General features: G+C 56.8%; 99 protein-coding genes, 1 tRNA gene and 2 pseudogenes (2 of these 102 cut by a window edge). 49 read left to right on the top strand and 53 right to left on the bottom strand.

The genetic code is table 11. The features are described 5' to 3' along the window. Positions 1 to 2082: the 3' portion of a DUF4238 domain-containing protein gene (locus ACP7A4_RS15075; RefSeq protein ID WP_426247663.1), read on the top strand. The gene continues 306 nt to the left of window position 1, outside the view; 2082 of the gene's 2388 nt are visible here — the last part of the coding sequence; its start codon lies beyond the left edge, outside the window; it ends in the stop codon at positions 2080 to 2082. Positions 2083 to 2486: 404 nt separating this feature from the next. On the opposite strand, the gene ACP7A4_RS15070 is transcribed toward ACP7A4_RS15075, so the two are convergent. The 5 genes from ACP7A4_RS15070 to ACP7A4_RS15050 all read right to left on the bottom strand — a co-directional run bounded on the left by ACP7A4_RS15070 (position 2487) and on the right by ACP7A4_RS15050 (position 6285). Continuing rightward, positions 2487 to 3368 (bottom strand): helix-turn-helix transcriptional regulator, encoded by an 882-nt coding sequence (locus ACP7A4_RS15070; RefSeq protein ID WP_426247661.1) that lies wholly within the window; start codon positions 3366 to 3368, stop codon positions 2487 to 2489. 260 nt (positions 3369 to 3628) lie between these two features. Next, a complete protein-coding gene (locus ACP7A4_RS15065; RefSeq protein WP_426247659.1) occupies positions 3629 to 3979 on the bottom strand; it encodes a hypothetical protein in 351 nt (116 codons plus the stop codon). 80 nt (positions 3980 to 4059) lie between these two features. Beyond that, positions 4060 to 5214: a tyrosine-type recombinase/integrase gene (locus tag ACP7A4_RS15060; protein ID WP_426247657.1), complete on the bottom strand. Its 1155-nt coding sequence runs from the start codon at positions 5212 to 5214 to the stop codon at positions 4060 to 4062. A 170-nt stretch (positions 5215 to 5384) separates the two neighbouring features. Further along, positions 5385 to 5753, bottom strand: coding sequence for a hypothetical protein (locus ACP7A4_RS15055; protein ID WP_426247655.1), 369 nt, complete (start codon positions 5751 to 5753; stop codon positions 5385 to 5387). Then, positions 5731 to 6285, bottom strand: coding sequence for a hypothetical protein (locus tag ACP7A4_RS15050; protein WP_426247653.1), 555 nt, complete (start codon positions 6283 to 6285; stop codon positions 5731 to 5733). Before ACP7A4_RS15050 ends, ACP7A4_RS15055 begins: the two co-directional genes overlap by 23 nt. Before the next feature lie 520 nt (positions 6286 to 6805). Here ACP7A4_RS15050 and ACP7A4_RS15045 point away from each other — a divergent pair. Further along, positions 6806 to 7168: a hypothetical protein gene (locus tag ACP7A4_RS15045; protein ID WP_426247651.1), complete on the top strand. Its 363-nt coding sequence runs from the start codon at positions 6806 to 6808 to the stop codon at positions 7166 to 7168. Between the two features lie 108 nt (positions 7169 to 7276). Here the strand turns inward: ACP7A4_RS15045 and ACP7A4_RS15040 are convergent, their stop codons facing one another. Further along, positions 7277 to 7678, bottom strand: a complete 402-nt coding sequence (locus ACP7A4_RS15040) for a hypothetical protein (RefSeq protein WP_426247649.1) — start codon at positions 7676 to 7678, stop codon at positions 7277 to 7279. 139 nt (positions 7679 to 7817) lie between these two features. Between ACP7A4_RS15040 and ACP7A4_RS15035 the strand changes: the two genes are divergently transcribed. Continuing rightward, positions 7818 to 8216, top strand: coding sequence for a hypothetical protein (locus ACP7A4_RS15035; RefSeq protein WP_426247647.1), 399 nt, complete (start codon positions 7818 to 7820; stop codon positions 8214 to 8216). A 254-nt stretch (positions 8217 to 8470) separates the two neighbouring features. Here the strand turns inward: ACP7A4_RS15035 and ACP7A4_RS15030 are convergent, their stop codons facing one another. The 6 genes from ACP7A4_RS15030 to ACP7A4_RS15005 all read right to left on the bottom strand — a co-directional run bounded on the left by ACP7A4_RS15030 (position 8471) and on the right by ACP7A4_RS15005 (position 15128). Next, entirely contained in the window at positions 8471 to 9304 is an 834-nt protein-coding gene (locus tag ACP7A4_RS15030) for a hypothetical protein (protein ID WP_426247645.1), read from the bottom strand. Between the two features lie 440 nt (positions 9305 to 9744). After that, positions 9745 to 10677 (bottom strand): hypothetical protein, encoded by a 933-nt coding sequence (locus ACP7A4_RS15025; RefSeq protein ID WP_426247643.1) that lies wholly within the window; start codon positions 10675 to 10677, stop codon positions 9745 to 9747. A gap of 718 nt (positions 10678 to 11395) precedes the next feature. Then, positions 11396 to 11471 (bottom strand) — tRNA-Phe (locus ACP7A4_RS15020). Between the two features lie 104 nt (positions 11472 to 11575). Beyond that, on the bottom strand, positions 11576 to 11848 hold the full coding sequence (locus ACP7A4_RS15015) for an oxidative damage protection protein (RefSeq protein ID WP_048364633.1): 273 nt from the start codon (positions 11846 to 11848) through the stop codon (positions 11576 to 11578). Next, entirely contained in the window at positions 11845 to 12912 is a 1068-nt protein-coding gene (gene mutY, locus ACP7A4_RS15010) for an A/G-specific adenine glycosylase (protein ID WP_203303143.1), read from the bottom strand. The genes ACP7A4_RS15015 and mutY overlap by 4 nt, the downstream gene beginning before the upstream one ends. Beyond that, the gene (locus ACP7A4_RS15005; RefSeq protein WP_426247640.1) at positions 12909 to 15128 is read right to left on the bottom strand and encodes an AsmA family protein; all 2220 of its coding nucleotides are present in this window, start codon (positions 15126 to 15128) and stop codon (positions 12909 to 12911) included. The genes mutY and ACP7A4_RS15005 overlap by 4 nt, the downstream gene beginning before the upstream one ends. A 367-nt stretch (positions 15129 to 15495) precedes the next feature. Here ACP7A4_RS15005 and ACP7A4_RS15000 point away from each other — a divergent pair, with 367 nt between their 5' ends. Beyond that, a complete protein-coding gene (locus tag ACP7A4_RS15000; RefSeq protein WP_426247638.1) occupies positions 15496 to 17157 on the top strand; it encodes an OFA family MFS transporter in 1662 nt (553 codons plus the stop codon). 455 nt (positions 17158 to 17612) lie between these two features. Here ACP7A4_RS15000 and ACP7A4_RS14995 read toward each other — a convergent pair whose 3' ends face one another. Beyond that, positions 17613 to 18251 carry a hypothetical protein gene (locus ACP7A4_RS14995; RefSeq protein WP_426247636.1) on the bottom strand — a complete coding sequence of 213 codons (639 nt, stop codon included), beginning with the start codon at positions 18249 to 18251 and terminating at the stop codon, positions 17613 to 17615. Positions 18252 to 18533: 282 nt separating this feature from the next. Here ACP7A4_RS14995 and hisB point away from each other — a divergent pair, with 282 nt between their 5' ends. The 5 genes from hisB to hisF are packed head-to-tail and all read left to right on the top strand — an operon-like array spanning position 18534 to position 21580. After that, a complete protein-coding gene (hisB, locus tag ACP7A4_RS14990) occupies positions 18534 to 19127 on the top strand; it encodes an imidazoleglycerol-phosphate dehydratase HisB (protein ID WP_019411757.1) in 594 nt (197 codons plus the stop codon). Further along, positions 19127 to 19765: an imidazole glycerol phosphate synthase subunit HisH gene (gene hisH / locus ACP7A4_RS14985; RefSeq protein ID WP_203303141.1), complete on the top strand. Its 639-nt coding sequence runs from the start codon at positions 19127 to 19129 to the stop codon at positions 19763 to 19765. Before hisB ends, hisH begins: the two co-directional genes overlap by 1 nt. Then, on the top strand, positions 19765 to 20022 hold the full coding sequence (locus ACP7A4_RS14980; RefSeq protein WP_048364627.1) for a DUF2164 domain-containing protein: 258 nt from the start codon (positions 19765 to 19767) through the stop codon (positions 20020 to 20022). The genes hisH and ACP7A4_RS14980 overlap by 1 nt, the downstream gene beginning before the upstream one ends. 39 nt (positions 20023 to 20061) lie before the next feature. Then, positions 20062 to 20799 (top strand): 1-(5-phosphoribosyl)-5-[(5-phosphoribosylamino)methylideneamino]imidazole-4-carboxamide isomerase, encoded by a 738-nt coding sequence (gene hisA / locus ACP7A4_RS14975; RefSeq protein ID WP_059761739.1) that lies wholly within the window; start codon positions 20062 to 20064, stop codon positions 20797 to 20799. Between the two features lie 10 nt (positions 20800 to 20809). Beyond that, positions 20810 to 21580 (top strand): imidazole glycerol phosphate synthase subunit HisF, encoded by a 771-nt coding sequence (gene hisF / locus ACP7A4_RS14970; RefSeq protein WP_048400703.1) that lies wholly within the window; start codon positions 20810 to 20812, stop codon positions 21578 to 21580. A gap of 143 nt (positions 21581 to 21723) precedes the next feature. On the opposite strand, the gene ACP7A4_RS14965 is transcribed toward hisF, so the two are convergent. After that, positions 21724 to 24957 carry a hypothetical protein gene (locus ACP7A4_RS14965; protein WP_426247632.1) on the bottom strand — a complete coding sequence of 1078 codons (3234 nt, stop codon included), beginning with the start codon at positions 24955 to 24957 and terminating at the stop codon, positions 21724 to 21726. 973 nt (positions 24958 to 25930) lie between these two features. On the opposite strand from ACP7A4_RS14965, the gene ACP7A4_RS14960 reads away from it, so the two are divergent. Further along, on the top strand, positions 25931 to 26686 hold the full coding sequence (locus ACP7A4_RS14960; protein ID WP_203303138.1) for a substrate-binding periplasmic protein: 756 nt from the start codon (positions 25931 to 25933) through the stop codon (positions 26684 to 26686). An 88-nt stretch (positions 26687 to 26774) separates the two neighbouring features. On the opposite strand, the gene ACP7A4_RS14955 is transcribed toward ACP7A4_RS14960, so the two are convergent. From ACP7A4_RS14955 to gpmI, 4 genes are all read right to left on the bottom strand, one after another. Then, positions 26775 to 27563, bottom strand: a complete 789-nt coding sequence (locus ACP7A4_RS14955; protein ID WP_426247630.1) for a divergent polysaccharide deacetylase family protein — start codon at positions 27561 to 27563, stop codon at positions 26775 to 26777. A gap of 1 nt (position 27564) precedes the next feature. Next, positions 27565 to 28878 carry a S41 family peptidase gene (locus tag ACP7A4_RS14950; RefSeq protein WP_059761735.1) on the bottom strand — a complete coding sequence of 438 codons (1314 nt, stop codon included), beginning with the start codon at positions 28876 to 28878 and terminating at the stop codon, positions 27565 to 27567. A gap of 35 nt (positions 28879 to 28913) precedes the next feature. Continuing rightward, positions 28914 to 30200 (bottom strand): murein hydrolase activator EnvC family protein, encoded by a 1287-nt coding sequence (locus tag ACP7A4_RS14945; RefSeq protein ID WP_059761734.1) that lies wholly within the window; start codon positions 30198 to 30200, stop codon positions 28914 to 28916. 195 nt (positions 30201 to 30395) lie between these two features. Further along, complete coding sequence (gene gpmI / locus ACP7A4_RS14940) at positions 30396 to 31928, bottom strand: 2,3-bisphosphoglycerate-independent phosphoglycerate mutase (protein WP_203303135.1); 1533 nt, start codon at positions 31926 to 31928, stop codon at positions 30396 to 30398. A 149-nt stretch (positions 31929 to 32077) separates the two neighbouring features. On the opposite strand from gpmI, the gene ACP7A4_RS14935 reads away from it, so the two are divergent. The 3 genes from ACP7A4_RS14935 to secB are packed head-to-tail and all read left to right on the top strand — an operon-like array spanning position 32078 to position 33272. Then, complete coding sequence (locus ACP7A4_RS14935) at positions 32078 to 32491, top strand: rhodanese-like domain-containing protein (protein ID WP_048364618.1); 414 nt, start codon at positions 32078 to 32080, stop codon at positions 32489 to 32491. A gap of 2 nt (positions 32492 to 32493) precedes the next feature. After that, positions 32494 to 32748: a glutaredoxin 3 gene (gene grxC, locus ACP7A4_RS14930; RefSeq protein WP_048364617.1), complete on the top strand. Its 255-nt coding sequence runs from the start codon at positions 32494 to 32496 to the stop codon at positions 32746 to 32748. A gap of 41 nt (positions 32749 to 32789) precedes the next feature. Further along, positions 32790 to 33272, top strand: a complete 483-nt coding sequence (gene secB, locus ACP7A4_RS14925; protein WP_048364616.1) for a protein-export chaperone SecB — start codon at positions 32790 to 32792, stop codon at positions 33270 to 33272. A gap of 65 nt (positions 33273 to 33337) precedes the next feature. On the opposite strand, the gene trmL is transcribed toward secB, so the two are convergent. Continuing rightward, positions 33338 to 33793 (bottom strand): tRNA (uridine(34)/cytosine(34)/5-carboxymethylaminomethyluridine(34)-2'-O)-methyltransferase TrmL, encoded by a 456-nt coding sequence (gene trmL / locus ACP7A4_RS14920; RefSeq protein ID WP_059761732.1) that lies wholly within the window; start codon positions 33791 to 33793, stop codon positions 33338 to 33340. Here trmL and ACP7A4_RS14915 point away from each other — a divergent pair. After that, positions 33792 to 34229: a hypothetical protein gene (locus ACP7A4_RS14915; RefSeq protein ID WP_203307399.1), complete on the top strand. Its 438-nt coding sequence runs from the start codon at positions 33792 to 33794 to the stop codon at positions 34227 to 34229. The two genes, trmL and ACP7A4_RS14915, sit on opposite strands and share 2 nt — an antisense overlap. Positions 34230 to 34586: 357 nt before the next feature. On the opposite strand, the gene ntrC is transcribed toward ACP7A4_RS14915, so the two are convergent. The 4 genes from ntrC to glnA all read right to left on the bottom strand — a co-directional run bounded on the left by ntrC (position 34587) and on the right by glnA (position 39515). Then, a complete protein-coding gene (gene ntrC, locus ACP7A4_RS14910) occupies positions 34587 to 36020 on the bottom strand; it encodes a nitrogen regulation protein NR(I) (RefSeq protein WP_059761730.1) in 1434 nt (477 codons plus the stop codon). After that, positions 36017 to 37102 carry a nitrogen regulation protein NR(II) gene (glnL, locus tag ACP7A4_RS14905; protein WP_059761729.1) on the bottom strand — a complete coding sequence of 362 codons (1086 nt, stop codon included), beginning with the start codon at positions 37100 to 37102 and terminating at the stop codon, positions 36017 to 36019. Before glnL ends, ntrC begins: the two co-directional genes overlap by 4 nt. Positions 37103 to 37499: 397 nt before the next feature. Next, positions 37500 to 37922, bottom strand: a complete 423-nt coding sequence (locus ACP7A4_RS14900; RefSeq protein ID WP_203303134.1) for a cupin domain-containing protein — start codon at positions 37920 to 37922, stop codon at positions 37500 to 37502. A gap of 186 nt (positions 37923 to 38108) precedes the next feature. Further along, a complete protein-coding gene (gene glnA / locus ACP7A4_RS14895; protein WP_048364610.1) occupies positions 38109 to 39515 on the bottom strand; it encodes a glutamate--ammonia ligase in 1407 nt (468 codons plus the stop codon). 335 nt (positions 39516 to 39850) lie between these two features. Here glnA and thiI point away from each other — a divergent pair, with 335 nt between their 5' ends. After that, complete coding sequence (gene thiI, locus ACP7A4_RS14890; RefSeq protein ID WP_426247624.1) at positions 39851 to 41305, top strand: tRNA uracil 4-sulfurtransferase ThiI; 1455 nt, start codon at positions 39851 to 39853, stop codon at positions 41303 to 41305. Between the two features lie 140 nt (positions 41306 to 41445). Next, complete coding sequence (typA, locus tag ACP7A4_RS14885) at positions 41446 to 43266, top strand: translational GTPase TypA (protein ID WP_048364608.1); 1821 nt, start codon at positions 41446 to 41448, stop codon at positions 43264 to 43266. 134 nt (positions 43267 to 43400) lie between these two features. Here typA and ACP7A4_RS14880 read toward each other — a convergent pair whose 3' ends face one another. Next, positions 43401 to 43838: a YkgJ family cysteine cluster protein gene (locus ACP7A4_RS14880; RefSeq protein WP_426247740.1), complete on the bottom strand. Its 438-nt coding sequence runs from the start codon at positions 43836 to 43838 to the stop codon at positions 43401 to 43403. A 240-nt stretch (positions 43839 to 44078) separates the two neighbouring features. Between ACP7A4_RS14880 and ACP7A4_RS14875 the strand changes: the two genes are divergently transcribed. The 4 genes from ACP7A4_RS14875 to ACP7A4_RS14860 all read left to right on the top strand — a co-directional run bounded on the left by ACP7A4_RS14875 (position 44079) and on the right by ACP7A4_RS14860 (position 48862). After that, positions 44079 to 46526: a glycogen/starch/alpha-glucan phosphorylase gene (locus tag ACP7A4_RS14875; protein WP_059761727.1), complete on the top strand. Its 2448-nt coding sequence runs from the start codon at positions 44079 to 44081 to the stop codon at positions 46524 to 46526. Between the two features lie 267 nt (positions 46527 to 46793). Next, a complete protein-coding gene (locus tag ACP7A4_RS14870; RefSeq protein ID WP_048400681.1) occupies positions 46794 to 47804 on the top strand; it encodes a class 1 fructose-bisphosphatase in 1011 nt (336 codons plus the stop codon). A gap of 236 nt (positions 47805 to 48040) precedes the next feature. Further along, the gene (locus ACP7A4_RS14865; RefSeq protein WP_047272919.1) at positions 48041 to 48295 is read left to right on the top strand and encodes a lipoprotein; all 255 of its coding nucleotides are present in this window, start codon (positions 48041 to 48043) and stop codon (positions 48293 to 48295) included. A 21-nt stretch (positions 48296 to 48316) separates the two neighbouring features. Further along, positions 48317 to 48862, top strand: coding sequence for a lipocalin family protein (locus ACP7A4_RS14860; protein WP_059761726.1), 546 nt, complete (start codon positions 48317 to 48319; stop codon positions 48860 to 48862). Between the two features lie 185 nt (positions 48863 to 49047). On the opposite strand, the gene ACP7A4_RS14855 is transcribed toward ACP7A4_RS14860, so the two are convergent. Beyond that, positions 49048 to 50436, bottom strand: a complete 1389-nt coding sequence (locus ACP7A4_RS14855; RefSeq protein ID WP_059761725.1) for an inorganic triphosphatase — start codon at positions 50434 to 50436, stop codon at positions 49048 to 49050. Positions 50437 to 50593: 157 nt separating this feature from the next. On the opposite strand from ACP7A4_RS14855, the gene argE reads away from it, so the two are divergent. From argE to ACP7A4_RS14840, 3 genes are all read left to right on the top strand, one after another. Beyond that, positions 50594 to 51745, top strand: a complete 1152-nt coding sequence (gene argE / locus ACP7A4_RS14850) for an acetylornithine deacetylase (protein ID WP_059761724.1) — start codon at positions 50594 to 50596, stop codon at positions 51743 to 51745. A 130-nt stretch (positions 51746 to 51875) separates the two neighbouring features. Beyond that, the gene (gene argA, locus ACP7A4_RS14845; RefSeq protein WP_048364602.1) at positions 51876 to 53174 is read left to right on the top strand and encodes an amino-acid N-acetyltransferase; all 1299 of its coding nucleotides are present in this window, start codon (positions 51876 to 51878) and stop codon (positions 53172 to 53174) included. An 819-nt stretch (positions 53175 to 53993) separates the two neighbouring features. After that, a complete protein-coding gene (locus tag ACP7A4_RS14840; RefSeq protein ID WP_426247619.1) occupies positions 53994 to 54950 on the top strand; it encodes a hypothetical protein in 957 nt (318 codons plus the stop codon). An 869-nt stretch (positions 54951 to 55819) separates the two neighbouring features. Here ACP7A4_RS14840 and gshA read toward each other — a convergent pair. From gshA to ACP7A4_RS14825, 3 genes are all read right to left on the bottom strand, one after another. Beyond that, complete coding sequence (gene gshA / locus ACP7A4_RS14835) at positions 55820 to 57403, bottom strand: glutamate--cysteine ligase (RefSeq protein WP_059761722.1); 1584 nt, start codon at positions 57401 to 57403, stop codon at positions 55820 to 55822. 198 nt (positions 57404 to 57601) lie between these two features. Continuing rightward, the gene (locus ACP7A4_RS14830; RefSeq protein WP_059761721.1) at positions 57602 to 57982 is read right to left on the bottom strand and encodes a PaaI family thioesterase; all 381 of its coding nucleotides are present in this window, start codon (positions 57980 to 57982) and stop codon (positions 57602 to 57604) included. Next, positions 57982 to 60303, bottom strand: a complete 2322-nt coding sequence (locus ACP7A4_RS14825) for a Tex family protein (protein WP_426247617.1) — start codon at positions 60301 to 60303, stop codon at positions 57982 to 57984. The genes ACP7A4_RS14830 and ACP7A4_RS14825 overlap by 1 nt, the downstream gene beginning before the upstream one ends. A 358-nt stretch (positions 60304 to 60661) precedes the next feature. Between ACP7A4_RS14825 and ompR the strand changes: the two genes are divergently transcribed. Both ompR and ACP7A4_RS14815 read left to right on the top strand, forming a co-directional pair. Then, positions 60662 to 61402, top strand: coding sequence for a two-component system response regulator OmpR (ompR, locus tag ACP7A4_RS14820; protein WP_048400671.1), 741 nt, complete (start codon positions 60662 to 60664; stop codon positions 61400 to 61402). A gap of 110 nt (positions 61403 to 61512) precedes the next feature. Then, positions 61513 to 62826, top strand: a complete 1314-nt coding sequence (locus tag ACP7A4_RS14815) for an ATP-binding protein (RefSeq protein WP_059761719.1) — start codon at positions 61513 to 61515, stop codon at positions 62824 to 62826. 165 nt (positions 62827 to 62991) lie between these two features. Here the strand turns inward: ACP7A4_RS14815 and rimK are convergent, their stop codons facing one another. Together rimK and ACP7A4_RS14805 are read right to left on the bottom strand one after the other, a co-directional pair. Further along, the gene (gene rimK / locus ACP7A4_RS14810) at positions 62992 to 63897 is read right to left on the bottom strand and encodes a 30S ribosomal protein S6--L-glutamate ligase (RefSeq protein ID WP_048364596.1); all 906 of its coding nucleotides are present in this window, start codon (positions 63895 to 63897) and stop codon (positions 62992 to 62994) included. Then, positions 63894 to 64358 (bottom strand): ATP-dependent zinc protease family protein, encoded by a 465-nt coding sequence (locus ACP7A4_RS14805; RefSeq protein WP_177332343.1) that lies wholly within the window; start codon positions 64356 to 64358, stop codon positions 63894 to 63896. The genes rimK and ACP7A4_RS14805 overlap by 4 nt, the downstream gene beginning before the upstream one ends. Before the next feature lie 413 nt (positions 64359 to 64771). Between ACP7A4_RS14805 and ACP7A4_RS14800 the strand changes: the two genes are divergently transcribed. After that, complete coding sequence (locus tag ACP7A4_RS14800) at positions 64772 to 65179, top strand: RNA-binding S4 domain-containing protein (RefSeq protein ID WP_059761717.1); 408 nt, start codon at positions 64772 to 64774, stop codon at positions 65177 to 65179. Between the two features lie 43 nt (positions 65180 to 65222). Here ACP7A4_RS14800 and ACP7A4_RS14795 read toward each other — a convergent pair whose 3' ends face one another. Continuing rightward, positions 65223 to 66020, bottom strand: a complete 798-nt coding sequence (locus tag ACP7A4_RS14795; RefSeq protein WP_059761716.1) for a phosphatase PAP2 family protein — start codon at positions 66018 to 66020, stop codon at positions 65223 to 65225. A gap of 100 nt (positions 66021 to 66120) precedes the next feature. On the opposite strand from ACP7A4_RS14795, the gene hslO reads away from it, so the two are divergent. Further along, a complete protein-coding gene (gene hslO, locus ACP7A4_RS14790) occupies positions 66121 to 67023 on the top strand; it encodes an Hsp33 family molecular chaperone HslO (RefSeq protein WP_203303131.1) in 903 nt (300 codons plus the stop codon). Positions 67024 to 67202: 179 nt separating this feature from the next. Continuing rightward, positions 67203 to 68744: a phosphoenolpyruvate carboxykinase gene (locus tag ACP7A4_RS14785; protein ID WP_426247612.1), complete on the top strand. Its 1542-nt coding sequence runs from the start codon at positions 67203 to 67205 to the stop codon at positions 68742 to 68744. A gap of 90 nt (positions 68745 to 68834) precedes the next feature. On the opposite strand, the gene ACP7A4_RS14780 is transcribed toward ACP7A4_RS14785, so the two are convergent. Then, positions 68835 to 69185, bottom strand: coding sequence for a DUF1493 family protein (locus ACP7A4_RS14780; RefSeq protein WP_426247610.1), 351 nt, complete (start codon positions 69183 to 69185; stop codon positions 68835 to 68837). Positions 69186 to 69443: 258 nt separating this feature from the next. Between ACP7A4_RS14780 and ACP7A4_RS14775 the strand changes: the two genes are divergently transcribed. After that, positions 69444 to 71381: a RecQ family ATP-dependent DNA helicase gene (locus ACP7A4_RS14775; protein WP_059761712.1), complete on the top strand. Its 1938-nt coding sequence runs from the start codon at positions 69444 to 69446 to the stop codon at positions 71379 to 71381. A gap of 62 nt (positions 71382 to 71443) precedes the next feature. Here ACP7A4_RS14775 and ACP7A4_RS14770 read toward each other — a convergent pair whose 3' ends face one another. Further along, on the bottom strand, positions 71444 to 72574 hold the full coding sequence (locus tag ACP7A4_RS14770) for a hypothetical protein (RefSeq protein ID WP_426247608.1): 1131 nt from the start codon (positions 72572 to 72574) through the stop codon (positions 71444 to 71446). 486 nt (positions 72575 to 73060) lie between these two features. Further along, positions 73061 to 74425, bottom strand: a complete 1365-nt coding sequence (locus tag ACP7A4_RS14765) for a formimidoylglutamate deiminase (RefSeq protein WP_059761524.1) — start codon at positions 74423 to 74425, stop codon at positions 73061 to 73063. A gap of 146 nt (positions 74426 to 74571) precedes the next feature. Between ACP7A4_RS14765 and hutC the strand changes: the two genes are divergently transcribed. The 14 genes from hutC to ACP7A4_RS14695 all read left to right on the top strand — a co-directional run bounded on the left by hutC (position 74572) and on the right by ACP7A4_RS14695 (position 91978). Beyond that, entirely contained in the window at positions 74572 to 75282 is a 711-nt protein-coding gene (gene hutC / locus ACP7A4_RS14760; RefSeq protein WP_177332337.1) for a histidine utilization repressor, read from the top strand. Further along, positions 75279 to 75857, top strand: a complete 579-nt coding sequence (locus tag ACP7A4_RS14755) for a HutD/Ves family protein (protein WP_426247606.1) — start codon at positions 75279 to 75281, stop codon at positions 75855 to 75857. The genes hutC and ACP7A4_RS14755 overlap by 4 nt, the downstream gene beginning before the upstream one ends. A gap of 253 nt (positions 75858 to 76110) precedes the next feature. Beyond that, positions 76111 to 77856, top strand: coding sequence for a urocanate hydratase (gene hutU, locus ACP7A4_RS14750; protein ID WP_426247604.1), 1746 nt, complete (start codon positions 76111 to 76113; stop codon positions 77854 to 77856). Positions 77857 to 77958: 102 nt separating this feature from the next. Further along, entirely contained in the window at positions 77959 to 79491 is a 1533-nt protein-coding gene (gene hutH, locus ACP7A4_RS14745; RefSeq protein ID WP_426247602.1) for a histidine ammonia-lyase, read from the top strand. Positions 79492 to 79564: 73 nt separating this feature from the next. Next, positions 79565 to 80968: an amino acid permease gene (locus ACP7A4_RS14740; RefSeq protein WP_426247600.1), complete on the top strand. Its 1404-nt coding sequence runs from the start codon at positions 79565 to 79567 to the stop codon at positions 80966 to 80968. 28 nt (positions 80969 to 80996) lie between these two features. Beyond that, on the top strand, positions 80997 to 82202 hold the full coding sequence (hutI, locus tag ACP7A4_RS14735) for an imidazolonepropionase (RefSeq protein ID WP_426247598.1): 1206 nt from the start codon (positions 80997 to 80999) through the stop codon (positions 82200 to 82202). A gap of 11 nt (positions 82203 to 82213) precedes the next feature. Continuing rightward, the gene (hutG, locus tag ACP7A4_RS14730) at positions 82214 to 83020 is read left to right on the top strand and encodes an N-formylglutamate deformylase (protein WP_203303128.1); all 807 of its coding nucleotides are present in this window, start codon (positions 82214 to 82216) and stop codon (positions 83018 to 83020) included. 134 nt (positions 83021 to 83154) lie between these two features. Beyond that, positions 83155 to 84126, top strand: coding sequence for a prolyl aminopeptidase (pip, locus tag ACP7A4_RS14725; protein WP_048364580.1), 972 nt, complete (start codon positions 83155 to 83157; stop codon positions 84124 to 84126). Then, positions 84123 to 84560: a D-aminoacyl-tRNA deacylase gene (gene dtd / locus ACP7A4_RS14720; RefSeq protein WP_426247595.1), complete on the top strand. Its 438-nt coding sequence runs from the start codon at positions 84123 to 84125 to the stop codon at positions 84558 to 84560. The genes pip and dtd overlap by 4 nt, the downstream gene beginning before the upstream one ends. A gap of 287 nt (positions 84561 to 84847) precedes the next feature. After that, entirely contained in the window at positions 84848 to 86515 is a 1668-nt protein-coding gene (locus ACP7A4_RS14715) for a glucan biosynthesis protein G (protein WP_426247739.1), read from the top strand. Next, complete coding sequence (gene mdoH, locus ACP7A4_RS14710; RefSeq protein WP_059761516.1) at positions 86508 to 89060, top strand: glucans biosynthesis glucosyltransferase MdoH; 2553 nt, start codon at positions 86508 to 86510, stop codon at positions 89058 to 89060. Before ACP7A4_RS14715 ends, mdoH begins: the two co-directional genes overlap by 8 nt. 256 nt (positions 89061 to 89316) lie before the next feature. Beyond that, positions 89317 to 90114, top strand: coding sequence for a transporter substrate-binding domain-containing protein (locus ACP7A4_RS14705; protein WP_426247593.1), 798 nt, complete (start codon positions 89317 to 89319; stop codon positions 90112 to 90114). Positions 90115 to 90288: 174 nt separating this feature from the next. Further along, the gene (locus ACP7A4_RS14700) at positions 90289 to 91251 is read left to right on the top strand and encodes an amino acid ABC transporter permease (protein WP_059761514.1); all 963 of its coding nucleotides are present in this window, start codon (positions 90289 to 90291) and stop codon (positions 91249 to 91251) included. After that, complete coding sequence (locus ACP7A4_RS14695) at positions 91244 to 91978, top strand: amino acid ABC transporter ATP-binding protein (protein ID WP_048364574.1); 735 nt, start codon at positions 91244 to 91246, stop codon at positions 91976 to 91978. The genes ACP7A4_RS14700 and ACP7A4_RS14695 overlap by 8 nt, the downstream gene beginning before the upstream one ends. Positions 91979 to 92155: 177 nt before the next feature. Here ACP7A4_RS14695 and ACP7A4_RS14690 read toward each other — a convergent pair whose 3' ends face one another. From ACP7A4_RS14690 to ubiE, 13 genes and pseudogenes are all read right to left on the bottom strand, one after another. Then, complete coding sequence (locus ACP7A4_RS14690) at positions 92156 to 92869, bottom strand: methyl-accepting chemotaxis protein (protein ID WP_371260586.1); 714 nt, start codon at positions 92867 to 92869, stop codon at positions 92156 to 92158. Between the two features lie 144 nt (positions 92870 to 93013). Beyond that, a pseudogene (locus ACP7A4_RS14685) lies at positions 93014 to 94072 on the bottom strand (methyl-accepting chemotaxis protein); the annotation flags it as partial. 217 nt (positions 94073 to 94289) lie between these two features. Next, entirely contained in the window at positions 94290 to 95153 is an 864-nt protein-coding gene (locus ACP7A4_RS14680) for a methyl-accepting chemotaxis protein (RefSeq protein ID WP_420850440.1), read from the bottom strand. After that, positions 95145 to 96125, bottom strand: a pseudogene (locus ACP7A4_RS14675) (methyl-accepting chemotaxis protein); the annotation flags it as partial. The pseudogene ACP7A4_RS14675 and the gene ACP7A4_RS14680, both read right to left, overlap by 9 nt. Before the next feature lie 279 nt (positions 96126 to 96404). Then, positions 96405 to 97115, bottom strand: coding sequence for a 16S rRNA (uracil(1498)-N(3))-methyltransferase (locus tag ACP7A4_RS14670; RefSeq protein WP_048364571.1), 711 nt, complete (start codon positions 97113 to 97115; stop codon positions 96405 to 96407). Then, positions 97112 to 97909: a twin-arginine translocase subunit TatC gene (gene tatC, locus ACP7A4_RS14665; RefSeq protein WP_048364570.1), complete on the bottom strand. Its 798-nt coding sequence runs from the start codon at positions 97907 to 97909 to the stop codon at positions 97112 to 97114. Before tatC ends, ACP7A4_RS14670 begins: the two co-directional genes overlap by 4 nt. A 4-nt stretch (positions 97910 to 97913) precedes the next feature. Further along, positions 97914 to 98330, bottom strand: coding sequence for a Sec-independent protein translocase protein TatB (tatB, locus tag ACP7A4_RS14660; RefSeq protein WP_059761511.1), 417 nt, complete (start codon positions 98328 to 98330; stop codon positions 97914 to 97916). Between the two features lie 10 nt (positions 98331 to 98340). Continuing rightward, positions 98341 to 98619, bottom strand: coding sequence for a twin-arginine translocase TatA/TatE family subunit (locus ACP7A4_RS14655; protein WP_019825245.1), 279 nt, complete (start codon positions 98617 to 98619; stop codon positions 98341 to 98343). 24 nt (positions 98620 to 98643) lie between these two features. Further along, the gene (locus ACP7A4_RS14650; RefSeq protein WP_048364568.1) at positions 98644 to 98976 is read right to left on the bottom strand and encodes a phosphoribosyl-ATP diphosphatase; all 333 of its coding nucleotides are present in this window, start codon (positions 98974 to 98976) and stop codon (positions 98644 to 98646) included. Beyond that, the gene (hisI, locus tag ACP7A4_RS14645) at positions 98969 to 99370 is read right to left on the bottom strand and encodes a phosphoribosyl-AMP cyclohydrolase (protein WP_059761510.1); all 402 of its coding nucleotides are present in this window, start codon (positions 99368 to 99370) and stop codon (positions 98969 to 98971) included. The genes ACP7A4_RS14650 and hisI overlap by 8 nt, the downstream gene beginning before the upstream one ends. A 78-nt stretch (positions 99371 to 99448) precedes the next feature. Continuing rightward, positions 99449 to 101053: a ubiquinone biosynthesis regulatory protein kinase UbiB gene (gene ubiB, locus ACP7A4_RS14640; protein WP_059761509.1), complete on the bottom strand. Its 1605-nt coding sequence runs from the start codon at positions 101051 to 101053 to the stop codon at positions 99449 to 99451. Beyond that, positions 101050 to 101673 (bottom strand): ubiquinone biosynthesis accessory factor UbiJ, encoded by a 624-nt coding sequence (locus tag ACP7A4_RS14635; RefSeq protein WP_203303125.1) that lies wholly within the window; start codon positions 101671 to 101673, stop codon positions 101050 to 101052. Before ACP7A4_RS14635 ends, ubiB begins: the two co-directional genes overlap by 4 nt. Next, complete coding sequence (gene ubiE, locus ACP7A4_RS14630; RefSeq protein WP_048364564.1) at positions 101673 to 102443, bottom strand: bifunctional demethylmenaquinone methyltransferase/2-methoxy-6-polyprenyl-1,4-benzoquinol methylase UbiE; 771 nt, start codon at positions 102441 to 102443, stop codon at positions 101673 to 101675. Before ubiE ends, ACP7A4_RS14635 begins: the two co-directional genes overlap by 1 nt. 110 nt (positions 102444 to 102553) lie before the next feature. On the opposite strand from ubiE, the gene ACP7A4_RS14625 reads away from it, so the two are divergent. From ACP7A4_RS14625 to ACP7A4_RS14615, 3 genes are all read left to right on the top strand, one after another. After that, positions 102554 to 102829: a polyhydroxyalkanoic acid system family protein gene (locus ACP7A4_RS14625; RefSeq protein ID WP_426247587.1), complete on the top strand. Its 276-nt coding sequence runs from the start codon at positions 102554 to 102556 to the stop codon at positions 102827 to 102829. Positions 102830 to 103073: 244 nt separating this feature from the next. Continuing rightward, positions 103074 to 103400 carry a hypothetical protein gene (locus ACP7A4_RS14620; protein WP_203303124.1) on the top strand — a complete coding sequence of 109 codons (327 nt, stop codon included), beginning with the start codon at positions 103074 to 103076 and terminating at the stop codon, positions 103398 to 103400. A gap of 204 nt (positions 103401 to 103604) precedes the next feature. After that, positions 103605 to 104279, top strand: coding sequence for a phasin family protein (locus ACP7A4_RS14615; RefSeq protein ID WP_426247584.1), 675 nt, complete (start codon positions 103605 to 103607; stop codon positions 104277 to 104279). A gap of 1483 nt (positions 104280 to 105762) precedes the next feature. Here ACP7A4_RS14615 and ACP7A4_RS14610 read toward each other — a convergent pair. The 6 genes from ACP7A4_RS14610 to ACP7A4_RS14585 all read right to left on the bottom strand — a co-directional run bounded on the left by ACP7A4_RS14610 (position 105763) and on the right by ACP7A4_RS14585 (position 113353). Then, entirely contained in the window at positions 105763 to 106134 is a 372-nt protein-coding gene (locus ACP7A4_RS14610; protein ID WP_426247582.1) for a gamma-butyrobetaine hydroxylase-like domain-containing protein, read from the bottom strand. Between the two features lie 146 nt (positions 106135 to 106280). Beyond that, positions 106281 to 107615, bottom strand: a complete 1335-nt coding sequence (gene hslU, locus ACP7A4_RS14605; protein WP_048364559.1) for an ATP-dependent protease ATPase subunit HslU — start codon at positions 107613 to 107615, stop codon at positions 106281 to 106283. A 68-nt stretch (positions 107616 to 107683) separates the two neighbouring features. Continuing rightward, positions 107684 to 108214, bottom strand: a complete 531-nt coding sequence (gene hslV, locus ACP7A4_RS14600) for an ATP-dependent protease subunit HslV (protein WP_048364558.1) — start codon at positions 108212 to 108214, stop codon at positions 107684 to 107686. Positions 108215 to 108493: 279 nt separating this feature from the next. Next, a complete protein-coding gene (locus ACP7A4_RS14595) occupies positions 108494 to 109186 on the bottom strand; it encodes an SPOR domain-containing protein (RefSeq protein WP_059761750.1) in 693 nt (230 codons plus the stop codon). A gap of 1 nt (position 109187) precedes the next feature. Continuing rightward, on the bottom strand, positions 109188 to 110924 hold the full coding sequence (argS, locus tag ACP7A4_RS14590) for an arginine--tRNA ligase (protein WP_048364556.1): 1737 nt from the start codon (positions 110922 to 110924) through the stop codon (positions 109188 to 109190). 209 nt (positions 110925 to 111133) lie between these two features. Continuing rightward, positions 111134 to 113353 carry a primosomal protein N' gene (locus ACP7A4_RS14585; protein WP_059761751.1) on the bottom strand — a complete coding sequence of 740 codons (2220 nt, stop codon included), beginning with the start codon at positions 113351 to 113353 and terminating at the stop codon, positions 111134 to 111136. 219 nt (positions 113354 to 113572) lie between these two features. Here ACP7A4_RS14585 and rpmE point away from each other — a divergent pair, with 219 nt between their 5' ends. The 3 genes from rpmE to ACP7A4_RS14570 form a co-directional block, all read left to right on the top strand. Continuing rightward, the gene (rpmE, locus tag ACP7A4_RS14580; RefSeq protein WP_019825265.1) at positions 113573 to 113824 is read left to right on the top strand and encodes a 50S ribosomal protein L31; all 252 of its coding nucleotides are present in this window, start codon (positions 113573 to 113575) and stop codon (positions 113822 to 113824) included. A 5-nt stretch (positions 113825 to 113829) separates the two neighbouring features. After that, a complete protein-coding gene (locus tag ACP7A4_RS14575; RefSeq protein WP_426247578.1) occupies positions 113830 to 114657 on the top strand; it encodes a thermonuclease family protein in 828 nt (275 codons plus the stop codon). Positions 114658 to 114838: 181 nt separating this feature from the next. Then, positions 114839 to 115343, top strand: the 5' end (the start) of a protein-coding gene (locus ACP7A4_RS14570; protein WP_048364553.1) for a malic enzyme-like NAD(P)-binding protein. Its footprint extends 764 nt past the window's final position; only the first 505 of its 1269 coding nucleotides appear in the window; it begins with the start codon at positions 114839 to 114841; its stop codon lies off the right edge, out of view.

The following is a 115343-nucleotide window of genomic DNA, read 5'->3' as shown; positions in this document are numbered from 1 at the left end:
AACAATTTTCAGGATTTTTTCATCTATCTTGATGCGCAAAAACTACGTACCCCGAAAGGTTTGGACTGGATCAAGAGCAAATATCCAGAACTGAGCCAGATGCAACTAATGATGGAGATGCAATCTTTACGTTCAATACATTGCACCTTGTGGGCTGAAGGCGTCCGAGAGCTAGTGTCTGCCGAAAATTCTGATGTTAAATTTATCGTTTCCGACCACCCCATCACCATTTATAACCATGCATGTCCTCCCACATCAGAATTGTGCAATTACCCCAATGATCCGGATGTTTCATTAAAGGGGTCACAGACAATATTTCCGCTAAACAAGAATCGCTGCTTGATTTTAACGAACCTTGAATATGCTCGAGACCCTGACAACGTTAATCCACTTGAGCAACGAACTAATGCCATCCGTGTTCGTCAAAGCATGGTCAATACGATTGAGTTTATTAACTCTCGCAAGCTGACGGCAGATGAGGTTAACCAAATTAACCACGTCATCAAGAGTAGAGCCCAATCATGTGTAGCTGCTGGTAAAGAGGAATGGCTTTACCCTGAAAACCGCGTGACTGGCAACTGGGCTGATATACAGAAAATTCTATTACCGCCAACGAATCAAATCCACAGATTTGGTGGTGAGATGTATGCCCAGTTTGAAAATGGCGCCTTTCACTATCAGGATGCGTTTGGTCGAACAGAACCACAAAGTGAATATCTAAATAAAAATATTGATGAGACTCAGGTTGGACGTAACGATCTTTGCGGTTGCGGCAGTGGAAGCAAATATAAGAATTGCTGTCGAAACATCCCTATTGATCTTCGAACCACTTGGGGCGTAGCAAGTATTCGAGAGCGAAATCTGGCATTTTGCAACTGTATTCGCAGCGTCCTTGGTCTCGACAGTGGTAAAATATGGTTGGACGTCAGACGTGAACTATCTGACAACCAAATATCAGAAATTTATGACTTTTATTCCATTTTATGGCCTCGTGATACTGATATTTACTCGTTACTACCTAAGTCAGATGGGGAATTTCGAGGGCTTTATACCGGACCATTAGATGTTCGAGTTATTAGCGCACATGCGGTGCCTATGGCATCTGTATTTGATGAGCTCTTGATAGAATCGCCTATAATAAATCCTAACAACCTCAAACCAGAGTTCAGTCCAGTTAAATCGCCAGAAAAATTCAAGTATCAGGCATTAAAGGATTTTCTGTTTATGCTTGAAATGGAACCATTTATCGGTCTCGGATTGGTAAATATTATTCCTAACCCCGTTGAATTTGACCTCGATCTGATGAGCGCCATGATGGAAATGGCTAGGACGCGATCTAGAACTCGCACAAGAGACATACCTTGCGAACAAGATCGTCTATTACACTATAGGTTGTTTATTGAGGACTTGTTAAATACAATGGCAATGATGCCTAAAAACGTAAAAGTGCGAACACTAGTTCAGCAATTTCGGCTGTCTGAAGAAGAGGCAGCAAAGGCTATTACCGAATTAGAAAACAATGCAGAGGCCTCGCCACTGATGATGTTGCAACAGATGAACGCTGGTAATGGCGGTCAGTTCATCCAGTCTAAAATGGGGCCGAACTATGAAATGGCACTGTTCATGGCACAAGTTACTGGCTCGGTGTTGGTCACAGATAGTGGGTCGAGATGGCACGAGTTAGTTACAGCACAGCATCGAAACCAAGGAATCATCAATTATCCATGGGGTGATGCCTTGGACCAACTACGTTTGATTCCTATTGACTACCAGTTCCTGGAAACACACCGTAAGTCTCAGCGTCAATTCGCTAGGGCCAGAAATCTTATAAAATCGGCAGACCGTTTGATATTAGACAATGACCGAAATCCTGCTAGGTTGACTTTACTTGCCGATCAATCTACAAATTTTATCGCTCAGATTGAACAGGCTGTAGAGCCACTAACGACTATTACGTTGAAAATATTAAGCCCTGATGGTGGGTTCTATGATGCCTATGTACAACGCTTATTGGCTCGGTCTAGCTGTCCAAAGTACGACCATCAGGTCAGATCGGTTTATGGCATTGCACTTACAAATTAATTTCCAGCTAGAAATAGCCTTGCTTTCTCAAATGAAATCAGTCCGAGCAAAGGCATAAGGCTTTGTAAAAATTTTTTGTTCGCCTCACGTGAGTCAGCGCTTCTGGCCATAAATAAACTGTTACAAGCGGCGGCTATTGGCCAAATTCTGTCGCCGCTGACCGGCAGCTGAGGGTCGTTCTCTGCCGGTCATGGTAACGAAGTGTGCTGATCAAATCCGATGCAATCGATAGTCAGATCGAATGCCAATGACTAGTCATGCCGAATGCAAACGGGTGGGCAAGTGAAGTGCAATGTCGTAGTCCATTCACTTTTTCGAGTTCGACGATAGTCAACTCGACGAACACTCTACCCTGAGGCGAAGTTCAAGCCGTCAGGGGTGATTGCTCCAATCTTTTTTCTGGCTCACAACTGGCTGAGCAGGGTTTTTACATCGCGTTTCAGTTGAGCTTGCAACGTGGCGGGGCTGATCACCAGCAAATGCGGCAGGTAGGCTTTTATTGTCGGGAGTAGTTGCATCACATCAATCACATGGCTTGAAAGCAGCAAGCTACCGTCATCGAGTTCCTTAAGCATGACCTGTTGGGGTAGAACGATGCGGTGCAGGAAATTGTGAGCGATGCATGCGGCAGCCTTGAGAATCACCTCGATCACCGGCATCGATTCGTCTGCCACCATGCGTTTTAGCTGAGCGATAACGCCGTTTTGCTGCGTGAACGTCTCAGCCAACTCTTCGACGTGAGTCATGTTGGCAACTGGCTCAATGATAAGGGCGTCATTGCTGATCCCGGCAAGTTGCCAGTGACCTTTGTGGTTGATGAGCAGGTAGGGCGCAATGACTACCGTGGCGAGCCCTCCCTGTCGTTGGATGGCGGTATGGCAACCGTTGGTGATCGCTTTGGCCAGTGGCTTTAAGTGGTGATAGTGCGCAGTCTCTTTGTCCTGGTTAAAACCAGACAGGAGGAACACTGGCAAGGCGGTCGGCGCCAACCATTGACTGAGTAGCGCAGGGTGATTGTCAGGGAACAACGCTGTGGCACCGACCTGCTCACACAGGCGAAATAATGCCGAGGTGTTCGAGCGACCCAAATAGGTCGGGTCCAGTGAGTAGTGTTGCCCTTCACGCTGCAACGGCAGATACGCCAACCGGACGTTTAAATCCCGTTGGATGGTGCGCTCGGAGACGTTGAACTCTTCCGCCAAACTGCTGATGGACAAGCGTTGTCCGCTATTGAGCTTGGTCAAGATAATGCCCAAGCGTTGGGCTAACGTGTCGTGCTCGGCCATTTCGGAAAGGATCTTGTCGTTGGAAAATCATTGTCCTGTCAGTGCTCGACAGGGCGTGTCGAGTCCGATTTTCACGACATCGCCCGTACGAGGTAAGCACTGTTGTGATTGCACCGGGTGGGCTGACATTGCGGCAAAAAAAAGCTTTCCACGGGCAGGCAATACCGCACGCACCGCGTGACGTTTGAATCAAAAATAAAAAAGCCCAGCAATTGCTGAGCCTTTTCAATCCCTGCTATGAGGTCATGTCCTTGGTGACTTCAACGCTGGCATCGCAAGGTGCCGATGCTTTCCATCTTGTTGGCTTCTGCTTGTTCGTTTTTCGCCAAGTATTTGTCCAGGTCCGCTTCTGTGGCGCGTTGCCCATTCATGCTCGCTTCCAGTAGGGCGGTGGTTTTTGAGTGTTTCAAGGTGGAGGCGATATCTCGGTAACTATAAGGTTGCATCGATCGGCCTTGGTCGTTGCTGACGTAGCTTGTACCGCCTTTCTTTTCGCAGTTTTTGGCGAAGTACTGCATGCCCGACAGTGACACCAGGCTACTGGCGTGGGACTGAACGCTAATTGACAGCAGCGAGGTGATGACGGCGGCAGCAAGAACGATTTTTCGCATGGTTAACTCCTGAAGAAAGGTTGATTGTCGCGGTGTTGAAAGCATGACGAGGTCGCCCGACAGGGGGTGTCGGGCATTGACTAGATGGTTGCTGTCACGAGGTCACTGACCCGATTGGATGCCACCCGCAGGTTCTCGGAAGCGAGGTGTGCATACCGCTGGGTGGTTTTGTTGCTGGCGTGTCCCAGCAGGTGCTGGACTTCATACAGGCTTGCCCCGTTGTTAATGGCCAACGAGGCGAAGGTGTGGCGCAGATCGTGAATGCGTAGGTGAACGAGTCCGGCGACTTTCAACGCTCGCTGAAAGCATTTACGGGCGTTGTTGAGTGGCTTGCCGGGTTTAGCACCGGGGAAGAGATAATGGCCGCAACTTCTTCCGGGCAATTCGTTGATGACGGCCAATGCCGGTTCGCTGAGCATCACAAAGCGTTGCCGCCCGCTCTTGGTGATGGGCAGGTTCCACAGCAGCCGCTCTTGATCAATATCCTCCCATCGCGCCTGTAAGGCTTCTTCGCGCCGTACACCAGTGAGCAGCATTAGCTTGATGGCTTTTGCCGCAATCTGGTTTTGCTCGGTGCTGAGGACCGCCCACAGCCGCTTGGCCTCATCGATGCTGAGAAAGCGCTGGGATTGGTTGTTCTCGGTGTGCATGCGAATACCCGTCGCCGGGTTGGTGTCGAGGTAGCCCCATAAGATGGCGAGGTTGAAACTCCGCTTCAAAAGGGCGAGGTGTCGGTTGGCGGTGGCCGGGGCTCTGCGGCTGATCAATTCGTCGTGGTAGCGTTGGATCTCCTGTCGGTTGATGGAGGCCAGTGGTCGAGCACCAAACATTTCAAAGAGGTGCGTTTTGAACTTCGAATCATCACTGTTTGCACTGCGTTTGCTGGCGTAGGCATGGGGCAGGTAGTGATCATCGATGAAGCGGCGAAAGGTCATTCCTGATTCGAGAATGGTTTCTTGTGGATCAATGCCGTTTGAAAGCTGCGCCCTGTGTTTGAGCGCGAGCAAGCGGGCATCGGCGACCTCCAGCTCTCCATAATTCCCCAGCTTCATGCTTCGCTGTCGCCCGGCATGTCGGTAGCGCAGATAGAAGAACTTGCGACCTTGTTTGTTGATCAGCAGTTTCAGGCCTGAAACCTCAGTGTCGGAATACTCGCTCTCCCTGGCTTTGGCGTCGGTGGGTTGTGGTGGCAGTGCATCAATCACACGCTTGGAAAGGCGGATGAGCTTGCTCATAGGGCACCTTTTTTGACACGCGTTTGGACTATCCCTGAGTCAGCTCAGAAAGCTGAGCCAGGGCAGTCATCAGTGGTCGGTAGGGTTGGGTTGATGAGTTGGTTAACGAGAGGTTGTTGATTGCGCCCGCCGCTCCGGTTCATTTCCGGTGCTTTCGGTGGTGCTGCCGGTCAATGCGAGCCCCATTGCGCGAGTCGCGTGCTCATCTCTGATTGAAGATTGAGTCCTTTCGGAATCAGTACCTCCACCGAGAGCAGGTCAGACAGGAGGATGACAGCGGTATAGAAGTGACCGTGGTCCTCGACAATTTCAAATGAGGCTACCGGATCATAGGGACTGTGCAGGAAGCTTCTAACGCCAAGGAATAGCCCTTTGTCGTAGGGATCATCGCCTTCGCCCCAGACGGCAAACCAGCCGAGTTCATCGGGTTGCCACTGCGTGCCGTAACCTTGTAGAACCCGGAACTGGTTCTCCACCCATTGGCGCATATCAATGTCGAGGATTTGGGCAGTAGCTTCACTCTGACGAATCAGCAGCATGCTCTGTCTCCTGGGTTTTCCCTTGCTCTGTGTTTGGCTCCGACGATGAGTTGCTTGCCTGCAATGTCGACGGGATCGGTTTACCATCGAGCCGAACCCGCATGGGCTTGCCTTTGAGTGCCAGCACAGCTTTTTTCCAGCTGCTAGCGTCGCCAATCACACGCAATTTGGATTCAAGCTTTCCATCTCTTCCCAGTAGCTTTTCAGCTAGCAGGGAGGCAGCAAGGAATGGAGCATTATTGCTGGAGCGTCCGACAAACACGGGGAGAAGTACTTTGCTGGGAAACGCCTCTGCCCGTTGACCTAGGCCTTCCAGTATTTCGAGGATGGCATCGGTGTTGATCCATTCGCGGCTGAAGTAGCCTTGACTGCCGCTGTCAACCAGCGCAATGAACACGTGTTTTCTGTCGGTTGAAAGGGCGAGTTGGTAGGTGATCTTTCCTTCGGCACCCGAGCTCAGTTTTGATGCTTGGGCTTCTTTTACCGCGATGAGATCCATGAAGCTGGGTTCGACGGCTTTGGTTCTGCTCATATTATTTCCGAAGTGTGTCGACATGACGGGCTAAGTGTCCGCTCAGGCAGGTTGTCGCCGTGGTCACGTTGATTAGTCTATTTTTAATACCCTCCAATCGTTTAGATAAGGGGGTGTTAACGACGCTAAGGCTATGAAGCCTGTGCAACGTGGGCTTTAGTATGAATGCGGTTTAAATGCCTACTTTTCGCGGCAAAACGTGCAGAGCAGATCGTAGATACTGATGGCGGTTTGAACGCGCAGGTCAGGGATGTTTCGGCCTGTATCAACGGCACTGGAAATCCAAGGGTTTTTGCATGCGCACATAGATATTTCCTTAATACTCACCCGACAGAGTGTAGGGATCATAGAAATATATCTGCGTGAGTTTTTCGTAAATACGGCGGTTTGCTCAGGACTTTCAAGGAGGAATAGTCGGAAGCAGTTTTGTCTTGAACTTCAGAGGCTTTTTATTTTTATTCATTTGTTGGATGATGTGATAGGAACATCTAAATGTTCCAGTGTGAATGAGGTGTCAAAAATGCAAAATTTAATGATTTATGAATTGGTTAATGCAGAGATGCGTGAAGCGATTGATTTGACTGTTAAGCGGGATGTTATTGCGGAGTCGATATTTCGAGTCTTTCCGGAAGCGTTTGGTGTAATGGTTTTCCATAGTTTTTATAGTTATAGGCTTCCATTTTTTGCAGTTAAAGAAAGACACGGACGGGTTAAGGTTCTGGGGCGCATATTGGCGAGGGCGACAGCGGTCGTTACACAGCCCGCGATGCGTAGCTATGAATCAAAAAATCACGCAAGAAGTAATCAATTGTTCAAGGCGGTGAAAGGAGTTAAACGTTTGGAATACTGCCTTGCAACGCTCAAGGGGGCAGGGTTGTATTAGAGTTTGTTAGTGATTTTTTAACGTGCTGTCTTGGTGCCAAGGCGAGCATTCCTGTCAGATGACTTGCATCCGGCAGGAGTGCATCGACGTTGATTTTTCCGTAATTATTCACCTTGCCTCGCTATTTTTAAGTTCCTCTTTTACCAGGGCGACAGCTTCGTTTTCGGGCACTCCTGACTTCATTAGCTCGATAATTTTTCTGAATGAAGGAGCCATTGTTTCTTCTTCTCTTTGGCCGGTTTGAGCAATCTGTCTTGTCAGGAGTTCAACTCGGAGTTCTAAGATAAATATCTTCTTGCCTCGATACTGTTTGTTAATTGCCTCGCCAATTTGATTGCTCATGGGTAAAGCTAAGTATTTCTCCACCCATCTTTGCTCAGAGTTTATCCTTGAGTTTATCGCGTCAACAGACATGCTCTTAGGGTCGGGATTTCCTTTGGCCTTTCCCAACATGACTAATCCAAAAAATATCGCTACTATCAGCAATCCAATCGCAGCTAGCTCACTCATAAATTTCTCAATTGAGTTACCCTTAAATTTCGATTTTATCCATAAAAGTTAGGGCGTGTAAAAGGATGTTAGCTGTGCAGATGAAAAAAACGCAGCAGCGTATCAATTATCCCTTTTTCGCTTATCAGGACACCAGTACATGACGCTATCTGGATTTTTTGAAAAGCTTGGCGCTTCTCTCAACAACCCGCGCTGGTCGTGGGGCAGCGTCAGAGATTCTGATGGTGTGATTTTTCTGCGTGTTTGGCAGGATGGCACCAAAAGAATCGGCAGCAAACGATACATCTGGATTTTTGACGAAAGCCTGCAATCGAGTAGTTTGGGAGCTGACGAGCGTCTGCGCCATGCGCGGCTGCTACAGGCGGGATGCCCATGTTATTTAGTCATGTGTGAAGCGGCAGACACCAGCGCAACCGTCCGAGCAGTTCGAGGTTTTAATAAAAATGAAGTGTTCGAGGCGGGAGAGGTATTGTTGTTTGAGGGAGCCCATTGGCTTGAGCTAAAAGGAAGGGTCAGCGCTACTGAGCTTTTCATTTGAGGTGGGGTGCCGTTCGATAGCTTTGTTTTTCGATACTGGAAGCACGCCGCAGCTCCTCCGTGCCGCGCATACCGCGTGACTTGGCAAGCGTCTGGGGGTGCCAAAGGCGGTAGAGAGTGCTCAGAGGTCCAGTGGCGTGCCAAGGGAGGCGAGAGGGTTGCGCGGGCTCAGTTTCGGTCAGCGGCAACAGGAGGATATCAGGTGATTGTTGAGATGATATTCAATGACGTATTTACACACACACACACATCGCCTCATTCTTCATCAAATGCCATTGTCCATCCGGCGACGTACAAGATATGAGACGGGTCGGTCTGATTGGAAGGGCTGGTGTGCGCATCTATTTTCACTTGATCGCGTCTAGTTTTGGGGGACGGGGGTAGGGAGCTTTGGATACCGAGACCAATTCGTGGTGATGCGTTCCAGTCCTCAATCGTTTTGCTCGATGATGGCTTCGCTTTACGCAACTCTTTTGCTAGGTGGCGTTCTGCTTTACTGGGGCCTTCCCGGCTCAAACGGCGTCGCTCTTTTTTTGCCAGTGCCTTGCTTGGATTTAGAGTGGTGTCTCCAGGTTTTGGCCTGCACCTCTCTATGAAGCCGATGAGTCGGGCGGCCAATATTTCGAACTCTTCCTGTCCTTGGAGGCCTAGCATAGCCTTGTAAAGCACGCAAAATTGCTGCCACTCACTGTAGTCGGAGAAATTTTGGCGATCCATACCGACGAGATAAATATAACCATAAAGGCTTCTGGGAAGCTTCATGGATTTGATCTCGCTGATCTGTCGAGTCAGGAATCTACTAGGCATTAGTTTTCGAACCCCCAAAAGCAAAAGCTTCATATTCGAGAGCCCAGCGATCGGCTGGGCTCTTAGTATGTTATCGTACCTTTCTACCTTTCTAGCTTTCAGCTTTCCGCCATAAAAGTCTTGATGTGCTGTTGATAGCTTCTCAAGAGTTGAACGTTGGTTCGCTTCAATTATTTTTCTAGTTTCGTCTGGGAGATCTTTGCCCTTGAGTTGGTCTTTCTGGAACTCAAGGTCTCGTTCAAGGTACGACACTGTTCTAATAAGTTCGGGGTCGATATTCATCTTATGGAATGCTCTCATAAGTAGAACAACGATGAACGGGCTAATGACCGCGATTAGTGCGGAAGCTGCTTGTCGCATATCTGAAGAGATACTTTCAGGTGCGCAGATTGTAAGTACGGATATGAGAGCGATACTAACGGTTGCGGTAAGCCCCGGTTGAGTTAGCCCAGAGTTGCTTTGCTCACTCATCCTTATGTGTCTCCGAATCTAAACTCAAAAGAGTTTTTACAATTCTACCATCAGAGTATTTGCTGATTTTTATTTTGTATGTTATTACTCCATTCTGGGCGTAGATCAAAATGACGTCTTCGTCAGATATGAAGCGATTGAATATATATCTAAAAAAAACGCGAGCGAATTTGTACGTGGCTGGTGCCAGTAATATTAGGCTCAGATATAAAGCCGCCCATGCGATGTCTTTTTCAGTCCACATATCAATGTCAAACCTGACGTCTGTCACCGCTTGCCCAGTGGCGTGTCACCTCAACAACTACACGATCAACTGTAGATCTCGTAGGCCTTGAAGTCGTTGTTACCTCTAGATCTATTTCGTATAAGTCATCTTTTTTGAACGCTTGCTGGTTTTGTCTGACTTTGTCCAGGAATGTTTTATCCTTCATCGTCACTGGATATTCTTCATGGTCTTTGTTTTTGATTCGCCATCCTTTGCTTGAGTCAAAATTTATCTGAGAAAAGCTAACGTTGATCTTTTCTCTATCTATCGAGATTTCTTCTAGTGTTCCAGCAGGTAAAGGTTTGTAGTCGTTAATTTCCTCCTCCTGTGCAGTCCAGACTGGTAGTTCATTTTTATCTAGAACTTTAAAAATTGCATTGGGTTTTCCGATGAGCGGCGCTTGAATAATTTTGTGCAAAGACTCTCGCGCCCGTTTGTTGGCTATTAATTTAGCCACGGTTTTGTCCATTACAAACGTACCGTCATCAGTTGTTACTTTGGCTTCCTCGCTATCGCCATCAATCGTTATGTTCGTGATTTTTTTGTTTCCGATTTTTTGCACCATTTCAACCAGTGCGGCTTTGGCAATTGCCGCTCCTTGCGCTGCAAATCCTAGTGTTGCTAAAACTTTTAAAGCTACGTCTGGGTCTGCCAGTAATGCGAAAACCACCTCGACAGAGCCTTTCTTGACAGGAGTAGTTACCTTTAGTTGGACATTTTCGGTACTTGAGCCAATTGCTTTGGCTGTTTCCTCAATCAAGTTATTCATACCAAGGATAGCTTCTCCCAACTCCTTAGCATTTATTTCGTGATGGGATAGTGATTTGTCTTTTGCGTCATAAGAAATGACAAACTTATACTCGGCAATTTTTTTGTCTTCATTTTTCTCGGTCAGAGTGCCATTTTGCTCGTTTGTCATTTCCGCTCCATTTTTAAACTAATATCTAATGTCCGTTTTCAGACTTAAATTTTTACGATATTTCCCCGTCGGCAAGAATGCTATCAAATCCTCTCCTTGACAATCCTGTGAGGGTCTATCACCGGCGAAAGCCGTTCCGCAGTTTTTTCTACGGCTTGGGTACGGGAAAAATTTGGCTTGCAGCGGTGTATCTGGAGCTAGGGGTTTGGATTTTTTCCGCCTGTTACTGGTTGCGTTTCCAGGCCGTCGTTTCATGTCACAACAAAGCTAATCATGCCTACTTCATCCTATGTATTTCCCCTGGATTAGGATAGGGGCCAGTTTTCTGTACATCTTGCGCATGGAGGGGGTTGCGATGGAGCGTTTTACCGATGGGCCGCAGCTTGACGGCGCGCGTACCGCGTGACTTTTGTTGGTGTCGAAACGAGCACTCTGGCGCAGGTGCTGAGAGCCCCTGTGGCGCGGTTTGGGAGACGGGAGGGTGCTGCTGGGGCGGACTGTGTTGCCACTCTCCCGAGCGAGCTTAGGCGGGCCCTCTGTTGTTTCTTCGAAACCGTCTTAAAGCATTTGCTTTCGGGGAGATGGCTTAGGAATTGGTTGGAGGGGTAGTCAAAGAAAGGTGCGAAGTGGCTTGGTCCAGAAATGGTCCAGAGCCCATTAAATCGTAGGCAATAAAAAACCCCAAGGACACATTGTTCCTTGGGGTTTCTCGGTATTTTGGTGCCCAGAGACGGAATCGAACCGCCGACACGGGGATTTTCAATCCCCTGCTCTACCGACTGAGCTATCTGGGCAACGGGGCGCATTAGAAGCTTTTTTCGATAAGTCGTCAAACACTTTTTTGAAAAATATTTAATTATTACCGTCGCTTACGGACCAAACCCTTTAAAACCGGGGTTTATTCGCTTGGCGGAACATAGCCTTCTGCCTGCGCGTATTCTTCACCACTGAAGAACTTGTCCATCTCGCCCTGCAAATATTTACGGTCTTGGGCGTTCATCATGTTCAAACGCTTTTCGTTGATCAGCAGGGTTTGGTGTTTTTGCCAGTCTGCCCAGGCTTTGGCCGAGACGTGATCGAAAATGTCCTGACCTTTGGCGCCCGGAAACGGAGGGCGTTCCAGCGCGGGCAGTTCTTCTTTGTACTTGCGGCACATGATGGTGCGGGTCATGACGACTCTCCTGCGTTCAATAGGTCGGCTGCGTGTTTGAGCAGTTTTTTGACCGGGGCCGCCAGGCCCAGGCGCGGCGGGGTGGCGAGGTTATACCAGAGCCAATCGGCCTCGGCCACGTGATGGCCAGCCTCCTTGACGTGGATCAGCCACGGCTCGATGGCCAGCTGGAAATGGCTGAAGGTGTGGGTCAGGCCGGGCATGGGGTGTTGCGTGCCCACCTTGAGTGAGTGTTGCAGCGCCAAATGCTCTACGTCGTTGAGGTCATCCAGCTCGGGCAGGCTCCACAAACCGCCCCACAGGCCGGTCGAGGGGCGACGGTAAAGCAGAATGGCGCCCTCGCCATTGGTCAGCATCGGCATCAACGTGCGCCTTTGCGGGATGGTTTTACGTGGTTTGGGGATCGGGTAGCGCGTCTCAAGGCCCAGTAAATGGGCTTCACAGCCGCTTTCAAGCGGGCAGAGCAAGCAGCTGGGTTTGCTGCGGGTGCACAGCGTTGCGCCCATGTCCATCATGGCCTGGGTGTAGGCATTGACGCGCTCGTGCGGGGTAAAGCGCTCGGCAGTGGCCCACAGCTGTTTGGCCACCTTGGGTTCGCCCGGATACCCCTCTTGCGCGGTGTAGCGTGCCAGCACGCGCTTGACGTTGCCGTCGAGGATCGGTGCGCGCAGGCCCATGCTGATACTGGCAATCGCGCCCGCAGTGGATAGCCCGATGCCGGGCAGCTCCACGAGTTTTTCGACATCGCGCGGGAATTCACCGGCGTAGTGCTCGACGATGATTTTCGCGGTTTTCTGCAAGTTGCGGGCGCGGGTGTAGTAACCCAGCCCGGTCCACAGGTGCAGGACTTCGTCTTCGGGGGCGGCGGCCAGTGCTTGGACCGTGGGCAATGACGCCATGAACCGGTCGAAGTAGTTCAGCACAGTGCTGACCTGGGTTTGCTGCAACATGATCTCCGAGACCCACACCCGGTAAGGGGTGATGCCCTGTTGCCAGGGCAGGTCATGGCGGCCGTGGCGATCGAACCAGTCGAGCACCACGCTTGCGAACTGCTCATCTCTCATCGCTTGAACAGCCCCTTGAGGGCGTCTTTGAGTTCAGGGCTGATCTTGTCGCCGAGTTTCTCTTCAAGTTTGTCGCTGATTTTGTTGCCGGCCACTTTGGCGGCGACTTTACCCAAGCCCTCTTTGTCGAGGCGGCAGGCTTTGGCACCCAGTTCTAACGGGCCGCGGCAGCGCAGAGGCAGTTCGACTCCGACAAAGTTTTTGCCGACCTGGCAGGCCGGGTCAGGCATGGCGCCTTTGTCGCCTTCGACGGTGATGCCGATGCGGTAGTCCATGCCCAGCACGCGCAGGTCGATGTCGCCATTGCCTTTGACGGTCATGCCGGGGATGCGCACGATCATGTCCGGGTTGCTGGCCACGCCGTTACGGAAAATCAGGCTGCCCTTGAGTTCCTTGAACGGTGTGTCTTTGCCCCGTGGCGCGCCGCTCAGGGTTTTGCGGTTGAGTGTGGCAATGCCCTGGCACAGTTGCTGTTCGAGGTTGGCGTTGAGCAACACGCCGTCGTTGAGCACGAAGTTGGCTGTGCCGTTGAGGCTTTCAATCAGCGCGTTCTGGCTGTTGCCGCTGCCTGTCACGTTGCTGTTGAGAGTCAACAAGCCGTTGATTGGAGGTTTTTGACCCTGGCTTTGCAGGATTTTTTCCACCGGTACGTTGTTGATGTGGGTTTGCAGGTTCACCAAGGGCAGCATCGGGCGCACATCGAGGCTGCCGTTGGCGGCGAAGTTGCCTTTGTACAAATCGCCGCGCAGGGTTTCGAGGGTCAGCAGGCCGTCTTTGCTGTTGGCCTTGAGCGCAGCGTTTTGAATCGGCAGTTGGCTCACGGTCAGTTGGCCAAAGCTGATGTCCGCCGTCAGGTCCAGTGCCTTGAGGCGCGTGACAGGAATCAGCTTGGCGGTGCTCCAGCCGCTTTTGGTCGGCGCAGCAGGCAGTGGCGTGTCGCCTGACGCGGCCAGGGCACCGGCTTCGCTCGTTTGCACTTGGGCCTGGCGTGCGGCGGTGGCGCTGGCGGCTTCTGCGGTTTTAGGCGGCAGGTAGCGATCTGCGTCGAACGTGTCACCTTTGAGCTGAATACGCAGGGCTTGTTTGGCGAAGTCTTCAACGGCCACGCGGCCGGTGAAGGTGCTGCCATCAAGTTTGAGGTTCAGTTCGTCGAAGGTCAGGCTCGAAGGTGTGCCTGACAGGCGACTGACCAGCTCAAACGTGCTCAGGCTGCCCGGTGCCATCGGCGGCAACGTGTGGCCGATGCTGTCGAGGAACTTGGCCAGATCAAGCTGGGCAATCGACAGGCCGCCACTGATTTGCGGGGTGGTATCCAGGCTGTGGGCCTTGAGTTCGCCCAGTGCTCGCAGTTGGTTGGCAGAGATCTTCAGGCTGCTCCATTCGGCGACGTTCGCTGCCAGATCAACCAGAAGTTGCCCTTGGGCTGCATAGGTGACGGTTTTGCCCTGTAACGGCTCGCCCGACGCTTCACCGGTGACTTTCATGTCTTCGAACTGGTAGCGCTTGAGCACGCGATCAAAGCGCAGTTTGCCGTCGACTTCGGTTTTGACCCGCATCACTGGCTTGTTGGTGCCCAGAAACGCAGTCAATTTGACCGGGGTGCTGGTGGCTTCGTGAATCGGGCCGGTGCTCAGTTGAATGCTTTCAGCGCTGAACTGCTGGCCGTTGCGCTCGTCGTTGTATTCCACCCGTGCGTTGTTCACGGTCAGGCTGTCGATATCGAGCTTGATCGGCTGGCTGGAGGTGTCGGGCTTGGCCTGCGGCGCTGGTTGCGTACTGGCTGGCGGTGTTTGAGCGCTGGCGCTCGCAGGTGCGGGCTGGCCGATGTCTTGCCAATTGCCGTGGCCGTCTTTGTCACGGGTTAAACGCAGGTTCAGGCCTTCAACGCGTACGTCGCTCATTTGCACTTCTTTGCGCAGCAGCGGCAGCACGCGCACAGACAAACCGAGCATTTGCAAGTCAGCGAACGGTTTGGTCGGCGCCGCGAGGGTCGCCACGCTGGCGTCGTGCAGTTCCAGGCCGAGCCAAGGGAAGAGGCTCCAGCCAATGTCGCCATTGAGAGTCAGCTCAATGTGGGCTTTGTCACGGGCTATCTGGCGGATCTCGTCTTTATAGTCGTTGGGATCAAACAGATGGCTCAGGGCAAAGCCCAAAGCCACGATGATCAGCAACAATCCGAGAAGCACCAGACCCAGGATTTTGCCGAACGCTTTCATGGGCGGGTCCTTGTAGGTCTGTGTGAAGGTAAGTTTTAAAGTTAGCCGCAGAGTATAGCGCCACGTGTCGGCCGACTGGAGTTGGATACGTGGTGTGTCCACGTTCGGTGCATCACCTCTGCGCTACGCGGTGTAGACACGTGAAAAGATTTGAGCGCGAAAAATAGGATCAATTTTGCCGAAAAAGACCGCATCAGTTTGATCTTTCTCCCGCGACCCAATGGTAATCTGCGCCTGTTTTTCGGGCCGTCTGCGGCGCATTGTCGCGCCTGGAACTCAAGCCAATAACAAGACTGCGCGCTGCATGGCGCCAAAGTCGGGGGTTGAGTGTGCCTGGAAAGCTTTTTTATTCATGGGGGATACACCAATGAGCACCAGCACCGCTGCGGGCAGCCTTGCCTCACAGCCGGCGTTCCTGTCCAAGGAGCGCATCATCGCAAAACCCGGTTTTAATCGTTGGCTGGTTCCGCCTGCCGCGTTGGCCATCCACTTGTGCATCGGCATGGCCTATGGCTTTTCGGTGTTTTGGTTGCCGCTGTCCAAAGCGCTGGGCGTGACCGCGCCGGTGGCGTGCGCGCCGGACATGAGCTTTATCGCGCAGGTATTTTCGTCGCAGTGCGACTGGCCGATTTCAATGCTCGGCTGGATTTACACCTTGTTCTTTATCTTCCTCGGCTGTTCGGCTGCCGTGTGGGGTGGCTGGCTTGAGCACGCCGGGCCGCGCAAGGCTGGCGTGGTGTCTGCGATGTGCTGGTGTGGCGGCTTGCTGATTTCAGCGTTAGGCATTTATACCCACCAGATCTGGCTGATGTGGTTGGGTTCCGGGGTGATTGGCGGCATCGGGCTGGGCCTGGGCTACATTTCGCCGGTGTCGACCTTGATCAAGTGGTTCCCGGACAAGCGCGGCATGGCCACCGGTATGGCGATCATGGGCTTTGGCGGCGGCGCGATGGTCGGTGCGCCATTGGCCGCGGCCTTGATGGGCCACTTCGCCGGGCCGGATAGCGTGGGCGTGTGGCAGAGCTTTTTGGTGATGGCGGCGATTTATTTCGTGTTCATGATCGGCGGCGCGTTGTCGTATCGCGTGCCCCCGACCGGCTGGAAGCCTGAGGGCTGGACCGCGCCTGCAAAAAAAGCTGCCAATGCGATGATCACCCAGCGTCACGTCCACGTCAGCGTGGCCTGGAAAACCCCGCAATTTGCGTTGGTGTGGCTGGTGCTGTGCCTGAACGTTTCGGCCGGGATCGGCATTTTGGGCATGGCCTCGCCGCTGTTGCAGGAAGTGTTTGCGGGCAAGCTGCTGGGCAATGACTTGACCTTCAGCCAACTGGACGCCGCGCAACTGGCACAAATCGCGGCCATTGCTGCCGGTTTCACCGGTCTGCTGAGCCTGTTCAATATTGGCGGGCGGTTTTTCTGGGCGTCGTTCTCGGACTACCTGGGGCGCAAAAACACCTACTTTGTGTTCTTTGCATTGGGTTTTGCGTTGTACGCGCTGGTGCCGAACTTGGGGCATTTGGGCAACGTGTCACTGTTTGTGGCAGCGTTCTGCATCATTTTGTCGATGTACGGCGGCGGCTTCGCCACCGTGCCGGCTTACCTGGCCGACCTGTTCGGCACCCAGATGGTCGGCGCAATCCACGGTCGCTTGTTGACGGCGTGGGCGGCGGCGGGAGTATTGGGGCCGGTATTGGTCAACTACCTGCGTGAGTACCAGTTGAGCATCGGCGTTGAGCGTGCGGCTGCCTATGACATCACGCTGTACATTCTGGCGGGGTTGTTGGTGTTGGGCTTTATCTGCAACTTGCTGGTGCGTCCGGTGGCTGACAAATACTTCATGACCGATGCGCAGTTAGCAGCCGAGCAGGCGCTGGGGCATGACAAAGGGGCGGATGCCAGCACCTCGCTGGAATGGAAAGCCGCACCGGGCAGCCTGCCATTGACGGTCGCCGCCTGGTTGGCTGTGGGTATTCCACTGCTGTGGGGCGTGTGGGTCACGGTGCAGAAAACAGCGGTGTTGTTTCACTAAGGCTCTCGCGCACCTGTAAGCAGTTGCCGGACGCGGTGTCCGATTGCGCAGCGATCGTAAAACCTGAGGGCGGCGAACAGAGCGCTCTGGTTTTACGACGGCTTCGCCGCCGGACGCCGCCTGCGGCAGCGGCTACGCGTCAGGGCAAGGTGTTGACGGCTCTCTGTAATGGCCACCTTATTAGTCCCGTGTTTCTGTGCAATGACGTGTTGAGTAGAGGGCGTGCATAGTTGTATTAAAGCGGGGCATGGGTATTAAAAGAGACGCTAAATGCCTAACGCCGATCAGCTAAGTTAAAACGCTCTCTTGTAGGCGCGCACGTGGTCGCAGATGTTTAACCCGAACGCGCCTATAGAACGTTTGACTGATCGGCTGACGTTAGGTTGGGCTTCTCCTGAACAAGGCAGCCGGTTGTTTGTTATTGACTGCCTGGGACGTGTTGGCTATACCAGTTTTTATAGACCTTGATCCTCCCACTTCCAGCTTTTTAACTTGTCAGCGACTGCTTGAGTGACGGCTTGGTCAATTGCGTTTTGCATGTTACTGGGGTTAGATACATAGTTATACCGATCAATGATAGCTTGATAAGGCTTTGCCTTGGCCTTAAGTGCATTTTCAGAAGCGCTAACGGCGCGTTGCAACGATGTATATTCCGGTTGAAACGGTAAGTCTCTAAGTGCTTCCTCATATTCAGGTGAAAATTCATCCGAAATTTCTTCTTTAAGCTTTTCAATTTCTGTTGTTCTAAACTTTTTAAATGCTGTATTTGCCTTGTTTACCGCACTTTCTTCAGCTGCAAAGTTATGCTTGATCGCGTCATACGCCTCTGTGGCGGAGCGAGTGATTTCCTTTTCTATCTCTATTAAAGCTTTGCTGGGCAGTATGGTGTCCGTGTCTTTAATTTCTTCACTGTCGAAGGTATCGGTTTTCAGATGGATTCTTCCTTCGTGAAACTTTTTCTCCATTTCAAAGTCGCTTTTGAAAATGCCAAATCGGACAAATTCCCCTTTTTTAAAAGTCTGGCCTCGGCGACACCATTCAAATGTTTCACCTTCGGTGAAAAGAATAAGACTATCAATTCTGTCAATGCTCATGTCACGTTCCTCCTTGGATAGAGGTTTTGAAATTATGCGCACTCATATCGCCTGGCAACTGTCATAAGTGACAGGGGCGGACATCAGCGGCCCGTTCTCAGTGAAGCCTGTTTTTTGCCTGCGGGCACGGTGAGTGGGTTTACGACGGCTTCGCCGCCGGACGCCGCCTGCAGCAGCTGCTAGGCGTCAGCGGGCGTTCCGTCAGTCATATCGTGTTTCTGTTTGTCAGACCCGTGCCTATAATGGCCACCTTTTTCGCCCAATGATTTTGCGGAGCTGGTGATGGCCGAACGTAAGGCGTCAGTCGAGCGCGATACTCTGGAAACCCAGATCAAAGCCTCGATCAACTTGGATGGTACCGGTAAGGCCCGATTCGATATCGGTGTGCCTTTTCTTGAGCATATGCTCGACCAGATCGCCCGGCATGGGCTGATCGACCTGGACATCGAGTGCAAAGGCGACCTGCATATCGACGATCACCATACCGTCGAGGATGTGGGTATTACCCTCGGTAAAGCCTTCAACCAGGCCGTTGGCGACAAAAAAGGCATGACCCGTTACGGGCACGCTTATGTGCCGCTGGATGAGGCGCTGTCGCGTGTGGTCATCGACTTTTCTGGCCGCCCTGGCCTGCAAATGCATATCCCTTATACCCGTGCCACCGTGGGCGGTTTCGACGTTGACCTGTTTCAGGAGTTCTTTCAGGGCTTCGTGAATCACGCCAACGTGACGCTGCACATCGATAACCTGCGCGGTACCAATACCCACCACCAGATCGAAACCGTGTTCAAGGCTTTCGGTCGTGCGCTGCGCATGGCGATCACGCTGGATGAGCGCATGGCCGGGCAAATGCCTTCCACTAAGGGCGTGCTCTGATGCAGACCGTGGCGGTAATCGATTACGGCATGGGCAACCTGCACTCGGTGGCCAAGGCGCTGGAGCACGTGGGCGCCGGTCGGGTGCTGATTACCAGCGATGCCAACGTTATCCGTGAAGCGGACCGCGTGGTGTTTCCCGGTGTGGGCGCAATTCGCGACTGCATGGCGGAGATCCGTCGTCTGGGCTTCGATTCGCTGGTGCGTGAAGTCAGTCAGGACCGCCCGTTTCTCGGCATCTGCGTGGGCATGCAAGCCTTGCTCGACAGCAGTGAAGAAAACGGCGGCGTGGACTGCATCGGTCTGTTCCCGGGGCAAGTGAAGTTCTTCGGCAAGGACCTGCACGAAGACGGCGAGCACCTCAAGGTGCCGCACATGGGCTGGAACCAAGTGCAACAGAAGGTCGATCACCCTCTGTGGCACAGCATCCCGGACTTGGCGCGTTTCTACTTTGTACACAGCTACTACATTGCGGCGGGCAATCCTCGCCAAGCGGTCGGTGGCGGGCATTACGGCGTCGACTTTGCGGCGGCGCTGGCCGAAGGTTCGCGCTTCGCGGTGCAATTCCACCCCGAAAAGAGCCATACCCACGGCTTGCAGTTGCTGGAAAACTTCGTGGCCTGGGACGGTCGCTGGTAATGGCGCCTCGCAAAAAGCCGCCGATTCTTACGCTCACCCCCGAGCAAGAGAACGAAGCCAACAGCAAGATCAAACGCTTTATGGAAGACCGTTTCGAACTGGACCTGGGTTCGTTCGAAGCGGCTGAAATCCTTGAGCTGTTCACGCGTGAAATCGCGCCGCATTACTACAATCGCGCGATTTTCGATGTGCAGGCGCACCTCAAAGAGAGGTTCGAGAGCATCGAAAGCGACGTGTGGGCGCTCGAAAAGAATTGATTTCCGAGTCACTGACTCCCGAATTTAAAGGTTTGCCAGATGCTGATTATCCCCGCTATCGATCTTAAAGACGGTGCCTGTGTACGTCTGCGCCAGGGCCGTATGGAAGATTCCACGGTGTTCTCCGATGACCCGGTGAGCATGGCCGCCAAATGGGTTGAAGGCGGTTGCCGCCGCTTGCACCTGGTCGACCTGAACGGTGCCTTTGAAGGCCAGCCGGTCAATGGCGAAGTGGTCACGGCGATTGCCAAGCTGTACCCGCATTTGCCGATCCAGATCGGCGGCGGGATTCGCTCGTTGGAAACCATCGAACACTACGTCAAAGCGGGCGTGAGCTACGTCATCCTGGGCACCCAAGCGGTGAAGAACCCTGAGTTCGTGGCACAGGCGTGCCGTGCCTTCCCCGGCAAAATCATCGTGGGTATGGATGCCAAAGACGGTTTCGTGGCCACCGATGGCTGGGCAGAAGTCAGCACCGTGCAAGTGATCGACTTGGCCAAGCGTTTTGAAGCGGACGGCGTGTCGGCCATCGTTTATACCGATATCGCCAAAGACGGCATGATGCAGGGTTGCAACGTGAGCTACACCGCAGCACTGGCTGCCGCGACCACCATCCCTGTGATCGCCTCGGGCGGCATTCATAACCTGGGCGATATCAAGGCCCTGATGGACGCCAAGGCACCCGGTATCGTCGGTGCCATCACCGGCCGTGCAATCTATGAAGGCACGCTGGATGTGGCCGAAGCGCAAGCCTTCTGCGACAGCTACAAGGCCTGAGGAGAACGTCATGGCGTTAGCCAAACGCATCATCCCTTGCCTGGACGTGGATAACGGCCGGGTGGTGAAGGGCGTCAAGTTCGAAAATATTCGCGATGCGGGCGACCCGGTCGAAATTGCCCGTCGCTACGACGAGCAAGGCGCTGACGAGATTACCTTTCTCGACATCACCGCCAGCGTCGATGGTCGTGACACCACGCTGCACACGGTGGAACGCATGGCCAGCCAGGTGTTTATCCCGCTGACTGTCGGCGGCGGCGTACGTTGTATTCAGGACATTCGCAACCTGCTCAATGCGGGCGCGGACAAAGTCTCGATCAATACCGCGGCGGTGTTTAACCCGGAATTCGTGGGCGAAGCGGCGCAGCATTTTGGTTCGCAGTGCATCGTGGTCGCCATTGATGCGAAAAAAGTTTCCCAGCCGGGCGAAACTCCGCGCTGGGAAATCTTCACCCACGGCGGGCGCAAGCCAACCGGCCTCGACGCGGTCGAGTGGGCGATGAAGATGGAAGGTTTGGGTGCCGGTGAGATCCTGCTGACCAGCATGGACCAGGACGGCATGAAGAACGGCTTCGACCTGGGCGTCACCCGTGCCATCAGCGATGCGCTGGGTATCCCGGTGATTGCTTCGGGCGGCGTCGGCAACTTGCAGCATTTGGCTGACGGCATCCTTGAAGGTCACGCCAGTGCAGTATTGGCGGCGAGTATTTTCCACTTTGGCGAATACACCGTGCCTGAGGCCAAAGCGTACATGGCTGAACGCGGGATCGTGGTGCGTTAGGCCGACGGTTGCAACTGTCAGCGTCCTTGGGTCAGGTGCTGACAGTGCTGCGCTGAGGGGGATAACAATCAGCGGTCGGCGATGTTGTGCCTCGTGGGTGCTCGACATCGCCTACAGAGAAATTCGTGCGTAGTTTGAGGGGCTTAGTCTATGAAGTCATACACAGGCTCGAGCATCTTCTTGGTAAATACCCCTTTACCCGTATCCTCTATCAGCTTGAATGTTCCATCGGGATAAACAGTCACGCCCAGTGAGCTGGCTACGGTGACGGAGACACCTTCTCGATCTTTTAACAAGCTCATCAGTGGCCGTTGGTTATTCGTCGTTTGCCCAATGATAATCCCCATTCCGACAGTGAAGTGGGAGTCTACGCCGGCCACCATAATGACTTTTCCTCCACGCTCCAAAGAGTCTTCTAATGTGCTCAGCAGTTTTGAGGCATCTTCACCTATTAATCCGTGCTCCACGTTGCTACCGCTCAAGTGCATCAGTGTGCGTGTGCGATAAACTTTGCCATCCCAGTCCGTCAGAACCGCGATGGCCGAGCAATCGGTCAGACTGCGAGTAGTCAGTATTGATTCGTTGCCCTGGTTAAGGGTCTGCGAGTTCCCCATGAAAATATCAATGGGCTGTGATGTTTGTGCCGGGAGGGCAGGCTTTACAGGTGGCGGCTCAGGCAGTTTTCGTGCGCTCGTTTGCAATAGGGTGGAAGTGTTGTTGGGCTGGAAGTTTTTCAGCGGTGGCCCAAAGAGCTTTTCGGTTTTTGGGTCGTAGGCATACAAGACGCCTGAGTCATCGCGCTTTGCGAGCACTTTTAAGGGGTCGGCATTGTTGGCAGTTTTAATGCTTCCCTGGATAACGTCGGGTCTTTTAATCGTCGAAAGAAGGTCCGCACTATTGGCTCCACGACGAAGGAATTGGAAACCTTGATTGGCCAGGGATACTCCCGTATTCAACAGTTTTACTGCGCCGGAAAATAGCGCTTTCCCGCCGGAAAATGGGTTGGCTCCACTGGCCACGGCCCGGCTCAGGATATTCGCCCCTTTTTTAAATTTGCTGGCCAAGCTGCCAGCGTGGCCTGCCACTTTGGCTATTCCGCCTGCGGCTTTGGCGCCCACGAATAAAAATCCAAAGATGTCTTGCACCAGATTCTCATACCCGTCCCGAGTATTACCTTTTGAAAAGTTGTGAATGGCCGATGCGAAGGGGACGAGGATGCGTGTGAAGTTCTGGATTTTTTCAAAGTCAGTAACTTCGGCGTCCAAGGTAGTGAGGCCTTGGGTTTGTTCGAATAAATTCTGGCTGTCATTCGGGAAGAACTTATTCGACATGAGCTGGGCAATGTATTGCGTTCGGCTGCTGTTGAACGACTGCAGGGGCGCGTCGGTTTTTGGGGTGGACTCACGCTGGCGGCGTTCTGCGTCGCTTTTGCCGTGAACTTCATTTATCACCTTATTTGAGTACGTCGTATAGTTTGAAAAGCGGTTGTTGTCCTTGGGCGGCAGTTTTGTCCACTCACCCTGAACCCCCGACTTAAAGTTTGTGATGGGGCGAATAAAACCTTGTGGGGGGTTGATTTCGTAGTGGTAGGTTTTGCCGTTGTACTGGGTTTCTATAATTAAGCCACGGTGATGTTCGTCTATGCTCCGTTGAACGCCATGTCGCCCAGGTGTTGTATCATCAAAACCGTTTAGCCTGAGGCCACTGATCGAACTGGTGGCATTGTGTTGTTCATAGACTTTAATGGCCCCAAACTCCAGGCGCTCACGATCTTTCAGAGGCAGTTGGGATATAAGGTGTCGAACGGAGATGGCGGTGGAATTTTTTTTGCCCTCATAATAATTTGAGAAGGATTGTTTGAAAGCCTCTTGAATATCGGGGATTTCATGGCGACGCAATGCAATCGTGTCGACAGGGATTGCGGGGTCGAATGATTGATAAATACCACGGGCAAGTTCACCTGAAATAACAAGATCAATGATCGAGTAAGGGCCTTTTAGGTGGTTCCACTGGTCAATGGGTGTGAGGCATTTTTTCTTGAAGTCAATACCGTCTCCAAACTTTTCTTTTAGTATCTTATCGGCCAGGTCTTCCCGTGTAAGCAACTCAGTGTCTTTAGCCGAAGACGCTTTTTCTAAGGCAATGAATCGCTCTTTGGCTTTTCCTCGTACGTGCTCAACTTGTGCATCGGTGTAGCGGTTGTTGTCGTTTTTCTTGAGGATGCCATCGTTGATTGCCCAATACATCATGGCCTGTAGAGAGGCCTGTTGTTCGACCTGTTTTTCGGCCGCTGTAATGGGCGAGATGCTGGCGTATTGCATGATTTTTTCGTAATTCATGCTCAACGCCTGGCCAGGCGCTTGCGCCTCTATTCGGGCAACGGCAGCCTTCAGGCTGATCCAGCTGGGTGAGCCGTAGGTCACGCTATCCGGGATCTCTTTTACCAGCAGTTCCGGCGCATGACGGGCTAATAACGCAAAGGCTCTGACAGGCGCAAAGTCAGCAGCGCGCTTTTCAGAATTCGCCAAGTGTTCAGTGAGTGCCTTGACCACCTCGCGCAGAGGTTTACCCCCGAGGTCGGGGCTTGAAAGATCAAAGCCTGCGACCTTGTTGGTGTTGTTGTCCGGGTCGAGGATGCTCTTTGCGTCGATACCTATGGCAATGGCGGTCATGGCCCAATCGTTAATGCTGGTCGCTGAGGGTGCGCCTTTGAATTGGGTTTGCAGGGCTTGACCCAATGCATAGGCTTCAGGCGTGTTGAGGAGGTTGGTAAGAAATGCACGTGGGTCGCGCAACTCTTCGGGCGACCATTGCCGTGACTGGGTCAGATAACCCAATGCATCTTTACTGCGGCGCAGATATTCAAACTCCTCGAGCTCTATGGCGTTGTTTCTCACCGAGGCCAGGATGTTTTTTTTCATCTCTTGGCTCAAAGGGGGCGCAGACCAGGACAGTCCCCCACCGAAGTTACCGTAGGGAGCAGATTGAAGCGGGGGGTGGGATAAGGCGTTTGCGAGGTTTTGAATATCAGCGACGTTTTGAGGCAGGATCCAGTCGTTGGCGAGAATACATTGCTCCAGGCTAATTTGCTTTCCAGCCATGGGCTCGCCATTGAGTTGCAGGGGAGAGTCGGCGGGCAGGGTAATGCGCGTATCTCGCAGGCTGTCGCTCGTTGAGGTGACTCTTTTCCAGTAAGCCGGGCTTTTAGAAAGTTCGGCAACGTTATTTGTTACTTTTGCTTGGGCATAGATATTTGTTTTTTCGATGATGTTTTGATGTGCCTGTACGAGTGCATTTTTAATGACGCTTTTAGTTATGTCCGCAGAGAAGTCATAGTCATCCGGGATGAGAGACATCCAATTGAAAATTTTTCTCACCTCAGAGGTGTTTCCATTCTGAGTCCGTTGCCCGGGGGAGGAGGGTGATGTAGAGGGTAATTCTCGATCTGTCTCAGGGTTCGGACTACGCCTGACTCGGGGCAAGGGTTCAGAGCCGAAAGGAGGTGCCTGGTGTGTTTCGTTGGACGGGGGCTCAGCGTGTGGATTATTTGCGGTGTTAAGTGCGGGACTCAGGGGCTTTTCGACTTTTTTTTCAGGCGATATTGTTGGGTAAGGATGATGGGAAGCAGGGGGTGTGAGTGACGTGATCATTGAGGAACTCCGGTCTCATATTTTTGTGAATTTCACAGTTGAGTGGCGAAGTTATTGGTGGTTGTTCCAGAGTAAGAATCCCTGTTCTATGTCCGTCTATGAGTTTACGAATTTTGGTGTGCCGCGCTGTCTTCAGTAGAGCTGCCCTTATTGCTATGGCTTTGACTGGCGGCGGCCTATAGCCCATCCAACGAGTTCTTAGGGAGTGGCCTATCACTTGAATGGTCTGAATTGCTCTGCGTTTTTTGATGCCCTCGCTGCCTGACGTTCGCTGCCTGACGTTCGCTACATCAAGTGGGGTCGAGTCATCACACTTTTTTGCGCTTAATTCATGATTGTTTTCATTCATCGCGCCTTTCCAGAATGTCGACGTGTGTGGAAAGTTGTACGGGGCCGTCTTCCGGTGTAAGGGGACTCAGAGGCATGGGCCGTGGTGTATGAATAGGGCGTACTTAACGTAATCAATAAAAAATGGTGGACGGTAATAAACATAAGGTTGACCTGCGAGTAAGTCGTTGTTTCTTTCCTTCAAAATCAGTCGCGGCATTAAATCAGGTCAATGCGACGCGTTGAGTTAGTTAAATAGGGTTAGCCACGGATGCACGCTGGCAGCACGTAGAACGGAGTCAGTCTAAAGGCGACTGGACAGCATGGCGTGCTCGCGGCACTCTTGGGCACGCCATGGATTTAGGTAGCTCGTATGTTCAAACGTCTTTTGCCAGTCTTCGCCGGCCTTTCACTGCTGTTGGCGAATGCGGCCTCAGCCGCCGAAAGCTCGGCTTATTCGATGGTCTTGCTGACAGAGAATTTTCCGCCCTACAACATGGCGAAAAATGGCAAAAACTTTGCGCAAGACGAAAACATCGAAGGCATCGCCGTCGATGTACTGCGCGAAACCTTCAAACGGGCCGGTATTTCCTACAGCATGACCTTGCGCTTTCCATGGGAGCGCATTTATCACCTCGCCCTTGAAAACCCCGGCTATGGGGTATTTGTAACGGCGCGCGTGCCAGAGCGCGAAGCCCTGTTCAAATGGGTCGGCCCCATTGGGCCAGATGACTGGGTGCTGCTGGCACGCGGTGACAGCCCGATCACTGTCACGTCTCTGGAGCAAGCCAGCCAATACCGCATCGGCGCCTACAAAGGCGATGTCATTGCATTGTCACTGGAGCAAAAAGGCCTGAGCCCGGTGATCGTGTTGCGCGATCAGGACAACGCGAAAAAACTGCAAGCCGGGCAGATTGACCTCTGGGCCACAGGCGATCCGGCGGGGCGTTTTTTAGCGCGTCAGGTCGGGATTTCAGGGTTCAAGACGGTGCTGCGTTTCAATCAGGCTGAGTTGTATCTGGCGTTGAATAAAGACGTGCCGGATGCGGTAGTGGCCAAGCTGCAAAAAGCGCTGAATGAGCTGCGCGCTGAAGGTGTGGTCGAAAAGATCGTTGCCCAGTACCTGTAACGCTCGAAAAAGCCGGTAGCGCAGCGATGGGTTTACGAGCGGTTGCAGCTTGCGTGCCTTGGCAACGCCTACAGGGTATGTGCGGTGCTTATGGCTGGCGATACACGCCATTTTCACCATGCCCGGCCATCGCTTTGTTGCTGCGCACGCCGATCATTTGCCGAATGTCGATCCAGTCAATGCCTTGGGCTTTGAGCTTGGGCAGTTCACGTTCCAGCACGGCCAGGGTTTGCGGGTAGGGGTGGCCAATCATGACCGCCGAGCCTTGTTTCCTGGCCAGTTTGATGGCGGTTTCAAGTTGTGTGGTGATGGCTTGCTCGGTGCGTACGTCGTCCAGAAACACATCCCGCGAGACGCTGGCCAAACCAATTTTTTGTGCCTGGGCCGCCGCCACCGTTTGTGCGCTGGTACGGCTGTCGACGAAGAATTTGTGACGGCGCTGCAAGTCGCCCATCAGCCAGGCCATCGCTTGCGGCTGGGAGGTCATGCGGCTGCCCATGTGGTTGTTGATGCCACTGGTATAAGGCACGGCCTTGAAGGCCGCATTGAGGCGCTTTTCGAGTTCATCGACGGGTAAGTCGGGGTGCCAGGCAAACGGCCCCGTCGCCGGGTCCATAGGCATGTGCAGGATTACGATTTTCCCGGCTTTGTACGCTTCACGGGCAAATTGGGCCGCGTGCGGGGTGTCGGGCATCACGGCCGCAGTGACCGGGCCGGGCAAGCCCAGCACACGGCGGTCGCGTGGCAGGTTTTGCCCCAGGTCATCAATGATCAGGCTCAAATAAGCCTTGTGCGGGGCGGCTGGAGGGCTGGCCGGCGCCGCGTGGGCGGCACCGGTCAGGCAGCAAAGCAGGCTGATGAACAGCGAAAAACGCATCTCAATTGCCGCGCGTAATGCTCAGGCCCTTGAGCAGGCTCAGGGCCTGGCTCAACTGGAAGTCGTCATCCTGTGGCATTGGCTTGGCTTTAGGGCTGGAACCCGTTGGCTTGTCGGCACCGCCATTGCCATTGCCCAAGTGACCTTGCAGGTCGGCCTCTTTGAAGTACTCGGTGTCTTGCTCGCGGGTGATTTTGGCGCGGCTGACTTCGATGTCCGGCACGATACCCTGCGCCTGAATCGAGCGCCCGTTGGGCGTGAAGTACAGCGCGGTGGTGATTTTCAGGGCGCGGTCATTGTTCAGTGGCAGTACGGTTTGTACCGAACCCTTACCGAAACTGGTGGTGCCCATCACCACGCCGCGTTTTTGGTCTTGCAAGGCACCGGCGACAATTTCTGAGGCCGAGGCGCTGCCACCGTTGATCAACACCACCAGCGGTACGTTCTCGCTAAGGTCTTTACCGGTGGCCGAGAAACGCAATTCGGAATTGGCGATCCGGCCTTTGGTGTAAACGATCAGCCCTTTGGTGATGAAGTGGTCGACCACTTCAACGGCCGATTGCAGCACGCCGCCGGGGTTGTTGCGCAGGTCGAGGATGATGCCCTTGAGCTTCTTGTTACCGTTTTCTCGGCGCAACTTGGACAGGGCTGAGGCGACTTCTTCGCCGGTCTTGACCTGGAACTGGGTGATGCGGATATAACCGTAGCCGTCTTCGAGCAGCTGAGACTTAACGCTTTTGACCTGAATATTGGCGCGGGTCAGGGTCACATCAAACGGTGTGCCGCCATTGCGCACCAACGTAAGCGTGATTTTTTGCCCGACTTTGCCACGCATTTTGTCCACGGCTTCGGTCATGGTCAGGCCGCGTGTGGGCTGGCCATTGATCTTGACGATAAAGTCGCCGGCCTGGATGCCGGCTTTGCTGGCAGGCGTGTCGTCGATCGGCGAGACAATCTTGATATTGCCGTCTTCGGTGCCGACTTCGATCCCCAGCCCGCCAAATTCGCCGCTGGTGCTTTCTTGCAGCTCGGCGAAGTCTTCAGGGCCCAGATACGCGGAGTGCGGGTCGAGGTTGCTGAGCATGCCTTTGATGGCGTTCTCCAGCAGGGTTTTGTCGTCGACCGGTTCAACATACGCCGCCTTGATTCGGTCCATGACCTCGGCGAAGGTGCGCAGCTCATCCAGTGGCAGCGGGGCCTTGGCGCTGGCTGCGGCGACTGGCTGGGCGGCTTGCCCGGCGGCCAGTGCCAAAGGCGCGGCAATCACCAGGGCGATCGTCAGGGCCAGCGAGTTGAGGCGGGACAAATGCGGCATGTTGAACGAACTCCTACGTATTAAAGGTGATGGGCTCATCCTTGAGCACGGCACCATTGTGCAGGGTCGCTGGGGCGGCCCTGCTGACGAATAGCAAAATACAGCGCCGCAGTGGCTTGGCCACCGCTGTTGCCCACGGTGGAAATCACTTCCCCGGCTTTAACAATGTCGCCGGCAGACTTGAGCAGTGTCTGGTTGTGGCCATACAAGCTCAGGTAGCCGTTGCCGTGGTCCAGAATCACCAGTTGGCCAGCGCCGCGCAGCCAGTCGGCAAACACCACGCGACCGCCGTGTACAGCGTGCACTTGGGTGCCTGCGCCGGCACTGATCATGACCCCATCCCACTTGGTACGGGCATCATCGCCGCGGGTTTCACCAAAGCGTGCAAGCAGTCGACCATCAACTGGCCAAGGAAGTTTTCCCCGCGCCTGAGAAAAAGGCCCGCCGTATGAAACGCCGGCGCTTGAAACCAATGCGCCGGGTGTGGATTTGACGGGTTTACGCGGGGCGTCGGTCACAACCGATTCAGCCTCGCGTTGGCGTTTGCGCTCGGCTTCTTGTTGAGCGAGCAGGGCTTTTTGGCGCGCGGCTTCGGCTTCGCGAGCCTGGCGTGCCAGTGTTTCTTCAATGGTCTTGAGGACTTTAGCCAGATCGGCCTGATCCTGCTCGCGGGCCTGCAATTTTTGGTCGCGGTCTTTGACGTCGGTACTGAGCTTGGCCAGCACTTGCTGACGTTCAGCCTTCACTTTGTCGAGTTCGGCGCGCTGGCTGTCCAGGCTGCTTTTTTGCGTCAGCAACTGGGCCTGTTGCAGGTTGATATCCGCTTCGACGTTGGCCAGTTGGCGCAGGGTTTCATTGAACCCCTTGAGCTGCTCCAGGCGGGCCTGGCTCAGGTAGTCGTAATAGGTGAGGGTGCGGGCGAACTTTTCTGGGTTTTGTTGGTTGAGCAGCATTTTCAGGTATTCCTGACGACCGCCCTGATACGCGGCACGGGCCTGAATGGCGATCAGGCGTTGCTGTTCAACTTTTGCGCTGTTGAGTTTTTTTTTCTCACTATCAAGGCGCAGCAGCTCGCCTTCACTCTTTTTTAGTTCTTTTTGCAGTTCCTCCACCTGTTTTTCCAGCTTGCCGATTTCGGTCTCGGTGCCGCGCAGGTCTTTTTGCACGCCGGACTTTTCTGCCTGGAGTTTGCCGAGGAGCTTTTTCAGCTCGCCGATATCCTGGCGCGTGGCGTCGAGCTGTTGTTGGGTTTGCGCGCGCTCATCGGCAAAGGCCGGTTGCAGCAGGCACGTGAGAGTCAGGGCTATAAGGGCGCGGAGCATGGGGCGGGCGACACCTGGGGAATGGGACGGCCTAGTATGCCCGCCCTCGTTGAGTATGAGAAATCCGTGAGATGAAATAGTCGCTGGCGCAGGCTGCGAAGGGCAGCGCAGCTGCCCGTCTTCTCAAACCCACGCGATGACGTGGCGGGCGGGCAGCCTTTTTCGTCGCCAGTGGCAGCGATCACAAGGTTTACATTAGTCCACCAAAATAGAGGTGCCGGTCATTTCTGCTGGTTTTTCCATACCCAGCAGTTTGAGCATGGTGGGGGCCACGTCGGCCAGTACACCGCCGTCGCGAACCTTGAACTTGCGCTTGCCGACATAAATAAACGGCACCGGCTCGCAGGTGTGAGCGGTGTGCGCCTGGCCGGTGGACTCGTCTTCCATCTGTTCGACGTTGCCATGGTCGGCTGTGATCAGGGCTTCGCCGCCGACTTTTTCCAGCGCTTCAACGATACGGCCCACGCAGGCGTCCAGGCACTCAACCGCTTTGACCGCTGCATCAAACACGCCGCTGTGGCCGACCATGTCGCCGTTGGCGTAGTTGACCACGATCACGTCATAACGTTGATGTTCGATGGCATCGACAATTTTGTCGGTGACTTCGGGCGCGCTCATTTCTGGCTGCAAGTCGTAGGTGGCGACTTTAGGCGACGGGATCAGAATGCGTTCTTCGCCGGGGAACGGTTCTTCGCGCCCACCGGAAAAGAAGAAAGTGACGTGCGCGTATTTCTCGGTTTCGGCAATCCGCAGTTGGGTTTTACCGTTTTTGGCCAGGTAATCGCCCAGCACGTTTTCCAGGCTGCCCGGCGCAAACGCGCTGGGCGCCGGGATGCTGGCGGCGTATTGAGTCAGCATCACGAAACCGGCCAGTTTTGGCTGGCGCGCGCGCGGGAATTCTTTGAAGTCGTCCTCGACGAACACGCGGCTCAGCTCGCGGGCGCGGTCGGCGCGGAAGTTCATGAACACCACCGCGTCACCGTCTTCGACCTTGACCGGCTCGCCCAGGGTGGTGGCTTTGACAAACTCGTCGCTTTCGCCACGGGCATAAGCGGCTTCAAGACCTTCTTGCGCGGTGGCGGCGTTGAACTCGCCTTTGCCGTCGACGATCAGGTTGTAGGCTTGCTCGACACGGTCCCAACGGTTGTCGCGGTCCATGGCGAAATAGCGACCGATCAGGCTGGCGATGCGGCCTTTGCCGAGGTCTTTGAAGGCTTCGTCCAATAGCTCTATAGAGGACGCGGCGCTTTTAGGCGGAGTGTCGCGGCCATCGAGGAAGGCGTGCAGGTAGATTTTTTCGGCGCCACGCTTGTACGCCAGCTCGGCCATTGCCACGAGGTGGTCTTGATGGCTGTGAACGCCACCCTCAGACAGCAGGCCCAGAATATGCACGGCCTTGCCATTGGCGACGGCTTTGTCGACGGCGGCGCAAAGGGTCGGGTTTTCGAAAAACTCGCCGTCGCGGATCGACTTGGTGACACGGGTGAAGTCTTGATACACCACGCGGCCAGCGCCCAGGTTCATGTGGCCGACTTCGGAGTTGCCCATTTGCCCGTCCGGCAGGCCGACATCCATGCCCGAACCTGAGATCAGGCCATTGGGCATGCTTGCACAAAGGCGATCGAGCACCGGTTTCTTGGCTGAATAAACGGCGTTGTAGTCGTGGCTTTCACTGTGACCGAAGCCATCCAGGATGATCAGGACCAAAGGTTTAGGCGTGGTAGTCATAGATCCCACTCGTGGCTGGTTTAAAAAGGAGGTATGCAGAAGACGGGCAGTTTAAAGCGAAGTTCATGTGGCGTCACCGCCGGGCGGGGTTTGGCCGACCAAGGCGGCTGTGTATACTGGCCCACATTTTACGACCCTGGAACCTTCTGATGGTTGATCACCTGATTGCATTTGCCACTTCTCACTACCTGTTGGTGGGCGCGTTTGTCATCCTGCTGGCGTTGTTGATTGCCCACGAAATGAGCCGTGGCGGACGTAGCATCAGCACCGGCGAGTTGACCGGTCTGGTTAACCGCGACGAAGGTGTGGTGATTGATATTCGCCCGGCCAAGGATTTTGCCGCCGGCCACATCGTGGGTGCATTGAACATCCCGCAAGACAAGCTGATGGCGCGCATTGCCGAGCTGGACAAGCACAAGGGCAAAACCATCATTCTGGTCGATGCCCAGGGCCAGCATTCTGGCTCCCACGCCCGTGAACTGCTCAAGGCTGGCTACAACGCCGCCAAGCTGTCCGGTGGTATCGCCAGCTGGCGCGCCGATAACCTGCCTGTGGTGAAGTAACTATGTCCAAGGTCATCGTTTACTCCAGCGATTATTGCCCTTACTGCATGCGGGCCAAGGCTTTGCTTGAGAAGAAGGGCGTTGCCTTTGAAGAAATCAAAGTCGACGGCAAGCCTCAGGCGCGTGCCGAGATGGCCCAGAAAGCGGGTCGCACCTCGGTGCCGCAAATCTGGATCGGCGACCAGCATGTTGGTGGATGCGATGACCTGTTTGCTTTGGAGCGCGCCGGTAAATTGGATGCGCTGCTGAACGTCTGACTCTCATTCTCTATAAGCCCCAAGATCAACAAGGATCTGTGATGACTGACCAACAGAATACCGCTGCGACTGAAGACGATACTTCTCCACAATTCTCGTTGCAGCGTATCTATGTGCGTGACCTGTCGTTCGAAGCGCCGAAAAGCCCGGCAATCTTCCGTCAGCAGTGGGAGCCGACCGTGGCTCTGGACTTGAACACGCGTCAGAAGCCGCTCGAAGGTGATTTCCACGAAGTGGTCCTGACCTTGTCGGTCACGGTCAAGAATGCTGACGAAGTGGCGTTCATCGCTGAAGTGCAGCAGGCTGGCATCTTCCTGATCAAAAACCTGGATGCGGGTTCGATGAACCACACGCTGGGCGCGTTCTGCCCCAACATCCTGTTCCCGTACGCACGCGAAACCCTGGACAGCCTGGTCACCCGTGGCTCGTTCCCGGCGCTGATGCTGTCCCCGGTGAACTTCGATGCCCTGTACGCGCAAGAGCTGCAACGCATGCAAGAAGAAGGCACGCCGACTGTTCAATAAACAGCCGCTGCTGGATTGAAAAAGCGCCGTAAGGCGCTTTTTTATTGGGCTTTGGAGCTGTGTGCTTACTTGAAGCCTAACTGGCGCCAGGCTTCGTACACGGCGACAGCCACGGTGTTGGACAGGTTCAGGCTGCGGCAGCCTTCGCGCATCGGCAAGCGCAGGCGGTGTTCGCCGTCCAGCGCATCCAGCACCTGGGGCGGCAAGCCACGGCTCTCAGGGCCGAAGATAAAAGCATCACCTTCGGCAAACTGCGCGTCATGGAATGGCTTCGAACCTTTGGTGGTAAAGGCAAACAAGCGCGGATGCCCCAGGTGTTCAAGGCAACTGGCCAGGTCGGCGTGACGCTTGAGTGGCGCATACTCGTGGTAATCGAGCCCGGCGCGGCGCAAGCGCTTGTCGTCGAGTTCAAAGCCGATGGGTTCAATCAAATGCAGGTGGCAGCCGCTGTTGGCGCACAGCCTGATAATGTTGCCGGTATTCGGCGGAATTTCTGGTTGAAAAAGGATGACGTGAAACATGCACGGCTCCGAACTTAAAGATGGCGAGGATTCTACTCCCGAAGAGGACCCGCGACCTAAACTATGGCCGCGTGTTTTAGGTTCTTTGGCGATTGTGGGGTTTATGGTCGGGATGATGATCGGCCGGCTGACGACGCCTGAGCCTGTGCAGTTGCAGCAGGTTGAGGTCTTGCCGGGGGCGTTGGTGGTGTGGTTCAGCGATGAGCCCAAACTGCACGGTGAAATGGTCGATGGCACAGTCGGCTTGCTGTTCGATGCGCAGGGTAAGGCGCAGAACGGCCAGTTCAAGCTCAATGGCAAAGATGTGAATTGGCGGGTGCAGCGCACCGATGGTGGGTTGCTGCTGACGTTGGTGGCGGCCCGTGCCCTGCAAGGCGACTGGGCCGGAGCGCCACAGGATGGCCGCTGGCGGTTGCAGGTAAACCTGCGCGAGTAATAAAAGAGGGAATGCCGGCCTGCCTGTACCGGGTTCTCCAAAACGGCTGCGCGTTGATGCGCGGGGCATCAAGGCTGCGGGTGTAAAAGTGGGGAGTCCTGGCCTGCCTGTACCAGGGTCCCCTAAAGCGTTATCAGGGTTATTGCAGGGCGCGTGCCAGTTTTAGATTTTTTTGTCGAAAATGTCTTATGCAAATGCAAAGCCCCGGATTCCGGGGCTTTTTGTCTGTAGGGCAGGTTTAAGGCGCGGCTGCGGCTGCAACCCTTGAGCCAGAGCTGTGCGCGTTAATGGTGCAGCCTTGCTCAAAAATGCCCTCTCCCGCAGGAAAAGGGCTGGGGTGAGGGCTTTTGATCTGCCTTAAGCTTCGTCAGCATCCTCCTCGTCGCCGTCGATCTTCATGCCCAGTTCTTTGATCTTGCGGGTCAGGGTGTTGCGGCCCCAGCCCAGCAGCACGGCGGCATCGCGACGGCGGCCCGCGGTGTGTTTGAGGGCGGTCTCGATCATGATGCGTTCAAATGTTGGCACCGCACTGTCCAGCAGGTTGGATTGACCACGGGCTAACGCTTGATCGGCCCACTGACGCAGCGCGTGTTCCCAGTTGGTCACGGGGGAAGCGTCTTGCTGGAGGTTGAGCAATTCGGGCGGCAAATCGCTGATATGCACTTCACGCCCGGATGCCATCACGGTGATCCAGCGGCAGGTGTTTTCGAGTTGGCGCACGTTGCCCGGCCACGGCAGGTTTTTCAGATATTGCTCGGTCTCGGCCTTCAGCAGTTTTGGCTCCACCGACAGCTCTTGCGCCGCGCTGCTGAGAAAGTGGCGGGCCAGTGTCGGGATGTCTTCACGCCGATCCGACAGGCGCGGTATATGGATGCGGATCACGTTCAGGCGGTGAAACAAGTCTTCACGAAACTTGCCTGCCTGCACCAGTGTTTCGAGATTCTGATGCGTGGCCGCAATGATGCGCACGTCGACTTTGACCGGAATGTGCCCGCCCACGCGATAGAACTCGCCATCAGCCAGAACCCGCAGCAATCGGGTTTGTGTGTCGGCAGGCATGTCGCCGATTTCATCCAGAAACAAGGTCCCGCCATCAGCCTGTTCAAAGCGCCCGCGGCGTAAGTTGGCAGCGCCGGTAAACGCGCCTTTCTCGTGGCCGAACAGCTCGGACTCCATCAGGTCTTTAGGAATGGCCGCCATATTCAACGCAATAAACGGCGAGGCAGCACGCGGGCTGTGGCGATGCAGCGCATGGGCAACCAGCTCTTTACCGGTGCCCGACTCGCCGTTGATCAGTACGGTGATGTTGGAATGGCTCAAGCGGCCAATGGCGCGAAACACTTCTTGCATCGCCGGGGCTTCGCCAATGATCTCCGGGGTGCGTGCCAGCGTGGGCGCCACGGCCAAGCCTTGTTGCTCTTGGGCGTGCTGGTTGGCGCGCTTGACCAGCGACACGGCTTCATCAACGTCAAATGGCTTGGGCAGGTATTCAAATGCGCCGCCCTGATAGGACGCCACGGCGCTGTCCAGGTCGGAGTGCGCCGTCATGATGATTACCGGCAAGCGCGGGTGTTGTTCGCGGATCTTGGCCAGCAAGTCCAGGCCGCTGGCACCGGGCATGCGGATGTCGGAAATGATCACGTCGGGTTGCTGGCGAGCCAGGCGACTCATCACCCCATCGGCGCTGTCGAAGCTTTGTGTGGTCATGCCTTCCTGCTGCAAGGCTTTTTCCAGGACCCAGCGGATTGAACGGTCGTCGTCGACGATCCACACGGTTTCACTTCGGCTCATGTCGATGCGGCTCCTTGTTCCAGTGGCAGAAAGATCGAAAAGAGTGTGTGGCCAGGGTGGCTTTCACACTCGATCAACCCCTGGTGCTGACTGATGATGTTCTGGGTGATGGCCAGGCCCAGCCCGGTACCGTCGGGGCGGCCGCTGACCATGGGGAAGAAGAGGGTGTCTTGCAGCTCGGCCGGGATGCCCGGCCCGTTGTCGATGATTTCGATTTTGGTCACCAGGCGATGGCGGATGTGGCCAATGGTGAACTGACGCATGGCCCGCGTGCGCAGGCTGATGCGCCCCAGCCGCAGTTCGTTTTGGCTGCCAATGGCCTGCATCGCATTGCGCACGATATTGAGCACGGCCTGAATCATCTGTTCGCGGTCGATCAGCAGGTCGGGCAGGCTGGGGTCGTAATCGCGCACCAGGGTGATGCCGCCCTGGGTCTCGGCTTCGACCAGGTTGCACACGCGCTCCAGCACTTCATGCACGTTGGTCATGGCCAGCGAAGGCAGTTTGTTGGAACCCAGCATGCGGTCTACCAGGTTACGCAGGCGGTCAGCCTCTTCGATGATGACGTTGGTGTAGTCGCGCAAGCCTTCGTCGGGCAGTTGACGGGCCAAGAGTTGGGCCGCGCCACGAATGCCGCCCAAGGGGTTCTTGATTTCGTGAGCCAGGCCGCGCACCAGCATTTTGCTGGTCTCTTGCTTGGACAGCTGGGCTTCTTCTTTAGTGATGCGCAGCAGGCGATCGCGGGGGTGCACTTCGAGCAGCAGCAAGGTCGTGCCGGCACTCAAGATCGGTGTCACGGCGTAATCCACGGTCAAGGTTTGGCCCGTGAGCGAGGTCAGCATGGCTTCACGCTTGGTGAAAGGGTGCGCTTGCTCAACGGCTTGACGTAATGAATGCAGGGCTTCAGTGGACTCGGTAAACAATTCGCTGATGAATTGCCCGTGGCTGCGTTGACCGCTGATGGCCAATAGCATCTCTGCCGCCGGGTTCATGTACTCAAGGCGCAAGTCGGCATTGAGCAACAGGGTTGCGGTGGTCAGATTGTCGAGTAGCAGTCGGTGCAAGGCATCACTGATGGTCATGGGCCGATCCCGGATTACGTGCGTGGGTTACACGCTGAGACAAGGAAAATGCAAAAACCAAACCAAGGCTCTGAAAAGAAGCGCTAATCGCCTGAAATAAGACGTTACAGCTCATCAACAGGGTGTAGATGCTCACGGAGTGAGTCGTTTTGAACCAAATTGGGCTGGCGAGGTGGGCGGTGATGTTTCTATTGCACCAATATAGTGCAAATCAAGTGAAAGGTTTCAGTCTCGGCTGCATGTTCATGGGGCAGAAGGTCGTTGGCTTGATGTTGATCACTATACGGCCGAGGCGGCTTGCCCATCTGTGACGGCAACGGCCACATCCCGCTGATGGCCAGTGACGTGTTTTTCACGTTTTGACATCAGCAGGGGCGGATGGGCGCGGAGGGTGAGATCAGTCGGGTTTCGAGAGCGGTAAGCCGGGAGCGCCTGCATAGAAAACAATCAGTTCCACGGGGCTGTTACCGCTCGTACCACGGTGTGGAATATTCACCAGTTCGGGCAGTACTTCTCCGGGTTTAAGCCGGGTTTGATGACCGCTGCGGGTTTCAACCATTAACTCGCCGCTGAGCACATACGCCACGTTGGGCATGGGGTGGGTATGCCACTTGAGCGTGGTGTTGGCGGGAATGGTTATTTTAAGGACCGTGAGTTCCGGGGTTGAACCGGGGTAGGTCTCATAGGCTGTGCCATCCCAGGAATGGCTGGTTTTGAGCAGTTGTTCGGTCTGGACTTCCTGGGGGCCATGTGTACAGCCCAGCAGGCTCGTACAGAGGGTGGCGAAGAATAAGGGCTTGATAAGGCGTGCTGGCAGCATGGGCGAGTCCTGAGGTGATTGAGCGCGTGTGAGGCGCTCAAACTACGCAGGGAGGCATGCAATGGCTGTCAGTCGAAGCAATATGGCGTGCGAGTAAAGGATGGGATGTGCGTAAGACCGCGGGCATAAAAAAACCTCCCGAAGGAGGTTTTTTTACATCACGCGGCAATCACCGGTGTGACGGGATCAGCAGCTGTAGTACAGCTCGTACTCCAGAGGGTGCACGAAGGTGCGCACTTTGATTTCTTCTTCGCTTTTCAGAGCGATGTAGGCGTCGATGAAATCGTCGCTGAAAACGCCGCCTTTGGTCAGGAACGCACGACCTTTGTCCAGCTCTTCCAGGGCTTCTTTGAGGCTGCCACACACTTGCGGGATCTCTTTGGCCTCTTCAGGCGGCAGGTCGTACAAGTTTTTGTCAGCAGCGTCGCCCGGGTGGATCTTGTTCTGGATGCCGTCCAGGCCAGCCATCATCAGTGCTGCGAAGCACAGGTACGGGTTGGCAGCCGGGTCCGGGAAACGCGCTTCGATACGGCGAGCTTTAGGGCTGGACACGTAAGGGATGCGGATCGAGGCAGAGCGGTTGCGGGCCGAGTAGGCCAGCATGACCGGCGCTTCGAAACCTGGCACCAGACGCTTGTAGGAGTTGGTGGCCGGGTTGGTGAAGCCGTTCAGTGCTTTACCGTGCTTGATGATGCCGCCGATGAAGTACAGGGCGGTGTCGGACAGGCCGGCATAGCCTTCGCCAGCGAAGGTGTTTTTGCCATCTTTGGAGATGGACATGTGTACGTGCATACCCGAGCCGTTGTCGCCGTACAGAGGCTTGGGCATGAAGGTCGCGGTACGGCCGTAGGCGTCAGCCACGTTGTGTACGCAATATTTGAGGGTCTGAACTTCGTCAGCCTTCTTCACCAGGGTGTTGAACTGCACGCCGATTTCGTTCTGGCCTGCGGTTGCCACTTCGTGGTGGTGAACTTCGATAACCAGTCCCATTTCTTCCATGGCGTTGCACATGGAGGTACGGATTTCGTGGTCATGGTCGAACGGTGGCACCGGGAAGTAGCCGCCTTTGATGCCTGGACGGTGGCCACGGTTGCCGCCTTCTACGTCCTGGTCGGACATCCACGAACCTTGTTCGGAGTAGATCTTGAACATGGAACCGGAAATGTCGGACTTGAACTTCACTTCGTCGAAGATGAAGAACTCAGGCTCCGGGCCCACGAACACGGTGTCACCGATACCGGTGGACTTCAGGTATTCCTCGGCACGGTTGGCGATAGCGCGCGGGTCGCGGTCATAGCCTTGCATGGTTGAAGGCTCGATGATGTCGCACACCAGGATCAGCGTTGGCTGTTCGGTGAACGGGTCCAGAACGGCCGTGCTGTCGTCTGGCAGCAGGATCATGTCGGACGCTTCGATACCTTTCCAGCCCGCAATGGAGGAGCCGTCGAACATTTTGCCGTCGGTGAAGAAGTTTTCATCCAGCGCATCACGAGCCGGCATGGTCACGTGGTGTTGAGTACCTTTGGTGTCCGTGAAGCGCAGATCAATCCACTTGACGTCATGATCTTTGATGAGTTGAACCGACTTCGACATATGTCCTCCGGGGTGGCTTCGGGCGGGTAGTAGTGGTGCGCCCTTAGTAATGTGCTTGATGCCGGCGCGAATACTCTGCCAAGGCAACCTGCCTCACAAGGGAGCAAATTGCATGCCAGTGCCCCGAGTTGGGTGTAATGCGCCAAACTCAAGCCGGTAAGCGGTGCAGCCTACCGATTAGCGCCCGTTATCGCACTCAAATGAAGCGAAAAACCGTGGTTTTGCTCTATTTTGGTGCGTGCAAAACCGTTTGTACGATAACTGGTTAAACCTTGAGCAATTTCCGCTATAATCCGCGCCCCCCTTTTTTGGCAGGCTGCTCGCGCGCTGTTTTCATGAAACTAATCGTTAAAGTCTTCCCCGAAATCACTATCAAGAGCCGTCCGGTTCGGATGCGTTTTGTCCGTCAATTGGCCAAAAATATCCGTGCTGTGCTCCGCGAACTGGACCCGGCTGTGGTGGTGACCGGTGTGTGGGACAACATCGAGCTGCAAACGCGCGTGAGCGACCCCAAAGCCTTGAAAGAAATGACTGCGCGCCTGAGCTGCATGCCAGGTATTGCGCATTTTCTTCAGGTGGATGAGTACCCGTTGGGCGACTTCGACGACGTGGTAGAAAAGTGCAAATTGCACTTTGGCGAGTCGCTGGCCGGCAAGGTTTTTTCGGTGCGTTGCAAACGCGCTGGCAAGCACCCATTTACCTCGATGGAAATCGAGAAATACGTGGGCAGCAAGCTGCGTCGCGAGTGCGGTGCGGCCGGAATTTCGCTGAAAAACCCGGAAATCGAAGTTCGAATCGAAATTCGCGACCAACGGTTGTTTGTGATTCACAGCCAGCACGACAGTATTGGCGGCTTCCCGTTGGGTGCGCTTGAACAGACCCTGGTGCTGATGTCCGGTGGTTTCGACTCTACCGTGGCGGCTTACCAGGTCATGCGTCGCGGCTTGATGAGCCACTTCTGCTTCTTCAATCTGGGCGGGCGCGCCCATGAATTGGGCGTGATGGAAGTCGCGCACTATATATGGAAGAAGTACGGCAGCTCGCAGCGCGTGCTGTTTGTCAGTGTTCCGTTCGAAGAAGTTTTGGGCGAAATTCTCGGCAAAGTCGATAACAGTCATATGGGCGTCATTTTGAAGCGTATGATGTTGCGCGCTGCGACCCGTATTGCTGAGCGACTCGACATCGAGGTGTTGGTCACCGGAGAAGCGATTTCTCAGGTTTCGAGCCAGACACTGCCCAACTTGTCGCTGATCGACTCGGCTACAGACAAATTGGTGTTGCGTCCGCTGATCGTCAGCCACAAGCAAGACATCATTGATCAGGCGGTTGAAATCGGTACGGCCGATTTTGCCAAGCATATGCCTGAATATTGCGGGGTGATTTCGGTCAACCCCAAGACCCACGCCAAGCGCAACCGCGTGGAGTATGAAGAACAACAGTTTGATATGGCCGTGCTTGAGCGTGCGCTTGAGCGGGCCAAACTGGTGCCGATTGATCGGGTAATCGATGAATTGGGCCAGGACTTGCAAGTCGAAGAAGTCAGCGACGTGCTGGCGGGCCAGATCGTCATCGACATCCGTCACCCGGATGACCAGGAAGATCGACCGCTGGAACTGGCTGGCATCGAAGTACAAGCGTTGCCGTTCTATGCTTTGAACAGCCGCTTCAAGGAACTGGATGATACCCGTCAGTACCTGTTGTATTGCGACAAAGGCGTGATGAGTCGCCTGCATGCTCACCATTTGCTCAGTGAGGGACATGCCAATGTGCGCGTTTATCGACCGAGCTAAGAGCCCGGGGCTGTATGCCTGTGGCCTGCGTCACCGGCCCCCCGACGCCGCCGTCAAGCTGTAATGGTTTGCACGGACTCTACTGTTAATCGCTGCCTGGACTCAGTCAGCACACCGAATCCTCTGATCGAGATACACAAGTGATCGAAAATCTACGTAACATCGCCATCATTGCTCACGTTGACCACGGTAAAACCACCCTGGTAGACAAACTCTTGCGTCAATCCGGCACTCTGGAGCGCAACGAGCTCAACGACGAGCGCGTGATGGACTCCAACGACCAGGAAAAAGAGCGCGGCATTACCATTCTTGCCAAGAACACCGCGATCAACTGGAACGGCTACCACATCAACATCGTGGACACCCCGGGCCACGCCGACTTCGGCGGTGAAGTAGAACGCGTAATGTCGATGGTTGACTCCGTTCTGCTGCTGGTTGACGCTCAAGACGGCCCTATGCCGCAAACCCGTTTCGTGACCAAAAAGGCGTTCGAAGCCGGCCTGCGTCCAATCGTGGTAATCAACAAGGTTGACCGTCCAGGCGCGCGTCCGGACTGGGTTCTGGATCAGATCTTCGACCTGTTCGACAACCTGGGTGCTACCGAAGAACAGCTGGACTTCAAAGTGGTTTACGCCTCTGCCCTGAACGGTATTGCTGGTCTTGACCACACCGACATGGCTGAAGACATGACCCCGCTGTACCAGTCGATTGTCGACAACGTACCAGCACCACAAGTTGACCGTGATGGTCCGTTCCAGATGCAAATCTCGGCACTGGACTACAACAGCTTCCTGGGCATTATCGGCGTTGGCCGTATCGCTCGTGGTCGCGTCAAGCCGAACACCCCGGTTGTTGCCATCGACGCTGACGGCAAGCGCCGCAACGGTCGTATCCTGAAGCTGATGGGTCACCACGGTCTGCACCGTGTAGACGTTGAAGAAGCTTCGGCAGGCGACATCGTGTGCATCAGCGGTATGGATTCGCTGTTCATCTCCGACACCCTGTGTGATCCGCTGAACGTTGAAGCGATGAAGCCGTTGACCGTTGACGAGCCAACCGTTTCCATGACCTTCCAGGTAAACGACTCGCCTTTCTGCGGTAAAGAAGGCAAGTTCGTGACGTCCCGTAACATCAAGGAACGTCTGGACAAAGAGCTGCTGTACAACGTTGCACTGCGCGTTGAAGAAGGCGACTCGGCTGACAAATTCAAAGTATCGGGCCGTGGCGAGCTGCACTTGTCCGTACTGATCGAAACCATGCGTCGTGAAGGCTTCGAAATGGGCGTTGGTCGTCCAGAAGTGATCATCCGCCTGGTTGACGGCGTTAAGCACGAGCCGTTCGAAAACGTCACCATCGACCTGCCTGAAGAATCTCAGGGCAAGGTGATGGAAGAGATGGGTCTGCGTAAAGGCGACCTGACCAACATGGTGCCGGATGGCAAAGGCCGTGTGCGTCTGGAATACAACATCCCTGCTCGTGGTCTGATCGGTTTCCGTAACCAGTTCCTGACCCTGACCAACGGTGCTGGCATCCTGACCTCGATCTTCGATCGCTACGACACCATGAAGTCGGGCCACATGTCCGGCCGTCAGAACGGTGTTCTGGTATCGGTTGAAACGGGCAAGGCGCTGACCTACTCCCTGGAAACCCTCCAGGCGCGTGGCAAGCTGTTCGTTGAGCACGGTCAAGAGATCTACAACGGTCAGATCGTTGGTCTGAACAGCCGTGACACCGACATGGGCGTTAACCCTACCAAGGGCAAGAAGCTCGACAACATGCGTGCTTCGGGTAAAGACGAAACCATCGCTCTGGTTCCACCTGTTCGCTTCACTCTGGAACAGGCTCTGGAATTCATCCAGGACGACGAGCTGTGTGAAGTGACGCCTAAGTCCATCCGTCTTCGTAAGAAGATCCTGGACGAAGGCGAGCGCACCCGCGCTGCTAAAAAAGCCAAAAACTAAGTCACTTAGTTAGCGGTTACAAAAACGCCCCCGACCTTGCGGTCGGGGGCGTTTTTTTATGTCCGGGATTTGTGTCTACAGCAGCCTCTCACCCCAGCCTTCTCTCAAGGGAGAAGGTGAGGGTCTGAACTGAATCAGAAATCCATCAATTTAACGCTGCTGTTTTTGCGCTCGACAGCCTTTGGAATATACGCGCAGTACCCTGGACGCGGACCGATGCGCGGGTGGTTGCGGCACGTGTCCGGGCGCTTGTCGTAGATGGTGCACATGCGCGACTTGCGGTCCAGGTACAGGCAATCGTTGTTGCTCATGCGCTGCAACGTGAAGATGCCCGACTTCTGGTTGAAACGTTCCACAATCCCTTCTTTTTGCAGGCGCTTGGCGATGTTCTTCGGCGGATCGCCGAGTTCGAACTCATCAACCAGACCGATGCGGATCAAGTCTTTGACATTGACCTCAACCGGCAGGGTGCAGCAGCTGGAAATGCAGGAGCCGCACATGGGCGCGGTGTATTTGGCCCACGTATCGAGACGGTCGATTTCCGCGGCGGCGATCAGGTTGGACTTCATCAGGCTTATATTCCAGCGTGTAACAGGGCGCGCGATCATACCGGGGTTGATGAATATTTGAACAACCATTTGCCGGTTTTTTGCTCGCCAGGGGGTTCTGCCTCTTTTCAGGGCGTATTTGCGCGCTGCGGGCACCATAAAAACCTGCAAAAACCTCGAACCTGAGCCGCCGCCTTTTGTCAGAGCGTCTAGGCTGACTCCATTCGTTCTCCAAATCGCTCCATCTCGCTTGAGGTCGTATCGATGTCCCAGGAACCGCTTGTTTGTGATGCACAAGTGGCGGCATTTCGTGCTGCTGTACTGGCTAAACTGACGTACGCGGTGGGTAAGGACCCTGAACACGCGTTTGACCACGACTGGTTTGAAGCCATTGCGCTGGCCGCCCGCGACCACATGGTCGAGCACTGGATGGACCACACGCGGCAGATTTATCGCAAGGGTCAGAAGCGGGTGTACTACCTGTCTCTGGAATTTCTGATCGGCCGGTTGCTCTACGACAGCCTGAGCAACCTCGGGCTGCTGGACATCGCCCGTGAAGCATTGACCGAGCTGGGTGTCGACCTTGAGCAGATCCGCCTGCTTGAACCCGACGCTGCGCTGGGCAATGGCGGGCTGGGGCGTTTGGCGGCGTGTTTCATGGAAAGCATGGCAACCCTGGGCGTCGCGGCCCACGGGTATGGCATTCGTTATGAGCACGGGCTGTTCCGCCAAAGCATTGTCGATGGCTGGCAGCAGGAGCAAACCGAGAACTGGCTGGATTTCGGCAACCCGTGGGAGTTCGAGCGCGCCGAAGTGGTGTACCCCATTGGTTTTGGTGGGGCGGTTGAAACCAAAGTCGACGAGCAAGGGCATTCGCGGCAAATCTGGTGGCCTGGCGAAACCGTACGCGCCATTGCCTATGACACCCCCGTCGTGGGGTGGCGCGGTGCCAGCGTTAACACCTTGCGGTTATGGCGGGCGAGGGCGGTGCATGAATTGCACCTCGAACGCTTCAACGCTGGCGATCACTTGGGCGCGGTGGCCGAAGTGGTGCGCGCCGAAAGCATTTCGCGGGTTCTGTACCCGGCCGACAGCAATGAGGCGGGTCAGGAGTTACGCCTGCGTCAGGAATACTTCTTTGTGGCGGCCTCTTTAAAAGACTTGATCCGCCGCCACCTCGATCAAGGCTTCACATTGCTCAGCCTGGGCGAGCATGTCGCCATCCAGCTCAACGACACTCACCCCTCCATCGCCGTGGCCGAGCTGATGCGCATTCTGGTCGACGAGCACGACATGGAGTGGAGCGTGGCCTGGGATGTCACGGTGCAAACCCTGGCGTACACCAATCACACCCTGCTGCCAGAGGCACTGGAGACCTGGCCGGTAGGACTGATGGAGCGGTTGCTGCCGCGCCACATGCAAATCATCTACCTGATCAACGGGTTGCACATTGATTCGCTGCGTGAGAAGGGCGTGCATGATTTTGACGTGCTGCGCGCCGTGTCTTTGATCGAAGAAGACAACGGCCGTCGCGTACGCATGGGCAACCTGGCGTTCCTGGGCTGCCACAGCGTCAACGGCGTGTCGGGGCTGCACACGCAACTGATGCGCAGCACTGTGTTCTCTGAAATGCACAAGCTGTACCCCGATCGCATCAACAACAAAACCAATGGCGTCACCTTTCGCCGCTGGCTGTATCAGTCCAACCCGCCGCTGACGGCGATGCTGGTTGAGGCCCTGGGCCCGCAGATTCAGGACGATCCGGAGCACAACCTGATTGAGCTGGAGCCATTTGCCGAGCGCGCCGACTTTCGCCAGCAGTTCGCAGAGCAACGGCTGCAAAGCAAATGCACCCTGGCCGCTTTGATTTACGAGCGCCTCGCCATCGTGGTCAACCCTGAGGCCATGTTCGATGTGCAGGTCAAGCGCATCCATGAGTACAAGCGCCAATTGCTCAATTTGCTGCACACCGTGGCGCTGTATCAGGCGATTCGGGCCGAGCCGGGCAACCGCTGGGTGCCACGGGTGAAAATTTTCGCGGGCAAGGCCGCGGCCAGTTATCAACAGGCCAAATTGATCATCAAACTGACCAACGACATCGCCCGCACAGTGAACAACGACCCCACCGTGCGCGGGTTGCTCAAAGTGGTATTTATCCCCAACTACAACGTCAGCCTGGCCGAAAACATCATCCCGGCGGCCGACTTGTCCGAGCAGATATCCACCGCCGGTTATGAAGCGTCCGGCACCAGCAACATGAAGTTCGGGCTTAACGGTGCGTTGACCATCGGCACGATGGATGGCGCAAACGTTGAAATGTGCGAGCGGGTAGGGGCCGAAAACATGTTTATTTTCGGCCTTAGCGCGCAGCAAGTCGAAGCACGCAAGCGCAATGGCGAATTTAACGCCAGTGCTGAAATTGCGGCGTCGCACCGCCTCAATGATGTGTTGCAGGCCATACGCGGTGGCGTGTTTTCCCACGATGACCCGGCGCGCTACACCGGCCTGATTGACTCGCTGATTGATTACGACCGTTTTTTGGTGTGCGCAGACTTCGATGCCTATTGGGAGGCACAAATGCGCGTCGAACAGCTGTGGCACGACAAAGACGCGTGGTGGCGTACCGCAGTGCTCAACACGGCGCGCATGGGCTGGTTCTCCTCAGACCGCACCATTCGTGAATACGCCACCGACATTTGGAAGGCGCTATAACCGCCCCGTAGCCGCTGCCGCAGGCGGCGTCCGACGGCGTAGCCGTTGTAAAAAAGCGCTTTGTATTTGTCCGGCTAAACGCAGGCGCTGAATCTACGAGCGCTTCGCAATCGGACGCGGCGCCCGCTGCTACGGGGCGCCAGCGCCTGTTTTTGCGCCTCAACTGAACCCGCCCGGCCGGTTATCAGTCTGATTAGAAGATTTGCACGGCAACACGCGTTAAACTGCGCGGGTTTTTTGCCCCCTCCCCCTTGTTCGGAGCCTTACATGTCCCGCGTTACCCTGAGTCGCTATTTGATCGAGCAGACCCGCAGCAACAACACGCCTGCTGATTTGCGTTTCCTCATCGAAGTGGTGGCGCGTGCTTGCAAAGAGATCAACCACGCCGTGTCCAAAGGCGCCCTGGGTGGTGTTCTGGGCAGCATGGGCACCGAAAACGTGCAAGGTGAGGTGCAGAAAAAACTCGACGTGATTTCCAACGAAATCCTGCTCGAAGCCAACGAATGGGGCGGTCACCTGGCCGGCATGGCGTCCGAAGAAATGGACAACGCCTACCAGATCCCTGGCAAATACCCTAAAGGCGCGTACCTGTTGGTATTCGACCCGCTGGACGGCTCGTCCAACATCGACATCAACGCGCCGGTCGGCACGATCTTCTCCGTGTTGCGTTGCCCGGAAGGCCACCTGGCTGAAAACGGCGACCTGGGCGAGAAAGCCTTCCTGCAACCGGGCACCACCCAAGTGGCTGCCGGTTATGCCATCTATGGCCCTCAAACCATGCTGGTACTGACCTTGGGCGATGGCGTTAAAGGCTTCACGCTGGACCGCGAAATGGGCAGCTTCGTGCTGACCCACGAAAACATCACCATTCCTGAAAGCACGCAGGAATTCGCCATCAACATGTCCAACCAGCGTCACTGGGAAGCCCCGGTACAGCGCTACGTCAGCGAGCTGCTGGCCGGTGAAGACGGCCCGCTGAAAAAGAACTACAACATGCGCTGGGTGGCCGCGATGGTCGCTGACGTGCACCGTATCCTGACCCGTGGCGGTCTGTTCATGTACCCGCGCGACAGCCGCGAGCCGTCCAAGCCGGGCAAATTGCGTTTGATGTACGAAGCCAATCCGATGTCGTTCCTGGTTGAACAGGCCGGCGGCGCTTCAACGGACGGCCACCAGCGCATTCTCGACATTCAGCCTGAAGGCCTGCACCAGCGTGTAGCAGTGTTCCTGGGGTCGAAAGAAGAAGTGGCACGCATCACCGCTTACCACAAAGCGTAAGCCCTGCCTCAAACGCGCCGTCGCTGGCGCAGGCTGCGAAGGGGGGCCAAGGCCCCCTTTTCTCAAATGCCTTCGCTATTCTCCTCGCAGCCTTTGGCAGCGTCAGGGGGCCAGCATTCCCTCGTCGTATCTGCATTCAACAAATCTCCCCGTGCCTTCGGGAACCCCGTCACGCTTTTCTCTTCTAAGCTCTCATTGAGGCAGCGATGCCGACTTTCCCGTTCAGGAGCTTGTCCATGAAGTTGCGTTCTTTGGCGTTGTTGTCGTTTTGTGTGTTGCTGGCAGCTTGCAGCAAGGTCAACCAGGAAAACTATTCAAAACTGTCGGCGGGCATGCCCAAGGCCGAGGTTGAAAAGTTGCTGGGCAGCCCGACCGATTGCTCTGGCGCGCTGGGCATGTCGAGCTGCACGTGGGGCGATAAAAACAGCTTTATCAGCGTGCAATATGCCGGTGACAAAGTGTTGATGTTCTCGGGCCAGGGCTTGAAATAAGCCATCGCAGGAGCGTTCACCATGAAACGTCTTTTAGCGTGTCTAGGCGCTTCGCTGGTGTTGGCCGGTTGCGCCAGCTCTGGCGATGACACACTGGCGCCCAAAACGGTCGACAACGTTGATCTCAAACGTTACCAGGGCACTTGGTACGAGCAGGCACGGTTGCCGATGTTCTTCCAGCGCAACTGTGTGCAATCACAAGCGCATTACAGCCTCAAGCCCGATGGCAACGTGGCAGTGTTGAACCGTTGCCTCACGGCAGAGGGCAAGTGGGAGGAGGCCAAAGGCACAGCGACGCCACAAGTACCGGGCAAGACCGACAAGTTGTGGGTTGAGTTTGATAACTGGGTGTCGACGCTATTGCCGGGCGTGACCAAAGGCGATTACTGGGTGTTGTACCTGGGCGATAACTACAGCACGGCGCTGGTGGGCAACCCCGATCGCCGCTACCTGTGGCTGTTGTCGCGCAAGCCGACCATTGACCAGCAAACCCGCGATGAACTGCTCAGCAAGGCTCAGCAGCAGGGCTATGACACGACGCGCTTGATCTGGCGGGGGCAGGAGTAAAACCCTGGTCGCTACCTGCGCCACCCTCGTAGCAGGTGCCGCAGGCTGCGTCCGGCGGCGCAGCCGTTGTAGGTCGATGTAGGTGTTTTACCGGCCATACCGCGTTTTAAAGCATGGCGACGGCTTCGCCCTCGGACGTCGCCGTCGCCAACTTCGGCATGCTCACAAAACCCGACGTTGCGGCCTTAACCGCGCAGCAAGGTCTTCCAGGCGCGGTTCTGGTAGACCGCGATGGCTTGGTGCTTACGGGCGTCGAGCAAGGCATCGTTGGCCTCAGCGTCTTCTGTGATGGGTTGATTGGCCAAGTCTTGCAACTTGTTCATCTCACCGTACAGACGGTCAACTTCGGCGATGTCCAACACCCCTCGCGCCAGACGCAGCCATGCCTGAATTCGCTCGATGCGTGGCAGTTGCTCGGCCAAGTCTTCCGGCTGCTGCTGGTAGCGGTTCAGACGCAATGCGATGGCTTCATCCGACAGCAAGCGCGGCAACCAGCTGCTCAGTTGTGCAGCACCCTGACGATTGCCACGGGTGGTGCCACGGTCCACGGTCCAGCTGCGGTCCATCAACCAGCGCGACGTGTTGAGCGAGAACTGGCCCCAGCGCGGGTCTTCGAGTTCTTCAAGGAACTGCTCCGGTGCGGCTTTGCGCACGTCTTCGTCGTCCTGACCGATTTGCACCAGCGGGCGCCAGTCTTCCAGCAGTGCGTCGAGGGACGCGCGCAACACGCTGGTGGATTGGCGTGGCGCGGCCTGGCCGAGGCTGCTGACCAGGGCGCGCAGGTCGATCAACTGTTGCACCCAATCTTGCAGCAGACGCCAGTGGCCATTGAAACGGTATTGCTCGGCCAGGCGCTGGCTGCTGGCCAGCAAGTGCCAGGCCAGTGCGGCAAAGGCGTCGTCCAGTGGCGTTTCGGGTGTCAGCTCAGGGGCTGGCAGGTTGACTGAGTAGCTATTGGCATCGAACAGGCGATAGCCGCGCTCAGCCTTGCTGATGTCACACGGCATCAACGCCAGTTTTTCAGCCAGCTCGGCGGCCAGTTCCAGCAGGGCAGCTGGCTCGCCTTCGCGCAGTTCGAGTTCCAGTTCGCAGATTTCTTCTTTGTGCTTGCCAGCAATCACATGGCCCAAGTCCAGTGCGGCTTCGATCACCACTTTGGCTTTGCCGCGGCCCCACGAGATTTCAGCGCGCTCGCGCACGAAATCAGTGGTGAAAATCGGTTTAAGGGTCTTTTTGTCCAGCTCGGCCAACGCTTCAGGCCAGCATTCACCGTCGAGCTTTTTGACGTCGAGTTTGGCTTTGGGCAGGTGCCAGTCGTATTCATTGCGCACCGACAGCCCGGCAACGCTTTCGCCGCGGGTCTTGAGGGTTTGAATGACGTCTTCACCATCACGGCGCAGGCGCAGGGCAACCTTGGCCTTGGCCAGGTCGCGCTCTGGGGTGTCGAAGTACTGATTGAGCAACTCACGGCTTTCCCAGCCACTTTTGTTGCGTTTTTTCAGCAAGGGGTGCTCGCGCAAGGCGGCGAGGGTTTCGCGGCTGACGCGGAGTTTGATTTCGGTTTCTTTCTGCATGGCCGGAAAATCCAGGAACGGTGCGCAGCCGGGGAAAGGTGTGGCTGCCAAGGCCGTGCAGTGTACAGGACTCGCCGCCCGGGCGCCCCGCATGGGTTTATTCTGCAAAGCAGATGGCTCTATGATGGGCCTCGTCCCGCCAACAGGAAGTCAGCGCATGCCTATACCTTCCATGAAAGAGCAATTCGCGGCCTTGATCAGCACGCCGTCCGTCAGTTGCACCCAGGCTCATCTGGATCAGAGCAATCGCCCGGTCATCGATTTACTGGCGGCATGGCTGGGCGACCTGGGGTTCAAGTGCGACATCCAGCCAGTCAGCCCCGGCAAATTTAACCTGCTCGCCAGTTATGGCAGCGGTCCCGGCGGTCTGGTGCTGGCGGGTCACAGCGACACGGTGCCATACGATGACGCCCTGTGGCAGACCGATCCGCTCAAGCTCACCGAAGTCGATAACCGCTGGGTTGGCTTGGGCAGTTGCGACATGAAAGGCTTCTTTGCGCTGATTATCGAAGCCGTGCGTCCGTTGCTCGACCAGCCGTTCAAGCAGCCGTTGCTGATTTTGGCCACTTGCGACGAAGAAACCTCGATGGCCGGCGCCCGCGCACTGGCCGAAGCGGGGCGGCCACTGGGCCGGGCGGCAGTGATTGGCGAGCCGACGGGCCTCAAGCCGATCCGCCTGCACAAAGGCGTGATGATGGAGCGCATCGACATTTTGGGGCGCAGCGGCCACTCCTCCGACCCCAGCCTGGGCCACAGCGCGCTGGACGCCATGCACGATGCAATCACCGAGCTTAAAAGTCTGCGCCAGCAATGGCTGCACGAATACCGCAACCCGCAGTTCAGCGTGCCGCAGCCGACCCTCAACTTTGGCTGTATCCACGGCGGCGACAACCCCAACCGTATTTGCGGCCAGTGTTCGCTGGAGTTCGACCTGCGACCTTTGCCGGGGATGGACCCGCAGGCCCTGCGTGCGATTATCCGCAGCAAGCTTGACCCTTTGGCCGAGCGGCATCAGGTGAGCATTGACTTCGCGCCGATTGCGGCGGGTGTTGCGCCGTTCGAGCAAGACGCAGACTGCGAACTGGTGCGGGTGGCCGAGCGCCTTACCGGGCATCGCGCGCAAGCAGTAGCGTTTGCCACCGAAGCGCCTTATCTTCAGCGCCTTGGCTGTGAAACCATTGTGCTGGGCCCCGGTGACATCACCTGCGCGCATCAGCCGGGTGAACACCTTGAAATGTCACGTTTGCAGCCGACCGTGCGTCTACTGAGTCAGTTGATCGAACACTATTGCCTGACCCCGGCGCAGTAAATCGCCGCAGGCCCAACCCGTACACAAGGAGAGCACGCGTGTCGCCACTGTTTCGACGATAACTACCAGCCCGTTGTGCGTTTGCTGTTCAGCCCTTTTTAGGCGACTCACTTTTCTACAGGCTTCGGTTATGCCCGATTACGTTAACTGGCTACGTCACGCGTCCCCTTACATCAATGCCCACCGCGATTGCACCTTTGTCGTCATGCTGCCTGGCGATGGCGTTGAACACCCCAATTTCGGCAACATCGTTCACGACCTGGTGCTGCTGCACAGCCTGGGCGTGCGGCTGGTGCTGGTTCACGGCTCGCGCCCGCAAATCGAACACCGCCTGCAAGCCCGTGGCCTGACACCGCATTACCACGAAGGCATGCGCATTACGGATGCGCCGACGCTGGAATGTGTGATCGACGCCGTAGGCCATTTACGCATTGCCATCGAAGCGCGCCTGTCGATGGACATGGCCTCCTCGCCGATGCAAGGCTCGCGTCTGCGGGTGGCCAGTGGCAACTTGGTGACCGCGCGCCCGATTGGCGTACTTGACGGCGTGGACTATCACCACACCGGCGAAGTGCGGCGCGTGGACCGCAAGGGCATTAATCGCCTGCTCGACGAGCGCTCAATCGTGCTGCTGTCCCCCCTGGGGTATTCGCCGACCGGGGAGATTTTCAATTTGGCCTGCGAAGACGTGGCCACGCGCGCGGCCATCGATTTGAGTGCGGACAAATTGCTGTTGTTCGGCGCCGAACCGGGCTTGCTCGACGAAGACGGTCACCTGGTGCGTGAGTTGCGCCCGCAACAAGTGCCTGCACACATGCTGCGCCTTGGCAGCGATTACCAGGCCGAACTGCTGGAAGCCGCCGCCGAAGCCTGCCGTGGCGGCGTAGCCCGCAGCCACATCGTCAGCTACGCCGAAGACGGCGCATTGCTGACCGAACTGTTCACCCGCAACGGTGGTGGCACGCTGGTTGCGCAGGAGCAATTCGAAAAGATCCGCGAAGCGGCGATTGAAGACGTCGGTGGCTTGCTCGACCTGATCAGCCCGCTGGAAGAGCAGGGGATTTTGGTGCGTCGTTCGCGCGAAGTGCTGGAGCGTGAGATTGAGCAGTTCAGCGTGGTTGAGCGCGAAGGCATGATCATCGCCTGCGCGGCGCTGTATCAGATTGCCGACTCGGACGCGGGCGAACTGGCGTGCCTGGCAGTGAACCCGGAATACCGACATGGCCGCCGGGGGGATGAACTGCTTGAGCGCATCGAACAACGGGCGCGGGCACAGGGCCTCAAAACCCTGTTCGTATTAACCACGCGCACGGCCCACTGGTTCCGCGAACGTGGTTTCGAGCCGAGCAGCGTCGAGCGTTTACCGGCGGCGCGAGCGTCGCTCTATAACTTCCAGCGCAACTCCAAGATCTTTGAAAAGGCGCTGTAAAGCGTCGGATCGACGCAAGCCTCGTCGGCGCTGACGAGGCACGAGGCTGAGTCCGGTGGCGCAGCAGTCGTAAAGCCTGCGCACCGGATATATAGATCGCAACTATCAACTGCCTTCCCTAAAACGCTCGCAAGCACAAATAGTCAATTACCCCGGCAGGCCAAATGCTTCCCTTGCACAGCCGCCTAACACGGTTAGCGGGTACATAAAAACGCCATCTATCGTGGGGGCGGTGTCGCTCAGGTCGCTATTCTTTCTCGGTTTCTCAGGCCGCCCGGCCGCTGTTTATTTCAGCGGCGTTCTACAGTAAGCCGACGTTTAAACCCTGAAGTGGTCTATTGCCGTAGTTTGCGTAGGAGGCTGCGCTTTTGCGTGCGTGTATCTCAACCCGTGCTTTATAAAATGCACTCGACTATAAATCCAGTGCCCTACGCAAACTCCGGACTGGGCTGATTTCGTTCAGTTTGTTATGCCGATAATGTGCGACGCTCTCCCCATAGGAAAGCATCATATGGCCAGCCCCAAAGGAAGTTTTAGGCAACGGAGATCTGGACAGAGGGCTTTACCTCAATCGGCACTTGATTGAAAACGCATTTGCCTGCCCGCAACGCTATAACCCAGCCTGCCTCAAAATGCACACGAGAATTAATCACATTGTTCGGCATAATACAGGTCCGTCCCTAAGTGAACTTTAAATACTAAGCCAGTACAACAATGTATAAAAATATAAGGAGGGCTCGTGAAAAATTTATATGGGGTTGTCGTAATATCGCTCTACTGCGCGACTGCTAATGCCGGGCTGAATGAGTTGTCAGGGGCGTGGGCTGGGAGTATAGGGGGGCTAGTATCGCTGTTTGCTTTAATGAATCCGAAGAGTTAAAGGGTGTGTATTATTCGGATGAGTTTAATGCGCCTATTCGACTCATCGCAATTGATGATGTGTTTTCCGCGAAAGACAAAAAAATTGAAACGTTGAGCGGTACCAAGAGGTCAGTAACTCATCTTCTTGTGCGCTATGAAAATACCTTGGCTAAAACTGAACAAGTCGTCAGTCTTAAAAGAGTAAATAATTCAGCATTGTACGATTCTTGCTCGAGTGTCGCTTTTGCCGGGAAACTAGCGACCTCACGTTCGATGCCGACAATAGAGTATCAAGGGCATGTTTATAATTACTATAAAAAAAATGGCGTGCCGCTATTTTCTCTCACCGAAAAAAACGCTGTAACAGATAAAATAAATAAAGATATCTATGAACTAATCCACCCCCTAAAAACAATTAAAGCGTTTGAGTTTGAGCTAAAACCTTCTCTGGGTAGCAATGGAAGTATCGAAACAAGCGAGACTTCAATTACGCCACAATTTTGGTCTTCTGATTATCTCAGCCTGAATTTTAATCAGTGGTCTGTCAATACTGGAAGGTCAGGCGTATCCTGGGCAAGTCACACATGGGATTTAAAAACAGGGGATAGAGTTGATCCATGGGCCTGGGTCAATACCAAGTATCTGTGGAAGACACCTTATTCAGGTACTGTCAAACTTCCAAAAAAACTGACCAATCTTTTATACGCTATCACAGACAACTTAAAAAATTGCCCTGCTCTTGACTCGTACGATACTTACGAAATGGTCATTACAAGGCAAGGCTTACTCGTCAGCAGTCCTGCCACCGGCAATGATTGCGACAAAGAGTGGAATTTGACGTGGGCGCAACTTTATCCAATATTAACGCCCGAAGGAAAAATAGCGGCTGCGAAGATGAGTGGTTCAAATAAATAACTTACAGCGACTTACGAGTCAATTGCCAGTCACTTTCGATGGATATCATTATAAGTCGCTATTTTAAAGTATTCAGTGCATTCAGCGCTGCGTTATATCGGTTCAGGCGATCTTCCGCACCCTGTTGACCACCATTAATTGCCTGCGTGACACCCATAAAATCGCCTGAATCTATCAGCCCATTTAAACCTCTGGATGACCAATAATGACCTGCTGATCGTGCCGCATTCACAGGATCTTCAAGTCACTGTGGACTATTAATTAAGTCAAGGACAAGCGCTTCGCCTAGCGAACGATAATTTTCCTTTCCTGTTATTTGGAGGTAACCCCGACCACGATAGCGCCAGCCATCACCGGGTTGATCGTTACCCATACGACCGCCGTATACGATGTTTGCAATGGCTTCTCCAAGGCCTCTTCATAGTTAATCACTTCTTTCTGGGCTGAAAAAAGTTTGGTCGTCATGGGGTTGACTGAGGAGGGGCATAACTAAAGCAATTAAACTAATGAGGTAGATGGGTAATTAGATATGCGCTAAAGGCACCTATGAACTGCGAGCTTTCTTTGAGGTTTAAACGTGATAAGGCATAAGTCATAGTGCCGGTGCAGGCGGTGAACAAAAGTATGGTGGTGCATGTTTATAAAAGGCGAGTTGGACTTTTTGGGTCGCGTTATTGCTGGGTTATATAATGTGAAATCATTAGTTATCAGGGTGTGCAAGAGTGGTTTTGGGGGAGCGAGCGTCGCTCTACAACTTCCAGCGCAACTCCAAAATCTTTGAAAAGGCGCTGTAAAGCGCCGGATCGACGCAAGCCTTGTCGGCGGCTACAGAGCGTCCCGGATGGAACCCCTGTGGCCGCCACGCCGCCTTAGTTACTGATCGCCAAAATACTGGCTTGGTAGGAAGCTACGAACAGGTCGAAATCGCCTTCTTCAGTCTGCTCAATTTCAGTTTGCTCGAGCAGTGATGTGCGGGCTTTTTCTTCGAATGCCGCCTGGTCTTCCGGGCTCAGTGCTTCACTGCGGAAATACTCGGCGTGAGCCTGGCTTTGGCGCATGGAGAATTGGGCAAAGCTTTCTTTGCGCTCAATCATGCTGGCCAATACTTTGGCCGACGGGGTCAGGGACACGTCTTTGATTTTGGCCAATTGCTCGTCCAGGGCTTTGCTGTGCGCATCGCCACCATGACTTTGATCCAGCAACGCGGCCAATGGCGCGATCTGCTCCAGCAATTCGGCTGCCCATGCCTTCATGTCGACCGCTTCGCCGTCGCGCTGCAATTGCAGGCCCGGGCGGCGACCTTCTTTGACCACACTCATGAAGTTGGACGTGCAACTGCCGCATTCCGGGCTGTTGAACTGCGGGCTTTCTTGCAGCGCGCAGTACAGCAAGAAGGCGTCCAGAAAGCGTGCCTCGGGCAGATCAATGCCTACCGGCAGGAACGGGTTGATGTCCAGCAATCGCACTTCAACGTATTGCACACCGCGGGCTACCAGCGCCTGAATCGGGCGCTCGCCGCTGTAGGTCACGCGTTTTGGGCGGATGTTGGAGTAGTACTCGTTTTCAATTTGCAAGATGTTGGTGTTCAGCTGCACCCACTCGCCATCCTGATGTGTGCCGATTTCGACGTACGGTGCGTAGGGCGTGGCTACAGCTTTACGCAGGCTGTCGGTGTAGCTGTTGAGATCGTTGTAGCAGGGCGTCAGGCCCGCTTGGGCATTGCTCTGGTAACCCAGGTCGCTCATGCGCAGGCTGGTGGCATAGGGCAGGTAAAGCGTGTCGGCATCCAGTTGTTCCAACTGGTGCGCACGGCCGCGCAAGAAGCCTGCGTCCAGCGCCGGTGACGCGCCGAACAGGTACATCAGCAACCAGTTGTAACGACGAAAGTTACGAATCAGCGCGATGTAAGCGCTGGACTGGTAATCGCGGTCGGTGCCCACAAAGCCATCAGCCTCTTTGAGCACCGGCCACAACGCCTCGGGCAGCGAGAAGTTGTAGTGAATCCCGGCAATGCATTGCATGGTTTTGCCGTAACGCAGGGCCAGGCCCTTGCGATAAACGTACTTGAGCTGTCCGATGTTGGAGGTGCCGTAGTAGGCAATCGGAATATCCGCTTCGGCCGGCAATGGGCACGGCATCGAAGGGCTCCACAGGAACTCGTTGCCGAGCTTGCTGTAGGCAAAGCGGTGAATCTTGTCGAGGCTGGCCAGCGTGTCTGCCGGGTCAGGCAGGGCCGGGGTGATGAACTCCAGCAGCGACTCGGAATAGTCGGTGGTGATTTGATCGTTGGTCAGGGCCGAACCCAGTTCTTCGGGGTGCGGCGTCTGTGCCAGGCGGGCATCGCCGGTGACGCGCAAGCATTCGCGCTCGATCCCGTGCAGACACTGCTCCAGCAGAGTGAGGTTAGCGCGCTCGCTGAGCAGAGCCAGGCGGCGGTTGAGAAGTTGGCTCAAGTTGGATTCCTTCACGCGTCAGTCGCCCCAATATGGGGGTGGTCAGGACGGTCTACAAGGGTGAAGTTGAAGCCGGCGTGGTCGCCTGGCTTTAAAAAGTAGTGCTCAGCCCCGTCCGTGTTTCGGCCCCAGGCGCTCCAGGCGCATTTCGGCACCGCGTATGCAGTGCCGAAATTAACTCAAATCGACCGGTAACCGCTACAGGACAGCGAATGTGCCTAGTGCTTTTGCGACCAGCTTGTCGCCTTGCAGCACGTCAGCTTCGACGACCAGCGTGCGACGACCGGGGTGGATGACCTTGGCGATACACAGCACTTCGCCGTCGGACACCGCCCGGATGTAGTTGATTTTGCACTCCAGAGTGACGCTTTGTTGGTCACCCTGGGCGCTGGAGCAGGCCAGCCCCATGCTGATATCGACCAGGCTGAATATCACCCCACCATGCAGCTTGCCGCCACGATTGCGCAGGTGCGGTTCCAGGCTCAGGGCGACATGCGCCAGCCCTTCATCCAGTTGCACCACGCGACAGCCGATCAGTTCACTGAAAGCGCTTTGGGTTAGCCCGGTCGGGATCTGCATCAGCGTTTCTTCAACGGCTTGGCGTTGGCGAACAGCGAGGCCATCGCGTTATTGGAAGGGGCCGCGGTCACGGTTTCTTTACGCGGCGCGGTATTTGGCTGACGCCCGGAGGAACCCGGACGTGCGCCGCGTGCGCCGTCGATTTTCTCGCCGGGGGTGTCGCTCATGCGCATCGACAGGCCCACGCGTTTGCGCGGGATGTCGATTTCCATCACTTTGACCTTGACCACGTCACCGGCTTTCACCGCTTCACGCGGGTCTTTGATGAACTTCTCGGACAGCGCCGAGATGTGCACCAAACCGTCCTGATGCACGCCGATGTCGACGAAGGCACCGAAGTTGGTCACGTTGGTGACCACGCCTTCCAGCATCATGCCCAGCTGCAAGTCCTTGAGGTCTTCGACGCCTTCCTGGAACTCGGCGGTCTTGAACTCGGGACGCGGATCGCGGCCCGGTTTTTCCAGCTCTTGCAGGATGTCGGTGACCGTTGGCAAGCCAAAGGTTTCGTCAGTGAATTTTTTTGGATCAAGACGTTTGAGAAAGCCTGCGTCGCCGATCAGCGAGCGAATATCGCGTTCGGTGTCGCCGGCGATACGTTTGACCAGTGGATACGCTTCGGGGTGAACCGCCGAGCGGTCCAACGGGTTGTCACCGTTCATTACACGTAAGAAACCAGCAGCTTGTTCGAAAGTTTTTTCGCCCAGACGGCTGACTTTTTTCAGTGCTGCACGGGTTTTAAACGCGCCATTTTCATCGCGGTGATTCACGATGTTTTGCGCCAACGTGGCGTTTAAGCCGGAAATACGGGCCAGCAGGGCCACCGAAGCGGTGTTTACGTCCACGCCCACGGCGTTTACGCAGTCTTCGACCACCGCATCCAGGCCGCGCGCCAGCTTGAGCTGGGACACGTCGTGCTGGTATTGGCCTACGCCAATGGATTTAGGGTCGATTTTCACCAGTTCAGCCAGCGGGTCTTGCAGGCGACGCGCAATCGACACGGCGCCACGGATCGACACGTCCAGGTCCGGGAATTCCTTGGCGGCTAGCTCGGACGCCGAGTACACCGATGCACCAGCCTCGGACACCATGACTTTGGTGACTTTCAGCGCCGGGTATTTTTTGATCAGGTCGATGATCAGTTTGTCGCTTTCGCGGCTGGCCGTGCCGTTACCGATGGCGATCAGTTCCACCGAATGCTTGGCGCACAGAGCCGCGAGGATCGAAATCGTCTGGTCCCACTTGTTGTGCGGCACATGCGGGTACACGGTGGCGTATTCGAGCAACTTGCCGGTGGCATCGACCACGGCAATTTTGCAACCGGTGCGCAGGCCCGGGTCCAGCCCCAGCGTGGCACGCGGGCCAGCCGGTGCGGCCAGGAGCAAATCGTGCAGGTTGTGCGCAAACACGTTGATGGCTTCGGTCTCGGCGCCGTCGCGCAGCTCACCCAGCAGGTCGGTTTCGAGGTGGGTATAAAGCTTGACCTTCCACGTCCAGCGCACCACTTCGCTCAACCATTTGTCAGCCGGGCGGTTCTGGTTTTGCAGGCCGAAACGTTCGGCAATCATCATTTCGCCGGGGTGCATGCTGCCCGGCAGTTCTTCGCCGACTTTAAGCGAAGAGCTGAGAATGCCTTCGTTGCGACCGCGAAAAATCGCCAGCGCGCGGTGCGACGGCATGCTTTTGAGCGGTTCGTCGTGTTCGAAATAATCGCGGAACTTGGCGCCTTCCTCTTCTTTGCCGGCAATGACGCGGGCACTGAGGGTGGCTTCTTGTTTGAGAAAGCTGCGCAGTTTGTCCAGCAGGGTGGCGTCTTCTGCGAAGCGCTCCATGAGGATGTATTTGGCGCCATCGAGGGCGGCCTTGACGTCTGCCACGCCTTTTTCGGCGTCGATGAAACGGGCAGCTTCGGCCTCGGGGCTCAGGTCTGGATTATTGAACAGGCCGTCAGCCAATTCGCCAAGGCCCGCTTCCAGGGCGATTTGGCCCTTGGTGCGGCGTTTTTGCTTGTACGGCAGGTACAAGTCTTCAAGGCGGGTTTTGGTGTCGGCCAGCTTGATGTCACGGGCCAGTTCTGGCGTCAACTTGCCTTGTTCTTCGATGCTGGCGAGGATGCTGATGCGCCGTTCGTCGAGTTCACGCAGGTAGCGCAGGCGTTCTTCCAGATGACGAAGTTGGGTGTCATCCAGGCTGCCGGTCACTTCTTTACGGTAACGGGAGATGAAGGGAACGGTGGAACCTTCATCCAGAAGAGCGACGGCCGCTTCGACCTGCTGCGGGCGCACGCCAAGTTCTTCGGCGATGCGGCTGTTGATGCTGTCCATAAAACCACCTGACAAATTGTGATGCAGGCTCGCATGCCCGGGCTTGAAGGCTTGCGAGGCTGGTTGAGCGGCTCGTTAAACGCCGCTGCCTGGGCCAAAAGGGCAGCCTGTTGACCCGTGAAGTCAGCAAATTACGGCACGTATTGAAAAAATAAATTCGGCCGCAAACTTTGAAAATACGAGGTTGCCTGACACAAAAGGCGGCGCATTATAACCAGCGTTCCCGGATTCAGGGGACTGCAAGCTGCGCCCGCTATGATCTGTGTACTGGCTGTGAAGGAAAAATCTGCTAACAATGCACACGATGCGTATAACAGCAGCTAAGCCATAATGCGCGCCGAGATCACAGGAGCATCTAATGAGCAGCACTGCACAAACTGCTGAAGGCGAAAAAATTCTCATCGTTGACGACGACCCGGGCCTAAGCAGCCTGCTCGAACGTTTTTTCACCAGTAAGGGCTATCGTGCCCGCGCGGTGCCGAACGTCGAGCAAATGGATCGCCTGTTGGCCCGTGAGGTGTTCAACCTTGTGGTACTGGACTTGATGCTGCCTGGCGAAGACGGCTTGTCTGCGTGTCGACGTTTGCGCGCTGCCGGCAATCGCGTCCCGATCATCATGCTGACCGCCAAGGGCGACGAGCTGAGCCGTATCAAGGGCCTTGAACTGGGCGCTGACGATTATCTGGCCAAGCCGTTCAACCCGGATGAGCTGATGGCGCGTGTCAAAGCCGTCTTGCGGCGCCAGGCAGCCCCCGTACCGGGCGCTCCCGGCAGCGAAGACGAGAGTGTCACGTTCGGTGATTACGAGTTGTCGCTGGCCACCCGCGAACTCAAGCGTGGCGATGAAGTGCACATGCTCACCACCGGTGAGTTTGCGGTACTCAAAGCCTTGGTCATGCATGCCCGCGAACCGTTGACGCGCGACAAGCTGATGAACCTGGCCCGTGGCCGTGAGTGGGATGCGCTGGAGCGTTCAATCGACGTTCAAATTTCCCGTCTGCGCCGCATGATCGAGCCTGATCCTTCCAAACCGCGCTATATCCAGACGGTCTGGGGCGTAGGTTATGTGTTCGTACCGGACGGTAACGCGACCAAGTGATGAACCATTTGTAGGAGCGGGCCACGCGGGTTATCAACACCTGAGTGGCTCGCAATCCCCTTTGTGCGAGTATCTGAACTCGCTCCTGCAAACTGCAAAAGCAGCAATCTATGAAAACCCCTCTCTGGTTTCCCCAAAGTTTTTTCTCTCGCACCCTCTGGCTGGTATTGATCGTTGTCTTGTTTTCCAAGGCTCTGACGCTGGTCTACCTGCTGATGAACGAAGACGTGTTGGTTGATCGTCAGTACAGTCACGGTGTTGCACTCACCTTACGTGCCTATTGGGCGGCAGATGAAGAAGATCGCGACAAAATTGCCGACGCGGCCGGGTTGATCCGTGTAGTGGGCGGCGGTGTACCCGAGGGTGAACAACATTGGCCCTACAGTGGTGTTTATCAGCGTCAGATGCAGGCAGAGCTGGGAGCTGATACCGAGGTTCGCTTGCGTGTGCATTCTCCTCCGGCGCTGTGGGTACGAGCGCCGAGCCTGGGCGATGGCTGGCTGAAAGTCCCTTTGTATCCGCACCCGCTACGCGGGCAAAAAATATGGAGTGTGCTGGGCTGGTTTTTGGCCATTGGGTTGTTGTCCACAGCGTCGGCATGGATCTTCGTCAGTCAGCTCAACCAACCGCTCAAACGACTGGTTTACGCAGCTCGCCAGTTAGGTCAGGGGCGCAGTGTGCGCTTGCCGATCAGTGACACACCCAGCGAAATGACCGAGGTGTACAGCGCCTTCAACCAAATGGCTGAAGACGTGGAGCAGGCAGGCCGCGAGCGTGAGCTGATGCTGGCAGGCGTGTCCCACGACCTGCGTACGCCGCTGACGCGTTTGCGTTTGTCGCTGGAGCTGATGGGCAACCACAGCGACCTGACGGACGACATGGTGCGAGACATTGAAGACATGGACGCGATCCTTGATCAGTTCCTGGCTTTTATCCGCGATGGCCGTGACGAGCTGGTCGAAGAGGTGGACCTGTGTGAGCTGGTGCGCGAAGTGGTGGCGCCCTACAACCAGAACGAGGAGCGTGTGCGTCTTTGTTTGCAGCCGATTCAGCCGTTTCCGCTGCGTCGGGTATCAATGAAGCGTCTGCTCAACAACCTCATTGGCAACGCGCTGCACCATGCGGGTGAAGACGTTGAAGTGGCCGCCTATGTGTCGGGTGACGTCAGCGCGCCGTATGTGGTGCTGAGCGTGATGGACCGGGGTGCCGGTATTGATCCTTCGGAGCTTGAAGACATCTTCAATCCGTTTATCCGCGGGGATCGGGCACGGGGCGGTAAAGGGACGGGGCTGGGCTTGGCAATCGTCAAGCGAATTGCCTCCATGCACGGTGGCAATGTTGAGTTGCGCAACCGCTCGGGCGGCGGCCTTGAAGCCAGGGTTCGCCTGCCGTTGGGCCTGATGCTGCCGCGCGGAGCGGTGTAAGGATTGCGCCGGGCGGCTGCAAGGTAGGCGCTGGCGAGGCGCGAGGCTGCGATCGGTCGCAAATCGGATCACGGCGATGTTTGTGAAACACCGTGATCGTAGGGTTTACGACGGCTCTGGCGCCGATCACAGCCTCGCATTACTCGTCAGTGCCTACGGGCTTGTTTAGCCTTTGCCTTTGGTGCGCGTCATGTTCGGGCCGCTGTTCTTCTCCAGATGCTCGATGATGATTCCGGCCACGTTCTTACCCGTGGTCGTTTCGATGCCCTCAAGGCCCGGTGAGGAGTTGACCTCCAGCACCAGCGGGCCGTGGTTGGAACGCAAAATATCCACCCCCGCCACACTCAACCCCATGACCTTGGCCGCACGAATGGCGGTCATGCGTTCTTCCGGGGTGATTTTGATCAGGCTGGCGCTGCCACCCCGATGCAGGTTGGAGCGAAACTCCCCCGGCTTGGCCTGACGCTTCATCGCGGCAATCACCTTGTCGCCTACCACGAAGCAGCGAATATCGGCGCCTCCGGCTTCCTTGATGTACTCCTGCACCATGATGTTTTGCTTGAGGCCCATGAAGGCCTCGATCACGGATTCTGCGGCCGTGGCGGTTTCACACAGCACCACCCCAATGCCTTGCGTGCCTTCCAGCACTTTGATCACCAGTGGCGCGCCATTGACCATTTCAATCAAGTCGGGAATGTCATCCGGGGAGTGCGCGAACCCGGTCACCGGCAAGCCCAGGCCACGCCGGGACAACAATTGCAGGGAGCGCAGCTTGTCCCGCGAACGGGCGATGGCGACGGATTCGTTAAGCGGGAACACCCCCATCATTTCGAACTGGCGCAGCACCGCGCAGCCGTAAAACGTCACCGAAGCGCCAATACGCGGGATAACTGCGTCGAAACCTTCCAGCGGCTTGCCGCGATAGTGGATCTGCGGCTTATGACTGGCGATGTTCATATAGGCGCGCAGGGTATCGATCACTACCATTTCATGGCCTCGTTCAGTCCCGGCTTCAACCAGACGACGAGTGGAATACAGACGCGGGTTACGCGACAGCACAGCGATCTTCATGCAACACCTGTGGCAAAGGTAGTAGTGACCGGAAATACCGGCTTGTCTTGAACGTATTTGAGCCCCGGATTGACGACCAGTTGGCCGTCGATCAGCGCTTTGGAACCCAACAAAAGGCGATAACGCATGGACTTGCGGCAGGCCAGGGTGAATTCAACCTGCCAGACCCGATCGCCCAGCGCGAGGCTGGTGCGGATCACATACCGTACTTGGGTATGGCCATTGGAGCTTTTAATGGTTTTTATCGCCACCAACGGGGCTTCGCAACGGCGGTGACGCAGTTGCACCAGCGTGCCCAGATGGGCATTGAACCGTACCCACTCGACACCGTCGCGCTCAAACGGCTCGATTTCAGTGGCGTGCAGGCTGGAGGTACTGGCACCGGTGTCGATTTTGGCGCGCAAGCCCGCGACGCCCAAATCTGGGAGCGCCACCCACTCGCGAAGACCGACAACGGTCAGATGATCAAATGTCTTCAATATGAATAACCAGCGGTTAACGTGACCAGGCCGCAGCAGGAGCTGAAGCCAATGCTTTCTATGCAGGGCTGGCGAACCCAAGAGCCTGCATCAGAAATTTTCTACACTCGCCCAGAAAATCCCTTTTACCGACGCGTTTGATACTTTCGACAAGCACTCTAACGATCAATTTAGAACCCGCCATGACAAGCCCGCGAACATGTGCTGGTCGCGTGCATCATCACGGGTCGTTTAGACGCCGAATGTGCGGTATTCACGCAGAAACTGCTTCAAATGGCGACTGTTATCTCGCGTTCAAGTGTTTCATCGCTCGGCATGGCGTGTGCGATGCCAGGTTCATCTATTTAACTGAAACGGTAGTACAGTTCTGACTCTGTCTATGTAGAGGAATTCCAATGGCGCACAAGCAAGAGGACGACGACAAGATCCGTCTGGATAAATGGCTATGGGCAGCGCGTTTTTACAAGACTCGTGCGTTGGCCAAGGCGGCGATTGAAAGCGGCAAGGTGCATTGCCGGGGTGAGCGCTGCAAGCCGAGCAAAGAGCCGCGAGTTGGCGATGAGCTGCAAATCCGTGTCGGCCTTGAAGAGCGTACCGTGCACGTCAAGGCGCTGTCTGTGGTGCGCCGTGGTGCCCCCGAAGCGCAACTGCTGTATGCCGAAACGGAGCAGAGTATCGCCAAACGCGAACAGGCAGCCGCGTTGCGCAAGGCGGGTGCGATGGGTATCAGCACCGAAGGTAAACCGACCAAAAAACAACGGCGCCAACTGCATCAATTTCATGATGCCAGTGGCGCCGAGTAAATCCGCCTGACGGTGACGGATTCAGGCAACTGAAGCGGGTTGCCTAGCCGCGGATCACGCTCATGCGCGACACCAGCGGCAGGCGTTGCAACAGCGAGAAAATCGGTGCTGTAACGCGCATCAGTGCGTCAGAAACCTTGGCTGCAAACGGGGTGTAATAGCCCCAGCCCAAGGCGAGGAAAGCCAGCAGCAGCCCGCCGATGTAGTCGTCCTGGCCCCAATGGGCGCCCGCCACCAGGCGCGGCATCATAAACAGCAGCGTCAGGCCCCAAATCACGACCTTCTGACCTGGGGTGCGGCTGAACACAGTCATGAACATGCCCCAGATCAGCAGCACAGAGGCATGGTCGCCGGGAAAGCTCTGGCTGGAGCGGTCTTTGAGTTCCCAGGTCTTTTCCAGGCCCGGGAAGTAATCGCTCAAGTGAATAGCGTCTTCAAACACCATCGAGGGGCTGTTGTGCTGCCAGCCCATAGCGGCTGTGAGCTTGGAAAATACCGCGCGAATCACCACCAACAGCAACAGAATCGCCAAAAAGCCAAAGAAGGCGCGACGCACCTGGGTGGCTTCAAACACCCAGTTGCCCTTGATCAGCAGCGACAACATGATGATGCCGACCACTGCGTCAAAGGGTCGCAGACTTGCAACAGCCCACATGTGGAGCCATATAGGGTTATCAGCCAATGGGCGATTGAGCAGATGGAACAACCAGTCGTCGAAAGTCAGGCACAGAATTTGGCCGAATGGCCATAACCAGAAACACAGAAGTCCCAGAGCGAGTAAATTACATCCCGCTAGGGCTCCGAGGTTCCACCTTGTTTGGAACAGAGTGGGATTGTTCATGACGTGCCCCCTTGGCTGGTTTTTGCACCATACCGGTGCTAAAAACGCGCCTTTATAAAGACTCGAACACATTTTGTCACCAATTTAGAACCCTATTCCTATGTCAGATCTACCTAAAACCGACTTCACTCAGCGCTTCATCTTCGACAACTCCGACACCCGTGGCGAGTTGGCTTCGCTGGATCACAGCTACGCCGAGGTACTGGCCAAGCATACGTATCCGCAGCCGGTTCAACAGTTGCTGGGTGAGTTGATGGCCGCCGCTGCGTTGTTAGTGGGCAGCTTGAAATTTGATGGGTTAATGAGTCTTCAGGCGCGCTCCGAAGGCCCGGTTCCCTTGCTGATGATCGAAATCACCAGCGAGCGTGAAATTCGCGGTCTGGCCCGTTTTGAAGCCGACCAGATCAAGGCGGATGCCACCTTGGCCGACCTGATGCCCAACGGTGTGTTGGCCCTGACCATCGATCCTGCGGTTGGCAAACGCTATCAAGGCATCGTCGATCTTGACGGTGCAGACTTGTCAGCCTGTTTCACCCACTATTTTGTGATGTCGCATCAGGTGCCAACGCGTTTTTGGCTGGCGGCTGACGGTAAACGCGCGCGCGGCATGCTCTTGCAGCAACTGCCTGCCGAGGTGATCAACGATGAAGAGGCGCGCGCCGAAAGCTGGCAGCGCCTGAATATTCTGGGCGACACCCTGAAAGTCGAAGAGCTGTTGGGGTGGAACAACAAAAAGATACTGACGAGTTTGTTTCACGAGGAAGAGTTGCGCGTATTCGCTGACGAGCGCATTGAATTCCAATGCAGCTGCTCGCGCGAGCGTTCGGGCAATGCGCTGACCAGTTTGGGCCATGACGACGCGCTCAATCTGGTCAAGGAATACGGCGGCCATGTCGAAATCGACTGCCAGTTTTGCAATGAGCGCTATCTGTTTGACGCGGCCGATGTTGATCAATTGTTCGCCGGTGCAGGGGTTGAGTCGCCTTCCGGCACTCAGCACTAAAACGTTTCAGCGCAGGTAAAACCCCTGTCAAAGCCCCGTACAACGCGGTTCTGACAGGTGGACCCTACTTTTTTTGGGCGTTTCTGGCATAATCCGGCCCACTTTTTTCGCGGTAGTAGTGCAAAAATTTCTACTACAAAACGTTTGGCGCAATCGGCCAATGGCCGACGGGGAACCTCATGACGCAAGCTAATAACGCCGTGTACACCGATCTGAGCATCGACGATCTGGTCAAAGAAGCCCTGAACCGTGGTGAAGGTGAGCTTGCCGACAATGGCGCACTGGTTGTTAAAACGGGCCATCGCACAGGCCGTTCGCCAGCTGACCGCTTTATCGTTGAAGAGCCGAGCACTCATGACGCCATTGCCTGGGGCCCGATCAACCGCAAGTTCCCGGCTGACAAGTTCGATGCCCTGTGGGACCGCGTTTCTGCCTATCTGGGCGAGCGTGAGCGTTTCGTGTCCCACGTTCATGTAGGTTCTGATCCGGCGCACTACCTGCCCGTCAAAATGACCACCGAAACCGCGTGGCACAACTTGTTTGGCCGTTGCCTGTTCATCAACCCCGAGCAGTACAACCCGGCCGGCAAAGACGAGTGGCAAGTGATCAACGCACCGAACTTCGTGTGCGAGCCTGAGCGTGATGGCACCCACTCCGACGGTTGCGTGATCATCAACTTTGCAGCCAAAAAAGTCCTGATCGCGGGCATGCGTTATGCCGGCGAAATGAAAAAAGCCCTGTTCTCGGTTCAGAACTTCCTGCTGCCAGCGGTTGACGTTCTGCCGATGCACTGTGCGGCCAACATGGGCGAAGAGGGCGACGTGACCCTGTTCTTCGGCCTGTCGGGCACCGGTAAAACCACCCTGTCGGCGGATGAAAGCCGTTATCTGATCGGTGACGACGAACACGGCTGGGGCGTAGGCGTCGTGTTCAACATCGAAGGCGGTTGCTATGCCAAGTGCATCGACCTGTCCGAGAAAAACGAGCCGGTTATCTGGAAAGCCATCCAGCACGGCGCCGTACTGGAAAACGTCGTACTCGACGCCAACAAGAAACCTGATTACGCCGATGACAGCCTGACGCAGAACAGCCGCGCCGCTTACCCGCGTGAGCTGATCGAAAAACGCGCCCCGCTGAACCTGGGTGGCGAGCCAAACGCTGTGATCTTCCTGACTTGCGACCTGACCGGCGTACTGCCACCGGTGTCGATCCTCAGCGAAGAACAAGCGGCTTACCACTTCCTGTCTGGCTACACCGCACTGGTGGGTTCGACTGAAATGGGTTCGGGCAGCGGCATCAAGTCGACCTTCTCCACCTGCTTCGGCGCGCCATTCTTCCCGCGTCCGGCGGGCGAATACGCAGAGCTGCTGATCAAGCGCATCCGTGGTTTCGGCTCCAAGGTTTACCTGGTTAACACCGGCTGGACCGGCGGTGGCTACGGCGTTGGCAAGCGTTTCAACATCCCGACCACCCGTGCTGTGATCGCTGCCATCCAGAGCGGTGCGCTGATCGGCGCAGAAACCGAGCACCTGGACATCATCAACCTGGACGTGCCAAAAACCGTACCGGGCGTGGACACTGTTCTGCTCAACCCGCGCAACACTTGGGCTGACCCGGCTGCCTACGATGAAGCCGCCAAAGCATTGGCTGGCCTGTTCACCGAGAACTTCAAGAAGTTCGACGTGAGCGACGCGATCAAAGCGGCTGGCCCGAAGGCATAAGCCTTCCATCAGTGAGCTGATCCATGAAAAAGCCGCCTGAAAGGGCGGCTTTTTTGTACCTGAAGATTGATGCAGCTCTTGCGCCGGTATTCAGGCTTCCAGTGTTTGTGTATCCCAATACCCGGCCCTGATCGCCTCGTACAGCATGCCAATCGTCAATGGCACTTTGCGTTCCCGGCCTTTGGCATTGCGCTTGAGGTGCGGGTCGTTGCCGGCCGGTTGAAAATAGCGATAGGCATCGTAGTCGGCCAGTTCCAGGCCGAAGTGCTGCTCCAGGGTTTCCATCAAGTGCTGGGCATCGCTGCCGTTGCACGCCAGGTCGATGTTGATCGAGGTGTTCAGGCTGACGGTCTTGTGTTCTGGCAGGCCGATTTCTTCGTGCAGCACCTGCATCAATTCGCGCAGGGTGTGAGAGTCCGGGAGATCAGAGGCGAGTTTCATGGGCACGAGTCCTTAACAGAATGCGCCCAGTACAGCGCAGTCGCGTAGCCGCTGTCGAGGCACGAGGCTGCTATCGGGCGCGAAGCGGCCGTAAACCTGAGCACCGGGAGAGGGCCGCAGCCTCGCGCAGCTACACCGCTCTCAATGCCCGAAGAATGGCAGCCGACCCTGTATCATCCCCACTCAATTTACCCGCGACCTTTTCTCGATCTGCGCGCTAGCCTTTTGCGCTGTGCAACGGTCAATGGAGTGACAGTCATGTACAACACCCTGGAACAGGTATTCGGTTATCCACAGTTCAGAGCGGGCCAGGAAGCGGCGATCAGCGCTGTGCTGGCCGGGCGTTCGGCGGCGGCGATTTTCCCCACCGGCTCAGGCAAGTCGTTGTGCTATCAACTGCCTGCTTTATTACTGCCCCACCTGACGCTGGTGGTCTCGCCATTGCTGGCGCTGATGCAGGATCAACTGGCGTTTTTGCAGCGCCACGGCATTGCTGCCGCCAGTATTGATTCGGCGCAGAGCCGCGACGAGGCCAATTCGGTCATGGCCCGTGCCAAGGCGGGGGAGTTGAAGATTCTGATGATTTCGGTCGAGCGCCTGAAAAACGAGCGCTTCCGACATTTTTTGCAGCAAGTACCCCTGTCTCTGCTGGTGGTGGATGAAGCGCATTGTATTTCCGAATGGGGCCATAACTTCCGTCCGGACTATTTGAAGCTGCCGGACTACCAGCGCCAGTTCAACATCCCTCAAGCCTTACTGCTAACGGCCACGGCGACGCCGAATGTGATCGCTGACATGCAGGCCAAATTCGCCATTGCCGAGGCGGATGTCATCACCACCGGTTTTTACCGCGCCAACCTTAATCTGTGGGTTGAACCCGTGACCGGTGCCGCCAAGCGCCAGCGTCTGGTGCAGTGGATGGGCGAGCGCAGCGGCCAGCCGAGCATTGTTTACGTCACGCTGCAAAAGACCGCCGAACAGATCGCGCAACACCTCAACCAGCACGGCATCAGTGCCAATGCCTACCACGCAGGTTTGCCCCACGATCAACGCGAAAGCATTCAGCGCCAGTTCATGGGCGGGCAACTGAACTGCATCGTCGCCACCATCGCCTTTGGCATGGGGATCGATAAGAGCGACATTCGCAACGTGGTGCATTTTGACTTGCCCAAGTCGGTCGAAAACTACAGTCAGGAGATCGGTCGGGCCGGGCGTGACGGCCAGCCTTCGGACTGCCTGGTGCTGGCCAATCGCGACAGCCTGAACGTGCTGGAGAACTTTGTGTATGGCGACACGCCGGAGCTGCAAGGCATTCGCTGTGTACTGGAAGAATTGAAGGCGGCCATTGCCCAAGGGGAGTGGGAATTCATGCTCTTGCCTTTGGCCGATCAGAGCAATATTCGTCAGCTACCGCTCAAAACCTTGTTGGTGCAACTGGAACTGCGTGGCCTGATTGCGCCGCGTTACGCCTATTTTGCCGAGTACCGTTTCAAATACCTGATCGAGCCAGACGCGCTGTTGGCCAGGTTTGAGGGCGAACGCCGGGATTTCGTGAGCGCCATTATCCAGACGTCCAGCCGTGCCCGTACGTGGGCGACGGTCAATTTCGACGCGCTTTATGCACAGCATCAGGCAGAGCGTAATCGGGTGGTCAAAGCCCTGGATTATTTCCAGGAGAAAGGCTGGATCGAGCTTGAAAGCAAGCAGATGACAGAGGTCTACAGCCTGCTGGTGAGCGACGTTGACGTGGACGCTTTGAGCGTTGAGTTGCATCGCTACTTCACGGCCCATGAGCAGGGCGAGATCGAGCGCATTCACGCGATGCTGGCCTTGTTTGCCAGCGATACCTGCCTGAGCTATCGCCTGGCGCATTACTTTGGCGACGCGCAGGCACCGCAACAGTGCGGGCATTGTTCGGTGTGCGCAGGCCACGTGGCGCAACTGCCTGAGCCTCCCGCGCTGGCGCCGCTTGTGGATAAAAACTTCGAAGCCCTGTGCGGCGCGTTTATCCACAGGCACCAGGAGTACGCGGGAAGTTATCCCCCGGCTGAACGGGTGACCCGATTCTTGTGCGGCATCAGTGTGCCGATGTTCACCAAGATGAAAGCCCGGGCGATTCCTGGTTTTGCCGTGTTGGAAAACTACCCCTACGCAGCGGTGCGTGACTGGGCGGCGGTGCATTTGCAGGCCATGTAAACCCAACGATCACGCACAAAAAGCCAGCCCCCTTGCTTGGGGGCTGGCGTTAGCGCGTTACATCAAACGATGTCTTTGTAGGTTGCCGGGTTGTAGGCCAGGCTCTGTGACAGACCGGCTGGCGGCACATACGGAGCGCCTTTGATGGCGCTAAAGGCGATGCCTTTACTGCCCAGCGAGGCGTAACGTTCGTTTTTCTCCGACTCGGTGATCTTGGTGTAGGAGTACTTGTGCATCGCTGCGTATTTCGCGTCGTCGCTCACGATGGCTTTGTGCTGGGTTTCCAGATCTGCCGCTGACAGGCTCAAGCGCTTGTCCAGAGTCACGCCCCAACGGGTCAGGCACATTTCAGCGAAGTGACGCACCACCACACCCGGCGCAGCCAGCACTTTCGCACCTTTATCGCCATCAGCCGCCGCGTTGCCCACCAAAGTGGCGTGACGCCCGGCCATTGGGTAAATGTGTACGCGAGTGTTGGAGGCAGTTTCTGGAACGACGCAAGAAAACCCTTTAGAGCGTTCATCACGAGCAAAAAAGCCTACGTACTCCTGAACGTTTTTACCCAGTTCAACCCGTGCATTCTGGAAGTTCATCGGGCCTGGCACCGGGTCCACAGCGAAGATATTGACCGGGATGTTTTTCAGCTCATTGTCATTGAGCATGGCGTTGGCCAGCATATGGCAGCTCACCGCGCCACGGCTCCAGCCCACCAGGTTGACCTGGGTCGGAATCACGCCGTCCTTGCGGAAGGTTTTGATCAGCTGCTCTTGCAACTGTTGCTGGGTCACGGCGCGGTTGCCGTAATCGTATTTGCGCCACATCCACGAACCGGTCACGGTCACATCTTCGATGGGAATGCCGGCCGCTTTGAGGCGGTTGTATTCGGCTTCGGTGAGTTTCTCGCGTTGCCATTCACACTTGCCTTTGAGAATGCTCAACGCGTGCTTGACGTTCTCTTCCCAGCCTTTGCCGAACAGGCTGCCGGTCATGCCGTATTCCTTGTTCTGCACGAACATCTCATCGGCTTGCAAGTTGCCGCTGCCTGGGCCGTCGACGACGATCCATTCGGCAAATTCACGGCCTGTGCTGTGGGCGGCCAGTGTCGAAATCAGCTCGCCATTCCAATAGTTTTCATGGGTGGCGTCGAACTTGGTGGAGCCGGTGCCGCAGAAGTAAACAGTTACTGTAGTCACGATAAATCCTTGCGTTCATTGGAGAGAACACAAGGTAACGGTCGGCAAAATCGCGTATCAGCAGGAGAAGTTACCGCTACGGGAAGCGATTCCAATGAGGCTTGTAGTCACTGACGAGTAACACGAGGCTGCGATCGGGCGCGAAGCGGTCGTAAAGTCATTCAACCGCATTCAACGGTTTTACGACCGCTACGCACACAGACGTCGCCTTCGCCAACGGCTACCCCAATTTTCCTGTAGTCGCTGACGAGTAACACGAGGCTGCGATCTGGCGCGAAGCGGTCGTAAAGCCATTCAACCGCATTCAGCGGTTTTACGACCGCTACGCACTCAGACGTCGCCATCGCCAACGGCTACCCGAATTGGCATGTAGTCGCTGACGAGTAACACGAGGCTGCGATCGGGCGCGAAGCGGCCGCAAAGCCATTCAACCGCATTCATCGTGTTTACGATCTCTACGCACTCAGAAGTCGCCTTCGCCAATGGCTACACCATCAGCTCTTTGAGCACGCGGGTAAAGTCGCGGCAGCTGTCGACTTCGTCAGCGTGATGGCCATCGCGTATCACCCACTGGCCATTGACCAGCACATCACGCACCTGACGGTCACCACCGGCAAACAGCCAGCGGTTGAGAATGGCGTCATCCCGGGCTGTGGCCAGGTAGGGGTCGTTGCCGTCGAGTACCAGCCAATCGGCGCGCTGACCCACTGCCAGTCCACGGACCGGCTGGCCCATTGCCTGCGCCCCTCCGGCCAGTGCCGCGTCAAACAGCGTTCGGCCGACCATGGGCTGGTCGGCGCGGTACATGCGGTTGCGGCGCTGGTCGCGCAGGCGCTGGCCGTATTCCAGCCAGCGCAGCTCTTCAACCACGCTCAACGACACATGACTGTCCGAGCCGATGCCCAGGCGGCCGCCTTGGGCCAGGTAATCCACCGCCGGGAAAAGTCCATCCCCCAGATTGGCTTCCGTGGTCAGGCACAACCCGGCTACGGCCTGACTGTTAGCCATCCGCGCTACTTCAGCCGCATTGGCATGGGTGGCGTGCACCAGGCACCAGCGTGAGTCGACATCAACGTTGTCATACAGCCACTCAATCGGACGTTTGCCGCTCCAGCTCAGGCAGTCGTCGACTTCCTTTTGTTGCTCGGCGATGTGGATATGCACCGGGCAGGTGCTATTGCTGGCGCTCAGCACGTCGTGGATTTGCTGCGCAGTGACCGCGCGTAATGAGTGAAAACACAGCCCCAGCGCTTGGGCCGGTTGTTGGGCTATCAGCGGTTGTAACTGTTGTTGAAGTTGCAGGTAGTGCTCGGTGCTGTTGATGAAGCGCCGCTGGCCCTCACTTGGCGCTTGGCCACCAAAACCGGCGTGGCTGTACAGCACCGGCAGCAGGGTCAGACCAATGCCTGCGCAGCGGGCGGCTTCGCTGATGCGCAGCGCCAGCTCGGCGGGGTTGGCGTAAGGTCGCCCAGAAACATCGTGATGCACATAATGAAACTCAGCCACCGAGGTGTAACCCGCCTTGAGCATCTCGATGTACAGCTGGCGCGCGATGACGCCTAGCTGCTCAGGGCTGATTTTTCCGACAAGGCGATACATCAAATCGCGCCAGGTCCAAAAACTGTCATTGGGGTTGCCAGCCACTTCGGCCAAGCCAGCCATCGCGCGTTGAAAGGCGTGAGAATGCAGGTTTGGCATGCCCGGCAGCAACGGGCCGTGCACGCGTTCGGCGCCAGAGGCGTCGGCATTGGCTTCAAGACTCAAGAGGAGGCCATCCTTGCCGACCTCGATTCGGACATTGGTCGCCCAGCCTGTGGGTAACAGCGCACGTTCGGCAAAGAAGACGGACATCGGTTGGGTACCCCATTGTTTGTTATTTGTATATACATATACAGACGTTTGCCTGCTCGGTAAACTCCGGCAAGCTACGCCTCTTTACTCTTCATCAAGGATTGCCTGTGCCGACTCCGCCTGCCGTGAACCCGCTGGCTGCCCAGATGGGCGACAGTCCGGCGCCCCTGTACGCCCGTGTGAAACAGATGATCACTCAACAAATCAAGAGTGGTAACTGGCCGCCGCACCACCGCGTCCCTTCCGAGAGTGAGCTGGTCAGCCAATTGGGCTTCAGCCGTATGACCATCAACCGCGCCCTGCGTGAAATGACCGCCGACGGCCTGCTGGTGCGTATGCAAGGTGTGGGCACCTTTGTGGCCGAACCCAAGTCCCAATCCGCACTGTTTGAAGTCAACAACATCGCCGATGAGATCGCCGCCCGTGGCCATCAGCACAGTTGCAAAGTCATCAGCCTGGGCGAAGAAGCGGCAGGCTCTGAACGTGCAGCGGTGCTGGACATGCGTGAAGGGCAAAAAGTCTTCCATTCGTTGATCGTGCATTACGAGAACGGCATTCCCGTGCAAATAGAGGATCGTTTCGTCAACGCTCAAGTGGCGCCGGACTACCTCAAGCAGGATTTCACTCAGCAAACGCCTTACGCCTACTTGTCTCAAGTCGCACCGTTGACGGAAGGCGAACACGTGGTCGAGGCAATTCTGGCTGACCCCAAAGAGTGCAAGTTGCTGCAAATTGAGCCGGGCGAGCCTTGCCTGCTGATTCGCCGCCGTACCTGGTCGGGGCGCCAGCCCGTTACCGCCGCACGCCTGATCCACCCAGGCTCGCGCCATCGCCTTGAAGGACGTTTCAGTAAATGAATGAATTGACTGTATTACGCGCCGCTGATTACCCGCGCATGCCGTGGAAAAACGGCGGCGGGAGCACCGAAGAAATCACCCGTGACGCAGGCGAAGGTCTTGAGGGTTTTGGCTGGCGCCTGTCGATTGCCGACATTGGCGAGTCAGGCGGGTTTTCGCGCTTTGAAGGCTATCAGCGAATCATTAGCGTGCTGCAAGGCGCAGGCATGAACCTGCAAGTGGACGGGCTACGCACGCGTGCCTTGTTACCGTTCGATGCCTTCGCCTTTCGCGGTGAAAGTGCGGTGAGCTGCACGTTAATAGATGGCCCGATCCGCGACTTCAACTTGATCTATGCCCCCAACCGTTACAGCGCGCGCCTGCAATGGCTGGATGCTGTTACACCGCAGCGTTTTTTCAGCGCGGCGCACACGGTGCTGGTGTTCAGTGCCAGCGAGCACGTGCACGTAGGTATCGGTAACACTCAGCACCAACACCTGGGCCGTTACGATTGTCTGCGACTGAGCAATGACGGTGCGTTGCTGGAAGTCACCGTGACGGGCCGCTGCTGCGTGATCGAATTAAACCCCAGCTGAAATCCCCCGCGTAGGCGTTGCCGAAGGCTGCGAGTTTTTTGATCGTCTACAAAATCGCAGCCTTCGGTAGCGCCTACGCAATTTGTTACCGAACGCCCCAAAACAGCGCAAAAATCCGTTTCCGTAACATCCCATCACTTGCCCTCCGTTGTCTGTGCAACACCCCTGCGTTAATCAAGCCCTCTATTTTCGGGGCCTCCAACAGTTTCATGCTGCGAATCCTCACGTTGGCCGCTTACTTGCATATGCTTGTATGTACAAGTACATAAGTGTGCGTCTGCCCATTGCTGAGGAGTTACCCGTGACTTCAACTACACCCCAATCGCCTGCCGAGTTCACCCGCCACCGTGACGGTGAAATCCGCGCTGCCCGTGGCACCCAACTCACGGCTAAAAGCTGGATGACCGAAGCCCCGTTGCGGATGTTGATGAACAACCTCGACCCGCAAGTGGCCGAGAACCCGACCGAGTTGGTGGTGTACGGCGGCATTGGGCGTGCAGCGCGTAACTGGGAGTGCTACGACAAAATCGTCGAAAGCCTGACTCACCTCAATGACGACGAAACCCTGCTGGTGCAATCCGGCAAACCGGTCGGCGTGTTCAAAACCCACAGCAACGCACCGCGTGTGCTGATTGCCAACTCCAACCTGGTGCCGCATTGGGCTACGTGGGAGCACTTCAACGAACTCGACGCCAAGGGCCTGGCCATGTACGGGCAGATGACGGCCGGTAGCTGGATTTACATCGGCAGTCAGGGGATTGTGCAAGGGACGTACGAGACCTTCGTTGAAGCCGGTCGTCAGCATTACAACGGCAGCCTCCAAGGCAAGTGGGTACTCACCGCCGGTTTGGGCGGCATGGGCGGCGCGCAGCCATTGGCCGCTACGTTGGCAGGCGCGTGCTCGCTGAACATCGAGTGCCAGCAAAGCCGCATCGATTTCCGTCTGGCCACGCGCTATGTCGATGAGCAAGCGACCGATCTGGATGACGCGCTGGCACGTATCGCGAAATACACCGCAGCAGGCAAAGCTATTTCTATTGCCCTGTGTGGGAACGCCGCTGAACTGCTGCCAGAAATGGTGCGCCGTGGTGTACGCCCGGACATGGTCACCGATCAGACCAGCGCCCACGATCCGCTCAATGGCTACCTGCCCAAAGGCTGGACGTGGGAGCAATACCGCGACCGTGCCGTGACCGATCCGGCAGCGGTGGTCAAAGCGGCTAAAGCCTCGATGGGTGAACATGTCGAAGCGATGCTGGCGTTTCAGAAGCAAGGTATTCCGACTTTCGACTACGGCAACAACATTCGTCAGATGGCCAAAGAAGTCGGCGTCCAAAACGCCTTCGATTTCCCTGGATTCGTACCTGCTTATATCCGCCCTTTGTTCTGCCGCGGCGTAGGTCCATTCCGCTGGGTCGCGCTCTCGGGGGACCCGGAGGACATCTACAAAACCGACGCCAAGGTCAAAGAACTGATCGCCGATGACGCGCACCTGCATAACTGGCTGGACATGGCCCGCGAGCGCATCAGCTTCCAGGGTTTACCCGCGCGTATTTGCTGGGTCGGCCTGGGCCAACGCGCCAAGTTGGGCCTGGCCTTCAACGAAATGGTGCGCAGCGGCGAACTGAAAGCACCGATCGTGATTGGCCGCGACCACCTCGACTCCGGCTCGGTGGCCAGCCCCAACCGCGAAACCGAAGCCATGCAGGACGGTTCGGATGCAGTCTCCGATTGGCCCTTGCTCAACGCCTTGCTCAACACCGCGAGCGGTGCGACCTGGGTCTCCTTGCACCACGGTGGCGGGGTGGGCATGGGCTTCTCGCAGCATTCGGGGATGGTCATCGTCTGTGATGGCACCGACGAAGCGGCCGAACGTATCGCCCGTGTGTTGCACAACGACCCGGCTACCGGTGTGATGCGCCATGCCGATGCGGGCTATGACATCGCCATTGAGTGCGCCAACGAACAGGGCCTGAACCTGCCGATGATCAACGGTTAAACCACGACGCTCGGTCGGCGTGAGCACGGCTCGCGCCTACCTAAAACAAGATCGTTTCAAACGGCTTCTACTATTTATCAACACACGTGAAGGAGTATTAACGTGCTTGAGCTAAACCTGATCCCCGGCCAACTGAGCCTTGCCCAGCTGCGTGACATTTATCAGCAGCCTGTGGCCCTCACGCTGGACGAAAGCGCCTCGGCGCAGATTGACGCCAGCGTGGCGTGTGTTGAACAAATTTTGGCTGAAAATCGCACGACCTACGGCATCAACACCGGTTTCGGTCTGCTGGCGTCGACCAAAATCGCCAGCGCGGACCTCGAAAACCTACAGCGTTCTCTGGTGTTGTCTCACGCGGCAGGCATTGGCGAACCGATCAGCGATGATCTGGTGCGCTTGATCATGGTGCTCAAGGTCAACAGCTTGAGCCGTGGTTTCTCCGGTATTCGTCGCGTGGTGATCAATGCATTGATCGCGCTGATCAATGCCCAGGTTTATCCGCACATTCCGCTCAAAGGTTCAGTGGGCGCATCAGGTGATTTGGCGCCCTTGGCGCACATGTCGCTGGTGCTGCTGGGCGAAGGCAAGGCGCGCTACAAAGGCGAATGGCTGGACGCACGCGCTGCGTTGAAACAGGCCGGTCTTGAGCCGCTGACCCTGGCTGCGAAAGAGGGGCTGGCGCTGCTCAACGGCACGCAGGTGTCGACCGCATTTGCTTTGCGCGGGTTATTTGAAGGTGAAGACCTGTTTGCCGCCGCGATGGCGTGCGGAGGCTTGACCGTTGAAGCGGTGCTGGGTTCGCGCTCCCCGTTTGACCCGCGCATTCATGCGGCGCGTGGTCAGCGGGGGCAAATCGACGCCGCCGCGATTTACCGCGACTTGCTGGGTGAAAGCAGCGAAGTGTCGTTGTCCCACAAGAACTGCGACAAAGTTCAAGACCCGTATTCCCTGCGTTGCCAGCCGCAAGTCATGGGCGCGTGCCTGACTCAGTTCCGTCAGGCCGCCGAGGTGTTGGGCATTGAAGCCAACGCCGTGTCGGATAACCCGTTGGTGTTCGCCGAGCAGGGCGATGTGATTTCCGGCGGTAACTTCCACGCCGAGCCGGTGGCAATGGCCGCCGATAACATGGCCTTGGCCATTGCTGAAATCGGTTCGCTGAGCGAGCGCCGTATTTCGCTGATGATGGACAAGCACATGTCGCAATTGCCGCCCTTTTTGGTGGGCAATGGCGGGGTCAACTCCGGCTTTATGATTGCCCAAGTGACCGCCGCGGCGCTGGCCAGCGAGAACAAGGCGTTGTCGCATCCGCACAGTGTGGATAGCATTCCTACGTCGGCGAACCAGGAAGACCACGTGTCTATGGCACCTGCTGCGGGCAAGCGTCTGTGGGAAATGGCTGAAAACGTGCGCGGCGTACTGGCGGTCGAGTGGCTGGCGGCGTGTCAGGGTCTGGATTTGCGCGATGGCCTGAAAACCTCACCCAAGCTCGAAATCGCCCGCACCACGTTGCGCGACAAGGTCGCGTTCTATGAGAAGGACCGTTTCTTCGCCCCGGACATTGAGGCGGCCATGCAACTGCTGGCGTCGCGCTGCCTGAATGCGCTGGTGCCTGCGCAAATTCTGCCCAGCCTGTAATCACATCGTCGCAGAGGGCCTTGGCCCTCTGTGCGGCTGTGTTCGCCGACAAAAATAATTAAGGACGCGCGAAATGCACAAGCAAGCTCAAGGTTTGAAGCGCGGGCTATCGGCTCGCCACATCCGTTTCATGGCGCTGGGTTCAGCGATTGGGACGGGACTGTTCTACGGTTCTGCCGCGGCCATCCAAATGGCCGGGCCTGCGGTATTGCTGGCGTACCTGATCGGTGGCGCGGCAGTGTTCATGGTGATGCGCGCACTGGGCGAAATGGCCGTGCGTGATCCGGTTTCCGGGTCGTTTGGGCATTACGCCAGCACTTATCTAGGGCCGATGTCGGGTTTCATCCTGGGGTGGACCTACGCCTTCGAGATGATCATCGTGTGTTTGGCCGATATCACCGCGTTCGGTATTTACATGGGGTTCTGGTTCCCTGACGTCGCGCGCTGGATTTGGGTACTGGGCATTGTGCTGCTGATTGGCGGCCTGAACCTGTGCAGCGTCAAAGTCTTTGGTGAAATGGAGTTCTGGTTGTCGCTGCTCAAGGTCGCGGCCATCGTGGCGATGATTTTGGCCGGTTTCGGCATCATGCTGTTCGGGATTGGCAGCGCGGGCAGTGTGGACGCAGCTGCCACCGGGATCAGCAACCTGTGGTCGTTTGGCGGGTTCATGCCCAACGGCGTCGGCGGTTTGATCGCTTCGTTTGCCGTGGTGATGTTTGCTTTTGGCGGCATCGAGATCATTGGTATTACAGCCGGTGAAGCCAAAGACCCACAACGCGTGATCCCGAAAGCCATCAACGCAGTGCCATTACGTATTTTGCTGTTCTACGTGCTGACCCTGTTTGTACTGATGGCCATTTACCCGTGGACGCAGATCGGCACGCAAGGCAGCCCGTTTGTGCAGATTTTCGACAGCCTGGGCATCAGCTCGGCGGCGACGATCCTCAACATCGTGGTGATTTCAGCCGCAGTGTCTGCCATCAACAGCGATATCTTCGGCGCGGGTCGCATGATGTTTGGCCTGGCTCAACAAGGTCAGGCGCCTAAAGGCTTCGCGCAGATCTCACGCCACGGTGTGCCCTGGATGACGGTGTTGGTCATGGGCGTGACGCTGCTGGCAGGCGTGGTGCTCAATTACCTGATCCCGCAAGACATCTTCCTGATCATCGCCTCGATTGCGACTTTTGCAACCGTCTGGGTGTGGCTGATGATTCTGGTCACGCAAATGGCCATGCGCCGTTCGATGAGCGCTGAAGAAGTGGCGCAGCTCAAGTTTCCGGTGCCGTTCTGGCCGTATGCTCCGATTGCAGCCACAGCCTTCATGGTGTTTATCTTTGGCGTACTGGGTTATTTCCCTGACACCCGTGCGGCCTTGATTGTCGGCGCAGTCTGGATTGCATGCTTGGTCGTGGCTTACCGGTTGTGGGTAAAGCCGGTGGCCAAACGGGCGGTCAAACCGCAGGTTGAATTGTCCTGATCCCAACGTTTAACGGCGGAGTAAGTGAATGAAAACGCTTTGGCAACACTGCAATGTCGCAACCATGACCGAGGGTACGTATTCGATCATCGAAGACGCGGCCATCGTGACCTATGAAGGCTTCATTGAGTGGATTGGCCCACGGCTGCACTTGCCTCAAGGCGAGTACAGCCAGACTCACGGCCTGGAAGGGGCGTGGGTGACGCCGGGGTTGATCGACTGCCATACGCACACGGTGTTTGGCGGCAACCGCAGTGGCGAATTCGAGCAGCGCCTGCAAGGTGTCAGCTATGCCGACATTGCAGCGGCCGGGGGCGGAATTGCCAGCACCGTACGTGCGACTCGCGCAGCCAGCGAAGAGGAATTGTTCACCAGTGCGCGTGAGCGTTTGACCTGTTTACTGCGTGATGGCGTCACCAGCGTTGAAATCAAATCCGGCTACGGCTTGAGCCTTGAAAGCGAGCGCAAAATCTTGCGCGTGATTCGCCGCCTGGGCGAAGAGTTGCCCGTTACGGTGCGCAGTACGTGCCTGGCCGCGCATGCTTTGCCGCCGGAATTCAAAGATCGTCCAGACGACTACATCGACCTGATCTGCAACGAGATGCTGCCCACCTTGGCGGCCGAAGGGTTGGTGGACGCAGTGGATGCGTTTTGCGAGTACCTGGCGTTTTCTGCGGCGCAGGTGGAGCGTGTGTTCAAGGTGGCGCAAACGCTAGGGCTGCCGGTCAAGCTGCATGCCGAGCAGTTGTCATCGCTGCATGGTTCCAGCCTGGCGGCGCGTTATCAGGCGCTGTCGGCGGACCATCTGGAGTTCATGACCGAGGAAGACGCTATCGCCATGGCCGCGTCTGGCACGGTCGCGGTGTTACTGCCCGGTGCGTTTTATTTCTTGCGCGAAACCCAATTGCCACCGATGGACGCCTTGCGCAAGCACGGGGTCAAAATTGCCATCGCCAGCGACCTCAATCCGGGCACCTCGCCTGGGTTGTCGTTGCGCTTGATGCTGAACATGGCGTGTACGTTGTTTCGCATGACCCCCGAAGAGGCGCTGGCGGGCGTCACCTTGCATGCGGCGATTGCGCTGGGCATGGGCGACACCCACGGTTCGCTGGAACCGGGCAAAGTGGCGGACTTCGTGGCCTGGAACATTGATCGCCCGGCGGATCTGGCTTACTGGCTGGGCGGCGATCTGGACAAACGCGTCGTGCGCAATGGCGTGGACGTAGTGCTTTAGGAGAAACATTTGTGGACAAGGTTCTGACATTCAAACAAGGCCGCGTGCCCTTGCTGATCAGCATGCCCCACGCGGGGTTGCGTCTGACGCCTGCGGTCAAGGACGGCTTGATCCCCGAGGCACACAGCCTGCCGGACACCGACTGGCACATTCCGCGTCTTTACGAATTTGCCGCTGAACTGGGGGCCAGTACGTTGGCGGGGGAGTATTCGCGATTCGTGATTGACCTCAACCGCCCAGAGAACGATGCACCGATGTACGTGGGCGCGACCACGGGGCTGTTCCCGGACGTGTTGTTTGACGGCGTGCCGCTGTTTCGCGAAGGGCTTGCGCCGTCGAAGGCTGAGCGGGCGACTTACCTTGAACAGATCTGGAAGCCTTATCACCAGACCTTGCAGCAGGAGCTGGCCCGGTTAAAGGCTGAGTTTGGTTATGCATTGCTGTTTGATGCGCACTCGATTCGTTCGCACATCCCGCACTTGTTTGACGGCAAGCTGCCGGACTTCAACCTTGGCACGTTCAACGGCGCCAGCTGCGACCCGCAACTGGCCTGTGATCTGGAAACGATCTGCGCGCAGCATCCGCAGTACAGCCATGTCCTGAACGGGCGTTTCAAGGGTGGCCATATCACCCGCCACTACGGCAGCCCGGCGGAGCATATCCATGCGGTGCAACTGGAGTTGGCGCAGAGCACTTATATGGAAGAGGTTGAGCCGTTCAATTACCGCCAAGACCTGGCCGGGCCGACGCAGATTGTGCTCAAACAATTGCTGGCGCGGATTATTGCGTGGGGGGAAGGGCATTACGCTAAGGCCTGAAATCAAAAGCCCTTCTCACTCTGCATTCACCGTTATAAGCACCTGCTCATTCCCGCTAATCGGGTTTATGATGCCAGACGGCAACATTTTTGAAGTCCCCGCAGGGATGACCTCAACCCCCGATGGAGTGCGTCATGCAGACCTTGTTCCCGCAGATCAAACCCTACGCCCGGCATGAGCTGGCGGTTGATGGGCCGCATGTTCTTTATGTTGACGAAAGCGGTTCGCCCGACGGCCTGCCCGTGGTGTTCGTGCACGGTGGGCCGGGGTCAGGCTGCGATGCCAACAGCCGGTGCTATTTTGATCCGGGGCTGTATCGCATCATCACGTTTGATCAGCGCGGCTGCGGACGCTCGACCCCGCACGCCAGTCTGGAAAGCAACACCACATGGGATCTGGTCGCTGACATGGAGCGGATTCGTCGGTATCTGGGCATCGACAAGTGGCTGTTGTTTGGCGGTTCGTGGGGCTCGACCCTGTCATTGGCGTACGCACAAAGTCATCCAGCGCAGGTGCTTGGCCTAATTTTGCGTGGGATATTTCTGGCTCGCCCGCAAGAAATCGAATGGTTCTATCAGGCCGGTGCCAGCCGGATCTTCCCGGATTATTGGCAGGACTACGTAGCGCCGATTCCGCCCGAAGAACGCCACGACCTGATGGGTGCCTTTTACAAACGCCTGACGGGCAATGATCAGATTGCGCAAATGCACGTGGCCAAAGCGTGGTCGACCTGGGAAGGGCGTGCCGCCACCCTGCGGCCCAACCCGCAGGTGGTCGAGCGTTTCTGCGACCCGCACCGGGCATTGTCGATTGCCCGGATCGAATGCCACTACTTTATGAACAACGCGTTCCTGGAGCCTGACCAGTTACTGCGTGACATGCACAAGATCGCTCACCTGCCAGCGGTGATCGTGCATGGTCGCTACGACATGATTTGCCCGCTGGATAACGCTTGGGCGCTTCATCAGGCTTGGCCTGGCAGTGAGCTGCAAATCATTCGCGAGGCCGGGCATGTGGCTTCCGAACCCGGTATCACCGACGCCCTGGTGCGCGCCACCGAGCAAATGGCCCGGCGCTTGCTCAATCTGCAACCGGATGAAGCATGAAGGGGCTTTTACAACGGGTCAGCCGTGCGCGGGTTGAGGTGGCGGGGGAGATCGTCGGCTCAATCGATCAGGGTTTGATGGTGCTGGTGGCCGTCGAACCCGGTGACACTGAAGCCGGCGCCGCGAAGTTGCTGCATAAACTGCTCAACTACCGTGTGTTCAGCGATCCGGAAGGCAAAATGAACCTCTCGCTGGCCGACATTGACGGCGGTTTGCTGTTGGTGTCGCAGTTCACCCTGGCCGCCGACACTAAAAGTGGCCTGCGCCCAAGCTTCTCCACCGCCGCCCCGCCCGAGGTCGCCCACGCTTTGTTCGAGCACCTGTTGAAGGAGGCCAATCGGCTGCATCCACAGGTTGCTTCAGGGCGATTTGGTGCCGATATGCAGGTGCATTTGGTCAACGATGGCCCCGTTACATTTTTGTTACAAACCTAAAACCCCGAAAATCGGTGTTTTCGTCAGAAAACAGGGGTTTTTAAGCATAAATACTTGCTGACAGTAGATGCGTTGTCACGCGGGCTACTAGATAATCCCGCGCTACACAGAGACTAATCCGACGCGCCTGGGGAATCATTCATCCCTTTGACGGTCGGAACAGTGCTCGCCAACCCGGCATTCAAGCGCTGGCGGTTGGTTTCATCATCTGTATTCGGCGAGGTTTGCTCGTGATTGTTAGTCCATTTAATGCACCAAAAAAGTCTGCCAAGCGGTTACGCAACGCACTGGTGACGGGCTCTGCGCTCTTTTGCTTGTTCGGTGCGGGTCAACTGTGGGCATTCAGTCTGGATGACGTGGCGGCAGAGGCTAAAACCCTCGCCGAGCATAAGTACCAAGTACCACGCAGCAATTTGCCAAACGAATTTCGCGACATGAAGTTTGCGGACTATCAAAAAATTCGTTTCCGCAACGAGAAAGCGCAGTGGGCTGACGACAAAACCCCCTTCAAATTGTCGTTCTATCACCAGGGCATGCACTTCGACACGCCAGTGAAGATCAACGAAGTCACCGCCACCAAAGTGGAAGAGATCAAGTACGACACCAGTCGTTTCGATTTCGGCGACGTTAAATTTGACCCTAAAGCCACCGAAAACCTCGGTTGGGCGGGTTTCCGCGTGCTGTATCCGCTGAACAAGGCAGATAAGCAGGACGAAGTCATGACCATGCTGGGCGCGAGCTATTTCCGCGTTGTCGGTAAGGATCAAGCTTACGGTCTGTCGGCGCGTGGCTTGGCCATTGATACGGCATTGCCTTCTGGCGAAGAATTTCCGCGTTTCACCGAGTTCTGGATCGAACGTCCGAAAGCCGGTGACAAGCACCTGGTGATTTTCGCGCTGCTGGATTCGCCGCGTGCCACGGGCGCTTACCGCTTTACGCTGCGCCCGGGTGTTGACACCGTGGTCGACGTCAAAGCGCAAATGTTCCTGCGCGACAAAGTCGGTAAGTTGGGCATCGCTCCGCTGACCAGCATGTACTTGTTCGGCGCCAATCAGCCGTCCAAAGTGCTCAACTACCGTCGCGAACTGCACGATTCGTCGGGTCTGGCGATCCATGCGGGTAACGGCGAGTGGATCTGGCGTCCGCTGAACAATCCCAAGCATTTGTCGGTGAGTAATTTCTCGGTTGAAAACCCGCTGGGCTTTGGCCTGTTGCAACGCGGCCGTGACTTCAGCCACTACGAAGACCTCGATGACAACTACCACAAGCGCCCAAGCGCGTGGATCGAGCCACAAGGTGACTGGGGCAAAGGCACGGTTGATCTGGTAGAGATTCCGACCGCCGATGAAACCAACGACAACATCGTTGCCTTCTGGAGCCCGGACACTCAGCCTGAGCCGCTCAAGCCTTTCGACTTCGCGTATCGCCTGCACTGGACGATGGACGAAGCCGCTTTGCACCCTAAAGACAGCGCCTGGGCTCAGCAAACACTGCGTTCGACCGGCGACGTCAAGCAATCCAACCTGATCCGTCAACCGGACGGCAGCGTGGCTTACCTGATTGACTTCGAGGGCCCGTCCTTTGAGAAGTTGCCAGCAGACGCCGCCATTCGCAGCCAGGTCAGCGTGGGTGATAACGCCGAGCTGGTAGAAAACAACCTGCGCCACAACCCGGAAACGAAGGGCTGGCGCTTGACCCTGCGCTTGAAGGTCAAAGACCCAAGCAAGTCCACCGAGCTGCGTGCAGCACTGGTCAAAGATGAAGACCCGGCGCCTGTTGCTCCGTTGACCAAGGCTGAAAAAGCAGCGGCCAAGGCGCAGGAAAAGAAAGAGCAGCTCAAAGCCAAGGACGCCAAAGCGCCTGCGGCCGAGGCGGCTCCAGCTACCCCAGCGCCAGTCAAGACTGAAAAAGTCCTGACCGAGACCTGGAGCTATCAGTTGCCAGCCGATGAGTAATGCTCACGCACAACCCGTCTCGCTCAGCGAGTACCTGGCGCATCTGCCGCTGAGCGATGAGCAGCGCGCCGAACTGGCGAGCTGCACCTCGTTCGAGCAGCTGCACGAGCGCCTTTCGGCCCGCGCCGACGTGAACTGCGCCGAGGCCGCTCAGGCGTCGGTGGGCACACGGCTGACACTCGGTTCGGCCGAGGCGTTGGAGGACGCAGAAATGCTGGCCGTCGACGCCAGTGGCCGGGTCATGCTCAAAGCCACGCCGCCGATTCGCCGTACCAAGGTGGTGCCTGAACCGTGGCGTACCAACATTCTGGTACGCGGCTGGCGGCGCCTGACCGGGCGCAGCAACCCGCCGGCTCCGCCTAAAGATGAACGCGTTCTGCCCAAGGCGCGCTGGCGCACCGTGGGTTCGATTCGTCGTTACATTCTGTTGGTTTTGATGCTGGGCCAAACCATCGTCGCTGGCTGGTACATGAAAGGCATCATGCCGTACCAGGGCTGGTCGTTCGTTGATCTTGATGAAGTGGTTCATCAGCCGTTGCTGCAAACGGCGCAACAAGTGCTGCCTTATGCGCTGCAAACCAGCATCCTGATTCTGTTCGGGATTCTGTTTTGCTGGGTGTCGGCGGGTTTCTGGACAGCCTTGATGGGCTTTCTGGAATTGTTGACCGGTCACGACAAATACCGCATTTCAGGCGCCAGCGCGGGTAATGAGCCGATCCCCCAAGACGCCCGTACCGCGTTGGTGATGCCGATCTGTAATGAAGACGTAACCCGCGTATTTGCAGGCTTGCGTGCGACTTACGAATCGGTGGCAGCGACCGGTGACCTGGACCGTTTTGACTTTTTCGTCCTCAGCGACAGTAACGACCCGGATATCTGCGTGGCTGAACAGCAGGCGTGGCTGGACGTGTGCCGCGAGACCGAAGGCTTCGGGCGGATTTTCTATCGCCGTCGTCGCCGTCGTGTGAAACGCAAAAGCGGCAACCTCGACGACTTCTGCCGTCGCTGGGGCGGTGATTACAAGTACATGGTGGTGCTCGACGCAGACAGCGTGATGAGCGGCGAATGCTTGACCAGCCTGGTGCGCTTGATGGAAGCCACGCCAGACGCGGGCATCATTCAGACCGCGCCACGCGCTTCGGGCATGGACACGCTATATGCGCGTATGCAGCAGTTCGCTACGCGGGTCTACGGCCCGTTGTTTACCGCCGGTCTGCACTTCTGGCAGTTGGGTGAATCTCATTACTGGGGCCACAACGCCATCATCCGCATGAAGCCTTTTATCGAGCACTGCGCCCTCGCGCCATTGCCGGGTAAAGGAGCGTTTGCGGGCGCGATTCTGTCCCATGACTTCGTTGAAGCGGCATTGATGCGCCGTGCCGGTTGGGGGGTGTGGATTGCCTACGACTTGCCGGGCAGCTATGAAGAACTGCCGCCTAACTTGCTGGACGAACTCAAGCGTGACCGTCGCTGGTGCCACGGCAACTTGATGAACTTCCGCCTGTTTTTGGTCAAAGGCATGCACCCGGTTCACCGGGCCGTGTTCCTCACAGGCGTGATGTCGTACCTGTCGGCGCCGTTGTGGTTCTTCTTCTTGCTGCTGTCGACGGCCTTGCTGGCAGTCAACACGCTGATGGAGCCGCAGTACTTCATGGAACCGCGTCAGCTGTATCCGCTGTGGCCTCAATGGCACCCGGAAAAAGCCGTAGCGTTGTTCTCGACCACCATCGTGTTGCTGTTCCTGCCTAAACTGCTGAGCATCATTTTGATCTGGGCCAAAGGCGCGAAACAGTTCGGTGGCAAGTTCAAGGTCACATTGTCGATGCTGCTGGAGATGCTGTTCTCCATGCTGCTGGCGCCGGTGCGCATGATCTTCCACACCCGCTTTGTACTGGCTGCGTTCCTGGGCTGGGCAGCGACCTGGAACTCGCCACAACGTGACGATGATTCCACGCCGTGGAGCGAAGCCGTGCGCCGTCATGGCCCGCAAACCCTGTTGGGTGCGGCCTGGGCTGCGTTGGTGCTGTGGTTGAACCCAAGCTTTCTGTGGTGGTTGGTGCCGATTGTCGGTTCGCTGATGCTGTCGATCCCGGTGTCCGTGATTTCCAGCCGTGTGAAGTTGGGCCTCAAGTCCCGTGACGCCAGCTTGTTCCTGATTCCTGAGGAATACGCGCCGCCCCGTGAGTTGTCGGCTACGGCTGAATACACCCACGAGAATCGTTACCACGCGCTGCACGACGGCTTCATCCGTTCGGTGGTTGATCCACAACAGAACGCTTTGGCGTGTGCTTTGGCGACCTCACGTCACCGTGAAGCCGAGCCGATTGAATGGCTACGTACCGAACGCGTTCGACATGCCTTGAAAGTGGGGCCTGCGGGGCTTAACAACAACGAGCGCATGGCGCTGCTGAGCGATCCGGTGGCATTGGCACGCTTGCACGCGCTGGTGTGGAGCGAAGGTCATCAAGACTGGCTCAACGCCTGGCGTGAGTCGGTCACAGCCGACGCCCACGCGCCGCTGTTACCGTTACAGCCAGCCGCTTGACCCCAAGCCCGTCCCCTCACCCGAGCGGACGGGCTTTTTTGTGGTCGTTGCCCAAGGCGACGTCCCGGCTTGCTTCGCAACCTGCGCCAGAGGCTACGGATGATCTGTCGCGCTTTTGTGATGCAAAGTCTTTGTCCTCCCCCTGCTCTGAGTTAGCATCCATCTTCGAATGGGTGAGTGCCCGGCGGTATTGGCTTTGAGTCTGGAGCCGGCCGTAGGCCAACACCTTTATTGAGTAGGTTCCGGGGAGTTGATGATGAAGAAGTTTCTGTCGAAACTGATGTTCAGTGTCACTGCACTACTGGCGGTTAGCGCAGCCCATGCAGGCGCAATTGATGACGCGGTCCAGCGTGGCACGTTGAAGGTGGGCATGGACCCGACGTACATGCCATTCGAAATGACCAACAAACGCGGCCAGATCATTGGCTTCGAAGTCGACCTGCTCAAAGCCATGGCCAAGTCGATGGGGGTCAAGCTGGAGCTGGTGTCCACGGGCTACGACGGCATTATCCCGGCCTTGATGACCAACAAATTCGACATGATCGGCAGCGGCATGACCCTGACTCAGGAACGTAACCTGCGCCTGAACTTCAGCGAACCCTTCATCGTTGTGGGCCAGACCCTGCTGATCCGCAAGGAACTGGCTGACAAGGTTAAAACCTACAAAGACCTCAACGACCCGCAATACCGCCTGACCTCCAAGCTGGGCACCACCGGTGAAATGATCGCCAAAAAACTGATGTCCAAAGCTCAGTACCACGGCTACGACAACGAACCCGAAGCGGTGCTGGACGTGGTGAACGGCAAGGCAGATGCCTTTGTTTACGATGCGCCTTACAACGTAGTGGCGGTTAACAAGTTCGGTGACGGCAAACTGGTGTACCTCGATCAGCCGTTTACCTACGAGCCGTTGGCCTTTGGCCTGAAGAAAGGCGACTACGACAGCCTTAACTTCATCAACAACTTCCTGCACCAGATCCACGAAGACGGCACCTACGATCGCATCCATGACAAGTGGTTCAAAGACACCACCTGGCTCAAGGACATGGAATAAGCGCGATGCTTTGTAGCCGTTGCCGAAGGCTGTGCACGGTTGTGCAGCAGCCGTAAAAAAGCGTAATGCGATTCAGATGAAACACCGAGGCGCTCCAGATATGAGCGCTTCGCCCTCGCACGTAGCCTTCGGCAACGGCTACGGGCCCGGCTTTACTCCTGATGGAACCTGAACGTGATCAAACAAAAAAAAGCCCAGTGGCCCTGGCACGTGTTAACCGTGCTGGTGCTCATCGGTCTGGCGGGCGCGTTGTATTACGCCACCTCGCTGATGTCCTACGAATGGCGCTGGAACCGAGTCCCGCAATACTTCGTCTATCAGGCCGAAGAAGCCCAGCGGGCCACTGAAGCTTCCACCGTGATTGAGTTGGTGCGCAAAGGCGATCAAGCCGACGTCGTACTGCGTGCCGAAGATGGCACTGAACAACGCCTGAGCGTGGCTGACAACAGCGTGCAACTGGCCGAAGGCGATGACGTGGCCGAGGGCGATGTAGTCGGCGTGAACCGTCACTGGGCCGCCGGACCGCTGCTGCTGGGGTTGTGGACCACCGTGTGGTTGTCGCTGGTGTCAGGGGTGTTGGGCCTGATTATCGGCCTGGCCACCGGGTTGTGCCGCCTGTCGAATAACCCGACCCTGCGTGACCTCTCGACGCTTTATGTCGAACTGGTGCGCGGTACACCGCTACTGGTGCAGATTTTCATCTTTTACTTCTTTATTGGCACCGTGCTGAATCTGTCCCGCGAGTTCGCCGGTATTGCCGCGTTGTCGCTGTTTACCGGTGCATACGTGGCCGAGATTGTGCGTTCGGGTGTGCAGTCCATCGCCCGCGGGCAAAACGAAGCCGCGCGCTCCTTGGGCCTTAACGCCAGCCAGTCGATGCGTTACGTGGTGCTGCCGCAAGCGTTCAAGCGCGTACTGCCGCCGTTGGCCGGGCAATTTATCAGCCTGGTCAAAGACACCTCGCTGGTGTCGGTGATTGCCATCACCGAGCTGCTCAAAAGCGGCCGCGAAGTCATTACCACCTCGTTTTCGCCGTTCGAGATTCTGTTCTGCGTGGCGGGCCTGTACCTGTTGATCAACCTGCCGCTGTCGCATTTGGCCAGCCGGCTTGAGCGGAGGCTCGCGCAAAGTGATTGAAGTCCGCGAACTGGTAAAAGTTTTTGACACGCGTGGGCACCTCGTCCGCGCCGTGGACAACGTGAGCACCACCGTCGCCAAAGGCGAGGTGCTGGTGGTGATCGGCCCGTCAGGTTCGGGCAAGTCAACTTTCCTGCGCTGCTTGAATGGCCTGGAAGATTTCGACTCAGGCTCGGTCAGCATCGACGGTGTCGACCTGGCCAACCCTAAAACCGACGTCAACGCCTATCGCCGTGAAGTCGGTATGGTGTTCCAGCATTTCAACTTGTTCCCGCACATGACCGTGCTCGAAAACCTGTGCCTGGCGCAGAAAGTGGTGCGCAAACGTGGCAAAGCCGAGCGCGAGGCCAAGGCCCGTGCGCTGCTGGAAAAGGTCGGCATCGGCCAGAAAGCCAATGAATACCCCTCGCGCCTGTCGGGTGGCCAACAGCAGCGCGTGGCGATTGCCCGTGCGCTGGCAATGGAACCCAAGGTGATGCTGTTTGATGAGCCAACGTCGGCGCTAGACCCGGAAATGGTGGGCGAAGTGCTCGACGTGATGAAAACCCTGGCACGCGAAGGCATGACCATGGTGTGCGTGACCCACGAAATGGGTTTTGCCCGTGAAGTGGCGAACCGCGTGTTGTTCTTCGATCACGGCAAATTGCTGGAGGACAGCGCCCCGCAAGACTTCTTCAATTCGCCTAAAGACCTGCGAGCACAGGCTTTTTTGCGCCAGGTGCTGTGAGCCCCGGCTCACGAGGGAATGGCCGAGGTTGGCGTAGGCGGCGTTCGATTGTGAAGCGATCATAAACCCGACGACTGCGGTGTCTCTGAGACACCGCGCGGGTTGGTTTTTACGACCGCTTCGCGCCCGGACGCAGCCTCGTATGACTCGTCAACGGCTACGTTTTGCGTGCGCGAGTTACACCTTAAACCGTGCCACCAACCCTTGCAGATGCGTGCCCAGCCGCGCCAGTTCCATGCTCGACGCAGCGGTCTCTTCACTGGCGGCCGAGGTCTGCTCAGACACATCGCGCACGTTCAATACGCTGCGGTTGATCTCTTCTGCCACCGCGCTTTGCTGCTCTGCCGCTGCGGCAATCTGCTGGTTCATCCCTTGAATGGCCGACACGGTGCGGGTGATGTTGCCCAGTGAATCGCCTGCGCGGCGTGTCAGTTCAACACTGCTGTCGGTCAGGCTGCGGCTGCTGTCCATGCTGCTGGACACTTGCAGCGTGCCGCTTTGCAGGCCGGCAATCAGTTCTTCAATCTCTTCGGTCGATTGCTGAGTGCGTTGTGCCAGGCTGCGCACTTCATCGGCCACGACCGCAAAGCCGCGTCCTGCTTCTCCGGCCCGGGCCGCCTCAATCGCCGCGTTAAGGGCCAGCAAGTTGGTTTGCTGGGCCACGGACTTGATCACGTCCAGCACGCTGCCAATTTTGTCGCTTTCGCGCTTCAAATGGTCCATCGCTTCGGTGGAGTGACCGACTTCAATCGCCAGCTTCTCGATCTGTGCAATCGCTTGGGCGACCACTTTGTCACCTTCACGGGCTTGCTGGTCGGCGGCCACGGCGGCTTCGCACGCTTCTTCGGCATTACGCGCCACTTCCTGCACGGTAGCGGCCATTTCGTGCATGGCGGTGGCCACCTGATCGGTCTCCACCTTTTGGCTGTTGACCCCCGCGCTGGTCTGTTCGGTAACGGCGGAGAGTTCTTCGGCGGCACTGGCGATTTGCGTCACGCCATCGGTGATCCCACTGATCAACTCGCGCAGGCCCACGGTCATGCGCTGTACGGCGCGTTGCAGTTGCCCCAACTCATCGCGCCGGGCAGTGTCGTAGTCGTGCGTCAGATCACCTGCGGCCACGCGCTCAACGGTTTTAAGGGTTTGACGCAGCGGGATGACGATCTGGCGCGTGATGCTCCAGGCGCCAATCACGCCCAGTAGCAAGGCGAGCAGGGTGCAGCCGATCAGCAGCGTTTTGGCCCGCTGGCTGTCCAGGTCACGCTTGGCGGTTTGCATACCTGACAGTTGCTTGCTCAAGTCGATCAGGTTGTTGCCCAGTGCCTGCATGCGCTCAAGCGCGTGGGTATTGGCGACTTGGGCGTCACGAAACGTGGTCACGGCGGCGCGGTAGTTTTGCAGCGATTGTGCAGCCTGTTGCAGGTTGGCGATGTGCTCGTCGGGGAGTTTGGTCGGCAAACTGTTGAGTGCTTTGAGGGCGTTGTCGATGGCGTCCAGCGCCGGTTGTTCGGCCTCAGGTTTACCGCTGTAGGTGTAGCCGCGGACCTGAAAGCGCGCTTGTTGCAGCAATTTGCTCAGTTCAATCACGCTGTTGAACTGGGGCACGCTATCGCCTTGCGACAAGGCTTTTTCAATGGCTGTGACGTTGGCAACAGCCGCGTCAGCCGTGGCGCCGAGTTGTGTGCGGCTGGTTTCGCGGGCTTGAGTGGCGAGCGTTATATCAGCCACGGCGCGCCGGTAATCGGCCACAACGGCCAGCTGTTGTTGTACCAACTCAATGTCTTCAGGCGTGGTCAGTTGACGGCGCGAGGTTTCCAGCGCCTCGTCCAGTTCGCTCAGGCGCCCGTTCAATTCGCCGGGGCCGTGGTCGCCCCGCTCCCTTTCATAATCAAGACGCGCGATGCGCAGGTCTTTGGTCAGGGCAATGATTTTTGAAATATTCGCCAGCTTGTCGCCGCGGTCAATCACGGACGCCAGGCCGTTCCAGCCGGTGGCGGTGATCAGCAAGGTCAGGATCAACACCAGGCCAAAGCCCAGGCTGAGTTTACGAATAACGCTGATATTGCCTAGCGTGTGGGCCAACCAACGGTACATGGCGGTGCTCCTTTTTTGACCGAACCGACTCCATGACAAGCAGTCCCGTGCTTCGCGGTCTTTTTATTAGTTATCAGGCCATCGGCGCGAGCCAACATAACTAAAACCCGGTCGCTCAGAGTGTGATGGACGTCGCAGGCTTAGTGCCATCACGCAGTGTAGCCGTTGTCGAGCAGCGCGAGGTTGTGATCGGGCTGCTCGCCAATGGCTACAGGGGTTAGACCTTGAAACGGCCCACCAAGGTTTGCAGGTGAGTGCCCAGTCGGGCCAGTTCCACGCTGGAAGCGGCGGTTTCTTCGCTGGCCGCAGCGGTTTGCTCAGACACATCGCGCACGTTGAGCACGCTGCGGTTGATCTCTTCGGCGACCGAGCTTTGCTGCTCGGCGGCAGCTGCAATCTGCTGGTTCATACCCTGGATGGTCGATACGGTACGGGTGATGGTGCTCAGCGAGGCCCCGGCGCGACGGGTCAGCTCGACGCTGCTGTCGGTCAACACGCGGCTGTTGTCCATGCTGGTGGACACCCGTTGCGTACCGCTCTGCAAGCCAACAATCAACTCTTCGATTTCTTCGGTAGAGGCTTGGGTGCGTTGCGCCAGGCTGCGCACTTCATCGGCCACCACGGCAAACCCGCGGCCCGCCTCGCCCGCCCGTGCAGCCTCAATCGCCGCGTTGAGCGCCAGCAGGTTGGTCTGTTGCGACACTGATTTGATCACGTCCAGCACGCTGCCAATCTTGCCGCTTTCTTGTTGCAGGTGCGTCATGGCGTCGGTGGACTTCAGCACCTCGGCGGCCAGGTGCTCAATCTGTTCAATGGCCTGCGCGACCACCGTGTCACCTTCACGCGCTTGTTGATCGGCGGCGACGGCAGCCTCAGAGGCTTCTTCGGCGTTACGCGCGACTTCATGCACTGTGGCGGCCATTTCGTGCATGGCGGTGGCCACTTGATCGGTCTCAACCTTTTGGCTGTTGACCCCGGCGCTGGTCTGCTCCGTCACGGCTGACAACTGCTCGGCCGCGCTGGCGATCTGGGTCACACCGTCGCTGATACCGCCGATCAGGTCGCGCAGTTCGCCGGTCATGCGGGCAATGGCCTGCTGCACCTGGCCCAGTTCGTCGCGACGCTGAGTAGGGTGATCTTGACTGAGATCGCCTGCGGCTACGGCTTCTACGATGCGCAGGGTGTGTTGCAGCGGGGTGACGATCTGTCGGGTAATCAGCCAGGCTGCCAGTGTGCCGAGCAACAGGGCCAATACGGCGCAAACAATCAGGGCGGTTTTGGCCTGTTGTGCATCGTTGTCGCGCTTGGTGGTTTGCGAGGTCGCCAGTGCGTGGCTGAGGTTCACCAGGCTGTCGCCCAAGGCTTGCAGGCTGTTCTGTTGCTGGTCGCTGAGCAGCTGCGAGTCACGGAACTGCCCGAACGTCTCGCCGTAATTTTTCAGCGAGTGAGCGACTTGTTGCAACTGCGGGCTGTATTCGCCGGGCAATTGCGCCGTGAGGCGGGTGAGTTCGTTTTGAGCGACGAGGATGGCATCCAGTGCGGGTTGCGCGGCATCGGCTTCGCCACTGTGGGTATAGCCGCGCACTTGATAGCGCGCGTGTTGCACTTGGCGGCTGAGTTCGTTGACCCGGTTGAGCATGGCCAGGTCATTGCCCTTGAGTACCTCTTTTTCGATGCCATCGATACTGTCGGCGGCGCTTTGCGCGCTACTGCCAAGGCGTGCCCGATTAAGCTCGCGGGCCTGGGTGGCCTTGTCGATTTCGCTGAAGATGTTTTTGTATTGCGCGACCGCCTGCAACTCTTGGTTGATCATGGTCAGATCTTGCGAGACCACCAACTGCTTGCTGGCGAGCGTCAGATTGTTATCGATATCGTTCAGCAGGTCATTGACCTCGCCGGGGCCATTCTCACCGTTATCCCGGTCGTAGGACACGCGGGCAATGCGCAGGTCTTTGACCAGCGCCACGGTGTCGGAAATGGTGCTGAGCTTTTTGCTGCGATCAATGATCGACGTCAGTCCGCTCCAGCCGGTGGCGGTAATCAACAGCGTCATGATCAGCACCAGGCCAAAGCCGAGACTGAGTTTGCGATTGACGCTGATATTGCCCAGCGTGGTGGTCAACCAATGGTTCATGGTGATGCTCCTTATCTGATCGATTCACATCGATGCGCGCCGTCCATGGCCACTGAGTATGCTTTTGAGGAGCCAGCTTATCGGCCGCAAAGGGCCGGACTTGAGGGGTTTTATACAAATTGTATTTCAAATGCCCGCAGGCGCTGACGAGGCACGCGGCGGCGAAGCAGCCGTAAACCCGATGACAGGGTGGGCGCCTTAAAACAAGCGGGCGAGGAGGGCGGTGACGGCGGTTTCAACCCGCAAAATGCGTGGCCCGAGTTGCACCGGTTGCAACCCGGCCTTGGCCAGCAGGTCGATTTCGTAAGGGATCCAGCCACCTTCCGGGCCAATGGCCAGCGTCACGGCTTGGTCCAGCCCGCGCGGGCATTCAGGGTAATCACCGGGATGGCCCACTAGCCCCAATGTGCCATCAACCAAGGCTGGTAGGCGGTCTTCAACAAACGGCTTGAAGCGTTTTTCAAGGGTGATGTTCGGCAGCACGCTGTCACGGGCTTGCTCAAGCCCCAGGATCAACTGCTCGCGAATGGCTTCAGGTTCCAGAAACGGGGTTTGCCAAAAGCTTTTCTCGACCCGGTAACTGTTCACCAACACGACGTTGGGTACACCCATGGCGGCCACGGTTTGTAGCACCCGGCGCAGCATTTTCGGGCGCGGCAGGGCCAGCAGCAAGGTCAGGGGCAGTTTGGCCGGGGGCGGCTGGTCGAGGCTGTGGATCACCAGCTCGGCCTCTTTGGCTTCAAGGCGCACCAGTTCGGCACTGCCCATCAAGCCACCTATCCGGCCTACTCGCAGGCTGTCGCCTACAACAGCGCGGTGAACTTCCTGCATGTGCGTCAAGCGCCGGTCGCGCAGGATCACGCGGTCGGCAGCAATGAAATCGGCCTCTTCGAGGAGCAGCAGGTTCACGCTTGAGGCGCTGGCGGTTGGGCGTTCTGGTCAGCCGGTTGATCGTCGGTATCGTCACCGCGTTTGTTTTTGCTCACCAGGCTGCCAAACAGAATGCCGATTTCAAACAGCATCCACATCGGAATCGCCAGCAAGGTTTGCGAGAAAATATCCGGCGGGGTCAGGATCATGCCGACCACGAAGCAGCCGATGATCACGTACGGGCGGATTTTGCGCAGGTATTTGACGTCGACAATGCCAATCCACACCAGCAGCACCACGGCCACCGGGATTTCAAAGGCCACGCCAAAGGCGAAGAACAGGGTCATGACGAAATCAAGGTAACTGCTGATGTCGGTCATCATCGCGACGCCTTCGGGGGTGGCGGCGGCGAAGAACTTGAACACCAGCGGGAACACCAGGAAGTAGGCAAACGCCATGCCTGCATAGAACAGAAAGATGCTCGACACCAGCAACGGCACGGCGATGCGCTTTTCATGCTTGTACAGGCCCGGCGCGATAAAGCCCCAGATCTGGTGCAGGATCACCGGGATGGCAATAAACAGCGACACCATCATGGTCAGCTTGAGCGGCGTAAGGAACGGCGAGGCCACGTCAGTGGCAATCATCGTGGCGCCCACTGGCAAGTACTCACGCAGGGGCGTGGAGACTAGCGTGTAGATCTGCTGCGTGAAGGCGAACAAGCCGGCGAAGATGATGAAAATCGCCGCGATGCAGCGCAACAGGCGGGTGCGCAGCTCGGTCAGGTGCGAAACCAGCGGCATTGGCTGGTCATTTTCAGGAATGTCGCTCATGCGCTTAAGGGGCTCGCGGTGGCAGGGTTGGGTCGTGTGGCGCTGGCGTTTGAGGCGCAGGCCCGGACGCGGTTTTGCTCAGGCTCACGGGCGCGGGGCTGGCGGGTTCGACAGGTGCAACGGCCACCGGTGTCGCGGGCGGCTCAACAGGCGTGAGAGGTTTCACGGCGTCTTGCAGCGGGGCCAGAATCTTCTTGGCCTCTTCTTCCATCGACAGGATGTGTTCGTTGTGCAGCTGGCGCCGGATCTCATCGGCACCGATCTCACGTTCAACTTCCTGTTTGATCGCATTGAAACTGCGTTTCAAGCGCCCGACCCACAGGCCCGCCGTGCGTGCCGCACCCGGCAGGCGTTCTGGCCCGAGCACGAGCAGAGCCACCAGGCCGACGAGCAGCAGTTCACTGAAGCTGATACCGAACATTAGTTTTGGCTCACACGTCTTTGCGGGTCGGCTCTTCGACTTTTTGTGCCTGCACGTCGATGGTGTGCGGCTCGTTCAAGGTCGAAGTGGTGTGGGGTTGTGGCGCGGCAGTCGGCTGCGCAGGTGGCACCACCGGTTCAGCCGGTTTTTCGTCGTCGTTCATGGCTTTGCGAAAGCCCTTGATCGATTCGCCGACGTCAGTGCCGAGGTTTTTCAGTTTTTTGGTGCCGAAGACCAGTACCACGACTACCAGAATGACGATCCAGTGTTTCCAGTCAAAAATGCCCATGATCGGTTCCTTTGCAAAAGAGGGTTAAGCGGACGGCCGCGAGGCTTTTTCCACGTGGCCGGAGGTGCCGATGCGACGCTCCAGTTCATCCAGTACAGCCTGCGGATGCTGCCCCAGTTGGGCGAGCATGATCATGCTGTGAAACCACAGGTCGGCGGTTTCGTAGATCACATCGCTGCAATCACCGCTGATGGCGGCGTCCTTGGCAGCAATGATGGTCTCGACCGATTCTTCACCGACCTTTTCCAGAATCTTGTTCAGGCCCTTGTGGTACAGGCTGGCAACGTAAGAGCTGCCCGGTTCGGCATTCTTGCGCTCTTCGATCACTTGGGCAACGCGGCTCAAGGTGTCAGTCATGGGAGTGCCCTGCTTGGTAAATGGCGTGCGGGTCTTTCAGAACCGGGTCTACGGTCTTCCACTCGGTGTTTTCGTACACGCGATAGAAGCAGCTCTGACGGCCGGTATGGCAGGCGATGTCACCGATCTGTTCAACCATCAAAATGATGACGTCAGCGTCGCAGTCCAGGCGCATTTCATGCAGCTTTTGTACATGGCCCGACTCTTCGCCCTTGCGCCACAGTTTGCCGCGCGAACGTGACCAGTAAATGGCACGGTTCTCGGCAGCGGTCAGGCTCAACGCTTCGCGGTTCATCCAGGCCATCATCAAGACGCGCCCGGTTTTGTGGTCTTGGGCAATCGCCGGCACCAGGCCGTCGCTGTCCCATTTGATCTCGTCCAGCCAGTGTTTCATGTTTGACTCCGACAACGGGTCCGCGGCTAAAGGCCCGGACCGGCGAATGCACAGTTTGCCAGCCTGCTCGGGGGCTGGCTATCGGCGCACGATCAGATACAAGCCCACGGCCAGCATGATGCCGGCCGGCCAATAGCCCAGGGTGTGCAGTGGGCCGACGGTGGCCAGTAAGGCACCTGCGGCCAAATGTCCCGCTCCCAGCAAGCGCAAGAACCAACTGTCTCGGGGTTCCGTTACCACCAATTTCTGGTTTTTTGCATGGGGCTGCGACAGGCGTTCCAGCAAATCCCGGGTCATGCCTGCCAGATGCGGGAGTTGCTCGACTTGACTGTGCAGGTTGCGCAGCAGGGTTTTGGGGCTGACGCGTTCACGCATCCAGCGCTCAAGGAACGGCTGCGCGGTGCTCCACAGGTCGAGATCGGGGTAAAGCTGACGGCCCAGGCCTTCGATATTAAGCAAGGTTTTTTGCAGCAACACCAACTGCGGTTGGACTTCCATGTTGAAACGTCGGGCCGTCTGGAACAGGCGCATCAGCACCTGACCAAAGGAAATTTCTTTCAGCGGTTTTTCGAAGATCGGCTCGCACACGGTACGAATGGCGGCTTCGAATTCGTTGAGTTTGGTGTGCGCCGGCACCCAGCCCGAATCAATGTGCAACTGCGCCACGCGGCGGTAGTCACGCTTGAAGAAAGCAAACAGGTTGCGGGCCAGATAGTCCTGATCTTCGGGGGTCAGGCTGCCGACAATGCCGCAGTCGATCGCGATGTATTGCGGGCTCCAGGGGCTGACTGTGCTGACAAAAATATTGCCGGGGTGCATGTCCGCATGGAAGAAGCTGTCGCGAAACACTTGGGTGAAGAAAATTTCGACCCCGCGCTCGGCAAGCATTTTCATGTCGGTGCGCTGGTCGGCCAAGGCGGCCAGGTCCGTGACTTGAAGCCCGTAGATACGCTCCATTACCAGCACTTTGGGACGGCACCAGTCCCAGTAAATCTGCGGCACGTAAAGCAGCGGCGACCCTTCGAAGTTGCGCTTGAGCTGGCTGGCGTTGGCCGCTTCGCGTAGCAGGTCGAGTTCGTCGTAGATGGTTTTTTCGTAATCACTGACCACGTCTACCGGGTGCAGCAGACGGGCATCGGCGCTCAGGCGCTCAGCGGTTTTGGCCAGGATGAACAGCCACGCCAAATCAGAGCCGATGATCGGTTTGAGGCCGGGACGAACCACCTTGACCACCACTTCTTCGCCGGTCTTGAGCTTGGCGCTATGCACTTGCGCCACCGACGCCGAGGCCAGCGGCTCGATATCAAACCGGCTGAACACTTCGCTGATGGTTGCGCCCAATTGCTCTTCGATGAGCTTGACCGCCAGCTGCGGGTCGAATGGCGGCACACGGTCTTGCAGCAGCATCAATTCATCGGCGATATCAGGCGGCAGCAGGTCGCGACGGGTAGACAGGATCTGCCCGAACTTGATGAAGATCGGTCCCAAGTCCTGTAGCGCCAGACGCAAGGCCGCTCCGCGGCTCAATTCCAGCTTTTTGCGCGGGAACCAGCGCCACGGCAACGCATAGCGCAGCGATAGCATCCACCACGGCAAAGGCAGGGCGAACAGCAGGTCATCCAGTCGGTAGCGAATGACCACACGCTGGATGCGAAACAAACGACGAATGGCAAGCAGCTTCATGCGACATCGCTGGAATTGAGGGATCGAGAGAGGCGCTCAATGCGCGCTTCCAGTCGGTCCAGGTCGAGTTTGAGATGGTCAAGTTCGTCAAAACGCGCTTGCGCTTCACTTTCTCCGACCAATGTGCGGGCTTCTTCGCTCAGGTATTCGGCCAAGTTCTGATTGAGGCTGGCGAACCCTTGTTGGTACCAGTTAGCGCGGCTACGCAAGTGGCCACCGATCAGTGCGGTAGGCACCGGGCCAATCCAGCGTGAGAGTTCGTACTCCCAGTCCAGTTCCAGATCTTGCAGGATCGCCGCCAGCGCCATCAGCACATGACTGTCGCCTTCGAGGTCGACTTCAGGGCCATGCAGCACAGCGGTTTTGTCTTTGCTCAAGGCCAAACGCAGCAGGCTGGTTGCCGGGGCACGCAGTGTGCAATCGGCGTCGGCGGCCCATTGGGTGGCTAACAGCAGGCCTTCATCGCTGGGCAAAATGAACAGATGCAGCGCAGGGCTGGCGCATTCAACCGCAATCACTTTGCCGGTCAATGGCTGCATGCGCGCCAGTGCTGTGCTGTCCAGGCGCAAGAAGCGGTTAACACCGCTCTCAACGCTGGCGAGAAGGCCCCTGAGCAACATCAGGGTTTGATGCCGCGGTGCAGTGCAACGATGCCAGAGGTCATGTTGTGATAAGTCACGCGGTCAAAACCGGCCTCGACCATCATCGACTTCAGGGTTTCCTGATTCGGGTGCATACGGATCGACTCCGCCAGATAGCGATAGCTTTCCGGGTCGTTGAGGATCAGTTTGCCGACCATCGGCATAAAGGCGAACGAGTAGGCATCGTAGACCTTGGACATCAGCGCGTTGGTGGGCTTGGAGAATTCCAGCACCAGCAAACGGCCGCCGGGCTTGAGCACACGCAGCATCGAGCGCAGGGCGTCTTCTTTGTGGGTCACGTTGCGCAGGCCAAAGGCGATGGTCACGCAATCGAAGTAGTTGTCCGGGAACGGCAGTTTTTCAGCGTCGGCCTGAACGAACTCGATATTGCCCGCCACACCTTTGTCCAGCAGACGGTCACGGCCAACCTTGAGCATGGAAGCGTTGATGTCAGCCAGCACGACTTGACCGGTGGGGCCGACCAGATGCGAAAACTTGCGCGCCAGATCGCCCGTGCCGCCTGCGATGTCGAGCACCTTGTTGCCTTGGCGAACACCCGACAGCTCGATGGTGAAGCGCTTCCACAGACGGTGCATACCGCCCGACAGAACGTCGTTCATCAGGTCATATTTGCCCGCGACGGAGTGGAACACCTCCGCGACTTTTTCCGCTTTTTGGCTTTCTGGAACGTTTTTGAAGCCGAAGTGCGTGGTGGGTTCGGCATCGCTGCCTTTGCGCTGATCAGTCATATCGCTGTCACCAAAAGAGAATGCTGGCCATTCTAATCCCGGAGGCCGACTTTGTCTTGGCGAGGGTCAATGTAAGTATAGTGGTCGGCTTATTTATGAGGAGTGAAGCCATGGCTCGCATCAGCGTTGAACGCACCCATGCCCTGGGCATTGAGGCTGCACGGGTAAAAGCTGAGCAAGTGGTTGAGAAGCTGGCGGCGCAGTATGGCCTGCAACCTACCTGGTCAGGTGACAAGGTCCAATTGAAGCGCTCGGGGGTAGACGGCTTGCTGGAAATCGGTGAGCGCACGGTCAAGGTCGACGTGAAGCTCGGGATGCTGATGTCGCCGATGAGCGGCATGATCCAGTCCGAAATTGAACGCTCGCTGGATAAGGCCTTGGTGTAAGCAGTAATGGCGTCATACGCGCCGACTGTTCGGTAGAAGAAGTGTGACGGGTAAGAGCGCTTTAGAGTGTAGGCAGTGAGACTTTAAAGCGCTGAACAGAGGGAGTGCTAAATATGAAAGTGCTCTCAGTATTGATCTAGAGCGTGCGGTTGACTAATAACAGCGAAGTCGGGGCGAGTCCTGTGTGGCGTGAGTTGAACTACCGTTTTCTCAGGAAGATCAAATACACACAAGGAGCTGTTAAATGTCAGATTATCGATTTAAAGTTGTTCGCCAGTTTGCGGGTACACATGACATTGCACGCGACAAGTCTAAATATGTCGTTGAGCAATTCGTGAAAACACGAGTGGGTTTTACTTTGACTGAACATGTGGCGGGGCAAGAGGTCACAGAGTTTGTAATAACAAACGATAAAAACGTTGTGATAGGTAAGTTGTTTGTTTTGATCAATAGCGTGTTGTTTACCGTTTACGGCGCGGCAGCGGCTGAAGAAGCATGGAACATGGAGGCCGATATGGTTGACCTCATGGATCAAATGTTTTCGACAGCCGGTACCGCAGAAAAGTTATGACGCGCAGCAAGTTTTTCGTGTGGCCCTGAGTTAAAAAGTTACTCATTCAATAACCCTGTAATTGAGTGTGCTGTGAAACCGTATACACATGCCTTGAAACAGTCCTGATTAAGGTCTAAACCTAGTGCAGGTGAACAGGTTGTTCACCTTGATGGGCCGACAGTCTGTTGATGGACGTCGCAATTGAACATTGAGGGGAACACGATGGCGGCTAAAAAACCGGCGGCACCTGTAAAAGACAGCCATTCCTGGGTTGGCAAGGTTGAAGAGTACTCGCGCAAGATCTGGCTCGCAGGCTTGGGTGTGTACTCGAAAATTGACACGGACGGCAGCAAGTTGTTTGACAGCTTGGTCAAGGACGGGGAAAAGGCCGAAAAATTGACCAAGACCTCTGAGCCTAAAGCGGCCAAATCGTCTACGCGTTCTAAAGTTGACGATGTTAAAGAGTTGGCATTGGGTAAATGGGGTGAGCTGGAAGAAGCCTTCGATAAACGCCTGAACAGCGCTATTTCCCGGTTGGGTGTGCCGAGTCGGGAAGAAGTCAAAGCGCTGCACGCCAAAGTAGAAACGCTGACCAAACACATTGAAAAGCTGACGGCAGCGGCGGCCAAAGTCACGGCGACCAAAGCACCTGTTGCCAGCAAACCTTTGCCAGCAAAGCCTGCGGCCAAACCGGTTGTGGCCAAGCCTACGCCTAAAACTACAGCCAAGCCCGTGGTCAAACCTGCTGTGAAACCCGCAGTCAAAAAAGCGCCTGTGGCTTCCGGTAAACCTGCGGCGGCCAAACCTGTTGTGAAGAAGCCGGCGGTGAGCAAAAAACCGATGGCCCCTAAAGCCGCTGCGGTTGCGGCTCCGAAACCTGATTCGCCCGCCGCTTGATCGCAGCCTCGTCAGCGCCTCCTGTCGTCGCTGTCGAGGTACGAGGCTGCGATCGGGCGCGCAGCGGCCGTAGAGTCATTTAACGCGATACTTGATCCACACCGCAGTGCTCGGGTTTACGAGCGCTGCGCATTTGATCGCAGCCTCGCATTACTCGTCAGCGACTACACAAACTAGTGTTCCTGTAGTCGCTGTCGAGGTACGAGGCTGCGATCGGGCGCGCAGCGGCCGTAGAGTCATTTAACGCGATACTTGATCCACACCGCAGCGCTCGGGTTTACGAGCGCTGCGCACTCGATCGCAGCCTCGCATTACTCGTCAGCGCCTCCTGTAGTCGCTGTCGAGGTACGAGGCTGCGATCGGGCGCGCAGCGGCCGTAGAGTCATTTAACGCAATACTTGAGCCACACCGCAGCGCTCGGGTTTAGGAGCGCTGCGCACTTGATCGCAGCCTCGCATTACTCGTCAGCGACGACACAAACCAGTGTTCCTGTCGTCGCTGTCGAGGTACGAGGCTGCGATCGGGCGCGCAGCGGCCGTAGAGTCATTTAACGCGATACTTGAGCCACGCCGCAGTGCTCGGGTTTAGGAGCGCTGCGCATTTGATCGCAGCCTCGCATTACTCGTCAGCGACTACAAAAGCTAGTGTTCCTGTCGTCGCTGTCGAGGTACGAGGCTGCGATCGGGCGCGCAGCAGCCGTAGAGTCATTTAACGCAATACTTGAGCCACGCCGCAGCGCTCGGGTTTAGGAGCGCTGCGCATTTGATCGCAGCCTCGCATTACTCGTCAGCGACTACACAAACCAGTGTTCCTGTAGTCGCTGTCGAGGTACGAGGCTGCGATCGGGCGCGCAGCGGCCGTAGAGTCATTTAACGCGATACTTGATCCACACCGCAGCGCTCGGGTTTAGGAGCGCTACGCATTTGATCGCAGCCTCGCATTACTCGTCAGCGACTACACAAACTAGTGTTCCTGTAGTCGCTGTCGATGTACGAGGCTGCGATCGGGCGCGCAGCGGCCGTAAAGTCATTTAACGCGATACTTGATCCACACCGCAGCGCTCGGGTTTACGAGCGCTGCGCACTCGATCGCAGCCTCGCATTACTCGTCAGCGACTACACAAACCAGTGTTCCTGTAGTCGCTGTCGAGGTACGAGGCTGCGATCGGGCGCGCAGCGGCCGTAAAAGTCATTTAACGCGATACTTGAGCCACGCCGCAGCGTTCGGGTTTAGGAGCGCTGCGCATTTGATCGCAGCCTCGCATTACTCGTCAGCGACTACACAAACTAGTGTTCCTGTAGCTGCGATCGGGCGCGCAGCGGCCGTAAAGTCATTTAACGCGATACTTGAGCCACGCCGCAGCGTTCGGGTTTAGGAGCGCTGCGCACTTGATCGCAGCCTAGCATTACTCGTCAGCGACTACAAAATAACCAGCACGGCGCGGGCCTGGCCGGTAATCGCGCACCCACAGAGCAAGCAGGCGTTACAGCATCAATTTGACGATGGACTCGGACGGGTCGCGTGACTTGCCAGCTTTTTTCAATTCTTCAAGATAGTCTGCCCACAGCGCGCCTTGGCGCTGGCCCAATTGATACAGGTATTGCCAGGTAAACAGCCCGCTGTCGTGGCCGTCATCGAAGCTGATCTTTAAGGCGTATTGGCCTGCGGGCTCAATTTTGTTGATGCCCACATTGATCTTGCCGTGTTGCAAGATCGGATTACCGTGGCCTTGCACCTCGGCAGAGGGGGAGTGCACGCGTAAAAACTCGGCAGGCAGATGAAACTCCTCGCCTGAGGGGTATTTCAGCGTCAGCGTTTTCGAGGCTTTGTGCAGGTTGATGGCGCTCGGGATCATGGTCATAACCTTTGGTTTCACACAAACAATAAAGCCGCTGGCGCAGACTGCAATCGCCAACGACGTTGGCGCAGGATACTAAGATCACTGAAGGCCGGTGGCCTTATCGCAGTCCGCATCAGCGGCTACAGGAGGTGCAAGCGCTTTTACAAGATGTAGCGCGACAGGTCTTCGTTTTCTGCCAATTCGCCCAAATGGCTATTCACGTATTCAGCGTCGATACGAATCGGTTCGTCTTGATGAGCGCTGGCGATATCACCGGCACTGAAAGACACCTCTTCGAGCAAGCGCTCCAGCAACGTGTGCAAGCGACGCGCACCGATGTTCTCGGTTTTCTCGTTCACTTTCCAGGCAATTTCAGCCAGGCGCTTGATGCCTTCAGGCATGAACTCGATGTTCAGGCCCTCAGTTTTCAGCAGCTCGCGGTATTGCTCGGTCAGGGAGGCATGCGGTTCGCTGAGGATGCGTTCGAAGTCTTCCGGGGACAACGCTTTGAGCTCAACCCGAATCGGCAAACGGCCTTGCAGCTCAGGTACCAGGTCGCTAGGTTTGCTGAGGTGGAAGGCGCCCGAAGCAATAAACAGGATGTGGTCAGTTTTGACCATGCCCAGTTTGGTGTTGACGGTGCAACCTTCGATCAGCGGCAGCAGGTCGCGCTGTACGCCTTCACGCGATACATCAGCACCGCCCACGTTGCCACGCTTGGCCACTTTGTCGATTTCGTCGATGAACACAATGCCGTGCTGCTCAACCGCTTCCAGCGCCTTGGCTTTGAGTTCTTCGTCGTTGACCAGGCGGCCCGCTTCTTCGTCACGCACCATTTTCAGGGCTTCTTTGACTTTCAGCTTGCGGCTCTTGCGCTTGCCTTTGCCCATGTTGGCAAACAGGCTCTGCAATTGGTTGGTCATTTCTTCCATGCCAGGCGGCGCGGAAATATCGACGCCCACAGCATCGGCGACTTCGATTTCAATTTCTTTATCGTCCAGCTGACCTTCGCGCAGACGCTTGCGGAACAGTTGACGGGTGTTGGAATCCTGCGGGGTGGCCGCTTCTTCGCCGAAGGTGCGAGCCGGTGGCAGCAGTGCGTCAAGGATGCGCTCTTCTGCGGCGTCTTCTGCACGATGGCGAACTTTGACGATCTCTTGCTCGCGCAGCAGTTTGATGGCTGCATCGGCCAGGTCACGAATGATCGACTCTACGTCGCGGCCGACATAGCCCACTTCGGTGAACTTGGTGGCTTCGACTTTGATGAACGGTGCGTTGGCCAGTTTGGCCAGGCGACGGGCGATTTCGGTTTTACCGACACCGGTGGGGCCGATCATCAAGATGTTTTTGGGGGTCACTTCAACACGCAGCTCTTCGGGCAGCTGCATGCGGCGCCAGCGGTTACGCAGCGCGATGGCGACGGCGCGTTTGGCATCGTCCTGGCCGATGATATGGCGATTGAGTTCGTGGACGATTTCGCGGGGAGTCATGGACATAGTAGTTGGCGTTCCTCTAGCAGAATGAAGGGGCACAAACGGGTCGGTGAATTGACCCGGCCAGTGGCTTATTCGGCGAGGTCCTGCTCCTCAAGAGTGATGTTGTGGTTAGTGAATACACAGATGTCGCCGGCAATGCCCAGCGCAGTTTCGGCAATTTCGCGGGCCGACAGATCGGTTTTCATCAGCAGCGCGCGGGCTGCGGCCTGGGCGAATGCACCCCCCGAACCCATGGCGATCAAGCCGTCTTCTGGCTCAACCACGTCACCGTTGCCGGTGATGATCAAAGATGCGTCTTTGTTGGCCACGGCCAGCATGGCTTCAAGGCGGCTCAGCGAGCGGTCGGTACGCCATTCTTTGGCTAACTCGACGGCTGCGCGAACCAGATGGCCTTGATGTTTTTCAAGCTGGCCTTCAAAGCGTTCGAACAGGGTGAATGCATCAGCGGTGGCACCGGCGAAACCGGCAATGACCTGACCGTGATAGAGACGACGGACTTTTTTCGCGTTGCCTTTCATGACGGTGTTGCCAAGTGAAACCTGGCCGTCGCCAGCCATGACAACTTTGCCGTGACGGCGTACTGAAACGATGGTGGTCAAGGGAAGAGTCTCCACGCAGCGGGGCGAAAATGCCTGATGGAGATACATATGGGGGTTGTAGCGAATATTTCAACAGTGGGGAGGGAATGCGGATGAACGGAGAAAGGACAAATCCTGTAGCAGCTGTCGAGGAACGATGGCTGCGTCCGTCGGCGAAGCCGTCGTAAAACCTGAAGTCGTGATCTGTCAGTTAAATCTCGGACTTGGGTTTTACGATCGCTTCGCAATCGGACGCAGCCTCGTTCCTTCGGCAACTGCTACGGGTCAAGCCGACGGGTATCAGCGGCGCTGCTGTAGCAACAAGTTACTAAAGCCGCTGCCCGCCAGTTGCTTTTGCGCAACAGTCAGTTGGTCACGGTTGCTGAAGGGACCAACCAGCACGCGGTACCAGGTTTCGTCTTTCACGGTGCCGGCTTCAACAGTGGCGGTTTGGCCGAGCAAGATGATTTGCGCACGCACTTTTTCCGCGTCGGCTTGTTTGCGGAACGAGCCCGCCTGCAAGAAGAACTTGGTCACCGGCGCCGCTTTTACCACGGGCGGTGCAGGTGGCGGGGTTACACCGCTCAAGGCAGCCTGAGCACGGGCCGTGTCAATTTTTGCCGCTTCGGCCGGGGTTACCGGTGCCAGCGGCGCAGTTTGCGGCGTTGGTGGGGTTTTTTCCGGTACGGCTTCTGGCGGCACGATCACTTCAGACTCGGGCAGCAAGGTGTAGAAGTCGTACTTGGGCTTGACCGGTTGCGCAGGGCTTGGCGGCGTTTTATTCGCCTGGGCCGTTTGCGCCGCCTTTTGCTGCTCTTGCTTGACGCGTTTGACGTCGTCGCCCTTGCCGGGTTCGAGTTTCATCAAAAATACGATGAATGCGCCCACGGTCAGGCCGATGGCCATCCACAGCCAACCTGGAATCGGTTGTTTGGCGGGCGCCTGATACCGGCTGGCGCCACGCTTGGGTGCAGGTTTTTTCTTGGCGGCCAACTTACATGCGCTCCAGAGTTTCCAGGCCCAGCAATTCCAGACCTTGCTTGAGGGTACGGCCCGCCAGGGCTGCCAGGCGCAGGCGGCTTTGTTTTTGTGCTTCGTCTTCGGCGTTCAGGATCGGGCAGTTCTCATAGAAGCTGGAGAACAGGCCTGCCACTTCGTACAGGTAGGTGCACAAGGTGTGCGGCGTGCCTTTTTCAGCCACGTTATTGAGCACTTCACCGAACTGCGCCAGCTTGGCGGCCAGCTCTTGCTCTTGTGGCGCTTGCAGCACGATCTGGCCTTCAACTTCGGTGAAGTTCTTGCCCAATTTGCGGAACACGCCCGCCACACGGGTGTAGGCGTACAGCAAGTAAGGCGCGGTATTGCCTTCGAAGTTCAACATCAGGTCGAAGTTGAAGCTGTAATCGCTGGTGCGGTGCTTGGACAAGTCGGCGTATTTCACCGCGTCGATGCCGACCACTTTGGCGATGGCACGCAGTTCGTCTTCTGGCAGCTCAGGGTTTTTCTCTTTGACCAGGGTGTAGGCGCGCTCTTTGGCTTCATTGAGCAAGTCGATCAATTTAACCGTGCCACCGTCGCGGGTTTTGAATGGGCGGCCGTCTGCGCCGTTCATGGTGCCGAAGCCCATGTGTTCCATTTCCATCGGGTGGGTCACGAAACCGGCTTTGCGCGCAACGGCAAACACTTGCTGGAAGTGCAGCGCCTGACGCTGGTCTACAAAGTACAGGGCGCGGTCTGCTTTCAATACGCCGCTGCGATAGCGGATGGCTGCCAGGTCGGTGGTGGCATACAGGTAGCCGCCGTCGGCCTTGACGATGATTACCGGCAACGGCTCGCCGTCAGCGTTTTTGAACTCGTCGAGGAACACGCATTGTGCGCCATTGCTCTCGACCAGCATGCCTTTGGCCTTGAGGTCGTTGACGACGTTGATCAGGTCGTCGTTGTAGGCGCTTTCGCCCATCACATCGGCCATGGTCAGTTTGACGTTCAGCAGTTCGTAGATTTTCTGGCAATGCGACAGCGAGATGTCTTTGAACTTGGCCCACAGTGCCAGGCAGTCCGGGTCGCCGGCTTGCAGCTTGACCACCAGGCTACGGGCGCGGTCGGCGAACTCTGGCGACTCGTCGAAACGCTGTTTGGCCGCACGGTAGAAGTTTTCGAGGTCAGACAGCTCGTCGCTGGTGATCGGGTTTTCTTCCAGGTAGGCCATCAACATGCCGAACTGAGTGCCCCAGTCGCCCACGTGGTTTTGACGAATCACGTCGTCACCGAGGAACTCAAGTACCCGGGCCACACCGTCGCCAATAATGGTGGAGCGCAAGTGGCCGACGTGCATTTCTTTGGCCAGGTTGGGCGCGGACATGTCGATCACGGTGCGCATGGCGGGGGTAGCCTTGCGTACGCCGATTTTCTCGTCAGCCAGGGCTGCGTCCAGGCGTGAGGCCAGTGCCTGGGTGTTTTGGAAGAAGTTCAGGAAGCCGGGACCGGCGATTTCGGTTTTGCTGATTTGTTCATCGGCCGGCAGGGCGGCGATGATTTTTTCAGCCAGATCGCGCGGCTTCATGCCGGCCGGCTTGGCCAGCATCATGGCGATGTTGCTGGCAAAGTCGCCGTGGGTCTTGTCACGGGCGTTTTCCACCTGAATCGCTGGCGTCAGGCCTTCAGGCAACACACCTTCTGTGACGAGTTGAGCTAGGGCTTGTTGAATCAGCTGGCGAATGGTGTCTTTCATGGTCTTCTCTTTCGACCGCAAGCGCGGTAGCGCTTCAGTGCGCAGGTGGAAAAACTGGGCATTATCCGTTGCCGGGTCGGCCTTGCCAACCTTGGCAGTTGGGTAATGGATCTGCGGTGATGATCACGCGGTGGTCCCGGATCACTTCGCTCTTATCAGGGTGCATAAATTTTGCGGCGTGAGCTTGCTCGCGATCAACAGTTTGGCGGTCAATACAGGTCGACCGGATCAACGTCCAGGGACCAGCGCACTTGCCGCCCGCTGGGCATTTGTTCGAGCAGCAGCAGCCATTGGTTGAGCAAGCGGTGCAGCGGCGCGCGCGCGTTGGCTTGTAACAATAGTTGCGCGCGGTAGCGTCCGGCACGGCGTTCCATGGGCGCAGGCACCGGGCCGAGCAGTTCGACGCCGGTCAGGTTCAGCTCGCCCAGCAGGCGTTCGGCCTCGCTGCATGCCTGGTCCAAAAAGCCTTCGGCTTGCCCCGGTTTGTGGGCTTCGGCCCGTAGCAGGGCCAAGTGCGCAAAAGGCGGCAGGCCCGCTGCTCGCCGCTCGCTCAACGCTTGTTCAGCGAAGGCAAAGTAGCCTTGTTCGGTGAGTTGAATCAGCAGCGGGTGGTCAGCCAAGTGGGTCTGGATAATCACTTTGCCCGGCTCTTGCGCCCGCCCGGCGCGCCCGGCCACCTGCACAATCAATTGGGCCATGCGTTCGCTGGCGCGAAAGTCGCCGGAGAACAGGCCACCATCGGCGTCCAGAATCGACACCAGCGTCACCCGTGGGAAGTGATGACCCTTGGCGAGCATTTGTGTGCCGATCAAAATGCACGGCTTGCCTTTCTGGATGGTGGCAAACAGCTGGTTCATCGCATCTTTGCGCGAAGTGCTGTCGCGGTCGACCCGTAAAACCGGGTAGTCGGGAAATAAAATCCCCAGCCGCTCTTCAGCCCGCTCGGTACCTGCACCGACAGGGCGCAAGTCAACTTTGCCGCATTGCGGGCAATTGCGCGGCACACGCTCAACATGGCCGCAGTGATGGCAGCGCAACTCGCCTGAGCGCTGGTGCACGGTCATGCGCGCATCGCAGCGTTGGCATTCCGACATCCAGCCGCAGTCATGGCACAGCAACGTAGGGGCAAAGCCACGGCGGTTAAGGAAGACCAGCACTTGCTGGCCTGCCGCCAGGGTCTGACCAATGGCTTGTTGCATTGGCCCGGATATGCCGCTGTCCAGCGGGCGACTTTTCACGTCCAGGCGCAGGAACCGTGGCTGTCTGGCGCCCCCTGCGCGCTCATTAAGGCGCAGCAAACCATAGCGACCGGTGTAGGCGTTATGCAGGCTTTCGAGAGATGGCGTGGCAGAGCCGAGCACGATGGGGATGTTTTCCTGGCGTGCGCGCACCAGCGCCAAATCGCGGGCGTGATAGCGCAAACCTTCTTGCTGTTTATAAGAGCCGTCGTGTTCTTCGTCGATGATGATCAGCCCCGGGTTTTTCATCGGGGTGAACAGTGCCGAACGGGTGCCAATAATAATGTCGGCTTCGCCATCGCGAGCGGCCAACCAGCTTTCCAGACGTTCGCGGTCGTTAACCGCCGAGTGCACCAGCGCAATACGCGCATTGAAACGCTGCTCGAAGCGGGCCAGGGTCTGCGGGCCGAGGTTGATCTCCGGGATCAGGACCAGCGCCTGTTTGCCAGCCTGAAGGGTTTCGCGGATCAGTTGCAAATACACTTCGGTCTTGCCGCTGCCGGTTACCCCGGCCAATAGAAATGCATGGAAGCTGCCAAGTCCTGCGTGGATGGCTTCATAGGCCGCCTGCTGCTCGCTGTTGAGCGGCAGTTCAGGCTGCGCCAGCCAGTGGTCGTGACGCTCAAGGGGGGCGTGGCGGCGGATTTCTACGCTGACCAACTCTTTAGCCAGCAGCAGATCGAGGCTGTCTTTGCTCAGCATTAACTTGCTCAGCAGCGTATGTGCGACGCCATGCGGGTGCTGGGCCAGAGTGGCCAGTGCTTCACGCTGACGGGGTGCGCGGGCGATGCGCGGGTCGTCGAGACGGGCGCCGGGCGCCATCTGCCAAAACCGCTCTTGCCGGGTTTCAGCCAGCTCCCCCTGACGCAGCAGTACGGGCAAGGCCCAGCTCAGGGTGTCGCCCAGACTGTGCTGGTAGTACTGCGAGGTCCATAAACACAGTTTGAGCAGCGAGGCGGGCAGCGGCGCGGTGGTATCGAGCAATGCAATCGCCGGTTTGAGCTTGTCGGCCGGGACGTCACTGTGATCGACCACTTCAACCAGAATGCCGATCATCTCGCGCCGCCCGAACGGCACCCGCAAGCGCATACCCGGCTGCAATTGATCGCGTCGCACGCCCGCAGGCGCCCGATAGTCAAACAGGCGGCGCAGGGGGGAAGGCAGGGCAAGGCGCAAAATGGCGTCGGGCACGCGGGGCTCTCAAGTGATGAACGGCAAAGATGGCCCGGAGCCTAGCAGACAAAGCGCTGCGCGACTAAAAGGCAGGGCACTGAAAGGCGAATGATTTTAGCGGGAGCATGATTGGCTGCTTGCGTCAATGCATAGGTCTGGTATTATCGGCGCCCTAAATTTACGTGCGGTATTCAACAATGGTGTTGAGTGGCGGCACGCTAGCCTGAGGAATACCCCATGAAAGCCGATATCCATCCAGCGTACGAAACAATCCTGGTAACTTGCAGCTGCGGCAACAAGTTCGAAACACGTTCGAACCTGTGCAAGCCACTGGGCACTGACGTATGCAACGAGTGCCACCCGTTCTACACCGGTAAGCAAAAAACTCTGGACATTGGCGGTCGTGTTGATCGCTTCAAGACTCGTTTTGGTGCTTTCGGCGCTAAAGCAGCCGCTCCAGCAGCAGAAGCAGAAAAAGCCGCCGAGTAAGGCGCATGACCTTGGGCAACCTTTTGAGGCTGGCCGGGTTATTGAAAAAGGCGTCCCTTGCGGGCGCCTTTTTTGTGCCTGCGATTTGGCTTTCCAGCGTACAGGCCCAGGTGCTTTGCCCTGCGCCAAAAGCGCCCACACCCGCGCAAGTCGAGCGCGTGGTCGATGGCGACACCTTGCGCCTCAAAGACGGGCGCAGCGTGCGCATGATCGGTCTCAATGCGCCAGAAACCGGCAAAAAAGGCCAAACCGCCGAACCTTTTGCGGAGGCGGCGCGCCAACGGCTGCAAGCGCTGGTGGCGCGCAGTGATGGCCGCGTGGGGTTGCTGACAGGCAAGCAGGCGCAGGACCGCTATGGGCGCACCCTGGCCCATGTGTTCGGGGCAGACGGCAGCAACCTTGAAGCTCAACTGCTGGCAGACGGTCTGGGTTATCAGGTGGCCATTGCACCCAATACCGAACTGCTGGGCTGCCAACAGGCGGCAGAGCAGCGCGCACGCTCCGCCAGGGCCGGGGTGTGGCGCCAATCGCCGGTGCAGGCGCCGCAGCACATCACCCGCTCCGGTTTCGCGATAGTGGGTGCAAAAGTGAGTCGGGTTCAGCGCAATCGTGGTGGTTTTTGGATCGACCTTGAGGGCGGACTGGTGCTGCACATTGCACCCAATCAACTGACCCATTTCGATCAAAAACGTCTCGCGAACTTGAAGGGCACGCAGCTTGAGGCGCGTGGCTGGGTGCTGGACCGTTCACGGCGTGGCGGGTTGAAGCCGGGTCAGGCGCGCTGGATGCTGCCATTGACGCATCCGGGCATGTTTAAAGTCATCGCCCGCTAAAAATTGTAGACAATTTTTAATGTGGATTGTGAACACTGTAGCCCTTACGGGCCGCGGCTCTTGGTCCAAAGTCGTAGGGTAAAGCCCTTGACACTGCTGACTGGTCAGTCTTGTCGGGACTTTACGACACGCGTATGCTCGGCGATCCGTCTGTCCAACAGCAAAAAAGCGGAATGCCCCTATGTCTGATTTGAAAACCGCCGCTCTCGAATATCATGCCCAGCCACGTCCAGGGAAACTGAGTGTCGAGCTCACCAAACCTACCGCTACTGCCCGCGATCTCGCGCTGGCCTACAGCCCGGGTGTAGCCGAACCAGTGCGTGAAATCGCCCGCGATCCTGAACTGGCCTACAAGTACACCGGCAAGGGCAACCTGGTCGCAGTGATTTCTGACGGCACCGCCATTCTGGGCCTGGGTAACCTTGGCCCATTGGCTTCCAAGCCTGTAATGGAAGGCAAAGGCGTACTGTTCAAGCGCTTTGCCGGTATCGACGTATTCGATATCGAAGTTGATTCCGAGAGCCCACAGGCTTTCATCGACACCGTTAAACGCATTTCCATCACCTTCGGCGGCATCAACCTCGAAGACATCAAAGCCCCTGAGTGCTTTGAGATCGAACGTGCTCTGATCGAGCAGTGCGATATTCCGGTATTCCACGATGACCAGCACGGCACCGCGATTGTGA

The sequence above is a fragment of the Pseudomonas sp. TWR3-1-1 genome (assembly GCF_049896545.1).
Classification (GTDB): domain Bacteria; phylum Pseudomonadota; class Gammaproteobacteria; order Pseudomonadales; family Pseudomonadaceae; genus Aquipseudomonas; species Aquipseudomonas weihenstephanensis.
This window is presented reverse-complemented; position numbering and strand designations above follow the sequence as displayed.

What these genes read in the sequence shown, in the direction of transcription:
- ACP7A4_RS14625 (WP_426247587.1), top strand. Translation starts at nt 102,554, where the DNA reads ATGGCTCGCATCAGCGTTGAACGCACCCATGCCCTGGGCATTGAGGCT.
- ACP7A4_RS14915 (WP_203307399.1), top strand. Translation starts at nt 33,792, where the DNA reads ATGCACGGCTCCGAACTTAAAGATGGCGAGGATTCTACTCCCGAAGAG.
- ACP7A4_RS14615 (WP_426247584.1), top strand. Translation starts at nt 103,605, where the DNA reads ATGGCGGCTAAAAAACCGGCGGCACCTGTAAAAGACAGCCATTCCTGG.
- ACP7A4_RS14825 (WP_426247617.1), bottom strand. Translation starts at nt 60,303, where the DNA reads ATGGACAGCATCAACAGCCGCATCGCCGAAGAACTTGGCGTGCGCCCG.
- ACP7A4_RS14900 (WP_203303134.1), bottom strand. Translation starts at nt 37,922, where the DNA reads ATGCTGCCAGCACGCCTTATCAAGCCCTTATTCTTCGCCACCCTCTGT.
- ntrC (WP_059761730.1), bottom strand. Translation starts at nt 36,020, where the DNA reads ATGAGCCGAAGTGAAACCGTGTGGATCGTCGACGACGACCGTTCAATC.
- ubiB (WP_059761509.1), bottom strand. Translation starts at nt 101,053, where the DNA reads ATGAAGCTGCTTGCCATTCGTCGTTTGTTTCGCATCCAGCGTGTGGTC.
- ACP7A4_RS14815 (WP_059761719.1), top strand. Translation starts at nt 61,513, where the DNA reads ATGAAAACCCCTCTCTGGTTTCCCCAAAGTTTTTTCTCTCGCACCCTC.
- ACP7A4_RS14755 (WP_426247606.1), top strand. Translation starts at nt 75,279, where the DNA reads ATGAATGAATTGACTGTATTACGCGCCGCTGATTACCCGCGCATGCCG.
- ACP7A4_RS15070 (WP_426247661.1), bottom strand. Translation starts at nt 3,368, where the DNA reads ATGGCCGAGCACGACACGTTAGCCCAACGCTTGGGCATTATCTTGACC.
- hisI (WP_059761510.1), bottom strand. Translation starts at nt 99,370, where the DNA reads ATGAAACACTGGCTGGACGAGATCAAATGGGACAGCGACGGCCTGGTG.
- ACP7A4_RS15065 (WP_426247659.1), bottom strand. Translation starts at nt 3,979, where the DNA reads ATGCGAAAAATCGTTCTTGCTGCCGCCGTCATCACCTCGCTGCTGTCA.
- hutC (WP_177332337.1), top strand. Translation starts at nt 74,572, where the DNA reads ATGGGCGACAGTCCGGCGCCCCTGTACGCCCGTGTGAAACAGATGATC.
- ACP7A4_RS14690 (WP_371260586.1), bottom strand. Translation starts at nt 92,869, where the DNA reads ATGCACGAAATGGCCGCTACCGTGCAGGAAGTGGCGCGTAATGCCGAA.
- ACP7A4_RS14655 (WP_019825245.1), bottom strand. Translation starts at nt 98,619, where the DNA reads ATGGGCATTTTTGACTGGAAACACTGGATCGTCATTCTGGTAGTCGTG.
- ACP7A4_RS15045 (WP_426247651.1), top strand. Translation starts at nt 6,806, where the DNA reads ATGCAAAATTTAATGATTTATGAATTGGTTAATGCAGAGATGCGTGAA.
- ACP7A4_RS14955 (WP_426247630.1), bottom strand. Translation starts at nt 27,563, where the DNA reads ATGCGTTTTTCGCTGTTCATCAGCCTGCTTTGCTGCCTGACCGGTGCC.
- rpmE (WP_019825265.1), top strand. Translation starts at nt 113,573, where the DNA reads ATGAAAGCCGATATCCATCCAGCGTACGAAACAATCCTGGTAACTTGC.
- hslU (WP_048364559.1), bottom strand. Translation starts at nt 107,615, where the DNA reads ATGTCCATGACTCCCCGCGAAATCGTCCACGAACTCAATCGCCATATC.
- ACP7A4_RS14860 (WP_059761726.1), top strand. Translation starts at nt 48,317, where the DNA reads ATGAAACGTCTTTTAGCGTGTCTAGGCGCTTCGCTGGTGTTGGCCGGT.
- ACP7A4_RS14830 (WP_059761721.1), bottom strand. Translation starts at nt 57,982, where the DNA reads ATGCAGATCCCGACCGGGCTAACCCAAAGCGCTTTCAGTGAACTGATC.
- ACP7A4_RS14705 (WP_426247593.1), top strand. Translation starts at nt 89,317, where the DNA reads ATGAAGAAGTTTCTGTCGAAACTGATGTTCAGTGTCACTGCACTACTG.
- ACP7A4_RS14875 (WP_059761727.1), top strand. Translation starts at nt 44,079, where the DNA reads ATGTCCCAGGAACCGCTTGTTTGTGATGCACAAGTGGCGGCATTTCGT.
- ACP7A4_RS15005 (WP_426247640.1), bottom strand. Translation starts at nt 15,128, where the DNA reads ATGAAAGCGTTCGGCAAAATCCTGGGTCTGGTGCTTCTCGGATTGTTG.
- ACP7A4_RS15030 (WP_426247645.1), bottom strand. Translation starts at nt 9,304, where the DNA reads ATGAATATCGACCCCGAACTTATTAGAACAGTGTCGTACCTTGAACGA.
- ACP7A4_RS14610 (WP_426247582.1), bottom strand. Translation starts at nt 106,134, where the DNA reads ATGATCCCGAGCGCCATCAACCTGCACAAAGCCTCGAAAACGCTGACG.
- thiI (WP_426247624.1), top strand. Translation starts at nt 39,851, where the DNA reads ATGAAACTAATCGTTAAAGTCTTCCCCGAAATCACTATCAAGAGCCGT.
- ACP7A4_RS14575 (WP_426247578.1), top strand. Translation starts at nt 113,830, where the DNA reads ATGACCTTGGGCAACCTTTTGAGGCTGGCCGGGTTATTGAAAAAGGCG.
- hisB (WP_019411757.1), top strand. Translation starts at nt 18,534, where the DNA reads ATGGCCGAACGTAAGGCGTCAGTCGAGCGCGATACTCTGGAAACCCAG.
- ACP7A4_RS14620 (WP_203303124.1), top strand. Translation starts at nt 103,074, where the DNA reads ATGTCAGATTATCGATTTAAAGTTGTTCGCCAGTTTGCGGGTACACAT.
- ACP7A4_RS14960 (WP_203303138.1), top strand. Translation starts at nt 25,931, where the DNA reads ATGTTCAAACGTCTTTTGCCAGTCTTCGCCGGCCTTTCACTGCTGTTG.
- ACP7A4_RS15000 (WP_426247638.1), top strand. Translation starts at nt 15,496, where the DNA reads ATGAGCACCAGCACCGCTGCGGGCAGCCTTGCCTCACAGCCGGCGTTC.
- argA (WP_048364602.1), top strand. Translation starts at nt 51,876, where the DNA reads ATGCCCGATTACGTTAACTGGCTACGTCACGCGTCCCCTTACATCAAT.
- argE (WP_059761724.1), top strand. Translation starts at nt 50,594, where the DNA reads ATGCCTATACCTTCCATGAAAGAGCAATTCGCGGCCTTGATCAGCACG.
- ACP7A4_RS14785 (WP_426247612.1), top strand. Translation starts at nt 67,203, where the DNA reads ATGACGCAAGCTAATAACGCCGTGTACACCGATCTGAGCATCGACGAT.
- ACP7A4_RS14775 (WP_059761712.1), top strand. Translation starts at nt 69,444, where the DNA reads ATGTACAACACCCTGGAACAGGTATTCGGTTATCCACAGTTCAGAGCG.
- gpmI (WP_203303135.1), bottom strand. Translation starts at nt 31,928, where the DNA reads ATGACTACCACGCCTAAACCTTTGGTCCTGATCATCCTGGATGGCTTC.
- ACP7A4_RS14870 (WP_048400681.1), top strand. Translation starts at nt 46,794, where the DNA reads ATGTCCCGCGTTACCCTGAGTCGCTATTTGATCGAGCAGACCCGCAGC.
- glnL (WP_059761729.1), bottom strand. Translation starts at nt 37,102, where the DNA reads ATGACCATCAGTGATGCCTTGCACCGACTGCTACTCGACAATCTGACC.
- mutY (WP_203303143.1), bottom strand. Translation starts at nt 12,912, where the DNA reads ATGAGAGATGAGCAGTTCGCAAGCGTGGTGCTCGACTGGTTCGATCGC.
- secB (WP_048364616.1), top strand. Translation starts at nt 32,790, where the DNA reads ATGACTGACCAACAGAATACCGCTGCGACTGAAGACGATACTTCTCCA.
- trmL (WP_059761732.1), bottom strand. Translation starts at nt 33,793, where the DNA reads ATGTTTCACGTCATCCTTTTTCAACCAGAAATTCCGCCGAATACCGGC.
- mdoH (WP_059761516.1), top strand. Translation starts at nt 86,508, where the DNA reads ATGAGTAATGCTCACGCACAACCCGTCTCGCTCAGCGAGTACCTGGCG.
- argS (WP_048364556.1), bottom strand. Translation starts at nt 110,924, where the DNA reads ATGAAAGACACCATTCGCCAGCTGATTCAACAAGCCCTAGCTCAACTC.
- ACP7A4_RS15060 (WP_426247657.1), bottom strand. Translation starts at nt 5,214, where the DNA reads ATGAGCAAGCTCATCCGCCTTTCCAAGCGTGTGATTGATGCACTGCCA.
- ompR (WP_048400671.1), top strand. Translation starts at nt 60,662, where the DNA reads ATGAGCAGCACTGCACAAACTGCTGAAGGCGAAAAAATTCTCATCGTT.
- ACP7A4_RS14865 (WP_047272919.1), top strand. Translation starts at nt 48,041, where the DNA reads ATGAAGTTGCGTTCTTTGGCGTTGTTGTCGTTTTGTGTGTTGCTGGCA.
- rimK (WP_048364596.1), bottom strand. Translation starts at nt 63,897, where the DNA reads ATGAAGATCGCTGTGCTGTCGCGTAACCCGCGTCTGTATTCCACTCGT.
- ubiE (WP_048364564.1), bottom strand. Translation starts at nt 102,443, where the DNA reads ATGACTGATCAGCGCAAAGGCAGCGATGCCGAACCCACCACGCACTTC.
- ACP7A4_RS14980 (WP_048364627.1), top strand. Translation starts at nt 19,765, where the DNA reads ATGGCGCCTCGCAAAAAGCCGCCGATTCTTACGCTCACCCCCGAGCAA.
- ACP7A4_RS14950 (WP_059761735.1), bottom strand. Translation starts at nt 28,878, where the DNA reads ATGCCGCATTTGTCCCGCCTCAACTCGCTGGCCCTGACGATCGCCCTG.
- hslO (WP_203303131.1), top strand. Translation starts at nt 66,121, where the DNA reads ATGTCAGATCTACCTAAAACCGACTTCACTCAGCGCTTCATCTTCGAC.
- tatC (WP_048364570.1), bottom strand. Translation starts at nt 97,909, where the DNA reads ATGAGCGACATTCCTGAAAATGACCAGCCAATGCCGCTGGTTTCGCAC.
- grxC (WP_048364617.1), top strand. Translation starts at nt 32,494, where the DNA reads ATGTCCAAGGTCATCGTTTACTCCAGCGATTATTGCCCTTACTGCATG.
- ACP7A4_RS14650 (WP_048364568.1), bottom strand. Translation starts at nt 98,976, where the DNA reads ATGACTGACACCTTGAGCCGCGTTGCCCAAGTGATCGAAGAGCGCAAG.
- ACP7A4_RS15015 (WP_048364633.1), bottom strand. Translation starts at nt 11,848, where the DNA reads ATGACCCGCACCATCATGTGCCGCAAGTACAAAGAAGAACTGCCCGCG.
- ACP7A4_RS15040 (WP_426247649.1), bottom strand. Translation starts at nt 7,678, where the DNA reads ATGAGTGAGCTAGCTGCGATTGGATTGCTGATAGTAGCGATATTTTTT.
- ACP7A4_RS15055 (WP_426247655.1), bottom strand. Translation starts at nt 5,753, where the DNA reads ATGCTGCTGATTCGTCAGAGTGAAGCTACTGCCCAAATCCTCGACATT.
- ACP7A4_RS14765 (WP_059761524.1), bottom strand. Translation starts at nt 74,425, where the DNA reads ATGTCCGTCTTCTTTGCCGAACGTGCGCTGTTACCCACAGGCTGGGCG.
- ACP7A4_RS14795 (WP_059761716.1), bottom strand. Translation starts at nt 66,020, where the DNA reads ATGAACAATCCCACTCTGTTCCAAACAAGGTGGAACCTCGGAGCCCTA.
- ACP7A4_RS15050 (WP_426247653.1), bottom strand. Translation starts at nt 6,285, where the DNA reads ATGAGCAGAACCAAAGCCGTCGAACCCAGCTTCATGGATCTCATCGCG.
- ACP7A4_RS14935 (WP_048364618.1), top strand. Translation starts at nt 32,078, where the DNA reads ATGGTTGATCACCTGATTGCATTTGCCACTTCTCACTACCTGTTGGTG.
- ACP7A4_RS14995 (WP_426247636.1), bottom strand. Translation starts at nt 18,251, where the DNA reads ATGAGCATTGACAGAATTGATAGTCTTATTCTTTTCACCGAAGGTGAA.
- ACP7A4_RS15025 (WP_426247643.1), bottom strand. Translation starts at nt 10,677, where the DNA reads ATGACAAACGAGCAAAATGGCACTCTGACCGAGAAAAATGAAGACAAA.
- hutU (WP_426247604.1), top strand. Translation starts at nt 76,111, where the DNA reads ATGTACAAGTACATAAGTGTGCGTCTGCCCATTGCTGAGGAGTTACCC.
- hutI (WP_426247598.1), top strand. Translation starts at nt 80,997, where the DNA reads ATGAAAACGCTTTGGCAACACTGCAATGTCGCAACCATGACCGAGGGT.
- ACP7A4_RS14945 (WP_059761734.1), bottom strand. Translation starts at nt 30,200, where the DNA reads ATGCTCCGCGCCCTTATAGCCCTGACTCTCACGTGCCTGCTGCAACCG.
- ACP7A4_RS14740 (WP_426247600.1), top strand. Translation starts at nt 79,565, where the DNA reads ATGCACAAGCAAGCTCAAGGTTTGAAGCGCGGGCTATCGGCTCGCCAC.
- ACP7A4_RS14800 (WP_059761717.1), top strand. Translation starts at nt 64,772, where the DNA reads ATGGCGCACAAGCAAGAGGACGACGACAAGATCCGTCTGGATAAATGG.
- ACP7A4_RS15035 (WP_426247647.1), top strand. Translation starts at nt 7,818, where the DNA reads ATGACGCTATCTGGATTTTTTGAAAAGCTTGGCGCTTCTCTCAACAAC.
- hisH (WP_203303141.1), top strand. Translation starts at nt 19,127, where the DNA reads ATGCAGACCGTGGCGGTAATCGATTACGGCATGGGCAACCTGCACTCG.
- glnA (WP_048364610.1), bottom strand. Translation starts at nt 39,515, where the DNA reads ATGTCGAAGTCGGTTCAACTCATCAAAGATCATGACGTCAAGTGGATT.
- ACP7A4_RS14635 (WP_203303125.1), bottom strand. Translation starts at nt 101,673, where the DNA reads ATGTTGCTCAGGGGCCTTCTCGCCAGCGTTGAGAGCGGTGTTAACCGC.
- ACP7A4_RS14680 (WP_420850440.1), bottom strand. Translation starts at nt 95,153, where the DNA reads ATGACCGGCGAACTGCGCGACCTGATCGGCGGTATCAGCGACGGTGTG.
- tatB (WP_059761511.1), bottom strand. Translation starts at nt 98,330, where the DNA reads ATGTTCGGTATCAGCTTCAGTGAACTGCTGCTCGTCGGCCTGGTGGCT.
- ACP7A4_RS14855 (WP_059761725.1), bottom strand. Translation starts at nt 50,436, where the DNA reads ATGCAGAAAGAAACCGAAATCAAACTCCGCGTCAGCCGCGAAACCCTC.
- hisF (WP_048400703.1), top strand. Translation starts at nt 20,810, where the DNA reads ATGGCGTTAGCCAAACGCATCATCCCTTGCCTGGACGTGGATAACGGC.
- hisA (WP_059761739.1), top strand. Translation starts at nt 20,062, where the DNA reads ATGCTGATTATCCCCGCTATCGATCTTAAAGACGGTGCCTGTGTACGT.
- pip (WP_048364580.1), top strand. Translation starts at nt 83,155, where the DNA reads ATGCAGACCTTGTTCCCGCAGATCAAACCCTACGCCCGGCATGAGCTG.
- ACP7A4_RS14780 (WP_426247610.1), bottom strand. Translation starts at nt 69,185, where the DNA reads ATGAAACTCGCCTCTGATCTCCCGGACTCTCACACCCTGCGCGAATTG.
- dtd (WP_426247595.1), top strand. Translation starts at nt 84,123, where the DNA reads ATGAAGGGGCTTTTACAACGGGTCAGCCGTGCGCGGGTTGAGGTGGCG.